Genomic DNA, 100,153 nt, shown 5'->3' with positions numbered 1-100,153 from the left:
GTGTGCTCTTGTCCTCAAACTTCATTGCAAAGATCACACCGCGCTCTTCGGCGCTCAGCTGTTTATAGTTCTTTCCCATGCAACATATCCTAACCGGAAGTGTTGCGCTTGCATCTTGAGACCGCCCAGCCTAAAAGGCTTGCACATCTGACTGGGTACACTGCTTCGCATTCGCTACTTCGGTCCCGAGATTTCCAGGATAATTGACGCCGCTTGCCATTCACGTTTCGACCGTTCTCACGGTCGTCAAGATTCCGCCACCGCGTAGCTCATGAGTAAATTACAGATTCAACAACGGAAAATCGACGCGATGCTGCATCAGGCTATCGCGATGCAGCAGAACGGCGCGTATGCGGAAGCGGAGGAGCTTTATCGCGAGATTCTCGCATTGCGTCCCAAACACTTCGACGCGACACAGTTACTAGGGGCGCTGGCGTTACAGGCCGGCCGTCTCGACGATGGCATCGAACTGCTGAAGAAGGCCATTGCGATCAACGGCATGCAGGCACCGCTTCATTCGAACCTCGCCTATGCATACAACGCGCGGCGTCGCTTCGGCGAAGGCCTGGCGAGCGCGGATCGCGCGCTCGTATTGCAGCCCGGGTTTGCCGACGCGCTGAACAATCGCGGCAATGCGCTCGCCGGACTCGATCGGCCCGCTGAAGCACTCGCCGCTTTTGAAAAGTCGATTGCCGTAAAGCCTGCGCTCGCGCAGGCATGGAACAATCGCGCGTGCGTACTGCGCGATCTGAACCGCCCAGACGATGCAGTGGCAAGTTGCGATCAGGCGATCGCACTGCAATCGGGCTATGTCGAGGCGTGGAGCAATCGCGCAAATGCGTTGAGCGACCTGAATCGTCCGCTCGACGCACGAGAGAACTATATGAAGGCACTCGAACTGGCGCCTTCCTTTGTCGATGCATGGAGCAATCTTGGTCTCACCCAGATCGACCTGAGCGAGCACGAGCAAGCGCTGGATTCTTACGATCGAGCGCTTTCACTAGATCCGGACCTCGCGGAGGCGCACTGGAATCGCGCGCTCTGCCTGCTGCAAATGGGCCGTTTCGACGAAGGGTGGCGCGAGTATGAATGGCGATGGCGGCGTCACCGGATGGCAGCAGCGGAGCGCAACTTCGCGCAGCCGTTATGGCAGGGTCAGTTCCCGCTCGAAGGCAAGACCATTCTCCTGCACGCTGAGCAGGGACTTGGCGATACATTGCAATTCTGTCGTTATGCTCCGCTCGTGGCGGCAATGGGCGCGAAGGTGATCCTCGAAGTACCGCAGGAACTGATGCGACTGCTGCAGAGCCTCGAAGGCGTTACCCACCTCGTTGAGCAAGGCCAATCATTGCCATCGTTCGATTGCCATGCGCCGCTGCTCAGTCTGCCGCTCGCCTTCAAAACGAATGCGGACAACATACCTGCGACGGTGCCGTATCTCCTTGCTGACGAGGCAGCTTCGAAGCAATGGGCGGAGCGGCTCGATCAACACGCGGGGCACGCGTTGAAGGTTGGGCTCGTGTGGGCCGGCGGTAAGCGTCCGCATGTCGCGGAGTTAAGAAAGACAGATGGTCGGCGCTCGATCGCACTCGACATGCTTGCGCCGTTCGTCGATGTTCCAAACGTGCGCTTCTATAGCTTGCAAAAGGGCGAGGCAGCACAGCAGTTGATCACGAACCCTGAATTCGTCGAACGCATCACTGACTACACCGATGAATTCGCGGACTTCGCTGATACAGCTGCGTTCGTAAGCAATCTCGATCTGGTAATCACCGTCGATACCGCCGTCGCTCATCTGGCTGGCGCATTGGGTAGGCCGGTCTGGATAATGAATCGCTTCGACACTTGCTGGCGCTGGCTGCTCGATCGCAACGACAGCCCGTGGTACCCGAGTGCGTTACTGTTCAGACAACCATCGCTGGGTGATTGGGACCGCGTCATCGCAGCGGTGCGCGACGCGTTGGATATGCGTGTCTCCAGTGAGTGAGCGATAAGCCCGTCGTGCTGATGGGCTCCGTGCGGCCAATAGGAGCCATTCGGCGCGATGACATGAATCGCTGACAATGCTCGATTTGCGCTTTACCAAGGGAGGTCCCAAGATGATCGACGAAACGGGTCTGTAAACGATGAATAAAAGCGTTTTGTGCTGGTTGGCTACAGCGGAATCCCTTGCGCTGATCGTCCCGGTCGTCTTCCGATTGTCAATATCGCCTCGCCCGGTAGTGCGAGAAGACATTGCATCGAGCACCGCGGTATGTGTGAGCTTTGTCGACCCTTTCGTTCAAAGGGCTTCAAGACCAGAGGCGTAGCCGGTCTTGCCACATACCGCGACGGCTTCTTCGCATCGCTTCTGCGCGCCCTCATTAATCTGACTGGACCGACGTTTCCTTTCTCTACGATATTCGTTATCGACGTCGTTTCTATTGAGCCGATCCTGGCGCCGAGTTACCGGTTATATCCGGCGACGGTCGAGGCGTAACAGATCGAATCGGCTATGAAAACTTACGGCGTGCGTGCGGCTTGATTTGCCGCGATGCATTTGTTAGCTGCTATCTCCGCGTGAAAGTACCCGGTATGCATTACCGGGCGTATAGACCATAAGTAAAATTTTCGTGCCATTTGAAATGCCCGGTGCATATTTAACCTTTCTCGATTGCCATTTAAAGATTTTTTAAAATCCGGTAAATGGTTTATTCGTTTTATTCTTGTAGAATCGCGCGGGTTAAATACTAACGGACAAAAAGAGGCGTTATGGGGGCGCAGGACGTTATCGCGGCCATGACAGGTCGTCTTGCACAGGGCGACCGGCTGTTGAAACTGGATACGCCGCTTGGCAACGATGTACTCGTGCCGCAACGAGTGGTCGGCAAATCGCGTATCGGGCGGCACTTCGAGTTCACGCTGGACGTCGTTTCGACGTCGTCGAATATCGAACTCAAGAAACTGATCGCGCAGCCCGTTACGCTCTGGATCCAGCAGTCCGACAAGTCCTATCAGCCGCATAACGGCTTTGTTCATATCGCGCGCCGGCTCGGTTCGGATAGCACGCTAACGAGCTATCAGATCGGCTTTGCGTCGTGGATGCACTTCCTCAAGTTCAGGCGCGATCAGCGTATCTGGCAGGACGTGAGCGTCGAAGAAATCGTCAGTGATGTTTTCAATGCTCATCCTCAGGCTCAAGGACGATTCCAGTTTGGACTCTCCCGGCAGTTGCCTACGCGTTCGTATTGCCGGCAGGATGAATACGACTGGAACTTCGTGCATCGATTGCTGGAATCGGAAGGTCTTTATGGTTTCTGGCAGCAGGCAGAGGACGGCAAGTCACATACGCTGGTGATCACAGACAATCTGTCGTCATTCAAGCCCACGTCGCCGAAAACGGTGAGCTTCTACCGTGCTGGAACGAACAGCGAGACGGATGCGCTTACGCAATGGTCGGGCACGCGTACTTTGCAAAGCACGCTGCTGACGACGCGTACCTTCGACTATAAAAGCCCCGCCGGTGTGTATAACCCGAAGGGTACCAGCACGCCGACGATGCCCACACAGGGCGCATTGCCGGCGCAATCAGAAGTCTACGAATACACAGGCGCTTATACCTACGGCGAGCAGGATCGCGGCGATCAGCTTTCGCGTATCCGCATGGAAGAGTGGGAATCGCGAGCGAAGCGCTTTCATGGTGTCGGCGGCTCGCGCGGTATCGACGCCGGACAGCGCTTCACATTGAGCGGACATCCCGATCATGATCGCGATGCGGCCGATCAGCGGGAATTCGCCGTAATCGAAACCGTCTGGACGATCGAGAACAACCTGCCCGTTAGCAGCGATGCGCCCATCTTTCCACATAGCCTTCAGGCGGATGTAGCAGCGGTACGTGCGCGACATGAGGGTGAATCTGCGTTGAGTGGCGTGGTCGGCGATGGATCGGAAGGCTTCTATCGCGTCGATATCGAGGCGCAGCGGACGACCGTGCCTTATCGCAGTCCGTTCGAGCACGCGAAGCCGGATGTGCAGCTTGAATCGGCGATAGTCGTCGGCCCGCAGAACGAAGAGGTCTATACCGACGAACTGAATCGCATCAAGGTGCGCTTCGTCTGGGATCGGCTCAATAGCGGCGATGAACGCGCGTCGTGCTGGTTGCGCGTCGTGCAGTCGGATTCGGGTGGCGGTTATGGTGGCGTGCATCTGCCGCGTGTCGGCGAGGAAGTACTCGTTGATTACGTCGATGGCGATTGCGATCGGCCGATTGTGGTTGCGCGCGTCTATAACGGTGCGACGAAGCCGCAGTGGCATTCGAATGGTTTGCTGTCTGGCTATCGTTCGAAGGAATTCGGAGGTAGTGGCTACAACCAGATGGTGATGGACGATGCGACGGGCCAAAACCGCTTGCATCTCTACAGCACGACGGCAAATTCTGGTCTGCACCTGGGCTATCTGATTGCGCAGAATGGCAACACGCGCGGCGCGTTTCTCGGCAGCGGATTCGATCTCGCCACAGACAACTACGGCGCCGTACGGGCTGCAGAAGGTCTCCTCATGACGACGTACGCGAAGAGCGTGGGCAGCCAGCAACTGGATGTGAGCGAGACGCGGCAGCAAATCAAGAGTTCACAGGATGTGATCGATGCGATGTCTGCGGCTGGCGAGATGCATCAAGCGGAGAACCTCAAGGTCGGTTCCGACGCGTTGAAGTCGTTTGCCGATGCGATGCAAGACAGCATCGATGGATCAGCCTCGGTTGGTCGAACAGTTGGCGGCGGCACGGGCAGTGCGAATGCGTTCGCGCAACCCGTAATCGCGCTCGCGAGTCCGGCGGGTATCGGCATGTCGACACACGATTCGACGCATGTGTCGGCGGCACAGCAGATCAATCTGGTCAGTGGGCAAAGCACGCATATCGCAGCGGGTAAGTCGCTGATCGCAAGCGTGGGGGAGAAGCTCAGCCTGTTTGTCCAGAACGCAGGGATAAAACTCTTCGCGGCCAAGGGCAAACTCGAGATTCGGGCCCATGCCGATAACATCGAACTGACCGCGCAGAAGACCTTCAAGGTACTGTCCGCGACGGAAAACATCGAAGCGGCGGCGAAGCAGCAGATCCTGCTCACGTCGGGGGGCGCGTACCTTCGGATAAAAGGAGGAAACATCGAGATTCACGCGCCAGGGAAGATTGACATCAAGGGAAGTCAACATTCGTTTGCGGGGCCGACGGGTGAAGTGCACCCGCTGCCTTCGCTGCCGAAATCCATCTGTATTCCTTGCCTGCTCGCTGAATATTCGCAGGGCTCGCTGCTGGGTACGAAATGAGTTCGAACGCGTCTGTCATCGAGTCTATGGCGCCTGAAGCGCTCGAGCAGGAAATCGTCGGATTCCTGGCCCCAGCCGCAGACCGGTCGCTTTATGCGCTTGTGTATGGCGTCGCCTATCCAACGTTGTTCTCTGTGTTATCGGGGAAAGCTCTGAACTTTCCAGCGACCCCGGATATCGAACTGGTGTTCGACGCGCCGGATGACATCGGCGCACGGCAATTTGGACCATTCGTCATCCCGATCGATCCGTCGCGGCGCGATGTCATACGCCTGCTATGCGAGAACTGGGTCAACGATCCGCGTGGGTTATCGTTGATCGTGTCACCGCTTTCGCTTCAACGCCTGACCGACGCGATCCGGATTAGACTGGATGCGACATGCGACGACGGAACCGAATGGCAGGTTAAACTGTTCGACACACGCGCGATACCCGTATTGGCAAAAGCATTGCCAGAACATCAGTTGAAGTCGTATCTCGCGATGCTGGACGAATGGTGGTATCTGGATCGCAAGCGCTCGCTTCAGAAAGTGATCCGCGGATTTCAGGCAGATGCGCCATATCTCGCGCCACTGAAGTTGAACGATCGACAGATCAGCGTCTTTACCGACGCGGGGGTCGTCGATTCGATCCTGTATATGCTGGCGCAGACGGACGACGATTTGCTGGCGATGATCGATGAGCCGACGCGTTACGACATCGTAGCCGATGCGCTGAATGGGGCGACCGATCAGGAAAGAAACAGTTCTTTGCTGCTCGCCGACCGTGCACGTCGCGCGCTGATCGCATTTTGTGAGGACAAACTCGAGTGACGCGTTTGAGAAAACTGCTAAGGGTCGGAATTCTTGTCGGAGTCGGTATGGTGGAATCTTCAAGCTTGACGGGTTGCGCGAAAGAGCCGTATGAGCTCGAACTGGTCGGTTACGATTACACGGACCGGGCACTGCTGGACTTCGCGGTCAACGGCATCTCGGGCGGCAACGTCTTCCTGAGCACGAGGACATCGGGTGGCGGTAAATACGCCTGCTGTGTGCTGCTCGATCGTTCGACGAAAACGCCGTTCACGATCGACGTCGATTACATGCGCGAAGCACTCGTGGCCTATCCGTCGGACAAGATTGTTGAACCCGCCGACAAAGATCATCTGAAGGCGCATGTCGAAGTCAAAGGACCGATTCCGGTGAAGCCTGCCTATCTCGAAGTGCATTTCTATCCGGATGGACATATCGAAGGCGCCATTTCCGGCGACGACGGACCTTCGCCGCCGCGTTTGAAGCTCGAACGCCGGTTGCCTTACGTTCGCTGAGGGGCAGGCATGCTCGACGATACCCAGCTTCCTCCAATGGCAGGATTACGCCCGTTGTCGATCGAAGAGCGCAGGCAACGGGCGGCCGCGATCGCTTGCCTCGACCCGTCGAAAAAGCCAGGAACGCCTGACTGTTCACAAACGGTCTGGGTCTCGGTGTTCTTCGATGGAACCGGCAACAACCGCTTCAACGACACACCGAAACTCAAGCACAGCAACGTCGCGCGGCTCTTTCTGGCGCATCCGGAAAGCGATGACGAGTTGGGCAAGTATGCGCTCTATGTTCCCGGACTCGGTACGCCTTATCCGGAAATCGGCGAGCATGGCTACAGCACGATGGGGCTCGGCGTGGCGTCGGGCGGCGACGCACGGCTTGTGAAAGCGCGCGCCGATTTCGACAAGTTGGTGGCGAAAGCCAAAGCGCGCGCAAAGAATCCGTCACAGCCAATCCGCATGATCAATCTGGCGCTGTTCGGCTTTTCGCGCGGCGCGGCGCTTGCACGGGCTTTTGCAATTCGAATTGCGAAAGACTGTCACCAGGGTGCCGGCGGTTGGGCGTATCAAGGGCATCCCATTCGCCTCTATTTCATGGGACTGTTCGACACCGTCGCTTCGGCCGGCGTGCCCGCGAGCGCTAAAACGTATGATCACAGTCCTCTCGTCAGGATTGGCACCTATGTCATTTCGCCGTTGGCAGGCATCGGATTGTCCGTCGCGAGCAAGGACGGCCACTACGAGTGGGCGAAGGATCTGCGCATACCGGCGATGGTGGAGCAGTGCGTTCACTACATCGCCGCACATGAAGTCAGAGACTCGTTTCCGCTCGATTCCGTGCGGGACGGAAAGCATTATCCGGCCAATGTTCATGAAGTCATCTATCCGGGTGTGCATTCGGACGTCGGCGGCGGTTATGCGCCGGGCGAGCAGACGCGCGCCTTGAAGGACGAGGACAAACTTAGCCAGGTGCCGCTGCTTCATATGTATCGCGCGGCAAGAGCGGCGGGCGTACCACTGTCCGCGCTTGAAATTCTCGGTCCGGGTATCAAGGGGGCGTTCGCCGTTTCGTCAATGACAGCTGCGCTCTTCGACTCGTACATGAGCCGCACGAAGGCAAGCGGCCCCGTTGAGAAAGCGACGTCGGATCATCTCTTTCAGATGTATATCGCGCGCAGCTATCTGTCGAAGCTCACCAACGATGAGAAAGCCCAGGCGCGGGTTGCAGCAGCCGAACAGGTACTGACCGAGACCCACAATAACGATCTCGTGCCGAACGTCAGGAAGGAACTCGCCATTGTCACGGCAGATGGCAACGCGGTGAATGAGGCGACGGCTTCCGCCGAGACCAAGCGGCTCGACGGCGGCAAACTCAGCTTGAGGGAAGAGACGCTTGCAAGAGCATATGAGGATGTCTCGCTGATTGTCGGCGATGCGGAGCAGCGCGAGCGTTTGCTCGACTTCTTCGACTATCTGGTCCACGATTCCGTCGCGGGTTTCGCGAAAGATTTTTCCAAATTGCAGAACTGGCGGATGGTGTATTTCGGTCAGGTTGCGTACGAGCCGGCAAATGACTGGAGTCTGTCGGGACCCGCATCGCCGCTTTGAAACCATGTAGAACAGGCCTCGCCGCCGCTTACAAAACAAACCATAAAATGACTGTTCTTCGCTGCACTTGCAGCGATTAGTACGGCGGTATCAGGATCTGACGCAGCAAGGCGAAGTGTTCGACAAAAACCCTGTCAATTTTCAGGCGTTTCTCGACTTTTATGCGAAAGCCGCATTCTGGGAAGAAGCGGGTTTGCCGGAAAAGGTCTGGTATTTCCATCCAATTGAGATCATCAGTCATTTCCGCAAATGTGGCTGGCTTTCACAGAGCGAGTTGGCGCAATTGCTTCCGCGCAAGAGCGGACTGCCGCATCCCACACAGACGCTCAGTTGGCAGGCCGCGTCCTCCCGGGTAGGCGGGACGCCGGTTGCACATACCGACATTGGCAGCATGTTTCGCCGCTACGGCCTGACGACGCCCGAGCGCCAGATTGGCTTTCTTAGTCAGACCTACATCGAGACGGGATTGTTGCGTGTCACGAAGGAACTCGGCGAGGGAGCAGGGCATGCCTATGAAGCGTTCTATGGCCGAGGCTTGATGCAACTTACGTGGCCAACGCTCTATGCTGACTATGGCAGCTTCCGAAAATTTCCCAACCATACTGGCGCCTATGTCGATTCACGTATCACTGTGACTTCGACACACAACTGGAGTGGACCGCCAACAGTCGATCAACACGGCCACGCGCACAGCGACACACGCCTCTGGGCACCACGATACGATCCCGACGTCGTCGCGACCAACAGCTTCGACGCGTGTGATAGTGCCGGTTTCTTCTGGGTTTGGAAACACTTCATGGGCCAGGCCAACATTCATCGTATCGCGGATGAGGGAATTACGACGGAATCGGTCGGCCGCATGTCCATTCTCGTGAACGGCGGCGGCAATGGCTATAACGAACGACAGCAATACGCTGCTTTCGTAGCCCGTTATTTGTCGGACTCGACGGAGCGCACTTCCTCTGGAACGCTGACTGTCGCAAGGCAGCGTATTGTTACGCATCCGCATCAGACACTTACGTGGGGGCAGTCCGCGACGACCACGCCGGTCATGGTCGACTACTCCGCTCAACGTCCATAACTACTTCAGATGCAAGTGTCTATGAACATTCGAAAGATCCTTTCCGTGGTCGGAGCGATGTGGTGGCTCTCTGTTGCATGTGCTTCCAGTCAGGAGATCACAGTCGCGCTAGTCCCAGCGTTGCAGCAGCATAGCGCCGCGCTCGACGCGGCTCTACGCGCGCTGCGTGCTGGTATTCAGAAAGACGCGAAAGAGTGCGCGAGCAATGCGAGCGGAATGGGCGCTGTGGCAATCTATCACGCGGATATTCGCAAAACGATCGAGACGGCTACGCTCGTAGCTTTGGAAGTGACGGGGAATTCGCAATGTGACGGCGTGCACCCCTCTGTCTATCAATATGGTATTGCGTACAGCATCAAGGATGGGAAGCGCCTGGATTTGAACGCGATATACGCAGTGGGCCGAAGGGAGGACGGCAGTCTGTTTCTGACGGACACGTCTGTTGGCAGTGTCATGAAGGAATACACGCGAGTGAACGCTGGGAGGCCTCAATGCCTCGACCCCTCGGCATTTAACAACGACTATCTTATGTCGAAGGCATTCACGATGAGCATCTGGCCGGATGGAAGTCTCGAGCTTTACTTCGATGTTCCGTATGTAGAGGCCGCGTGCCTGCCACCGATTCGACTGAACGCAGATGTGGTGGCCCATTTCAAGGATGAGAAAAAGGCGTCGATGTATGGACTTCCTTGATTTCAGACGGCGGATGGCGGGAATATTCTGGAAGCAGCCCTTTGGCGTGGGTCGGACGTGAATGAATGATGTGGGTGGCTTGCTGCCGACCGCGTGGGACGGCAGTCGGCCAATAGCCGCCGGTCGCCTCATACATAAAATCGCCACTTGAATGTCCGGGTTTACTTCGGTATCGGTCGATGGACCGCTACAACTGGTTGTTGCGCAATTGCGGTAGCGGTTGCCATAGCATGTGAGCCCATCATCAATGCAGATTTGTACCGATCGTGTTCAAACGCTTGAGTGAGTTGGCAAGGAAAACTGGACAATAGCACCTCGCGGTACATTTATACTCGCCCACATCCGGCCGCCAACTGCATCGATGATCGACGAACAGATCGACAATCCCATGCCCAGCCCAGTTGGCTTGGTAGTATAGAACGGGTTAAATATCTTCTCGACACTCCCCGGAGCGAACCCGGGCCCTGTGTCACACACCGTCACCATGATGTTCCCGGCATCTGAATCAATGCGCTCGCTGCTGATCAGCAAATGCCGTTCGCCGTCGCTGACTTCGATCATGGCTTCGAGCGCATTCATTACCAGATTGAGCAGTACCTGTTGCAGCTGTACATGGTCTCCTTCGATAGACGGCAAACCATCCGCGAGCCGACTCTGCACCGATGCACCGCTTCTTGATGCCTCGCCTCGCGTCAGTTCGATTACTTCTCGAATCGTCGAATTCACATCGATCAGTTCCTTGCTCGGCGGTGCCTTCCTGATGAGCTGGCGAATTCTGCCGACGACACTAACCGCCCGGTTACCATCGCTGACGATACGCTCGAACGCCTGTCGTATTTCTTCGACCTCGAGCGGCTCGGTGCGCAACCAGCGCAGCCCAACTCGTGCGTTCATCACGGCTGCGGAAACTGGTTGATTGACCTCGTGAGCGATGGAAGCCGCGAGTTGACCCACCGTCGCGACCCGGTTTGCATGCGCCAGCTCTGATTGCACTTCGCGATAGCGACGCTCGCTCTGACGCGCTTCCTGTTCGGCAAGTTTTCGCTCAGTTAGATCCAGCACGAAGGCGACACCTTGTTTACGGCTTGCCTCGAATGTCGCAAGGCCGACGATGACAGGCACCCGACTGCCATCCTTTCTCAAGTATTCCTTTTCGTATGGCTGGGCTCGTCCCGTCTGCGCAGTCTGTTCGAGCGCTTCCATGCTGATCGGCCGCCACTCCGGTGGCGTCAGGTCACGCCACCGAACAAGACCAGATTCGAAGTCTTCCCGCTCGTATCCGACCATGCGAAGGAATGCATCGTTGGCCTCGAGAATGACGCCGTCGGCGTTCCAGACGATGATCCCAATGATGTTCGCGTCGACCAGACGTCGGATCTTTGCTTCGCGCTCCGCGAGCTCGCGGTAGAGGCGTGCGTTCTCGAGAGAGATGGCAGCCTGCGACGCTACTAGCTTCAACACGGAAATTCGAGCAGGGCTGAAGACGCAAGCAGTCAGATTGTTTTCCAGGTAAAGCGAGCCAATGAGTTTCGCCTGATTCATTAAGGGCAAGCAAAGAATCGATCGGGCACGAAACTGACGGACATAGGCATCCGCTTCGAAGCGCGGGTCGACCGCTGCATCGTCGAGAATGACATTTTCGCGCGCGCGCATCGCGTGATACAGAACCGATTCCGGCAGTAGCGTTGAGCTAACGGGGACGTCGCGCAGTTGAAGCTGCGTGGTGTCGGCGCCCGTCGTCACCTCCGCTGCCACACGCAGTTCGCCGCCATGCGACAGGATCAGCAGCCCGCGCTCGGCGCCCGCCTGCTCGATGGCGGTGCGCATGATCATGTCGATCAGATTCTCCAGCACGATATCGCTGGATGCCGCCTGTGACACCTTGAGCACCGTCGCGAGATCGAGCTGTTCGACGGGCGTTGCGATCGTGCTCGTCGAGTCGGACACGGCATCATGGGTCCCAAGATACGGATACATCTGGTCGAGTTGCTTCACCTTGCCATCGGCGCGCCAACGCTGATAGCCGTAGCGGGCGTCACGCATGTAAAGGCGTGCAATCTTCTCCAGACCACGCGCCGAATAGAAGCGAGAGGCGAGTTCGTTGACGAGTGCCTCGTTGTGAACGAAGCCGCTTTGCTGTGCAGCGCGTATCGCGTGTTCGTAGCTTTGCTCGGCATCGCTGTCGCGCCCTTCGATGCGGGCAATTTCTGCGCTGACGAGTGCCGCGCGATCAGCGAAATTCTCCGGGCAGTTTCCAGCCCAGATTTCCAGCTGGTGAAGATGGGTCTTCATCGCGGCAAGATGTTGCGATTGCTCGTCAGAGCTGGCAACGTCCGAGCGCGCCGACAATGACAACGCGGTATAGAAATGGTAGTCGGATTCCTCGTAAAACGACGCCGAAGTCCACAGAAGCGGCTCTGCCCTGGCGGCGGCTTCGAGCGCGCACGCATGATCGCAGGCCAGATAACGCGCCTGCAGTTTGCGTATCCAGTAACAGCACGCGGGAACGGCGAGCGCCGGATTGTCCGTGAGATGCCGCTCAATCTGATGTTCATCGAAACGCGCATCGTCGAATGAGCCAAATATCGGCGTCAGGCCGCGCAGCGTCCGGATCAGCGCAAGTTGTGTGGCGATGAAGTCGATCACGAGCCCGAAATGCATCCGCTCGACGTAAGCCAGTCCGCGTTCTGCTTCGGCCTGCGCTTCGAGCAACGGTTCCCCGGCGAACAGCAGATCGGAGTTCATGCTATTGCACGCATAGGCGGCGTAAGGAATGTCGCCAAGCCGGTTTGCAGCGGCGAAGGCGCGTCGCAAAAGATCGCGGCAAGCCTGCACCGGTTTCATCCATCGAACGGAAAAAATGGAGAAGCACAGATACGTCTTGGCTTCGAAGCGTTTGAGGCCGCGCTGTTCGACGAGATCGTAGCCAAGCTGGCCGAACCGGAAGCCGAATTGATAGTCGCCGAAGCGCGGGCCCGCCACGCGGCTAAGCAAGACATAGGCAAAACACGACGCGTCGCAGTTGCCGCGATCAAGACTCAGATTGATGGCTTTGCAACTCATCAGCGCAACGAGATTGCCATCTGTCTGCAAGGCGGGCGCGAAAAGCTTGGTCAGCACTTCAGCCGTGGCAAGCGAGGCCGTATCGTCCATCAGCGGCAAATCGATCAATGCTTCAATCGTCCTCTGGCCCAACTGCACACCGATCAACTCATATTCGCGTTGCACTTCTTCGTCTGTCGGATGAGGCGACCAGTCGATACCGACGTGCCGCAGATAATCAAGGCAGACCTCGACAGCGCGGCTGCTCTTGTCGAGCGTCGTGCAGACATCGGTATGCAGACATGCGACGCTTGCCTGCTCCACGGTCGTCGTGGCACGCGCTGATAGTGCGGTGAGACGTTCGTCCGCGACGGACGACTGACCGGTCAGAAATTCGCACGCGGCCCGGTTCAATTCCAGTTCGAAAGTTAGTCTGTGCTGTCGGTTCCAACTATCGTCGCCGAGCAGTTCCGCGCCCGTCACGAGATAGGTCAACGCGGACGCATAAGCGGTCGAGGCCTTCGCGCGTTGTCCCGCTAGCAGGTTGAAGCTGGCAAGCTGTTCGCGCTCGTCGCGCGATGTCATCAACGCGGTACCGCGATTGAGTTGCCCGACGATCTCGAAGATTGCTTCCTCCAGCTTGTCCGGCGCCGTTTGCGCAGCGAGCAGGCGTCCGATCCGCAAATGCGCCTCGGCGCGTGACGTTTCCGGAATGAGCGAATAGGCGGCTTCGTGAATACGATCGTGGCCAAACCGGTACGAGCCTTCGAGCCGCTCCACCAGTTCCTGACGGCAGGCGTCCCACAGTTCTTCATGGACTCGCTCAGTGGGAATTCCGAGAACGGTCGATAGCGCCGCGATGCCCGCGGTGTTTCCCAGACATGCGAGTTGCTGCAACGCCTGTTGCGTCCCTTGCGGCAAGCGGTTCAACTTGCCGATCATCAGGTCCACGACGTTGTCGGTGTAGCCCTTCGCGTGGATGAGGTCGAGATCCCAACACCATTGCCCCGCGTCGTGATCGAACGCCAGCAGATCGCCTTCGACGAGCGTCTGGAGAAACTGGATCACAAAGAACGGATTACCCGCCGTTTTGTCATGCACGAGTCGCGCCAAAGGTTCAACTGATTCAGCCTCGCAATGCAGCGCCTCTTCAATCAACTGTCTGACGTGCGCCATGGCCAGCGGCGCGAGCGTGATCTCGCTGACCACGACGCCCGCCTTGCGAATGGCGAGGAGCTTGCCCATCAACGGGTGCAAGGCATCGACTTCGTTGTCGCGGTAAGCACCGATCAGCATCAGATGGCGAAGGTCGGGACGCGTCAACAGATCTTCGAGCAGGTCGAGCGTTGCCGTATCGAGCCACTGAAGATCGTCCACGAAGAGTGCGAGCGGATGTTCTGCGCGTGCGAAAACCCCGATAAAACGCCGGAACACCTGCATGAAGCGGCGCTGTGCCTGTTGCGGCTCGAGTTCGGGAACAGGCGGCGGCTCGCCGATGATGAGCTTCAGTTCCGGAATCAGGTCGGTCATGAGCCCCGCGTTGACGTCGAGTGCCTCCAGAAGCGCCGCGCGCCATCGCGCCAGTTCTGCATCGGGCTTGCCGAGAAGTGGGCGCACCAGGCTCTGGAACGCCTGTATCAGCGTAGCGTAGGGAATGTCGCGCTTGTACTGATCGAACTTGCCGGACGCGAAGATGCCTCTCGGTGGCACCAGCAGCTTGTGTAGTTCGTTGACGACCGACGATTTGCCGATTCCGGAATAGCCCGAGACCAACAGCAATTCTGGCGTGCCGCTCTTGACGATCCGGTCGAATGCGGCGACCAGCGTATCGACTTCGCGGTCTCGCCCATACAGCTTTTCGGGAATCAGCAACTTGTCGGAGGCGTCGCGTTGACCAAGCGGAAACGCGTCGATGAATCGCTGACGCTGCCAGTGCGCAAGGCATTGGCGCAGATCGTGCTCCACACCCGACGCTGTCTGATAGCGTTCCTCGGCCGTCTTGGCGAGCAGCTTCATGACGATGAGCGAGACAGCGGCGGGCACGTGCCGTACCCGCTCGCTGGGCGGCACCGGCTTTCTGGCGATATGGCAATGCACCCATTCCATCGGGTCGGCGGCGGTAAACGGCAGCATACCCGTCAGCATCTGATAGAGCGTGACGCCGAATGCGTAGAGGTCGCTTCGCGAATCGATAGAGCGATTCATCCGCCCGGTCTGCTCGGGCGCCATATAGGCCAGCGTGCCGGAGATGGTCTCGGGCGGCTCGGGCGCCTGTCGCTCGCGAGGCAGGCGCGACGCGAGGCCGAACCCGGTGAGACGCGCTTGGCCGCCCGCGCAATTCACAAGAATATGTGCCGGCTTGAGATCCTTATGGACGAGCCCACGCTGGTGCAGTTGCCCGAGCACCGATGCGATCCCGACGGCGTGGTGAAAAAAGTGCTCGATGTCCATCGGCGCGCCGAGCAGTCGCGCAAGAGGCTCGCCGCCCGGGTCTTCGAGCACCAGCAGTGTTTGACCGTTCTCGCGTACCAGATCGAGTGGCCGCACGGCCCATGTTCCGTCCAGTTCGTCTTTCAGGCCGAATTCGTGCGCGAGCCGATCAAGGCTGGCTGGGCGTGGATGTTCAGCGGCCGGGCGGGCGAACAGGACATCGGGACCGTCGATATGGCTCGGTCGCCTTCCGCGCCAGAAGACGCGCTCGCCATCGTCCCACGACATCTGGAGTCTGTTGTCCATTGCAGTGAACCTTGACGGTCGTCGTCTGGCGGGTTCTACCTGGCGGTGTTGCTCTTCGAGCGTTGTCCCTCGTTGCGCGGCGATTGAAGTTGACGAGATTGGCTGTGCGGGAGTCGTGATCCAGCCCGGCGGCAACGCAAAGACCATGCTAGCACTTCTGGACCACTGTCAGCAGGCGTTGGACGGTACGCTGACGAAGCGCTTCCTGCCGACGTTCCTGCCGCTACAAGCGCGATATGGGGCATGGCCGACCCTACGTGGCATCGCGAGTCCCAATTGCTTACCATAGGAGAGCCTATCCAGCCGTCCCTGTCAGTGCACAATCCGGTCTTCGATGATGAAACACGATGCCATTCGAGTCGGCCAAAACGCAGTACCTGGCTCGCTCGTTTATGTGGTCGATGACGATCCGTCAATTCGGGGATCGCTCACGACGCTGCTTGCTTCGGTAGGACTGCAGGTCCGGGCGTTCGAAGGCGCGGATGAATTCCTCGCGGCGAAAAAGCCCGAAGTACCCAGTTGCCTCATCCTCGATATTCGTCTGCGCGGGGGGAGTGGCCTCGCTCTGCAGGAAGAATCAGTCAGGAAGAAGATACGCTTCCCGATCGTGTTTTTGACGGGCTATGGCGATATAGAAATGGCGACGAAGGCAATGAAAGCAGGTGCTTTCGATTTCATGACCAAGCCGTTCAAAGACCAGGCTCTGATCGATACCGTTACGGCAGCCCTGCGGCGAGACGGGGAAGCGCTTCAGAAGGAACAGGTGGCCGCCAACATCCGGGACGCTTATGAGTCGCTCACCGCGCGGGAGCGTGAAGTCATCGTGCTGGTCACGGAAGGGCTTCTGAACAAGCAGATTGCCGACCAGCTTGGACTGAGTGAGGTCACAGTCAAGATCCATCGTGGCAGAGCCATGCACAAGTTACAGGTTCGCTCCGTAGCGGATCTGGTCAAAATGCTTCAAAAGGTATTACCGTCGCAGCAGGAATCGGAATAGGTATTTGTCTGCGCATTGATCTTGTGCGAGATGTCGGCTGCCAGTAATGCCCCCTAGGATAGTGTCACTGAATCTGCATCATTCGAAGGTCTTATTGCCGTGTCGACTGCTGGACTGTAACTTGCAACAGGTTCAGCTCCCAGAATCCATCCAACGGTGTCCGGACCAGAGATGAAAGCAAAACGCTCTTCCGCAGTCATCGGCGTGGTCGACGACGACGAATCCGTCAGGATGGGTTTGTCGAGCATGCTTCGCGCTGAAGGGTGGAATTCGGCTGCCTACGCTTCGGCCGAACAGCTTCTCGGCGATACACGCCGGTCAAAACTTCAGCTGGTTATTACGGATATCCAGATGCCCGGCATTGACGGCTTTGCGTTGCTCAATGCCATCAAGCTCTGGAAGCATTCCATACCGGTGATCTGCATTACGGCATACGCAACGGAAGCCGTGCTTGCGCGGGCGAGTGCCGATGGTGCGGCGGGATTTTTTCCAAAGCCGGTGGATGATGAGCAGCTGCTTGCGCGGATCGCCGAGCTATTGGACAAGGGCGGATGATAGCGCCTCGGTCGCGGTCTGTTCAAAAATGAACATTGAGTCCGATGCGCACGGCGCTCTGCCTTGAAGTGGATGACCGGCCGATAAAGTTATTGGCCGCGACGGCACTTTGCCCGGTCGAGTCTGTTCCCGATGCTCGCTGTGTCATTGCTTCGGCGTAGATGAAGGTCGTCTTCTGAAGAAAATACTGAATGCCGACCGTCGCCTGAATATAGCGTGCAGATCCGAGCCCCTCCGGATGATCAACGGTGGAAACGCTATTTCGGGTCGTGATGTTGTAGGCAGATCCTACGATCAGCGATGGCGAGATCGAGTACCGGACATTGAATTCGATGTTCTGGAATGTCGCGTCCCCAGTGTATTGGAGAGGGTTGGGACCCGCATCGAGATCGCCAAGGCCGCGAAACTGCGTGTTCGTGTAGAGCAGGCCGAATAGGGCAGAGCCGATATTGAGCGAAGCTGCGCCTGAAAAAACCTGATAAGTGTGAGCAGACACGAATCCGCTGTCGACCGGAGATGAAAAAAACACACCTGCCGGCGTTACGGGCGTGTTTACGTTTGCCGTTCCCGCCGCGAGTCCCTGATTGGGGGATTGGGCATTGTTGTAACTGGCGCCCACGACGACTGGCCCGGCCTCATACGTCGCTGCGATGGACGCAACCTGTCCCTGCGTAATATGGCCTGCAACGCCACCTGGCGCATACAGTAATTGAAGACTGACGCCCCGGATTTTCGGCGCGATGTACTTCAACGCGCCAGGTACGCGGAATGTGTCGTAGAAGTTGTCGACGTCGCCCGGGTGCGAACCGAGAATGCCGGCCCATTGCGACGCTGCCGCGAAGTCGGGTGCAATCAGCGCGACGTCAGTATTCAGCTGCCGCCCGGCGAGTAGCGAGCCGAAGTTGCCTGCAAGCCCGACATAGGCTTGGCCGCCAAACAGGCGTGCGCCCTGGCCCATTACGCCATTCGACGCATTGAATCCGTTCTCCAGCCTGAACACCGCGCGGAGTCCACTGCCCAGGTTTTCCGTTCCGAACAATCCAACCCGGTTGCCTTGTATGCCGTTATCGCTCAGGCTGATGGAGCGGCCGCCGTTATTGTTCGTGTTCAGCAGCAAGCTTGTATCGATCGACCCGTACAGCGTGACGGCGCTCTGCGCGAGCGTGCCGCTCGCCATGGCCATCATCGAAGCGCCCGCGAGCCATGATTTCTTCACTGTGCTCCCCGTGGCCGCAAAAATGCAGACGTCATGAGCCTACCGATGTGTTCTGTCTGGAACGGCGCTAGAGTTGTGCATCTGCAATACTATCCCGGCGTATTGCAACCGCATTACACAATGCCAGTTTTCAGGCCATGCCGCGGAGGAGGTGGCTTGTGTTGCATGTCCAGGGGCGGCCCGTGCCTTCCGGAGAACCCACGTCGACCCATTCGGGCGAGCCGGATAAGGTCTTTAGAAAAATAGTCTGGCGAATCATGCCAGTGCTGTTTCTGATCTTCGTGCTGTCCTATATGGATCGCGTCAACATTGGGTACGCAAAGCTCCAGTTTGCGCATGAACTGGGACTCACTGACGCGATGTATGGGATGGGCGCGGGGATCTTTTTTATTGGGTATCTGGTGTCGGGCATTCCCAGCAATCTGTTGCTTGCCCGTATCGGGGCTCGGGCGACGATTTCGCGCATCATGATTACGTGGGGAATCGTCTCGTCGCTGATGATGTGCACTTCCTCGCCCGCACAGTTCTATCTGCTCAGATTTCTGTTAGGTGTTGCTGAAGGCGGACTTGCGCCCGGCGTCTACCTGTATCTGACGTTCTGGTTTCCCGAGGCGCTTCGGGCAAGAATGATCGCTGTTTTCCTTGCCGCCGTTCCCGTCGCAGGCGTTTTATGCGCGCCGTTATCGGGCTATCTGCTCGAGACCATGCATCATGTCAATGGCCTTGCAGGTTGGCAATGGATGTTTCTGGTAGAAGGCATTCCGTCGATCATTGTCGGCATACTGGTCTACTTTCTGATCGAGAACACGCCGCAATCCGCGCGATGGCTCACTGCGCCTGAGAAGAGATGGGTAGCGATGTCGCTGGCATCCGATACGGGCGGGCCAACGCCCGACGGGCGCCGGTCCGACATACGGCAGGCGCTGACATCGACGACGTTTCTGATCCTTGCCTTCATTGAAATCGTCGGGGGAATTGCTGTTGCGGGTTTCGCGTATTGGCTTCCCCAGATCGTTCACGACCTTGGCGTGCGCACGTTGAGCCGGAATGGTCTGATCACCGCGATTCCCTATCTGTGCGCGAGTGTCGGAATGATCGCTTGGGGATATTCGTCCGACCGGTTTCGGGAACGCCGGTGGCACTACGCGATTGCTGCCTGCGTGAGTGGCTTCGCCTTACTCATTGCGTCGCATGACGGAAGCAGTTTTTACGTCGCCATAGCTGGGTTGTCGGTGGCTTACACGGGAATCATGTCGTGTGTCAGCGTGTTTTGGGCCTACACGACAACTTACCTCAGGGACAGGGCGGCTGTAGTCGGTATTGGCGCGCTCAATGCTGTCGCGTCGCTCGCAACCTATGCGAGCCAGTATGCGTTCGGCGCAGCAAGCATGGCCACGAACAATTCGCGGTCTGGCTTGTATGGCATCTCGATCGCGCTGTTTGTCGCCGCCTGTCTTGTGCTCTTTGTGCCGAAGAATGTGCGGGGTGCGACGTAATCTCCAGGAGCCGTTCCTCTCAACCTGACAGGAACGCTTTCTCTTCCCCGACTGACGACGGGTGCTCTACATGGCAGAGGATTCCGGGTTCAAGCTGGAGCGGCTTCGCGAAGAGGCTGGTCTCACGCTCTACCGTGGCAGGGAGTCCCGCACCTTGGCGCCTGTCCTGGCATTCTCACCCACCGTCGCTCAGCCACCGTTACACATCTTGCAGCGGCTCGAACACGAATGGTCGCTCGCGCTCGAGCTCGATCGTGCGTGGGCGGCGCGCCCGGTCGCGCTGACCAGCCATCGAGGGCGCGCAGCACTCATTCTCGAAGATCCCGGTGGTGAGCCTCTTGATAGGATCATCGCGCAGCAAACAGGCGATATGCCCGATCTGACGCGCTGCCTGCGCATCGCTATCGGGCTGGTGGCGGCATTGGGCCAGGTTCATCGCCACGGACTCATACATCGCGATGTCAAGCCGGCGAATATGCTCGTCGATCTTACGGGACGCGCGTGGCTGATGGGGTTTGGGATCGCGTCGCGGTTGCCGCGCGAGCGTCTCGCGCCTGTTCCACCGGAGATCGTTGCTGGCACGCTTGCTTACATGTCGCCAGAACAGACGGGGCGGATGAATCGTTCCGTCGATTCCCGCAGCGATCTGTATTCGATCGGCGTCACGCTGTACGAGCTGTTCGCTGGTGTTCTGCCATTCACAGCGTCCGACCCGATGGAGTGGGTGCACTGTCACGTCGCGAGGCAGCCGCGCATGCCTGAAGGACGGGGATCGCTCATTCCATCGACTGTCTCGGCCATCATCATGCGACTGCTCGCAAAGACGGCCGAAGAACGTTATCAGACAGCCGCGGGCGTCGAGCGTGACTTCAGGCGATGTCTTGAGCAGTGGGAGGCGCACGGCCGCATTGATCCGTTCCTGCCTGGTGAACATGACATGCCAGACCGGCTCTTGATTCCGGAAAAACTGTACGGGCGCGAACGGGAAATCGATGCACTACTAGCGTCCTTTGAACGGATCAGCGCAGGCGGCAGACCCGAACTTGTGCTGGTGTCGGGCTATTCGGGAGTCGGCAAATCCTCCGTCGTCAATGAGCTTCATAAGCCGCTCGTACCGCCTCGCGGCTTTTTCGCATCGGGAAAGTTCGACCAGTACAAGCGCGACATTCCGTATGCGACGCTCGCGGAGGCGTTTCAAGGCCTGATTCGCCCACTCCTTTCAAAAGAAGACGAAGAACTCGACCGGTGGCGCGCGGCATTCCGCGAAGCGCTCGGACCAAATGGACAGCTAATGGTGGATCTTGTTCCCGAACTGAAACTCATCATCGGGGAGCAACCGGGCGTTGCGGCGCTTGCTTCGAGAGACGCGCAAAGCCGTTTTCAACTGGTATTTCGTCGATTCGTCGGCGTCTTCACGCGAGACCATCCGTTGGCGCTGTTTCTCGACGATCTGCAGTGGCTCGACGCGGCGACGCTTGACGTTATCGAAGATCTCGTCACGCAAGCCGACGTGGAGCATCTGCTCGTAATTGGCGCTTACCGCGATAACGAAGTGTCGCCGGAGCATCCTCTCAGGCGCAAACTGGAATCGATCCGCCGGTCAGATGTGATCGTGCGCGATATCGTGCTTGCACCGTTGACGCGTCGTGATCTGCAAGCGTTGCTGGCGGATACGCTGCATGGCGAACGGGCGCGTGTCGGCTCGTTGGCGGAGCTCGTGGAGGCGAAGACGCGTGGCAACCCGTTCTTCGTTATCCAGTTCATTGACGCGATGTTCGAAGAACAACTGCTCGTCTTCGATCACAGCGAGGAGCGTTGGAATTGGGATCTGGACCGCATCCACGCGAAGGGCTATACCGACAATGTCGTGGACCTGATGGTGGCCAAGCTGAATCGCTTGCCGAGCGGAACGAAGAAGGCGCTTCAGCAGTTAGCCTGCCTTGGCATCAGTGCTGACTTCGAGACGCTTCAGGCGGTCTACAACGACACCTTTGATGAACTGCATTCCCAGCTTTGGCAGGCAGTCCGAACGGGGCTCATTTTTCAGCATGAAGACGCGTACCGCTTTGTTCACGACCGTGTGCAGGAAGCGGCTTATTCGCTGATTCCTGAAGGATTGCGGGCGGAAGCCCATTTGCGCATCGGCACGCTGATGGCGTCTCGCGTGCTGCCCGAAGCGCTCGATGAGCATATCTTCGAAATCGTCAATCAACTCAATCGTGGCGCGCATCTGGTGGCATCAATTGAAGAACGCGAGCGCATTGCGCAATTGAATCTGGTTGCGGGGCGACGTGCCAAGGCGTCGACAGCGTATGCATCGGCGATCGGATATCTCAACGCCGGGCGCGACCTGCTGACGGACGAAAGGTCGACGCGCAATGACGAATTGATCTTTTCAATCGAGAGTCTGCTTGCGGAATGCGATGTTCAGACGGCAAATCTGGCTGCGGCAGAAACGCGCCTTTCAGTGCTTGCCGGGCGCGCCATGTGTGCCCACGACACGGCGCTAATTACGCGTCTGCGCCTGACGCTCTACAACTTGCTCGATCGTAGCGACAGCGGTATCGACGTATTCATTGAATATCAACGAGGTCGCGGCGAGCACTGGTCATCCCATCCTTCCGGCGACGACGTATCGAAAGAGTTCAACCAGATCTGGTCGCGGGTGAGCGAGCGGCAAATCGGTGAGCTTGTCGACTTGCCGCTGATCAACAATGCCGATTTGCTCGACGTTCTGGACGTGTTTACCGAAGCTGTCATGACCGCTCAGTTCACCGATGAGAACCTGCACGCGCTGATGCTTTGCCGGATGGTTGAACTCAGTCTCGACCATGGCAACAGTGACGCTTCGTCGTTTGCCTACGTCACATTGGGGCATCTCGCTGGCCCCCAGTTTGGCAACTACGAAGCAGGATACCAACTCGGAAAACTCAGTTACGAGCTGGTCGAAAAGCACGCGATGCGCCGGTTTCGCGCGCGGGTGTACATGCGCTTCGGAAATCTGATCATGCCCTGGCGATGCCATGTCAAGGCAGGGCGGGAGTTGGTGCGTCGCGCGTTCGATGCCGCGATCCAGTCGGGTGATCTGACGTTTGCAGCCTATAGCTGCAACAACCTGTACACCAATATGCTTGCGGCAGGGGACACGCTGTCCGAGGTTCAGCGCGAAGCGGAAGCGGGTCTGGCATTCGCCGAAAAGCTGAAGTTCGGCCGTGTCATCAGCATGATCACGACGCAGATCATGTTCATCCGGACGCTTCGCGGCCTCACCGCCAAGTTCGGAACCTTCAACGACGGTCGTTTCAATGAACGTCTGTTCGAGCGTCATTTGTCGGGTAACGCGACCTTAGCCAGACCCGAGTGCTGGTACTGGATTCGCAAGTCACAGGCACGCTTCCTTGCTGGCGACTACGCGGGTGCAATCGACGCGTCGGAAAACGCGGCGCGTCTCTTCGAGAAGTCACATTCGTATTTCGAAGTCGCGGAGTATCACTTCTATGGCGCGCTGGCGCGAGCCTGTGCGATGGACAATGCGACCGAAGGCCAGCGACGCGAGCACGCGCAGGCACTCATCCGGCATCACCGTCAGCTCGTGACTTGGGCGGCGAATTGTCCTGAGAATTTCGAGAACTGTGCCGCATTGGTAGAAGCAGAAATTGCCCGCATCGAGGGTCGTCTGCTCGATGCCGAACACGCATATGAGAAAGCCATTCGTTCTGCGAGCGCGAACGGGTTCGTGCACAACGAGGCTACAGCGAACGAGCTTGCAGGGCGCTTCTATGCGGCCCGGGGATTCGACAAGATTGCACGGACTTATCTACGCGACGCGCGCCGATGCTATCTCGGTTGGGGCGCCAACGGCAAGGTCAGACAGTTGGACACCCTCTACCCCTGCATCAATGACGATCTGACGTCGCCAGGCTTCAACGGCGTGATCATGGCGCCGTCTTCGCTTCTCGATCTGGCCACCGTCATCAAAGTTTCGCAAACACTGTCGAGCGAAATGGTTCTCCCTAGCCTGATCGAGAAACTGGTTCGGCTCGCTGTCGAAAATGCGGGCGCCGCGCGTGGCCTGCTCATCTTGCTGCGAAGCGCGGCGCAGGGCAGTGAGCCGCGCATCGAGGCGGAAGCGACGAGTCAGGCGGGCGGTATTGATGTGGTGGTGCGTCAAGCCATGGTCACGTCGTCAGACCTTCCGCAATCGGCGCTGGACTATGTCATCCGCACTCAGCAGCGTGTTCTGCTCGATGACGCGTCAAGTGATATTTACTATTCGGAGAACGACTATGTACGCCAGAAACGCTCGCGATCCATATTGTGTCTGCCCGTCGTGAAGCAGGGGAAACTGATCGGCGTTCTCTACCTGGAAAACAGCCTGGCGGCAGGGGTGTTCACTTCTGACCGTGTCGAACTATTGCAACTGCTCTCGTCGCAAGCCGCGATTTCACTGGAAAACGCGACGCTCTATTCCGACTTGCAACGCAGTGAAGCTTTTCTGGCACAAGGACAGAAGATCAGTCACACGGGAAGCTTTGGCTGGAATGCGACGGGAGGCGAGTACTACTGGTCTGAAGAAGGCTACAACATCATCGAGTACGATCGACGCGTTCAACCGTCCGTCGAACTCGTATTGCAGCGCGTTCATCCTGAAGATCGTGATGCCGTTCGTCTCGCGCTCGAAGCTTCGAGGGCGGAAAAGAAGGACTTCGATAGCGAGCATCGCTTTCTGATGCCGGATGGACGAATCAAATATATCCACGCGTCGGGTCAGGCAGTCAGTATTGGCAATCTCGAGTTTGTTGGTGCCGTTCGTGACGTGACGGAACGCAAGCGGGCAGAAGAAAGCCTGCGCCAGGCGATGGTCGATCTCGCGCGCATCAATCGCGCGACAACCATGGGAGAAATGGCTGCATCGTTGGCCCATGATGTCAGCCAACCGATTTCGGGCGCGATTGCCTACGCGAGTGCCTGTTTGCGCTGGCTTTCGCGGGACAGGCCGCATACGAAAGAGGCGCGTGCGGCTGCCACTAATATGGTGGAAGACGCACGCAGGGCAGCAGATATCGTCATCAGAATCCGCAAACAGTTCGAAAAGGGCGCGTTGAATCGTGAAGTCTTCGAGGTCGGCGAGATCATCTGTGACACCATCGGCCTGTTGCGTGGTGAGATCCAGCGCTACGACATCACGGTGAGGGTCGATCTGGAGTCGGGTCTCCCTCACGTGGTTGGTGATCGCGTGCAGTTGCAGCAGGTCGCGATGAACCTGATCCTCAACGGCATAGAAGCGATGAAGGATATCGACGGCTCAAGAGAGATTGCTGTCACCGCCGCGCGGACCAGCGAAGACATACTCGTATCGATCAGGGACACCGGAACGGGCGTACAGCCTCAACTGGCAGAGCAGATTTTCGACCCCTTCTTCACGACCAAGCCGCATGGCACAGGGATGGGTCTTCGGATCAGCCGTTCGATCGTCGAGTCGCATGGCGGGCGTTTATGGATTTCTACCGATGCGGGATCAGGCGCGACGTTTCAATTCACCTTGCCTGTCCACGAGAACTGACCTTCCGACTCGAGATCGACAACAGCGCCGTTGATCTTGCAGCGACGCTGTCGGCCTCTTTTACGCAAAACGAGGAAACTGCCTTCAGGCGGGAAAGTCGGTGGATGCCGATAGTGTTTCCCACGTTTTTGTTTCGGTCGTCACATAGGCGTTCTTTTCCTCGATAGCCTTCAGCGTGTCGGTGCCGAGCGGAAGACGCAGTGGCGGCGTCGGCGTATCGACGAGCTTCACGAGGGCGGTCGCAAGCCTCTCGGGATCGCCTGGCTGATTGTGGTTGATGCTAACGGCGAGTTCGCGCAACTTGCCTGACGTTTGCGCGTAGTCGTCGATGATCTCCTTGCCGACCAGCAGCGATGACGTGTCGAGGAAATCCGTGCGGAAGAAGCCCGGCTCGATAACGGTCGCGTGAATGCCGAGCGGCTTCAGTTCGTCATGCAAGGCTTCTGTGATGCCTTCAACGGCGAACTTCGTGGAACTGTAGACGCCAACCCCGGCAGCCGCGCGATAACCGACGATAGACGACGTGTTGATCACATGCCCCGAGCGCTGCCGGCGCATGACGGGCAGCACGGCGCGCGTCACGTTCAAAAGGCCGAAGACGTTGGTGTCGTACATGCGCCGCACGTCTGCGTCGCTCGATTCCTCGACGGCGGCCAGCAGGCCAAAGCCCGCGTTGTTGATCAGCACATCGATGCGGCCGAATTTCTCAACGGCCGCTTCAACGGCCGCTTTCGCTTGCGCTTCGCTGGTGACGTCGAGTTCGACGGCCAGCAAGGCGGGCGATTCACCCAGACGCTCGACGATCGCAACGGTGTTGCGCCCCGTCGCGACGACGGCATTACCATCTGCCAGCGCCGCCCTGGCGATCAGCGCGCCCAGACCACGTGACGCGCCCGTGACGAACCAGACGCGTTTGAATGATTTGACCATGTTTTGCTCCTGCATATGCGCTTAAAAAGCGGAATCGATTTTGTATGACAATCGGCTGCATACGGTGCCTAGCTTCCGAGCTTGTTGGCCAGATCGACAAGATCGTCGGCGATGATGTCGATGAAGCTCTCCGGTTTGCGGTCCGCCGCGTGGCCGGGTCCGAGTTCCAAAGGTCGCGGCACATACGCCGTGTGAAAGCCAGCCTGCTTCGACGCGTGGAGATCCCACTTGTGCGCCGAGACCATCAACAGCTGATCGGGCCGGAAGCCCGTGTAGACGACGGCCGATTGATAGACTCTAGGATCGGGCTTGAAAGCGTGGCTCAGTTCTCCCGTCAGGACCTCGTCGAAGGGCAGCTTGCTGTCTTTGACGAGCGCGGTCATTTGCGACATCGAAGCGTTGGTCAGCGTGGAGAGCGTGTATTTGCGGCGAAGCTGGGTGATACCTGCCACCGAGTCCGGCCATGGGATCATCTTTCCCCATTCGCCGAGTAGCTGTTCGCGATCTATGTCAGATAGACGATCACCGATGCCACGCTTCGCGAGCAGCGGCAGCAGCGCTTCGCGGTAGACCTCGGTGTTCGAGATCCAGGGACGCCGACCGGCCGAGATATCGACGATGATGTCGTGCGCGCCACCGCTCCAGTCGCCGGGCAGCGTTGCCGCCCAGTCCTCGGCGAGTCCGTGCTTGCGGCCGACTGCCTGCGCTCGTTGCACCACGGGATCGTAGAAATCGAACACGGTTCCCTGCATGTCGAAGGTCAGCGCCTTGACGCCTGCAAGGCTGGCATTTGTGGCAGCCCAGGTCCGCATCGGTGCCATTGCAAGCAGCGCGGTGCCTGCCAATGCGCCGAACAATAGCGCACGACGTGTTGAATTCACCTTGTCAGTGTGGATGGGTTGTACGCTCATATCGCACCTCGTCAGCGTGCCACTCAGATCGTTCGTGTCAACATCGCCTGCTCCGCGGCGACGGCCCAGTCGGCCGTGTCTTTCGGGTAGATCGTCCGAAACGGACCCGTGTTGGCGGGGATCAGTTCGACCATCTTGCCGATCATGTCGTCGGGGTCCAGGCGCATTTCCGGTTTATCGAGCAGCGCGTCCGTTTGCGCCTTGTACGAAGCGCGACTCGTGAAGTTGACGTCATCATCGAGCCAGCGATAAGCCGCCTCCACGCCTCGCTCATTGAAGCCGGTAAAGAACGGCCCGGGGTTGATGGTTTGCACCTGAATGCCGAATTCCTTCAACTCGTCCTGCATCGACTCGGCAATCGACTGAACTGCGTGCTTGGTCGCCGAGTAAGTACCGATCATGCCGGGGCTGACAAGTCCGACGATCGACGAGATGAACACCACCTTGCCTTTGACCTGCGATCGGACCCAACGGCGCACTACGCGCTGCGTGAGATCCAGCAGAGCAAACACGTTCACTTCGAAATTCTGTTTGACGAGCGGCATGGGAATTTCCGCAACCGGACCGCCCTCAGCAATGCCGGCGTTGTTCACCAGGACGTCGAACTCGAGCTTTGCCGCGTGCACGATGTCATACGGGTCGAGCATGTTGAGCTTGGTGACCGTCAGATTGGGCAGGTCCATCGCAGCAACCTTGTCGCGAAGCGCCGTGACTTGCGGCCACGACTCGGCTGTCGCGATAACGGTATGTCCGTTTTTGGCAAGTCCAATGGCTGCGCCTTCGCCGAGACCCGAACCTGCGCCCGTGATAAGAATGGTTTTACTCACTTGAATCGCTCCTTGCTGGAAGACGGGAAGAAAAGGTGGCCCGTCAGCCACCGTAGGTGTAGGACCACGCGATCGCTACCGCCAAAGTGAGCGCGGAAAACAGGGTGCTGGCGATGATGGTCGAGTTCGCTTCGCCCGAGATGCGGTCGTAGCTATTTCCAAAAAGAATGCCGAAGAAGCCGGACGGAAGGGCCGCCATGATGACCGCGAGCCGCGTGATGTCGGCGGATGCATTGACGGCACGGCAGATCAGGAATGCGATCAGTGCCTGTGCGATGTTCGAAATGCAGACTCCAAAGGCAGTATTGAGCGTCAGCCTGAATCTGCTTTGGGATAGCACGACGCCTGTGACCAGCAGCCCCATGCCGCCCGCCGCAACGCCGATCTCTCGCAACGATGCGGCCGCGACATTGGGCAAGTGCCATCCGCTCAGCGAGACGAGCATGCCGAACACGGGGGCGAGCACGATCGGCTTGGACAGGGCGTGACGTGCGGCCGTGACGATCTGTGTCGTTGCGCCCGGCCGGGGCCTCGCCCTGACAATATGCCCGTCAGTTGCCGCGTGGTTGCTGTGCGGGTTATCCGTGGTGCTGTCCAGTTCGAGCAGCGTCAACGTCAGAGGCGAAGGCAACAAGGATCCGACAGCAATGCCGACCGCTACCGTCGAAAGATGCTCTGCGCCGAACAAGGCAGTGATGACAGGAAACGCCGCCGCAGCATAGTTGGGTTGCCCGACGGCCAGTGCCTGAAGCGCTGCTTCGCTCGAATTCTGCCGACGCGCCCAGCGTTGGTAGACGTACCAGAGAAGATAGACGCCCATCATGGTGATGCTCAGCGAGAGCAGAATCGGCCACTGCGAAATCAGGTCCGACCACCTCGACGTTGCGGTTGCGACGAATAAAGAGGCCGGAAGGCAATAACTCATCACGACGGTGTTGAGTTCCTTCACGTGTAAGTTATTGATGTGACCGGTTTTACCGGCGCCATAGCCCAACGCCATCACGAAGAAGGTCGGTACGAGGGCGAGGGCGAGGGCCGAAAGCATGGGTTTCACTGACGCAGATCCTGGCGTGGCAATTGATCAACGCGCGCCGTCGGCTCGCCATTCGCCGGACAGGTGCGCAAAAATTTCTGCCGCGAACAGCTGGGGCGCTTCTGTCGGTGAAAAATGCCCGACACCCGGCATGAACTTGAGCGAAAAATTGCTCATGAACCGGTCGATCTGATCGGACCACGCAACGGGGAAAAGCGGATCGCATTCAGGCCACAGAATCGATACGGGCTTGTCGAAGCGATCACCGATGTCCGGCACGGTTTCCGTTGCGTAGCCGGAGACGGGATTGCTTTCCAGGTGGCGGAACCAGGACACGCTCGCGGTGAAAGCGCCCGGCGCCGAACAGCCTTTCACCATGTTGTCGAGCAGCTCGTCGGTGACCGTCGAACCGGGACCCGACCAGCCGTCGAGATGAATCTTCAGCAGCGCGCGGATGGCATCCGGGTTGCCATCGAAGACCTGTTCGACGAGCGTGGTCCGAAAAAACGTCGCGTGCCAGAATTCGTTCACTGGCGACACTTCGAGGATGCGTCTTCCAACGCCTGGAATCGGCGGGGCGAGCACAAGCGCCGCAACCAGATCAGGTCGCTTGTGTGCGACGCCCTGCACAGTGAAGCCGCCGATGTCATAGCCGACGAGAATGGCGTCAGTGAGTTTGAGTTCATCCATCAACGCGATGACGGCTTTGACCTGACCATCTCGCGAGAAGACATCGCTGCCGTTATTGAGTTGTTTGTCGGACAGTCCAAAGCCGCGCAAATCGGGGACGATCGTCATCGCGCGGGCTGACACCAGCGCGGCGAGCCGGTCATATTCATGGCTGTCGCCAGGCGAACCGTGGATCATGACGACTGGCTTTCCTGAGCCGTTCTTGTGATATGCGAGGCGATAGCCATCGGTGGGGCTGGTGTAGTACATCGAAATCTCCTGGCGTGGGGATGTGTGCACAAAGCATCTACCCATCCCAAGTCGCGCTCAATGACGCGATGGGTTCGGTATCGCATACCTTGGTGTTACACGTTTCCGGCGGCGCCATCCTCAACTTCCTGAACGACCCGCATCCGTCTCAAGATCACACCAACGTATGACAGCCGATACGAAGGCGTGATCGACCGCGCGCGCCAATTCAGCTGTCATGCGGATTAAAAAGGGGGTCTCTCATTCGACGCGATTCAGCGACGTACCTGATTGGCACGCCTCGCCGCACAGGTCGCGCGACAGATAAAGCCGTTACATCGCAACGTGAGGTTTCAGATGAAACGAATAGCTGTTCTCGCACTTTCGGCCGTCGCCACGACTGCGGCATACGGACAAAGCGCTGTCACGCTCTACGGCCTGATCGACGCGGGTTTCATGTACACCAACAACGTGACGAAGGGCACATCGCACGGCTCGCTATTTCAGGCGACCAGCGGTGAGATTAGCGGAAGCCGGTTCGGGCTTCGCGGATCAGAAGATCTGGGTAGCGGCCTGCACGCCATCTTCGTTCTGGAAAACGGATTCAACCTGCAGAATGGCAAGCTTTCACAGAACAGCAGACTATTCGGCCGACAAGCGTTTGTGGGTATCAAGAGCGACAAGTTCGGCACCTTGACGGTGGGGCGCCAGTACGACTTCATTACCGACTTTGTCGAACCGTTGTCTGGCGTATCGGGTACTTTGGGTGATCTGGGTTTCGCGCATCCGTTTGATAACGACAACTTCGATCACTCGGTTCGCATCAACAACGCAGTGAAATACAGCAGCGACGACTTTCGCGGCTTCCGGTTTGGCGGGATGTACGCCTTCTCTAACAATCAGAACTTCGCCAATAACCGTGCTTATAGCGTGGGTGCGTTTTATAGCAAAGGGCCGGTGAACATTGCAGCTGCTTATTTGCAGGTAGATGGATCCAATTTGACCAGCAGCGCTACGGGCGCAATCGACGTAGCGGAATCAGGTTCAAACGGAGTGGGCGGATTCCAGCTTGGATCCGATGTGCAACGCACTGCGTCTGCGGCCGTCAACTACGCTTATGGGCCGGTCGTGGCGGGCTTCGCGTATTCGCACAGCCAGTTTCAGAACACGCTCTCATTCGGCTCGAAGAACGGAACAGTTCGCTTCGACAACTATGAGCTAAACGTCAAATACGCGCTCACCCACTCGGTCTCGCTGGGTGGCTCTTACACCTATACGGACGGACACGTGACTCAAAGTACGACGTTCGACCTCGATCCGAAATGGAATCAGATCAATGTGCAGGCGGTTTATTCGTTCTCGAAGCGCACTGACGTCTACGCAGAAGCGATGTACCAGCATGTATCAGGCCATGGATTCGTCGCGTATATCAACGGTTCTGGTGGCGCATCGTCCAGCAGCAAGCAGATGGTGGGAACGGTGGGTATGCGCACGAGGTTCTGATCGCTTTTCATCAGATTGTCCGCTTCATTCCGTTCTGAATGTTCCCGTTCAAAATTTCCTGTGTGTCGTCTGATTGGAGCGTCCGGTCGCGTTTCCGGCCAGATAGGCACCGTGCACGAGGTTTGATCATGAAATTCGCCGTTCCTCTCCTGGCTGCCGCAGCCTTTGCGATGTTGACCAACGAGTTCAATATCATCGGCGTCATTCCGCTTATTGCTCATGACCTCAACGTGCCCGTTTCGCAAGTCGGGTTGCTGGTCAGCGCATTCGCCTTCACGGTCGCGATCACGGGTCCCTTTCTCACACTTGCGTTACGCCACGTCGAACGACGGCTGCTGTTCACGAGCGTATTGGGGGTGACGGTTATTGGTGCGGCTATCGCTGCTCTTGCACCCAACTACACCTTTCTTGCTGTTGGGCGAGTGCTATCTGCATTGGCGCTGCCAGTGTACTGGAGCATGGCGACATCGACCGCGGCGAAAATTGCCGGGCCCGCCAAGGCAGGCAGTGCAATTGCGACGGTGTTTTCAGGCGTCGCCGTGGCGAGCGTGGTGGGCTCGCCGATAACGACGATACTTGCCGACGCATGGGGATGGCGAATGGCGTTCGCTGCAGGAGGCGTGGTCTGCGCATGCATCGCGCTGCTGATCTGGCTTTTCTTTCCCCGGATCACTGTCGATCCTGACGAGACACGGGTTTCCGCACTCAAGATCCTGACCTGTCCTCTCATTCTGATCAATCTTGCAATGTCCCTGCTCGCATTGACTGCGATGTTCACGTCATACACCTACCTCGCCGATATGCTGACCAGGCTTGGACACTTCACAGTCACATCGACCGGCTGGATTTTGATGGGGTTCGGCGTCGCGGGTATCGTCGGGAACGCGATTGCAGGGCGATTTGTCGATTCAAACCCTTTGCGTTCAGCGGTCGTTGCTATCCTCGTCGCGGCTGTTTCCATGGCCGCCTTTCCAGGCCTGCTTACACACCGCGTAGTAGCGATGGTGACGCTCGTCATCTGGGGCGCAGCGCATGCGGCCGGCTTTGTGACGAATCACGTTCGAACGATTCGCTCAGCTCCAGCTGCATTGCAGGACCTGACGGCATCGCTCAATGTCTCGATCTTCAACGCTGGCATTGGATTGGGGGCTGTCGTCGGCGGCAAAGTGATCGATGGGGCCGGTTTGCGCGAGGTTGGCGTTGCGGGAGCGTTGAGCGGAGTGCTGGCGCTCGTTGTCGCCGGAATTATTGTGTCGTCGGCTAAACGCTTCAAGGCTGCTTATTCGGCACAAGGTGATCAACAGAATCGTCCGACCCCTAAGGGGTGCGGACTTTGAGTACGCCACTCTGTCGAAGGGAGGCATTAGCGTTTGTTGTCTTTGAGATAGAAGAGTCGAGAGTCGCGGTACGTAGTACCTTCGTATGCCGCATCGAGTCCATGGCGTTATTGAGTATGTGATCCGATGGGCGGACTATGAAGACTCAGGTTATGGATTCCGTCGAGGAGCATGGAATGCAAAGAGTCCACCACAGCATGTTCGAGCGCGAAGGTGTTCGAATCCACTATGTCACCGCAGGCATACCTCCAGGCAACGGCGACAGCCATCGCACGATGGTGTTGCTTCACGGATGGCCACAGACATGGTGGGAATGGCGCCACGTCATGGAGCCTTTGTGCAACGACGGCTGGTTCGTCGTTGCTCCGGACTATCGCGGAGCCGGAGGGTCCTCGAAACCCGCAAGCGGTTATGACAAGCAGACCATGGCGGCAGACATCCGGGCGTTGCTCCTCCATCTCGGCGTGACGAATCCGATCACGCTAGTCAGTCACGATCTTGGAATGCTGGTCGGATACGCGTTCGCAACACTCTATCGAGAGGATGTCGAGCGCCTCGTACTGATGGAAGCGCCGATCCCCGGCACCCAGGCATTTCAGAGCGTCGCAACCACACGCTTCAGCGAGGCAAAGCTCTGGCATTTCCATCTTCACGGTGCGGCAGACAACGTTGCCGAAATGCTGATCGCCGGCAGCGAGTTTCCCTATCTTCGCTCCTTCTATGTGCGGCTGAGTTCCAACCCGGACGCTATCTCGCTGGCCGACGTACAGCGATACGTTGCCGACTACACCGCACCGGGCGCTATGCGTGCTGGCCTCGAACTCTACCGCGCGTTCGGGAAGGACGAGGACGACAACCGACGGATGCTGTCGGAGAAGGGGAAACTGAAGATGCCGGTACTCGGCCTCGGCGGGACAGCAAGCTTTTTCCTGCCACTCGCGGAAGAGATGCTTTTGGAAGTTGCTGAAAATGTGACGGTCAGACCCATCGAAGAATCTGGCCACTGGATCGCAGAAGAACAGCCGGACACTTTCTTGCGCGAACTACGCAGATTCATCCAGGAAACTGACGGGAAGTAACCAACCTCGGGCTCAAGCCTTGGGTTACACGGCGGTGTCCCGTCGATATCGGTTCGCCGAGAACGTGTCCACCGATGCAATGCGCCGCCGAAGCTTTATCGAAAGGCAATCAGCCTTACTTTATTCACCATGCTTCATGAAAGGAGTCTGACATGATCATCCTCAACGTGTTCTTCAAGGTTAAAGAAGATTCAAAGCGGAATTTTCTAGGTCTGCTCGAAAATATGGTCGTTGAATCGAATAAAGAAGATGGGTGCATTTACTACGAGCTATGGATCGATGCGAAAAATCCAAATCATTATTCTCTGATCGAACACTGGAGAGATCAGGCGACGCTGACTGCTCACGGAAAAACATCGCATTGGATCCATTTCAACGATACGGTGAATAACTATCTGGAAGAGAACTACGACGAACATCACTATACGGAAATCCCCTTCTGAGTATTCCGTTTTGGCGTGAGCTACCACTGGGGCACGGCCAGTCAGCGAACACTGGTCGTGTAACCACACCTTCCAGGCTTCTGGTGAACTGTCATGCAACGTCCCGCCCCCCAGCCATCATGTTCAAAGGCTTTGGTGTGTCTGCACATGGTTCCTGCGCTGATGGCAGTCGGTTATCCGTGGTATCTCGCGATGTTTTTTCAATTCCGGCTATCGGATCGGATTGCGGAGGCACTGCTGTCACTGGGACTGGTCTTTGCAGTTCCCGGCACGGCCTTCGTCAGTCTCTATGCTCTTGGACGCACCCCAGCGATGAGGTCGGAAGGCGTCGTCCTGCGCAGAGTGGCCTATCTCTCGTTCGTATCGCCATCGCTGTTTGTGATTGTTGGCGTGTTTCTCTATCTGATGAAGATCGACGGGAAAGACGTTCAGGTTTGGGTCGGGCTTTGGCTGGCGATCTTATGCGCGGCGTCATTGGTCTTGCTGGGTCACCGCGGACCCGTTCCAGTTGCGCCTTCGTTCGTGCATATGAGGCCTGTGCGCGTGATGCATGGCGTAGCGGCGCTTGTCATTGTGCTGGTTTTTCTCATCGCGCATCTGGTCAACCACACGTTTGGTGTGCTGGGCGCAGACGCGCATCGGGAGATGATGCTGGAACTAAGAAGTGTCTACCGATCACCACTGATCGAGCCCGTTCTTTTGACACTGTTGTGCTTTCAGATCATCAGCGGACTCGTTCTCGCTGAAACAAAAATCAGATCGGGGCAAGGCATTCTGGACGTGCTCCAGACTGCATCAGGCGCTTATCTGGCGATATTCATCGCGTCGCATATCAACGCGGTCTTCGTGCTCGCCCGGTACTTTGGTACAGAGACGGACTACGCATGGGCGACCGCATTACCCAAAGGGCTGCTGGCCGATCCATGGAATGTACGGCTCATTCCGCACTACGTGCTTGGTGTCTGGCTGGTACTTGCTCATATAGCCTGCGGATTGCGTGTGGTCCTGGTCGCTCATCATGTCGAGCGTCGCAGGGCGAGTGCCGTGTGTTGGGCGCTCATTGTCGCATCGACGCTGTGGGCGGCCGTGATTGTCGCGGGAATTGTCGGCGTTCGTGTTTAACAGTCACTTGCGGAGCTTCAAAAATGGCAGAAAGTAACCCTAAAGCCCTTGCCAGCGTGCACGGTCATCCTGTTCACGCATTGCTGGTTCCATTTCCTTACGTATGTTTCGTGGGGACACTGCTAACTGACCTTGCTTACTGGAAAACGGCCGACGTGCAGTGGGAAATCTTCTCAGACTGGCTGTTGTTAGCCGGCCTTGTGATGTCCGCATTCGCAGTGCTTGCAGGACTGATCGACTTTCTCGGTAACCGGCGGGTTCGGACCATGAGCGTCGCCTGGCTGCACGTTACTGGAAATGTTCTCGCGATCGTTCTGGCAATCGTCAACGCGTTCGTGCACAGCCGGGACGGATATACGGCCATCGTTCCGGCCGGCTTGACGCTTTCGCTCATCGTCGTGTGTCTGCTGTCGTTCACCGGATGGATCGGGAAGACCTTGATTTATCGTCATCGAGTGGGAGTAGCCAACTGATGAAAACAGCTCAATCCCTGACCCGACGCGCTGCGGTCATGTCGCTGTCGAGTGTTGCCATGGCGCTCACGCTTTCGCTAGCGGGTTGCGACGACTACACGGCAGCCGACCCGAAATTGCAGATTGGTGCTAATCCGGTGCTGCCTGGATTGAGGCAATATCTGTTTCCGCCAATGCGCATCGCGACCCCGAGAGCCTGGGCGCAGGACGAGACGCCCACGGTCCCGGAAGGTCTGCAAGTCAGTGCGCTGGCAAAAGGGCTGAAGCGTCCAAGATCGCTTTACGTCCTGCCGAACGGGGATGTCCTGGTAATCGAGTCGAGTGGGCCTGATGCGCCTGTGATGCGTCCCAAAGACCTTGTCGTCGGCGTAGTGCTGGGCGCTGCCGGTGAGTTCAATCAGGCGGGGAACCGCATTACGCTCCTGCGTGGCGGAACGAACGGCCAGCCGCTGACCCAGACAGTCTTCCTCGATCATCTGAATTCGCCTTTTGGCGTGGCGCTTGTCGGACACGATCTGTACGTCGCAAACACGGATGCAATCGTCCGCTACCCCTATCACGACGGCGACACGCAAATCAGTGCGCCCGGCACGAAGCTCACCGATTTGCCAGCGGGGCCCATCAATCACCATTGGACCAAGAGTTTGATTGCAAGCGCCGATGGATCGAAACTGTACGTAGGCATTGGGTCGAATAGCAACATAGCCGAAAACGGCATGCAGGCCGAGATCGATCGCGCGGACATCTGGGAGGTCGATCGGACCACGGGCGCGCATCGCATATTCGCAAGCGGCCTGCGCAATCCCAATGGTTTCCAATGGGAGCCGCAGACGGGCAAGTTATGGACGGTGGTAAACGAGCGGGACGAACTCGGCCCGGATCTCGTCCCGGACTACATGACATCCGTCAAAGACGGCGCGTTCTATGGGTGGCCGTATAGCTATTACGGAAACCACGTGGATCCGCGCGTTATGCCGCAGCGACCAGACCTCGTTGCGAGAGCGATTGCGCCCGACTATGCACTGAGTTCCCACGTTGCCCCGCTTGGAATGGCATTTTACCAGGGGACGAATCTTCCCGCGGCATACCGCGGCGGTGCTTTCGTCGGAGAGCACGGGAGTTGGGATCGAAGCCCGCTAAACGGCTATAAGGTCGTCTACATTCCCTTTCATGACGGAATGCCGAGCGGTCCAGCGCAGGATGTCGTGACCGGCTTCCTGAGTCCCGACAACCACGCTCGCGGTCGGCCCGTGGGACTCGCGGTCGACAGGAGCGGAGCGCTGCTGATCGCCGACGATCTTGGCAATACGGTCTGGCGGGTAGCCGCCAGCGGCAAATGAGCGTTGTTGCAGCGCGCTAGCGCAACGGAAGCCATAGCGGTCCATCCCAAGCTTTTAGCGCTTCAAGAAACGCGCTGAGTTTTGAAGGCATGAAGCGACGCGTCGGATAAACAGCGTGCACGAAGATCTCAGGTGATGACCATTCAGGCAGTACGCGACGCAGTTTCCCGCGAGCGATCGGTGCATCGGAATAGCTCGACGGAAGAAGGGCGATGCCATGCCCGCGAAGCGCGAACGCGCTGACGATGTGAAAGTCGCGCGCGGCGACTGGGCCCGTTACGCGGACCTTGGCCGATTTCCTTCCACTGACCAGATGCCATTCTGTCTCGTTGTTTCTTGCGTTGCTCAGCACGCAAAGATGCTCGCTGAGTTCTTCGGGGCGGGAAAGGAGCGGGTGATTCTTCAGGTACTCAGGAGAAGCGGCGAGATGGCGAACATTTTTGCCAATCCGTTGGGCCACCAGGCTCGAGTCTTGCAAATCGCCAAAGCGGATCGCCACGTCGACGTTCTCTGCAATCAGGTCGACGAACACGTTGGTGAAGTACAGGTCCACCTGGATGTGCGGATAGCGCTTCAGGAATGAAGACAGGAAGTCGTAAAACGCCTCCTGTTGCAGCATGACGGGCCCGGAGATGCGCAACAGACCTTCAGGCTTCTTTTGCGTTTGGGTAATCACGCGCTCCGCATCATACAGATGGTTAAGCGGCTCGCTGCATGCATCGAAATAGGTGCGCCCCTGCACGGTCAAGCTGAGCTTGCGGGTCGTGCGCTGCAGAAGCGTCACCCCAAGCCGTTCCTCGAGCGCCGACACCTTGCGGCTCACTGTGGAGACAGGCATGCCGAGTGCTCGCGCTGCACGGCTAAAACTCTCGAGTTGCGCCACGCGCGCAAAGACGGCGATGTCGTTTAGATCGGCAGGTTCGGTCATGGATGATTTTTGCATGGATGGAAAAGAGATTCCATACATTCCAGTCTAATCAAAAATCCTTTTAACGGCGAGACTTGATTCCACGCAATTCAACAGCCCTCGGAGAAATACCATGGCTAACCAGGTAATCATTGTTACAGGTGCTTCCAGCGGAATCGGAGAAGCCACCGCTAAACTTCTCGCGTCGAAAGGCGCCACGGTGGCACTCGCCGCGCGCCGGCTCGACAAGCTGGAACGCATCGCCGCCGAAATCGCCGCAAAGGGCGGCAAGGCGTCCGTTCACCCGCTCGACGTAACGGATCAAACGCAAGTCATTCGTCTGATCGACGACGTCGTGTCGCAACATGGCCGGCTCGATGTGATGGTCAACAACGCCGGCCTGATGGCCATCGCGCCACTGTCGCTGCGCAAGACAGACGAGTGGGATCGCATGATCGACATCAACATCAAAGGTCTGCTCTACGGCGTCGCAGCGGCATTGCCCGTGTTTGAAAAGCAGCAGTCGGGGCATTTCATCAACATTGCGTCCGTGGTGGGCCTGAAAGTGTTCAGCCCCGGCGGCACGGTGTATTCGGGCACCAAGTTCGCGGTTCGCGCGATTTCCGAGGGCTTGCGTCATGAAGTGGGCGGCAAGATTCGCACTACGGTGATCTCTCCGGGTGCGATCGATACCGAACTCAAGTTCGGCTCGGGCCATGACGACAGCCGCAACTTCGTCGTCGATTTCTACAAGATGGCCATTCCCGCCGATGCCATCGCGCAGGCCATCGCTTACGCGATCGAGCAACCGCATTCGGTCGATGTCAACGAAATCGTAATCCGACCGACCGTGCAGGACTTTTAAGGAACGCAGCGGGCTTCAAGGACATATACACGCAGGAGCAGGACATGAGCAACGTCACGAAACAGCAATTCAAACGCGTCTGGTTTATCACGGGCGCAACGCGCGGTCTGGGTGCGCTGATCGCCAAGGCCGCGCTGGCGGATGGTAATGCGGTGGTCGCCACGGGGCGCAATACCGCGGCGATCGTCGAGCGTCTGGGTGAATCGCCTGCCTTGTTGACCGTCGCACTCGACGTGACCAGCGAGGCGCAAGCGAAAGCGGCCGTCGAAGCAGCGGTGGAGAAATTCGGCCGCATCGACGTGCTGATCAACAACGCGGGCTTCGGCCTGCTGGCCGCCGTCGAAGAATCGAGCGACGCGGATGTGCGGCGCATGTACGACACCAACGTCTTCGGCCTGCTGAACGTAACGCGTGCGGTGCTGCCCGTCATGCGCAAACAGCGCTCGGGGCACGTGATCAACACGTCGTCGATCGTCGGCTATCGCGCGGCTGCAGGCGTTGGCGTCTACAGTTCCACGAAGTTCGCGGTCGAAGGCATCACGGAAGCCTTGCATGACGAACTGAAGCCGCTCGGCATTCATGCGACCGCCATCGAGCCCGGCTTCTTTCGCACGGATTTTCTCGACACGTCGTCGCTGCTGGTCGGCAAGGAGATCATCGACGACTACGCGCAAACGTCAGGCAAGTTGCGCGAACTCGCGGTCAGCATCAACCATAACCAGCCAGGCGATCCCGAAAGGCTGGCAACTGCCGTCGTCGCGCTAGTTCACGCAGTAACTCCGCCGTCGCGTTTGCCGCTTGGCACGGACACGTTGAAAGCAATCGCCGACAAGAATGTGTACGTTACGTCGGAAACGCAGGCGTGGAAGGCGCTGTCGGCATCGACCGATTTCCCGGCCTGAAAGCGACGCGACGCGCCGTGAACGGACAACGGGGCGTGCCGCGGTTTCGCATCTGAACTTGCTGATGGGGCATCTGAAATGAAAAAGATCGGCTTTCTTTCGTTCGGCCACTGGGCGACTTCGCCCTATTCGCAGGCGCGATCAGCATCGGATGTTCTTCTGCAATCGATCGAACTCGCGGTGGCCGCCGAGCAGCTCGGCGCCGATGGCGCATTTTTTCGCGTTCACCATTTCGCGCGACAACTTGCGTCGCCGTTCCCGCTCCTTGCTGCTGTCGGCGCAAGGACCAGCACGATCGAAATCGGAACGGGTGTCATCGACATGCGGTACGAAAACCCGCTCTACATGGCGGAGGACGCCGGCGCAGCGGACCTTATCGCGGGTGGACGGCTGCAACTCGGCATCAGCCGTGGCTCTGGCGAGCAGGTTATCGATGGCTGGCGCTACTTTGGTTATGCACCGGGCGAAGGCGAGACGCATGTCGATCTGGCGCGGCGCCATACCGAGGTTTTTTACGAGGTGCTACGCGGTGAGGGCTTTGCTCAACCCAATCCGCGCCCCATGTTTTCGAATCCGCCGGGGCTGCTTCGGGTCGAGCCTCACTCCGAAGGCCTACGCGACCGGATCTGGTGGGGTTCCGGCTCCGATGCGACCGCAATCTGGGCAGCGGGGATGGGCATGAATCTACAGTGTTCGACGCTGAAGAACGATGAGTCGGGTCGACCGCTTCACATTCAGCAGGCAGAGCAGATTCGGGCTTATCGGCAGGCATGGAAAGAAGCCGGGCACAGGCGGGAACCTCGCGTGTCCGTCAGCCGGAGTATTTTTGCGTTGATGAACGACCGCGACCGGATGTACTTCGGGCGTGACAGACAAAGCGCCGATACCGTCGGCCTGCTGGAAGACAGCATCCGGACGATTTTCGGGCGCAATTACGCAGCCGAGCCTGATGTTCTTGTAGATCAACTCACCAGGGACGAGGCAATCGCAGAGGCAGATACGTTACTTCTGACGGTGCCGAATCAACTGGGCGTGGAGTACTGCTCGCACGTGATCGAATCCATTTTGACTCACGTCGCGCCTGAGCTCGGCTGGCGTTAGGGTTCAGTTGAATCTCGAATGGCACGTCTGCGTTCGATAGCTGCCCTTGGCCCAACGTTGGTTTGACCGGCAGAAATGGGTCGTGAGTACTCATTCACTGGCATCGGCGATGACATTGGACTCTACGACGGCGCGAACGGCTGCAAAGCGCCTATCAACTGCCTCACCGTGACTGACACTCCAATGTCAGCTAAGGCCGATAAGCGGGCATTGCGTGCGACGCCCGAAAGAGCGAGTCGACGAGACGTCGCACAAAGACCGAGGGGTGGTGACAGACAGGGCGGTGCGTGATGCACGCGGCTCGCGAGTAGTCGACCTGGCGCGGGATCGGGAGGCGGCGTTTCCAGACATGGCCAACTTTTCGCCGCGCAACCCTATCAGATGAAAGCGGGTGCTCGCACACACATCGCCGGCACCGGAATTCGTTAAGTCCTTCCAGTCATTTGCTACCTGATTGCGCGACGACTGATGTCGCCGATCTTCCATCATCGCGCGTAGTGAAGGCCCAGATGAGATCGAAGGGCGCGACCTTACCCAATTGCATCACTCGCCCGAGCGCGTGCACGGTATAGCGCGTTCCAGTACGCAGCGGTTCATAGGGCGTGCAGATCGCGGTGTTGCGCGCAGCATCTGCGGCCGTAAGCGGGGCAATCCTGCAAGCGACTTTCTTGCCTCGTTGATCGCGCAGTTCGAAGCTGCGCAGTTCAATGTGCGCGTTCGGTCCACCCGAAAGCGTGATCGGAAAGCCGAGCACCTGACCACGATACCGCGCATCGGTGCCCATCGGGTCCGGCTGTTCGATATTGACCCACGCCGTGGGCACCTGTCGCTGGCCATCGTAAGGCCACGCCACCAGTTCGGTGTCGGACAGCGCGGGCGCGATGTCCGCAAAATCGACTACGGTCACAGCGCTCGAGCCGACCAGTGACGCTTCGCCAGCGCGGGCCCAGTCAAACAGAATCGCACCGCGATGATAGGGCGACGCGAAAATATCCTCTATCGGCGCGTCAACCGGACGCGGACCACCGAACACAGCAAGCACCTCGCTGGCTCCGTCAGCGGGCGTGTGAAGCCTCACACGCGTGATCACGTCGACGCCCGTGAATCCGGGATTCCCGGCGACTTCATCGTGCGTACCAACACGATTCAGATCCAGGTACTTTGCGTGGGCCGCAGCGGCTGCGGCCAGCCCGTCGTCGAGCGCGATCAGAGGCAATCCGACCTCTTCGCGACGTGCGTTCACATAGTCGAGGGCCGTAGCCTGGCCGACCAGAATCGTATTGGAAGGGCCCGGCGCGTGACGCAAGCGGACAACCGGCCCATCGTAGAGCGGTTCCGGGTTCTCGACGATGGGTGTTCTGGTTGCGCAACCTGCAAGTGCAGCTATCGCGACAATCCACGCGGCAATTGTTGTTGTATGCATCTGATGTGCCGATTGTTTTTACGCTTACCACTCACTAGTTACCAGGACAGTGGTTCAAGCAGCGCAGGCTCGCCGAACTCGACGAGTTGTGCATTCGAGCGCGAGAAATACCCGTTCCAGAACTGCTTCAGATCCATCAAAGTCTTCGGGTCGCGATAGCCGTTGCGCACGGCCGTCGATCCACTGGTAGCGGGCTGCATCACGCCGGCCCCGAGAACATAGATGCGTGCAGAACCAAAATCCCCGAAGAGATTGTTGTCCTGCGCTTTCTTCAGTTCGACGGCCGGATCGATGTGCCGCACCGCGTTGCGTGCGTAGAAGCTCGTCACGCTGGAGTTCTCCAACCCGTCTGTGACCACGAACACCAGCTTGTGCGCAGCCTTTTCCTGCGCGACGGCGGGCGACACGCTCTTTAGCGCCATCAGGATGTCAGACTGATCGAGGCTCGACGTCCCCGACTTCAGTACCTGTGCGGTGGTCCCGAGCGCGAGTCTTTGTCCATACACCAGCTGTTGCTGCATGCAGGTGTGGAAGTCCCGCAGACGGCTCATCACGACATTGCCTTCCTCGCTCGCGGGAATCGGACGTTCGATAACGCCCGTATGCAGCACATTCAGATAGTGCCCCTGCGAGAACGCCGAAAATTCTGCGATGACAAACTTTGTCCCAGGCTTCAGCATCGCCTGAACGTTGTCGAGCACCGACTTCTGCAATGTCGCGTCAAGCTGCACTGTCTGATCGATCAGCACATACATGAACTGATCGTACGGGACTTGTGGCGCGGCGATTTTGTTAGCTGCGTAGCAACTGGGAACATCGTTCGTCAGGCCGGCATGAGCCGGCAGGACAGCCGACAGCGCAAGACAGGTGCCGAACGCGAGCGAACGCAGTGCCTGGATCGATCGACGCATCAGATATCCCCGAGAATGTCGTCTTCGATACGCGCCTGCTCTGCGGCTGCCTTGCGGTGCGCCTTGAGGGCCTGGACGGCGGCGAGAATCGAACTGCGGCGTTCGGCCGAACCTTCGGCGGCAATGTCGAGCATCACCTTACGGCGCTCCTGATCGGGCTCATCCACAATGCGCTCTGCGATTCGCGCGACATCGCTAAAGAGCGGGAGTGCGTCTGCCGCGTGCGCGACATTGACAGATGCTTCCGGGACGGCCTGTTGCGCAGGTTGTGCGAAGGCCGGCGACACAGGAGCGGCATCGGTTTGTTGCGTGCGGCTAACGGCCGACGTGGGAGCCGTTTCCTCATCCACTTTGCGGCGGTAGTAGTCGTTGCAACTGACTTTCGATACGTTTTCGCGGTACTTCGGCACTTCCCGACCGAGGTGCGAACGAAGCTCCGTCAATCGCATGTTGCCGCGATCGAGGGCTGGTTTGATGTGCTTTGCCTGGTAGCTCTGAAAGCTGGTGTGGCCGAACGTCTGGCGATACGCATTCTTGCCGTCGCCAATGAATGAACTGCCGAACGCCTGGAAGAACCCGAGTGCCTGCGTGATCACGTAGATGATCGCCAGCACGATGGCGCCAGCGATGCCCTGGCTGAACATCTCGCTGCTCAGTTCGTGATCGACGTTCTGCTGCGCGGCACGCGACGAGTCGGCCACATCGGTCGGCATCGGTGTCGATGCATCGAGACCCGGCACGGCAGGGAAGGGATTGCTGCCGCCGCCTGCCGCAAGCTGCCCGTGGTCGGCGACATGATTGGTCATTTCGATCTGCAGACCCTTGATCCGCATCCACGTGATGCCGATCAGAAGAACGGCCAGCAACGTGATGGCGACGACAGGCACGACGAGACTGCCACGATCATGTGCACCTTCCAGCACCCGGCTGCCGAAGCGCACCTTGGGCGACGCGTCCATGTCGACCTGCTGGTCGTCGCCGCTGCTGATCTTTTGACCTGTATATCCTTCAACCGTCGCATTCACTGAGCCGAGCGCCTTCCTGATAGCCGAGCGCTTATACACGGCGGCGCCCGCTGCGTGAGTCAACCCGAGCAGACCGACGGCCATCACGGTGGCGATCACGTAGCCGATCCAGACCATCTGGTTGCCGGTGATTTCGCTGGCGACGAACGGCGCAATCAGCATCCCGGTGCCGGCCGCTTCCGCGATCGTCAATAGGATCAGGGCGACAAACATGACCCCGGACATTGGCGAGCGGCCATTCTGGTGGGTGATCTTGAGATACTCGCTCGCGCGCTCGAACACTCTTTGATCCACCTTCGGCAGCTTGTCGATATAAGTGGAGCACAGCGACTCTTCCGCGGGTGGCAAACCCGCGTCCTTCCACGTCGCCACGTTTTCGATACCGTGCGTTTGCTGTTTCCAGCGACGCATCTTTCCGACTAGAGGCACGCACACCCAGAAGTCGGCCCACCAGAGGTCATCGGTATAGCGCTTCCACGCGAAGAAGAGTGTCACGACGGCCGCAATCAGAAGCGGCAGCGACCACGCGATAGTGGAGACAAAGGCCTGCAGAAAATCGGTTATCACGTTCGAGCCCCGGAGTTGTTGGTTGTTAGTTGTTGGATGGTGTTAACGAAGTGCGAAATCGCCGGATGCGGTGTAGTCCACCGACCGGTTCGTGTAGTAGACGTTGCCTGTCGCACGAGGCTTGCTGACCGGTACAACGAGATCCATGCACTGCATTGGTCCGCCCACGAAAACCCGATAGAGCGTGGCGTCGCTGCCGCGATACACATTGACAGGGACACGCGCGGAGTACGAGGGCTTCTGGTTCACGTTGCCTGCATAGTCCTTATAGATCTTCAGCTCCGGTTGCGGAACGGGACTGCCGGCATCGCTGGGTACGCGTACGTCAAGTAGTGCGACCAGGTTGCCGCCAAGTCCTGCCGCCCAGGGAGCACCGTAAAATCCCGGCAGGTAGTCGCGAACATTCAGCACCTGGTCGGTGCCGAGATTACGAACGGCAGATGCGACGTGCGGGCGATCGCCCAGGCACGAATTGAGTGTCATGGGTGCGCCGGCGTTCGCATTGCTGATCAGACTGAACGAGGACTTGGCGGGTGTCGAACCAAGTCGCACCGGAAGGCCGCTTCCCGCCGTGGGTGTGCCGCCGAAGTTGTAACCCGATCCCGATGCTGCATCGCTGGTTGAGATCGTGGACCGCGACTGGGATGCAACGGGCGCGCCTGCTTCCGCTTTGATGCTGCCCGCGTTACCTGCCTTCGCGACGGTCGTTGGCTTCGATCGAGGTTTGACGGCCGGTTTGCTCGTTGCCGCATGGTCCGAGGACGTGGTATTGACCGTGTTCTTGCGCTGACCTGATGACGTTTCCTGAACCGACGCTGTACTCGTATTGGCGAAACGATAATTGGCCGGATCGGCTGTGCGGGTAGACAGGAACTGTTGCAGGTCCGCTTCCGTCGGAACGTCGACGATCTGAACGCGCTGGTTTTCCTCGCGCCCCTGATCCGTCGCATTCGGGGCGATAGGCAGCGTGTCGCCTGCGCCCTGGTAGAAGATGTTCTGCACAGGGACACCCTGATCGACGAATACTTTCGCCACAGCCTTCGCACGTTGCTGCGAGAGTGTCGCAGCATCCGCGCCGAGCGACGAATCGTTCTCGTCGGTGTGTCCGACGATCAGCACTTTGCGTGCACTTGCCTGCGCGCGCTGATCAGGTGTCGCGTCGGGCGGCAGTGCCGCCATTAGCGTTTTGGGTGAGTACTGGTTCGCGATCTGCGCGAGGTATTTGCGCGCCTGCTGAGTCAATTCCGCAGTGCCCGCGACGAACTCGTCAGATTTGTTTTCTAGCTGGACATCGAGGCCTACAGTCGCTGGCTTGTCGGTGGAATTGGCACCGCCGGCCTTGCTCTGAGTGATTGGCGCTGATGCCAGTTTCAGGCCGTTCGCCTGTGCAATCCTGTATAGCTCGCAGCGGCGTGCGTCTAGCGCGTGACCGATCAGAAAGCCACCGCCTGCCCCGATCACCGCGCCAGCGACAGCGCCTTTTGCGCCGTGAGCCAGATAACCGACTACGCCACCGGCTACCGCTCCCACGGCAATGCCGATATTGCGGTCATTGTTTGAGCAGGGATCTTCGTTATTGAAAATGCTGTTGAACTGGGTTTTAACGGAAGCACTGACTTCCGGCTGACCGGTTTTCGGATTGATGGCACATCCCGAAACACACAAAGCCACGCCTAGCGCAATGGGGCTGCGAATCGTCATTCAAGTCCTTATATAGATCCGAAGGCCAGGCCTCTCTACCTGACCGACCAGCAGGTGCGAGACCAGAATCCATTTGCGGGTCTCAGCACACGAATCCGGGTTATCGGCACAAAAGACGTGCGCCTTTAATCGTGTGAGATTAAAAGACCAAAAGAATCAGGTTGCACCGAACATGAATGAACCGTAACGTAGTCGCGATATCTATTTCCAGGTGTCTAAGGGGACTGGTGTTGCAAAGAACTCTAAAAAAAGCTGCTCGCTATGCCTTTTTTATATTGGCAGCATGTCTGCCGCCACTGGACGCGGCCTATGGGCAATCCGCCACGCAATTCCAAAGCGAGCAGAAAGCCAGGCAGCATTGCCCAAACGACACCGTCGTATGGGTCAATACCAAAACAGGCGTGTATCACTTCAAAGGGCAGCGTTGGTATGGCAATACCAAGGAAGGTGCTTATGAATGCCGTAACGATGCGAATGTCGAAGGCGATCGTGCTACGCGAAACGGGCAATAGCGTACGAACTTATTGGCCAGCGCCATCATTCAGACAACGTATCGATGCTCAGCAACGAGACAAGCCTTTTGATGTCGGCCCGTTCCGCCTTGACGTGCGACACAAACGCGCAATAAGGATGACCCAGTTGAAGTGACACGGGTGAGAGCGCGATCAGGCGTCCAGCCTCGAGATCCGCGCGAGCCATCATCCGTTGGCCGAGCGCCACACCCATACCCATCCTGGCCGTCGCGATAGCCAGGCTGGAAAGCCCGACACGTCGCCCGCGTGACGGATCGGGATGGGCACTATTCTCCGATTTCGCGAACCAGTCACGCCATGTCGGGTGCGACGCATAGTTCGGCCCCCAGTTGGTGTGAATGAACATGCTCTCGTGAATCGATGACAGGTCGAAGTCATGGTTGCCATGCTTGTACCAGAAGTCGGGTGCGCAAACAGGCAGCACTTCATCGTGGACCAATGGAATCGCTTTGAGCGTCGGATAGTGATAGTCGCCATAACTGACCCGCAGATCGATATCCTGGCGCACGATGTCGATGGGATCGTCCTCGACCCGGATATCGATCGCAATCTGGGGGAACAGGTGCAGCAGTTCAGAGAGCCTGGGTAGCAGCCACGTTTCTGCAAGCGAAGCCGGCACGCTGACGACGAGCCGCATGCGCAGTTCACCCTCCAGAATGCGCACCGTCATCGCGGCAATGTCGTTCAGCGCGCGAGCAGTCTGAGGGTAGATGGCGAGGCCCGCATCGGTCAGCGTGATCCGATTGCCCGTACGAACGAACAACTGCTTGCCTAAATACTCTTCGAGATTTCGCACCTGCTGGCTGACAGCCGCCGCCGACACGCCAAGTTCCGTCGCCGCCAGCGCGAACCCGCCCATTCTTGCTGCTACCTCGAACGCCTTGACCGCGTTCAACGGAGGAAGTCTCGACATCACGGTCCTCAGCATAAGTTTTTCTACCGGCAGACTAACAATTTATGCCGTTGAAAGAAAGTTTTGTCCACGATACTTTCTTTTCCACTATCTGAGGAGGAGAAACCATGCGGGAAATTCTGGACCTGGACCGTTATCCACTGGATCGCGTTGGGACGGCTGAATGGCGAAATCTGGTCGACCGATGCGTGGCCGATCTGGCAGAAAACGGCATGTTCAATCTTGAAGGTTTGCTTCTGCCCGGCGTGGCCGAAAAGGCAGTCGCGGAAATCCAGCCTGTCATGAATACGCGGTCTCACGAGCACAAGCGGTCGCACAACATCTACTTCAAGCCGGAGATCGCAGAGCTCTATGCGGGACATCCGGCCTTGCGCAAAGTCGAGACCGTCAGCCACACCGTGTGTGCCGATCAGATTCCCTCGAGCACGGTGCTGGCCATCTACGAGTACGAGCCGCTGATTCACTTTCTCGCGGCAACGATGGGCAAAAACGCGCTGTACCCGATGCAAGACCCACTCGCGCGCGTCAACGTCATGTCCTATCGGCACGGCGAAACCTTGAACTGGCATTTCGACCGGTCCGAGTTCACGACTACGCTGTTGCTACAGGAACCCGAAGCGGGCGGTGAATTCGAATACCGCTCCGATCTGCGCGCGGATGACGATCCGAATTACGACGGTGTCGCGCGACTGCTCGAAGGGCTTGATCCGAAAGTCAAAAGCCTGAGGCTGACGGCAGGCAATCTGAACGTATTCAGAGGGAAGAACACGGCGCATCGCGTGACTTGCGTGCGCGGAAATCGCGAGCGGATGATCGCCGTCTTCTCTTACTACGAGAGAGCGGGTGTCGTGTTCAGCGATGAAGAGAAGCTCGGCTTCTATGGACGTGCAGCGTAATAGCAATTCAACAATGGTGATGCGCTAACCGTGCCTGGATATCTTCGGGACGGCACGGAAAGCGAGCGGCGTTACACACGCGATGGATTAATACCTGGCGGACCCGCCAACGGAGGATGAAAGTGATAGGCAAACGTGGAATGCTGCGTCGACTCGTGGCGCTGGCCGTATGCAGCGCATCGTTGTGCGTGACCGCCCCGGTGTATGCGAAGGATTGGACTTCCGTAACGATCGCCACCGAAGGCGCATACGCGCCCTGGAACATCACTTTGCCCGGCGGGAAGCTCGCCGGCTTCGAGCCGGAACTGATGCAGAACCTGTGCGCGCGAATCAAGCTCGACTGCAAACTGGTTGCTCAGGACTGGGACGCGATGATTCCAGGGCTGCGTGCAGGCAAGTTCGATGTATTGATGGACGCAATCATGATTACGCCGGAGCGTGAAAAGGTCGTCACTTTCTCGCGACCGTACGCGCTAACGCCCGGCGTTTTTGTTTCCGCGGACAGGAAAGTACTCTCGGGTGCTGGCGGTCCGTCCGACGTACTCAAGCTGAGCGGTGATACGAAAACAGACAAGGCGACCATCGACCGCTTGCGCGCGGTTTTGAAGGGAAAAGCGATTGGTATCCAGACAGGCACTGCCTATACGGATTTTATCAACACGAATTTCAAGGACATCGCAACCGTTCGCGAGTACAAGAAGTCCCCGGAGCGCGATCTTGATCTGACAATGGGCCGAATCGATGTCGCATTCGATGACTTGAGTTATTTCACGGCAGTGCTTCAGCAACCGGAGAACAAATCACTCGCTTTCGTGGGGCCGAAAATTGGAGGCACGATCTGGGGTCCAGGGGAAGCCCTTGCGTTCCGCCAGAGCGACGCCGATCTGAAAGGGAAGTTCGACACAGCGCTAACGGCAGCGATCGCAGATGGCACGGTGAAGAAACTGTCAGAGAAGTGGTTCAAGATCAATATCATGCCGTGACGGCGCGGGCCGGGCATTGCCGGCCTGTCGCTGAGTGGTGATTTCCGGGCGTCGGCGTGTGAGCGGACGCCCGGCCCGGCGCTGCAAGAGCAGGCATCGGCCATCCGCGCGGACCGCTATCCTTCCCCGACAAAGACAAAAAAGTTTGTTTCCTTATACTGGGGGGGAGTATACAATTCATTTCCTCATCGACCAGATCGAGGTTGCGATGCCGCATACCGCCGAGGAAAAAAAGCGCGTACTGGCACGAGTACGCCGGCTGCGTGGGCAGATTGATGCGCTTGAACGGGCGCTGGAAGAAGGGGCGGAGTGCGGGCCTGTATTGCAGCAGATCGCCGCTGTTCGCGGTGCCGTGAATGGATTGATGGCCGGAGTACTCGAAAGCCATCTGCGCGAAGAGTTCGCCCATCTCAGCGGCGCGCGGAGCGCTTCAAACAGCTCCATTGAAGAGTTCGTCGGCCTCGTCAGGTCGTATCTACGCTAATTCGGGTCACCGTCGATCCCCCACTGACATAAGGATTCGCATGAAATCACGAGCCGCAGTTGCATTCGCACCTGGCAAGCCTCTCGAAATCGTCGAGATCGACGTCGAACCGCCCCGCAAGGGTGAGGTGCTGGTCAAGATCACCCACACGGGCGTGTGTCATACCGATGCATTCACGCTGTCCGGTGATGACCCCGAAGGTCTGTTTCCGGCCGTGCTCGGTCACGAGGGAGCGGGCATCGTCGTCGAAGTAGGTGAAGGCGTCACCAGTGTGCAGCCGGGCGATCACGTCATTCCGCTCTACACCGCAGAGTGTGGAGAATGCCTGTTCTGCAAGAGCGGCAAAACGAATCTTTGCGTGTCCGTGCGTGCTACCCAGGGAAAAGGCGTCATGCCAGATGGCACGACGCGTTTCAGCTACAACGGGCAGCCGGTCTATCACTACATGGGTTGCTCGACGTTTAGCGAGTACACGGTCGTCGCGGAAGTCTCGCTTGCGAAGATCGATCCGAACGCGAACCCCGAGCAGGTTTGCCTGTTGGGATGCGGCGTTACGACAGGCCTTGGCGCTGTGAAGAATACGGCCAAGGTGCAGCCCGGCGATAGCGTTGCCGTGTTCGGACTCGGTGGTATCGGACTCGCTGTGATTCAGGGTGCCAAGCTCGCCCAGGCTGGCCGCATCATCGCGATCGACACCAACCCCACGAAGTTCGAACTGGCTCGCGCTTTTGGTGCCACCGACTGCGTGAACCCGAAAGACTCAGAGAAGCCGATCCAGCAGGTGATCGTCGAAATGACGGGTTGGGGTGTGGACCATAGCTTCGAGTGCATCGGTAACGTCAACGTGATGCGCGCGGCACTGGAATGCGCTCATCGTGGTTGGGGCCAATCGGTCGTCATCGGCGTAGCGGGTGCTGGTCAGGAAATCTCGACGAGACCGTTCCAGCTGGTCACTGGGCGTCGTTGGCTCGGCACGGCATTCGGTGGCGTGAAGGGGCGCTCACAACTGCCGGGCATGGTGCAGGATGCAATGGCAGGGAAAATCCAGCTCGCTCCGTTCGTTACTCACAGCAAATCTCTCGCCGATATCAACGAAGCTTTTGACTTGATGCATCGAGGTGAGTCGATCCGGACCGTCGTCCACTATTAAGTCGACGAGGGAATGTGCGACTGTTCGCGTTCCCTTCAAAGCGGATTCTGCGTATCCACGCGGCGTGCTGCTACCGTAGGCGTATCTGACGCCGCAGTGGTCTGCGAATATTCGGGCTTGCGGGTCGATGCGGTGGAGTAGATCCCGCTGGCGCGGGATCTACTCCTCTTTATCCGCGTGAATTACGGATGCGGCGCCAGCAGAATGCTGGTGATGACGCCTGTGGCGACGGCCGCAAGCACGAAATCGCCATTCACTCTGAGCCACCGGTATCCGGCCGGCGGCGGTTGCAGATCGTACGCCCGCCAGTCGTCGACCACGTATTGCGGCGCCAGGTACTGCGGCGGCACAGGCTGGCCACGTCGCCAGTCATGGTGGGGCAAAGGCGGTGGCGGAGGCGGACCGCCCGGTTCGTGGCGATATGCGTAGGGGCCACCGTCATCGGGGCCACCCGGGCCTTCCTGAGCGAATCCAGACAATGAAAGTCCGAGCAGACTCGCTGCTACGGAAAATACGATCAGGCCTTTCTTCAAGCGATTACTCCTTGCATAGTGGGAGCCAGGTCAAAAGCTGCGTCGGCTGAATGTCGGTCCGTTTCAGTCATGCGCAACCGGCTGGTGATGTTCGCGTGGCGCGGATTGATCCGGACCATTTGAGCGGCGAGTGCTTTGTCGAACGGGATCGCGATGAACGTTATCGTGATGAGCCCGATCGTCTCGTTGCTGTTTCGGATGACCGCCCGGCGGGCTGATGGGCTCTTCCTGAGCGGCGGCGCAGAGGGATACCGCGGCTACGCTGACGGCGATGAGGAAATTGAATGCGTGCTTTTTCATAACGTTGTCGTTGTCGAAGTCATAGTTGACACGCGATGGTCACATCCATAGGCCCGATCCGGCTTACGGAATATTTGTGCCTGCGCCTTGCTGTTACAGATGGGCCTGGCACCGCCTGTTCAGCCGCACACTTTCCAATCGCGAAAGACAATTTGTTTCAATTGAGGGGACGAATCGGCCAGCAGATGTTGCCGTTCTTCGTTTGGAGTGCGCTTCAGTGCAAAAGCCTGTACTCGTCAACTGCCGCCAGGAAGGCTCCCGGCGAGCTTTGAACAAATGATTGACGATGTGGTCAAAGCGCTAACCGACGCGAGCGAAGCACAAATGCGGGATCTTTTCTCGGGCACGTGTCGGCGCGTTTATCGCATGCCCGCGTAGACCTAGACCATTCGCCGAACGACGGCCAGACGAACGATGCAGAACGACAGACCACCACCGCAGCGAGTGACGTATGAGAAGGAGATCCGGATCGTCGGCTCCGGATGGTTCAGCCGGTTGCTGGCTGGCGTTATTGGTGTGGTCGTGCTCGTCGGGGCCGCGTTGCTGTCGCTAGTACTGCTCGCCGTGCTCCTCGGGGTGGGCACGGTCGTGGCTGGCTATCTCTGGTGGAAGATACGTGCACTGCGCCGACACGCACGCGAGTTTGGCGACGACGGCCGCACGGTCGACGTCGAGGTCGTTCACAAAAATGAACGGCAAGATCGAACGGATTAGATTGCCAAAGTAACTATCAATAGCGAAGCTGTTCGACAGGCGGCGCGTCAGACCGCCAAAGACGAGCCGGTTACGCGTTCGCTGCCAGCGCAAGCTGGGTCAGCAGATGAGTTGCCGCCAGTGCAGACGACGCGGGGTTTTGCCCGGTAATCAGCGGACCGTCGCTGACTACGTACGGAGCCCAGTCCTCGGTTTTCGAGTACGTGGCGCCTTTGTCCTTGAGTACGTCCTCGACCAGGAACGGCACCACATAGGTCAAACCGACCGCGGCTTCTTCGGTGTTGCTGAATCCCGTGACTTCCTTGCCGTTCAGCAACGGCTGACCATCCGGCGACCTGGCATGACGAAGCACGCCAGGCGCGTGGCAAACGAGCGCAACGGGTTGGCCCGCAGCGATAAACGACTCGATCAGTTCAATTGAATTCCGGTCGTCGACCAGATCCCAAAGCGGACCATGTCCGCCCGGATAGAACACGGCATCGAAATCCACAGGCGTGACGCTGTCGAGGCGCATCGTATCGGCGAGTTGTGCCATCGCGTGCGGATCGGCTTCGAATCGGCGCGTCAGCTCAGTCTGATTGGCCGGCTCGTTGCTCTTTGGATCGAGAGGCGGCTGTCCGCCCTTGGGCGAAGCGAGCGTGATCTCCACGCCGGCATCCTTGAGCGTGTAGTACGGCGCGGCCAGTTCTTCGAGCCAGAATCCGGTCTTGCGGCCGGTGTTGCCAAGCTCGTCATGCGACGTGAGAACCATCAAGACTTTCATATTGCTTCTCCGCGAATAAAGATTGCATTTAACGTGTAGTAGACCAGTCGTCTAGTAAATTCGCCCAAAAAAAGGCACCTGGTGAGAAGTGCCTTCTGCCAATGTGTTTGGTCAGGCCCTGACGCGCAACAATTGCCGCGTAGTAGCCAAAGCGGTATCGAACGGCCGCGCATGGCGCACGATCTTGACCATGACGCTCGCGCCCAGCCACAGCTCGTAAAGACTTTGCGCGGTACCAAGCGGATCGCCGTCGATTTCGAGCGACCCTTCCCGCACACCAGTGTCGATCGCCGCCGCCAGCCGCGTGATGATGCCCGCCGTGCCGCGATCGAGCGACGCGCGCATCGATTCCGACATATCCGCGACCTCCGCGCCAAGCTTTACCGCGAGACACTTGCCCTGACAGTCGAAGAAGGACTGGGTTTCTTTCCAGATCTGCCAGTAGTTCATCAGCCGCTGCGCCATGTTGAGGCCCGGCTGCGCGAGCGTTTCGTCCAGATCGGCAAGGTAGTCCTCGAAATAGCGTTCGAGCATTGCCTCACCAAATCCGTCCTTCGAGCCGAAGTAGTGGTAGAACGACCCCTTTGGCACGCCGGCCGCCGTCAGGACTTCGTTCAGCCCCACGGCTGCAAAGCCTTTGGCGCCCATGATCTCCTGACCCACCGCAAGGATTTTCTCGCGGACGTCGACTGTTTCGGATGTGCTTGCGTTAACCATGGGCGCTACTGTAACACTGAGTAGACCAGTCGTCTAGTAAATATCCGGGCGAAAAAATGGGCGTCCACGGCTGCCAGGGTATGCAGAAAGCCGTGAACGCCCGAACTACTGCGAGAGAAAGCCTTTTGCGCGAAAACCGCGCTGATCCTTATTCGCCGATGAGACTGCGTTTGAGCGCGGCGTCCTGATCCAGCAGCTTCAGATAGGCCGCCTTCACCGATGCCTTGCCGTTGTCGGACGGCGCATTGCCGATCAGCGCAAAAATCTTCTGCTTCACGTAGTGACGCCAGATCACGGGCAAGCCGCTCAGGATATCGGTGAGCGCGCCGTATCGTTCGTCGTTCCAGACCTTTTCATACGACGCGCGTGCGTCGCCGAGATCGAACGGCTCGCGGATCGCGCCGACGGCCACGTTCTTGCGCAGCTTCGCGGTCGCATCCGTGTCGACCTGCAGGTCATCGTCGAGCACGACGCCATAGACGCGTTCGGCAACCTCGCGGCTCACGAAGCCGCCGCGTACATCGGTGGCGACCAGTTCGACGGGGCGGTCGTACGGCACGCCCCAGCCACCGCCGCCAGGACCGCGCACGGACAGCACGTCGCCCGGATTGCAGCCGACCACGTCCGTGTTGCCGAGATCGCGTTCGCCCGGCGTACCTGGATTGAGCAGGAATTGCGACGTGCCGCCCGCCTTGCCGCCCAGCACGCCCCACGAAGCGAAGCGGGTGCGGTTGCGGTTGCGCGCGGTGACGACGGAGCCGGGCGAGAACACCTGGAAGTCCATCACCATTGCCGTGCCGCCGCGATACTTGCCGGCGCCGCCCGAATCGGTGACGAGGCCGTAGCGCAAGATCTTGATGGGCACTTCCACTTCATTGATTTCGACGGGCGTGTTCTTGAGGAACGAACGGTTGCCGCCGCAACCTTCGACGCCGTCGTCTTCGGGTGAACCACCGCCGCCGCCACTGATCGGTCCGATCGACGCCATGATCGTGCGGCCATGCCGGTCCGCGGTCTTCACGTTGAGCAGCGACGCGCTGCCCGCCGGCGAGGCTGCGAGCCGTTCGGGCAACGCCTGCTGGAACGCGCCGAGCACGGCCAGCTGAACGACGCCGACGATCAGGCTGCGCATGCCGACCGCGGCGGGCGCGACTGCATTCATGATCGTGCCTTCGGGCAGGATCGCGCGCGCCACGCGCGCCGTCCCGTAGTTGAGCACGAGGTGCGGATTCAGCGTGGACAGCACGAGAATCAGCGCGGGCGTGACGAGCGCATGCCGCTCGTTGCCGCCTGTCGGCATGTTCAACGACGACGCGAGCTGCGGATCGCTGCCCGTGAAGTCCATCGTGAGGCCGTCGCCGCGCACGGTCAGTTTCACCGCGACGCGGCACGGGTTGCCGTTCGGGCCGTCTTCATCGGCGTAATCGGAGAACGAGTATTCGCCGTCAGGGATCGACTCGACGATCTGCCGCGCTTGCCGCTCCGCATAGTTGAGCAGCTCGCGCTGCGCTTCACGGAAGGTCTCGACGCCGAAGCGCGCGATGATCTCGTGCACGCGGCGCTCGCCGACATTCATCGCGGCGATCTGCGCTTTCAGGTCGCCCCAGTTCTGCTCCGGCACGCGCACGTTCGTCTGGATGATGCGCAGCACGTTTTCGTTGAAGCCGTTGCGCGTGCAGATCTTGAGCGGCGGCAGGCGCAAGCCTTCCTGCTGCACTTCCGTCAGCGCGCGTGACAGCGAGGCGGGCACTGCGCCGCCCACGTCCGTGTTGTGCACGTGGCCCGCAACGAAGCACACCAGTTCGCCTTCGTGAAAGACGGGCTTCCACATGTGCAGGTCGGGCGAATGCGTTGCGACGTAGCCGCTATAGGGATCGTTGGTGACGCAGATGTCGCCTTCTTCGTATGCGTCGATCATCCCGAACGCGGTGCCGTAATCGAGACCCGTGAACCAGGTCGCGCCCAGGCCCTTGGGCGAAGCGAAGGTCACGCCGTCGGGCGTGACGAGTTGCGCGGTGAAGTCCTCGGTTTCCTTCACGAAAGTGGAGTGGGCGGTACGCATCAGCGTGTGCGCCATCACTTCCGTCGCGGCGGCGCAATAGTCCGCCAGAATCTGAAGCGTCGTGTTATCGATTCGCATGTCTTGACTACCTTACGAATGTGATGTCGAGGTTGCCGAACGCATCGACGGTGACGTCGGTGCCCGACGGAATGAAGGTGGTCGTGTCGTCCTGCGCGACGACGGCGGGGCCTGCGAACGTGTGCCCGGCGAGCAGTCCTGCGCGCACGTAAAGCGGCACGCGCTGCTGCTTGCCTTCCGCCCAGATTTCGATCTCGCGGAACGACGGCGGCGTGCCGTCGTTTTCGCGGATGCGCTTCATCTCGGGGCGCGGCGTCTTGCCGCTCGCGACGAGCCGCAGGCTGACAAGCTGCACCGCCGCGTCCGGGTCCGAATGGCCGTACATCGCTTCGTGCGCGGCGTGGAAGGCGGCCTTGAGTTGCCCGGCGGTACCTTCACACGCGACTTCCTGCGTGAGCGCCACTTCAATTTCAAACGACTGCCCGCGATAACGCATGTCGGCAGAGAACTGCAGTTCAGCCTCGCCTTCGTAGCCCTGATCGTCGCGCAGCCACGCGGCGCCGCGCTCACGCAGGTCGGCAAAGCCGCTGCGCAACTCGGGCAGCACGCTGTCGTCGAGTTCGACGAACAGCATCTTGATGAAGTCGTTCTTGAAGTCGGCGAGCAGCCCGCCGAGCGCGCTCAGCACGCCAGGCGTGACGGGCACGACGGTGCGGCGCATGCCGAGTTCGCGTGCAAGCAGACAGCCCATCATCGGGCCCGCGCCGCCGAAGGGCAGCATCGACATCGTGCGCGGATCGATGCCGAACTTCGTCACCAGCGCGCTGACCTTGGCGAACATGCGCGCCACCGCGATGCGGATGATCGACTCGGCGGTCTCTTCGACCGATTTGTTCAGCTCGTGCGCCAGCGTGCCGATGGCCGCGCGAGCAGCCGCGACATCGACGGAAACGGCATTGAAGCCAAGCTGCTCCTGTCCGACGATGCCGCACACGGCGAACGCGTCGGTGATGGTCGGCAGCTTGCCGCCGCGGCCATAGCACGCCGGACCCGGCGTCGAGCCGGCGCTGTCGGGCCCGACCTTCAGCACGCCGAGCGAGTCGATCCACGCGATCGAGCCGCCGCCTTCGCCGATCGAGGTCACCGACACGGACGGAATATAGATCTGGTAATCGCCGATGTATTCGCCGATGCCATAGCGCGGCTTGCCATCGGTGATGATCGCGACGTCCGCGCTCGTTCCGCCGATATCAAGACTCATGCAGTCGTTCAGTCCGCACGATTGCGCCACGAACGCCGCGCCGATCACGCCCGATGCCGTGCCCGACAGAATCATCTGCACGGAGTCGCGCTTGCCTTGCTCGGCCGTCATGACGCCGCCATTGGACTTCGTGATGCGCGGCTCCGGCATCACGCCCGCTTCTTTCAACGCCGCCTGCAATGACGCGAGGTAATGCGCGACGCGCGGCTGGACGTATCCGTCGATCACAGCCGTCATGGTGCGCTCGTACTCGCGAATGATCGGCCACACTTCGGACGAACAGAACACCGGCAAGGTCGGCGCGATCTCGCGCACGATCTTCTTGACGGCCGTTTCGTGCATGCCGTTGCGGTACGAATGCAGGAACGCGATGACGATGCCTTCCGCGCCCGCCTTGATAGCGAGATTCACTGCACGTTTGATGTCGTCTTCGTCGGGGCTGACGTCGACCGAGCCATCGGCGAGCAGGCGCTCGCGAATGCCGAACACGCGCTCGCGCGGAATCAGCGGGGCAGGGCGGCGCGAGAGCAGATCGAACATGTTCGGCAGCTTCAGGCGGCCGAGTTCGAGCACATCGCAGAAGTCGGCCGTGGTGAAGAGCGCGAGGCGCAGGCCTTTCTTCTGGATCACGGTGTTGACGCCCACTGTCGTGCCGTGTGTGAAGTAGCTGATGTCTTCCGGTTTGATGCCGTAGCGCGCGGTCAACTGGGCGATGCCCGTCAGCACTTCGGCACCGGGCGAGTCCGGTCTGGAAAAGACCTTCAGTGCGCGCACTTCTTTGGTCTGTTCATCGAGGACGGCGAAATCCGTAAACGATCCGCCGATATCTACGCCGATTCTGTGAGCCATTTTTCTGTCCGTAATGTGTTCATCGATAGAGAGCGAAAGGTGGATGAACGCCCGTCAGTCCTGAATGCCGATTCGTGCGCGCAATGCGAGCCACCATCCGTACGACGATGGCCACCGCTTCCAGTCCGGATCGACGCCAAGCGCCTGCGCCGCGTGCAGCGCCCAATGCGGATCGATCAGCGCTTCGCGGCCGATCGCGATCAGATCGGCTTTCTCTTCGGCGAGAATCTGTTCGGCTTGCGGCCCATCGAGAATGACGCCGACAGCCATGGTCGGCACGCTCGTGGTCTTGCGGATCTGCTCGGCATACGGCACCTGATGACCGCGCGTGAGCCGCTGGCGTTTTTTCGCGTAGTCCATCAACGAGTTTTCAGCGCGGATGCCACCCGACGAGCAGTCGATCAGATCGACGCCGCGTTTGTGCAACTCGGTGGCCAGCACGCAACTGTCTTCGATCGTCCAGCCGTCGCTGCGCGAGTCGACGTCCGGACGCCAGTCGACGCACGACAGCCGGAAAAAGATCGGCTTGTGCGCGGGCCAGTTGGCGCGCAGCGCACTGGCGATTTCGAGCGCGAAACGCATGCGGCCGTCGCGGTCGCCGCCGTATTCGTCGTCACGTCGATTGGCGATCGGCGAGAGGAACGAGTGAATCAGATAACCGTGCGCCGCGTGGACATCGAGCACGTCGAAGCCGGCCTGATCAGCGCGGCGCGCACCCGCTGCATAGCGGTCGACGAGCTGGCGGATTTCATCCTTCGTCAGCGCACGCGGCTGATGCCAGCCTTCAACCGAGCGGCCATCCGACGAACTCACCGGCTGCCACGGCACTTCGCCGCGTGCGGCTTCGGCGTCGCCGAGCGGCCCGAGTCCTTCCCATGGCCGCTGACGCGCCGATTTTGGACCCGCGTGATGCAATTGCGCGGCGGCAAGCGAGCCGGCCTCGTGAAGAAAGCCAGTGAGACGCGACAGCGCAGGCACCTGCGCGTCCGACCAGATACCGAGATCGCCGTAGGTGTTGCGGCCCACTTCATCGACGATAAGCCCTTCCGTCATCACGGTGCCGGCACCGCCGACCGCGAATTTCGCAAGATGCTGGAAATGCCAGTCGGTCAGAATGCCGTCGGGCTTCGACTTGTACATCTGCATCGGCGCGATCACGATGCGGTTCGGAAACGTCACGCCACGCAGCGTGAACGGGGTGAAGAGCCTGGCTGCGGGTTGCGATTCGAGCATGGCGGGATTGGCATTCATGCCTGTACTCCTGATTGGTGATTCGCGACGCGCGTGGCGCGCCGCTGTCCTGTTCGATTACGCGGCGACGGTGTCGGCGAGCGTGGGAAGTTCGGGAAACTGGCGCGTCAGTGCGATGTACGCTGCGTTCACGTCGCCCGCGCCGCCATCCGGTCCCGCGACCTGCTTGCCGATTGCTGCGAACAGCTTGTGCTTGACGAAATAGCGCCACGAGATGGGTGCCTTCGCGAGAATCTGCGTCAGCGCCTGATAGCGCGCCGTGGTCCAGACCTGCTCGAACGCCGTGCGGCCTGGTCCGTGCGCGTAGTGGCCGCCAACGGGTTTGGCTCGCATTGCATCGCGCAGCGCAGTCGTCGCTTTTTCATCGACGATATAGTCCTTGTCGACCGAAACGCCGTAGCCTTCTTTCGCCTGTTCGCGCGACACCAGCCCACGGCGGACGTCCGCCACGACCGCCGCGACGGGGCGCTCGTATGCGTGTCCATAGCCGCCCGCGCCGGGGCCTTCGACGAGAATGACGTCGCCCGGTTCGCACATCACGATGTCCGCGTTGCCGAGTTCAACCGGGTTCGCGGAATCCGGGTTCTTGACGAAGCGCGACGTGCGGCCGGGCGCGCCGCCGAGAATGCCCCACGCGGAAATAATGGTCCGGTCGCGGTTGCGCGCCGTCACCATGCTGTTCGGCGCAAACAACTGGAACTCCATGAAGGTCGCGCTGCCGCCGCGCAAACGCCCGGGTCCGCCGGAGTCCGGAACGAGGCCGTACTTGCGGATATAAATGGGCACTTCGGCTTCGTTGATTTCGACGGGCGTGTTCTTGAGGAACGACATGTTGGCGCCGCTGCCTTCCGCGCCGTCTTCGGCAGGACCGCCGCCCGCGCCGCCGCCTACCGGACCGATCGACGCCATCACCATTCGGCCGTCGTGGGTCGTGGTCTTCACGTTGAGGATCGACACGCCGCTGCCGGGCGATGCAGGCAGACGGTCCGGCAAGGCCTGCGTGAACGCGCCGATGATGGCAGTCTGCGTGACGTTGCACAGCAGGCTGCGCATGCCGACAGCGGCGGGATACACGGCATTCACGACGGAACCGGCAGGCAGGATCGCCCGCAATGCGCGCACCGAACCCGAGTTCAGTTCGATGTTCGGCTTCAGCGCGTACAGCACGTAGATGAAACCGACTGCGATCAGCGCATGCCGCTCGTTGCCGCCCGTCGGCATGTTCAGCGACGACGCGAGTTGCGGGTCCGTACCGGTGAAATCGAGTTCGACGGAATCGCCGCGCACGCGTGCCGTGAGGCAGATGCGCGCAGGAAAGCCGTTGGTGGAATCTTCGTCGGCGTAGTCGGCGAACGAATAGTCGCCGTCGGGAATCGAGCGGATGATGTCGCGCGCCTGCTGGTCCGCGTAGTTCAGCAGTTCTTCGATCCCTTCCACGAACTGCTCGCGGCCCATGCGCTCGATGATCTCGAGCACCTTCGCTTCACCCGTGTTCACGCACGCCAGTTGCGCATTCAGGTCACCGCGGTTCTGGTCCGGCACGCGCACGTTGATGCGCATGATGTCGAGCACTTCCTGGTTCAGCACGCCGTCGCGCATCAGGAGAACTGGCGGAATGCGCAGGCCTTCCTGCTGCACTTCCGTCAGCGTGCGCGACAGCGTCGCGGGCACGGCGCCGCCGACATCGGTGTTGTGCACGTGGCATCCGACGAAGCACACCAGCTGGCCTTCGCTGAACACCGGCTTCCAGATGTGGATGTCGGGCGAATGCGTCGCGACGTAGCCGCTATACGGGTCGTTCGTCATGTAGACGTCGCCTTCCCGATAGTCGTTCGTCATCGCGATCACGGCGCTGTAGTCGAGACCCGTGTACCAGGTCGCGCCCATCGTCTTCGGCGACGCGAACGTCAGCCCTTCTTTGGTGAGCAGCTGGCACGAGAAGTCCTCCGTCTCTTTCACGAAGGTCGAATACGCCGTTCTCATCAGCGTATAGCCCATGCTCTCCGCCGCTGCCTTGCAGTGGTTGGCGAGGACCTGAAGCACTGCCTTGTCGATAGTCATCGCGTGTTCTCCAGAACGATGCGCAGGTTGCTGAATTCATCCACGTTGACGCGGAAGCCGGGAGGAACGACAGTCGTGCAGTCGTCCTGTGCGATCACGGCGGGGCCGTCGAAGTGATGGCCCGGTTCGAGCAATGCACGTCGATACAGGCCGATTTCGCGAATCTCGCCATCCAGGTGGCAGGTGACGGTGCCAACGGCGTTCGGCGTCGCGACGTTCAGTGCGCGGCGCGGGAATTGAGGCTTGTCCGTCTTGCCGATCGCCACGAGACGCAACGTGATGACCTGCACGGCGGCGCTGTCGTCCGCGTGTCCGTACATGCGTCGGTGGGCGGCATGGAAGGCCGCTGCAAGCGCATCGGCATCGCAATGTTCCACGAGCGACGGATCGAGTTCAGTGTCGATCTCGAACGATTGCCCGCGATAACGCATCTCCGCCGAGAACACGAATGTCGGCTTGCCGTTGTAACCCTGATCGGTCTTCAACCAGTGCAGCGCTTCTTCGCGCAGCTTCCTGAATTCGGCTGCGAGGTTCTGCGAGAGTTCGGGCCGGAGATCGGCGTAGACCGTCTTGATGAAATCGTTCTTCAGGTCGGCAATCAGTCCGCCCAGTGCGCTCAGCACGCCCGGCGTCGGCGGCACGAGCGTTTCGGGCATCTTGAGTTCGCGCGCGAGGAAACAGGCCATCATCGGGCCCGCGCCGCCGAATGCCAGCAGCGCATATTCCGTCACGTCGATACCGAAGCGCGACACGAGCGCGCTGACATCGGCATACATGCCGGAGATCGCGATCTTGATGATCGCTTCCGCCGTTTCTTCGATCGATCGGCCGAGCTGGCTGGCGAGTTCGCCCACGGCGTCGCGTGCCTTCGCGCGATCGACATTGACAGCGTTGTAGCCGAGTTGCGAGTGGCCGACCAGCCCGCATGCGACGAACGCGTCGGTGATGGTCGCTTTGGTGCCGCCCATGCCGTAGCAGGCGGGGCCGGGGCGCGAGCCTGCGCTATCCGGGCCGACTTTCAGCACGCCATATTCGTCGATCCATGCAATCGAGCCGCCGCCTTCGCCGATGGACGTCACCGACACCGACGGAATATGAATATTGAAGTCGCCGATCTTTTCGCCGACACCATACTGCGGCTGACCGTTTTCGATGAGCGCGACGTCAGCGCTGGTGCCACCGATATCCAGGCTCATGCAGTGCGCGATATTGCTGGTTTCTGCAACGTAGCTCGCGCCGATCACACCGGACGCGGTGCCGGACAGGATCATCTGCACGCAGTCGCGCTTGCCCTGTTCGGCGGTCATGATGCCGCCGTTGGTTTTCGTCAGATGCGCCTCGGCGGACACGCCGGCTTCCTTCAGCGCGTATTGCAACGCTTCGAGATAGTGCGCGACACGCGGCTGCACATAGCCGCCCACCACAGCAGTGATGGTGCGTTCGTATTCGCGAATGATCGGCCACGTCTCGCTGGAGCGGAACACGGGGAATCCGGGACGCGCTTTCTCCAGAAATGCCTTGGCCTGAATTTCGTGCTCGGGATTCGTGTACGAATGCAGGAACGAAATCACGATGCCCTGCGCACCCGAAGCGACGGCCCGACGCAGCGCTTGTGCAAGCGCTTCTTCGTCGAGCGGTGTAAGTTCGTTGCCTCGCGCATCGATCCGGCCGGGGATGCCAAACACCATGTCCCGTTCGATCAGCGGTGCGGGGCGTTTGGACAGCAGGTTGTACATGTCCGGGATCTTCAGGCGGGCGAGTTCGAGCACGTCGCAGAAGTGCTCGTTCGTGAACAGCGCGAGCCGCAGGCCTTTGCGCTGGATCACGGTGTTGATGCCGACCGTCGTGCCGTGCGTGAAGTACGCAATGTCCTTTGGCTCGATGCCGTATCGCTCGCCCAGCGCCGAGATGCCGGCGAGCACTTCCGCACCTGGCTGATCCGGCCGCGAAAAGACCTTGAGGCTCTTGATCTCCTTGGTGTCTTCGTCCAGAACAGCGAAGTCGGTAAACGACCCTCCAATGTCGACGCCAACTCTATAAGACATAGAATTTCTCCGAAATGAAATCGATGCAGTTCGCGGGCGGCGCGGCACGTCGTGCGTGATCCGCCCGGCAAACCGAAGTGCTTAGGGCAGGGTGCCTAGCGGCCGACCTGTTTGTTCCATTGATCCACCCAACTCGACTGGTACTGCGGAAAGTCCTTGAAGGGCGGGAAAATGAGCTTGTCGATCTGCGTGATCTGCGGCTTGACGTCAGCCGGATACACGACGTTCTGATTCGTCACGCCATAGCGCGTCGCTGCTGCGAAACACGCTTGCGGTCCGGGGCTCATCGCAAGATTGATGAAGTCCCATGCGAGATCGGAGCCGCCCTTGACCTTTTGCAGGAACGTCATCGAAATCGTCGCGCCCGGTGACGGCGTGTAGTAGTTGAATTCCTTGTTGCCGCCATTGATGAACGCCCATGCGCGTCCGTCCCAGTACATCGCAATGTCGACATCGCCCGACTTCAGCGCGTTCAGCACCTGATTGGGATCGGTCCACATGTCGAGATGGCCGCTGGCCACCATCTGCTTGATCTGGTCGAGCGCGGGCTGGATGTTCTGCAGGTTGCCGCCATACAGCGACGAGTACATCCATAGCGTCGAGATACCGCCGCCGAAGTAGTTGATGCTCGGCATCGATGCATGCCATTTGCCCGCAATCGTTCCCTGAACGAACGACTTCCAGTCGGTAGGCGGATTCGGCACGGTCTTGCGGTTGTACAGCGCACCCATCGCGCCGTAATCGAACACGGCGCCATAGCCATCGACAGGATCGACGAAACGGGCGGGAATTTCCTTGATACGCGGAACGTGACCCGCGTCGAGCTTCATCACGAGCCCGCGCTTGGTTGCATCGATTGCGTTGTCGGCCGGCGTCGCGATGACGTCGATGGGCGGCTTGGACGGATTCGCGCCGATCTGGTTGAGCCACTGCGCCGGCGTGCCGAGCACGACGTCGACGTGTTTGCCCGTCTGCTGCTCATAAGGCTTGATCACGCATTGACGAAAGCTCTGTTCCCACAATCCGCCGAATGCGGCAACGACGAGGTCGCCCGCGTGGGCTGCAAGGGGAGAAAGGAGGAGCAGAGCGGGTGTCACCGTCGATACGAATCGCTTGATGGTCTTCATGGCAATTTGTATTCCTGAATGGTCGGAGTTTTGATGTCTGGAACCGTTGCATGGTGCCGTTGTCTCCAGATGCAATTTAGTATTCACTATAGTAAATTTCGATGCAACGAAAAATTACGTGCAACGTCGCAGAAACCTTCTCCGTATCGCTATACGATGCCTATTTCTAGATATTTTCAGCGTGTCATCAGGGTGTACCCTGGAGCAATTTTGGTTGCTTGCTTTCTGTTGAATATGTTGAATATAGTAAATGAATGGCAGGCGGCGTTTCATGCGATTCGCCGGAAGCGATCCCCGACTCTTGACCAGGAAAATCAGGTACATGGAACTTCGGAACGCGATCTTCGCGAGTGACTTTTCAGAAACACCTTATTGGTGGCGGGATTTCAGTCCACCCGAAGACGTACCGGACGTGCTGCCGGGCGAAACGGAAGTGCTGGTTGTCGGCTCGGGATACGCAGGCGTGAGTTGCGCACTGACGCTGGCGAAACACGGTATCGACGTTCTGGTGCTCGATGCGCAACGGCTCGGCAGCGGCGCCAGTACGCGTTCGGGTGGGCAGATCACGGGCGGCGTCAACGTCGGCAAGAATCCGACGGGTAAAAGCTCGTTCGAAATGGACGAAGCCCATGCGCGCCGCAGGGAAGCGATGTTGCGCGAGTGTGCCGAGGGCATGCGTTACGTCGAACAACTCATCGACGAGCACGGCATTGCGTGCGAGTACAAACGCACGGGCCGCGTGACGGGCTTCTGGGTTCCTTCGCATCGCGACAAATGGGCGGATTCGATCGACGATCTGAACCGCTTCACGGATGCGGGCGCAAAGCTGCTGACGCGCAGCGAAATCAGCGATGAAGTGGCCACCGACAGTTACTACGGCGGCGTGCTGATCGAGCGTGCAGGACATCTTCAACCGGCGCTCTACTATCGCGGCGTGCTGGGTGCTGCCCGAGCGAACGGTGCAAAAGTATTCGGCATGACGGCTGTTCAGTCGGTTGAACGCAGCGGCGCGGCGTTCGTCGTGAAGACGGCACGCGGCAACGTGCGCGCAAAGCATGTGGTGCTAGCGACCAACGGTTATCCGTCGTCGATCATCGGCGATCTTCGTCGTCGCGTCGTGCCCGTGACGAGTCACATCATTGCGACCGAACCGTTACCCGAAGCGTTGCGCAACACATTGATTCAGCGTGATCGCGCGGTCGTGGAGACGCGCCGGGTGACCTGCTATTACCGCATGTCGCCCGATGGCACACGGCTCGTCTACGGAGGGCGCGCGCGTTTCGTGCATACCGACGCACGTACGACGGCCCAGTTGCTGCATCGGCAGATGTTGCGCAGGTTTCCGCAGCTCGCGGACACCAAGGTGTCGCATAGCTGGGAAGGCAACGTCGCGATGACGTTCGATTTTCTGCCGCATGTCGGCGAATACGAAGGTATGCACTACGCGATGGGCTGCAACGGTAGCGGCGTGGTCATGATGACCCACCTCGGGAACCTGATCGCGCAAAAAATCATTCACGGTCGGGATGCACCGCAATCCGCGTACGACACGGCGCAAATGCCCACGCATCCGTTGTATTACGGCAAGCCGTGGTTCATGTCGGCGCTTGGCAGCTGGTATCAGTTCCGCGACGCGCTCGATCGTCAGCAAGCGGAAAAAATGGAGGAAGTTTGATGAGAAACTCGGTTTCCGTGAGGCTACGCGGCGTCAGCAAATCGTTCGGCGCGGTGCAGGCGCTCAAGCCACTGAACATCGATGTGAAACCCGGCGAACTGTTATCGCTGCTCGGGCCATCGGGATGTGGGAAGACCACGACGCTGCGCATGATCGCCGGCTTCGACGTGCCCGACGTTGGCAGCGTCTGGTTCGGCAATGACGACGTCACCCTGGTGCCGCCCAATCGTCGCTCGATCGGGATGGTGTTTCAAAACTACGGACTGTTCCCGCACATGACGATCGGCGAGAACGTTGCATATGGACTGAAGATGCGCGGCGTGAGCCGCGCCGAGCAGCGGCAGCGCGTGGGAGAAATGCTCGAAACGGTTCGTCTCGGTGGATTTGAAAACCGCCGGATTCATCAGCTTTCCGGCGGACAACAGCAGCGTGTCGCGCTGGCTCGCGCGCTTATCACCAACCCGTCTGTGTTGCTGCTCGACGAGCCGCTCGGCGCGCTCGACAAGAACCTGCGCGAGCGGATGCAATTCGAACTGCGAGAAATACAACGGCGCTTCCAGATCACGTCGATCATGGTGACGCACGATCAGGAAGAAGCGTTGACGATGAGCGACCGCATCGCTGTGATGTCAGAAGGGCAGGTGCTGCAGGTCGGCACGCCGACGGAGATTTACGCGTCGCCGAAATCGCAGTTCGTTTCGGAGTTTCTCGGCGCGGCCAATATCTTCTCGGGCACCGTGAAGCGGTCGGCAAACGCGCCGGCCATGGAATTCGATTTCGCGCCCGCATTCGACGGCCCCATTCCTACCGATGCGGAAGCGGGCGCCGGACAGCCGATCAGAATCGCCGTGCGGCCGGAGAAGATGAAGATTGTCGGCAGAGAGCAGGGTTTGCCCGCGACGGTGCTCGACATCGTATTCCGTGGCAACTACTTCGCCTATGAACTCGCGCTCGAAGGCGTTAGCAGCCGCACGGCGCTTGTTTATAGCCAGGAGCCGTTGCCCGTTGATCGTAGCGCGCCAGTCGGCCTCAACTGGCTGCCGGAATCCGCGATGATTCTCGCCTGAAAGGATAGGAACATGAACTTCGATGTTCAGACGACAGCGGCCGCCGTACCGGTGGCGCGCAAACGGCCGTCGCGGTCCTACACCGTTGCGCAGCGATGGTGGGCGTTGCCCGCACTCGCGTTTCTCGCCGTGTTCTTCCTCATTCCGCTGCTCGAGAATGTGGTGCGCAGCGTGACGGGCGGCGCGGCCGCGACATCCGGCCATTTCGTGTACTACCGGCAACTGTTCACCGACCCGTACTATCTGGGCATTCTCGGTGTGACATTGAAGGTCAGTTGCGTAACGACCTTTTTCTGCCTGATAGTCGGCTATCCGATTGCCTACTTCATGTGCCGCCACGCCGGCCGCGCGAGCGGTGCGATCGTCTTCTGTCTTGTCGCGCCGCTGCTCACGTCCATCATCATGCGAACGTTCGGCTGGAACGTCCTGCTCGCAAGAAAAGGGCTGCTGAATGTTGCGCTGATGAAGTTCGGACTGATCGAGCGTGCCGTGGACATTCTCAACAGTCCCGTGTCGGTGTACCTCGGTCTCGTGCACGTGATGTTGCCGTTCATGGTGCTATCGATCTCGTCGATATTGCAATCCGTCGACCTGCGTCTGGAAGATTCAGCACGTTCACTCGGTGCAGGACGCTTGCGGGCGTTTCTGAGCGTCACGTTGCCGCTCAGTTTCGACGGCATTCTGACGGGATGCATTCTCGTATTCGTGATCACGAACGGCAGCTTCCTCACGATGCTGCTGCTGGGCGGCGGCAAGGTGACAACGATTGCGCTGCTGATCTATCAACAGTTCAACGTCACACAGGACGTTGCGTTTGCCGCCGCGATGGGCAATGTGTTGTTGCTCGTCGCGCTGATCGGACTTGTCTTGCAGGCCCGTCTTGTTCGAAAGAGGAATGCCAAATCATGAGCGCTGAACTGTTTCAAGGCGATGGCCGCGCACGTCGTGCGCCGCTGAACCTGTCCCGCTATCTGCTGGCTGGCTTCACTGTGATTGTGATGCTGTTTCTGCTGGCGCCCATCGTCTCGGTCGTAGTCGTGTCGTTTTCCGAGTCGTCGTTCATCATGTTCCCCATCGAGCGTTTTTCGTTCGACTGGTACACGCGCATGATCGAATACAAGCCCTTTATGGACTCGCTGCTGGTCAGTATCGAAGTGGCGCTGGGTTCATCGTTAATGGCGGCGCTGCTGGGCATTCCCGCCGCGATGGTCGTCGCGCGATCGACTCATCCGGTTGCGTCGCTCGTCGCGGACCTGCTGCTCGCGCCCATTTCCATACCGGCGATCATGCTGGGACTGTCGCTGCTGTACTTCCTGTCGTCGATCTCGCTGGGGATTTCGATGGGCGCGCTGCTGATTGCGCACACGGTCGTTTCGATACCGTACATGGTGCGCACGGTGCTGGCGGTGTATCGCAGCATTTCGCCGAATCTCGAGGAAGCCTCGGCGATTCTGGGCGCCACGCGTCTGCAGACACTTCGACACACGATATTGCCGCTGATCCGCCCTGGCATATTCGCGGGAGGCCTGTTCGCCTTTCTGATTTCGCTCGACAACCTGCCGCTGTCGTTTTTCTTCGGCACGGCGAGTACGAATACGCTGCCCGTCGTGATGCTGAGTTACATGCAGAACCAGTTCGATCCGTCGATTGCCGCGATCAGCACGGTGCAGATGCTGATGGCCGTGGTGATTCTGGGTGTCGTGGAGATGACTTACGGGATCAAGAGGCTGACGGTGGCCTGAGCGTTCGCTGCGTCTGACGCGTTGCTTCCCGTCGTGCATGCTTCGGCATGCATGACGGGATGTTTCCGCTAGATATGCTGTCCGCCCGACACCGCACCGATGATCCACAACACCTTGCACGGCGTGTCGCCAGGATTCGACACCGTGTGCGCGAGCGACCCGTCGAACAGAAAACTGTCGCCTTCTTCGAGCATGAACTTCTCGTCGCCGACCGTGAGGATCATCTCGCCTTCCAGCATCAGCCCTGCCTTTTCCGCGGGATAACGGAACGGTTCGCTGCCCGAAGCACCTTGTGGCGGGATGCTGAGAATCATCATCTGCATGCCGACGGACGAGCGCGGCGTCAGCAATTCCTTGCGCATGTACCCGAAATCCAGCTGCGGACGCTGATCCTGCTTGCAGATAAACGACGACGTGCCGACGGAAGGCACGATGCGGACGACGGGTGCGGGCTGGGGAGGCGCGTCGGTGAACAACGCGCCGGCCGCAGCGCCCAGCGCATGACGGATCTGGGTCATGACGCGCAACGATGGGTTCGCGAGGTTCCGTTCGATCCGGCTCAGCATGCCCGTGGACACGCCTGAGCGCTCCGAAAGCTCCTTCAGCGAAAGCCCTTTCTCCTGCCTTAGCCGTTTGACCGCGGGGCCGATTTTAGGAATGGTGGGACCGCGCGTTCCAGCCGACTGTTCGGCATCGTGGGCGATGCGAGATTCTCGAGGCATGAGTGCTTGGAAAGAGAAAAGGCAGGGAGCGAATTTCACGCTGTTCACTATTATAAACACGCCCCGCCGGCTTTTTTGCCGCTGCGCGGCGAATAAAACCGGCGCCGTCAGACTCCCGCTACAGCGTTGCACTGCATGCCTTTGCGCGTGTTCTACGTGTCTTTCTACTGGAAAACCCCGGGCAGACCACTTATTGACATCGTCAATATGGCCGCCTAAATTTAATAACGATACATACATATCGTATAGCGATACATCAGCATTAACCCGACAGGAGCGATCATGGCTGAGACTTTCAGGGTGGGCGTAGACATTGGGGGCACGTTTACCGATGTCGTTGCACAAGATGAACGCGGGCGAATCCAGTTCTTCAAGACACCGACGACGCGCGAAGACGAGAGCATCGCGGTCGTTGAAGCGATCGGACAGCTTGCGGCGAGCTACGGCATCGAACCGGCGTCCGTGGTCCGCTTTGCGCACGGTACGACCGTCGCGACGAATGCCGTGCTGGAGCGGCGCGGCGCGCGCATCGGCATCGTCACGACGCGCGGCTTTCGCGATGTGCTCGAAATCGGCCGTCAGATGCGCCGCGACATGTACCGCGCGGTGCTGAAACCGGAGACGCCGTCATTTCTCGCGAGCGGAGAGTTCCGTCTGGAAGTGGGCGAGCGCATCGCGCACGACGGCACCGTCCTCGAAGCGATGCAGGATGCCGACCTGCTCGAAGCCGTCGGCAAGCTCGTGGACGCGGGTGTCGACGCCATCGCAATCTGCTTCCTGTTTTCCTTTGTCAATCCGGCGCACGAGCTGCGAGCTCGCGAGCTGATCGAGCAAGCGTGGCCTGATCTGTCGGTGGCGCTGTCTCACGAAGTCGATCCATCGTTCCGCGAGTACGAGCGCACCGTGGTGACGGCGTTCGACGCGTACGTGAAGCCTGTTATCGACGGCTATCTGCGTCGGCTGGACGATGGCTTGCGCCGCGAGGGCGTCGGTGCGCCGCTTCAGGTGATCCAGTCGCGCGGCGGCCTGATGGCATCGACGGTGGCGCGCGAGCGTCCTGTGCGCCTGTTTCTGTCTGGCCCTGCTGCGGGCGTGATCGGCGCGCAACGGGTCGGTGACAGCGCTGGCATCCGCAATCTGATTACCGTCGACGTGGGCGGCACGAGCAGCGACATCGCGCTTATCAGCGAAGGCGAAGCGCTGATCCGCTCCGAAGGCTACGTCGACGGTTATACGGTTCGCGTGCCGATGGTCGATGTCAATTCGATCGGCTCGGGCGGCGGCTCGATTGCATGGATCGATGCAGGCGGCGGTTTGCGGGTCGGTCCGCGCTCGGCAGGTTCGCAGCCCGGGCCGGCCTGTTATGGCAGAGGCGGCACGTTCCCCACTGTCACGGACGCATCCGTCGTGCTCGGATACATCGATCCCGCCTATTTCGCGGGCGGCGCGTTGACGCTGGAACCGGACCGCGCGCGCGAAGCCATCTACACGCACATCGCGCGCCCGATGGGTGTGAGCGTCGAACACGCGGCGCTGGGGATTCATCGCGTGGTCAATGCGCAAATGGCCGAAGGCATCCGGCTCGTGTCGGTGAAGCAGGGCGTCGATCCGCGTGGCTTCAGCCTGCTGCCGCTCGGCGGCGGAGGCGGCATGCACGTGACCTCGCTGGCTGCCGATCTCGGCATGTCGCGCGTACTCGTGCCGCGCTATCCGGGTGTGCTCGCCGCGTACGGGCTGCTGTCGGCTCCCGTCGAGCATGAGGCGTCGTCGGCGTTTGGTCAGGATATCGACCGGACCTCGATCGCTGCGGTCAACGCCGCGCTCGACGTGCTGGATGCCCGATGCGATGCATTGATGGCCAGCGAGGCAATCGGCAGCGAAGCCTTGCAGCGCCGCTATTTCGCCGACGTCTGTTTCGTCGGCCAGTCGTACACGCTGGAAGTGTCGTTCGACCGCGCGCACGGCGCGCCGCTCGAAGCCCTGGTCGAGGCGTTTTACGCGCAACACCATCGCGTATATGGACATTGCACGGCGGGACGCGTGCGCATCGTCAATCTGCGTTCGGTGCATCGCGTGCCGGCCCCGCGTGTGCCCGATACGGCTTATGCACCCACGCGCGACGGCGAGCCGAAAACATCCACGCGTCCGATCGTGATCTCGCCGGAAAGCGGCCCGGTCGATGCGCGCGTGTTACGCCGCGAATCGTTGCCCGTTGGTTTCACCTTCGAAGGTCCCGCCATTGTCGAGCAGGCCGACACCACGACGCTCGTTCATCCGGGCTGGCACGGTGAAGTCGACGCCGCGGGCAATCTCTTGCTGAACCGTCGCTGATAACGCCTGGAGAATCCATGATGAACGCCAACTCCGTTTCCATCGATCCCATCACGCTCGAAGTGATGCGCCACAAGCTCGACGGGATCGCAAACGAAATGGAACTGACGCTGTTGCGCAGTTCCTTCTCGCCCATCGTCAAGGAAGGTCTGGATGCATCGGCCAGCCTGTTCACGCCGCAAGGCGAAACCCTGGCGCAAGCATGCTCGGTACCGATTCACCTCGCGACCTTGATCCCGATCGTCGCAGCCATCCTCGCCTGCTATCCGCTCGATTCCATGCGCGATGGGGATGTCTACATCATGAACGACCCGTATCTGGGCGGCACGCATCTGCCGGACATTGCGCTCGTCGCGCCCGTGTTCGGGCTCGCGGGCAAGCCGATCGCGCTCGCTGCCACGATGGCGCACCATCAGGACGTGGGCGGCATGACACCCGGCTCGATTCCCACCAACGCAACGGAAATCTTCCAGGAAGGGCTGCGCATTCCGCCGCTCAAGCTGTACGACGCGGGCCATCTCAACGAAACGCTCGACGCGATGATGCGCCTGAACGTGCGCATTCCCGATACCTTGATGGGCGATATCGCGGCGCAGATTGCAGGGTGCAAGATCGGCATCCGGCGGCTGCAGGAAGTGGAGTCTGTGTTTGGCGAAGCAGCGTTGTCGGCGATGTTCGCCGAACTGCTCGATCACTCCGAACGCATGACGCTCGAAGCATTGCGCGCGGTGCCCGCCGGGCGTTACACGTACACCGGCTGGCTCGACAACGACGGCATCGACCTCGACGAGCCGGTGAAGATTCAGGTGGCCGTTGAAGTCTCCGATGGACGTTTCCATGTCGACTTCACGGGCACGGCTGCGCAGGTGCGTGGCCCGTTCAACTGCGTGCCGTCCGGTTCGCAGGCGGCTGCGTATTTCGCCGTGCGGGTGCTGACCGATTCGACCATTCCCACCAACGGCGGCTGCTTTCGTCCCGTGACGCTGACCTTGCCGGAACGCTCGCTCGTCAATCCTGAGGCGCCCGCGCCCGTGTGTTCACGCACGTCCACGATCAAGCGCATTACGGCCTGCCTGCTCGCGGCATTCAAGGAAGTGTTGCCCGACAAGGTCGGCGCCGATTCCGCCAGCACCTTGACGGCCATCGCGTTCGGCGGCGTGGACGACGATGGGCGGCGTTTCGTGGTGGGCGAACTGATCGCGGGCGGCAACGGCGCGAGCCGCGATGGCGACGGCGTCGACGTGATCGAAACCGATGCGTCGAACTGCATGAACTATCCCGCCGAGGCCATCGAGATGAACGCGCCGCTGCGCGTGCGGCAAGTTGCATTGCGCACCGGCTCGGGTGGCGACGGCCGCTATCGCGGCGGCCTGGGTCTCGTCAAGGAGTTCGAAGTCCTTTGCGACCATCTGACCGTCACGCATCGCGGTGAAGGTCATCGGCATGCCGCGCAGGGCGCATCGGGCGGAGAGCCGGGCCTTTGCGCGCAGAGCGCAATCATTCGCCGTTCGGGCGAGACCGAGCCGATCAACTCGAAGATCGTCACGACGATGCGGCGCGGCGACAGGCTGATCGTCGGGACAGCGGGCGGCGGCGGCTGGGGCGATCCTGTTGCGCGTGACGAAGCGGCGCGCGCGGGCGATCGCGCGGCTGGCAAGGTGTAGCGCCGCTTGCCATGCGTTGAGTGAATGATCCCGGCTTCGCTTCATGTATGCCGTGGCCGGGATTTGCGAAGCAGTAGTGTCCGAACGGGTGAGAGGTTTCCAGTGAATACATCTACGCTAGAACGGGTGCGCGCCGACGCGCACTCCGCATCGTCCGCGGTACCGGCAAACGATCGCGCCGGCGCGCGACGCGCGGTTGCCGCAGCGGCGATCGGCAACGTGCTCGAGTGGTACGACTTCGCCGTCTACGGCTTTCTCGCGACGATCATCGCGCACAAATTTTTCCCGGCGAAAGACGACTTCACGTCGATGCTCGCGACCTTCGCGGTGTTCGGCGCGGGTTTCGTCATGCGGCCATTGGGCGGCATCGTGCTCGGCAGATTCGCCGACACGCGAGGCCGCAAAGCCGCGCTGCTGGTCACGATGTTCATGATGGCAGGCAGCACGGTTGCAATCGGGCTGGTGCCGACGTACGCATCGATTGGCATTGCCGCGCCGCTGCTGGTGATGAGCGCGCGGCTGCTGCAAGGCTTTTCCGCGGGCGGCGAGTGGGGCGGCGCGACGGCGTTTATCGTCGAGTGGGCGCCTAACGGAAAGCGTGGCCTGTTCGGCAGCTTCCAGCAGAGCAGCGTGGCGCTGGGCATGCTGCTCGGCTCGGGCGTCAGTGCGCTCTGTAGTACGGCGCTAGGCCCCGATGCGATGGACAGCTGGGGCTGGCGCGTGCCATTTCTGCTCGGCTGTCTGCTCGGTCCGGTGGGCATGTACATGCGCCGCAATATCGCCGAAGCGCCTACGTTTTCGGAAGCAGTGGTGAAGTCGGAATCGCTGAGCGTACCGGCGGGGTTGCGGCTTGCGTTCAGGGCCTTCGGCTTTGCAATACTGTGGAACGTGTCCTACTACATCATGCTGGCCTATATGCCGACCTTCTTTCAGAAGTTCGTCGGCCTGGACCATGCAAGCGCGTTGTGGTCGAACACAGCAGGTTTGCTCGTGCTCGTGGTGGCGGTGCCGTTGATGGGCAGGTTGTCCGATCGTATCGGCCGCAAGCCGCTGCTGCTTGCCTCGTGCATCGCGTTTATCGTGCTGCCGTACATCCTGCTGAGCTGGGTGCTCGCGAGCCGGCATATCGGGGTGATACTCACGGCGCAGATTGTGTTTGCCGCTTCGATCGCGTTGTTCTCGGGGCCGGGGCCGGCCGCCATCGCCGAGATGTTTCCGACGCGTTCGCGCTCGACGTGGATGTCGATCGGCTACAGTCTCGCCGCCGTGCTGTTCGGCGGGTTCGCGCCGTTCGTATCGACGATGCTGATCGGCATCACGCACTCTCCGTTATCGCCCACTGTGTACCTCGCGCTGTCGTCCGTCGTGTCGATTGTGTTCGTCCTCACGATGCGCGAGACGGCGCACGACGATCTACGCTGATAATCCAATCCGGGGAGAACGAGATGGTTGCGCGAGCGGCATCTGAAGAAAATCGCGTCATCGTGCTGGGTGCGGGCATTGTCGGCTTGTGTGTTGCCTATAGCCTTGCGAAAGCGGGCCTCGACGTGACGGTGATCGATCCGCAGCCGCCTGCCAGCCAGTGTTCGGCAGGCAACGCGGGCGCGATCTCGTCGCGCGCAGTGGCGCCGCTGGCGATGCCCGGACTGCTGAAAAGCGTCCCGGGCATGTTGCTCGATCCGACCGGGCCGTTGTATATCCCGCGCAGCTATATCCTGAGCGTCGCGCCCTGGCTATTCAGGTTCATCGCGGCTTCCAGACCGGAACGCGTGAACCAGATCGCTCAAGGCCTCAATGCGCTGCACGAAGACGCCGTGGCGCTTCATCAGCAGCTTGCGCAAGAAGTGGGGTGTCGCGAGCGCATCCGCACGAACGGCCAGTTGCATCTTTATCCCGACCGGCAAGCGCTCGACAAGGATCGGCGCAGCTGGGCGCTGAAGGCGTCGTATGGCCTCGTGATCGAGGAAGTCGACCGGGCCGGCATACTCGCACTCGAGCCTCATATCGGCGATGCGTACAACGTCGGTCTCTTTCTGCCGGATCAGGCGTGGGTATCGGAGCCGAGACAATACGCGCTCTGTATCGCGGAAGCGGCTCGTGCGCGCGGCGTGCAGTTCATTCAGGCGGCAGCGGAACATATCGGCCGGCAAGGGCTCGACTGGCGCATCGATTGCGCAGGCACGTCGTTGACGGCGCGTCATATCGTGCTGGCGGCGGGCGCCTGGTCCGGTCGGCTGCTTGGCGCGCTTGGCGTGAAAGTACCGCTCGAGAGCCAGCGTGGTTATCATGTGCAACTGCATGGAGACGACGCACCGATCAGCCGTCAGGTGGTGCTCGCAGACCGCAAGGTGTTCGTGTCTCCGCTCGAAAGCGGTTTGAGAATAGCCGGCACGGTGGAATTCGGCGGCTTCTCGCGGCCGCCCAGCGAAAAGCGGGCGCAATTGCTGCTGGAGCACGCGCAAGCGGGGATTCCCGCGCTGCGACGTCCTGCGCAAGCCGACACATGGATGGGGCATCGTCCGTGCTTGCCGGACTCGTTGCCCGTGATCGGCGCTGTGCCGTCGTTGCGCGGCATGTGGTGCGCGTTCGGGCACGGCCATCTTGGCGTGACAGGGTCGGCACGCACAGGGCAATGGCTCGCGGAAGCAATCAGAGGTGACATGCACCACGACAGACTGAAGCCCTACGAAGTCGCGCGCTTCGCGTGATCGACCAGGCATTGCTGAGTAAGGGAAATGCGACTGACACAGGGCGGCACTTTATAACCTCTTCTCATGAACAATCCAGAAGAATCGACACTCTTCATCCAGTCGTTCGCTACGGGCCTGTCCGTGCTCGGCGCGTTCAACATCGAGCATTCGTCGATGAGCCTGCCGGAGATCGCCACGGCGGCGGGCATATCGAAGAGCGCCGCGCAGCGCTTTGCCTTTACGCTCGAAGCGCTGGGTCTGTTGCGCAAAGACCCCGTGAGCAAGCGTTATTCGTTGTCGCCGCGCACACTTGAACTCGGCTATCGCTATCTGCAGTCGCATGCGTTGCTCGAACGGGCCAACCCTTATCTGCTCGAACTCAATCGGGAAGTGGCGGAGACGGTGAATCTCTCGGAGCCGGATGGCGATCAGATGGTGTATATCGGCCGCTTTCCGAATCCCGCGCGCGCGATTGTGTTTATGCCCGTGGGGCGCGCATTGCCGATGTTCTGCACGTCGTCTGGCCGTGCGTATCTGTCGGGACTGAGCGATGCCGAAGCGCGCGACATTATTCAAAGCTCGGAGCGTCTGCAATATACGCCGCAGACGGTGACGGACGTGGATCAGCTGATGAGCATGGTTGCCGAGGTGCGCGAGACGGGCTTCGCGTGCAGCGAGCAGGAATACTACCGTGGCGATCTTGCGTTCGCTGCGCCGTTGTTCGGGGCGTCGGGCAAGCCTATCGGCGCGCTCAATATTTCTGTGTCAGTCGCGCACTGGACGAAGGAGCGCGCAATCGCGGAACTCGTGCCGCGCCTGCTGGAAACCGCGCGCCTGATCTCGACCACACCGCCGAGCCGGCATGCACTGGAGCCGTTTCATATCGGTTACGGCAAGGCGAATCGATAGCATCGGGCGGATCGGGTCGCGAGTGTCGGGTTCATCCGAGCACGTCCATCGCGCGATACCACATCACGGCCGCAGCAAAGTACAGACGCTGCAAACCGTGAAAAGGAATGGGGCGAATCGGGCTTAATGGAAACCTGAGCGGCCGGTGTCCCATCAGATGGCCCGCGAGTTCCTGACCTAACGCCGTCGCCATCGCGATGCCGCGACCGTTGTAACCGAGGGCAATCGTGAGTCCCGGCGCGGGCATGTGCAGATGGGGAATGCCATCGCGCGTGACGGCGACGCGCCCCGCCCATCGATGCCCGATGCGAACGCCTTCAGCCTGCGGAAACAGCCGCACCAGCGAGCGTTCCAGATGCGCCCACGACCGTGCGGAATCGGGATCGGAGAACGGTCCCCGTCCGCCGAGCAGCAAGCGGCCCGCCGCGTCTTTGCGGAAGTAGAGCAGCAGTCGCCGCGAATCGGACGCGACTTCGCCGCCGCCCAGAACCGTTGCGCCGATGGAGGGCGGCAACGGCTCGGTCGCCAGCATGAAACTGTTGGCTGCGATCACCGTCTGCTTCAACCCTGGCCACAGCCCGTCCGTATAACCGTTGGTCGCGATCAGCACGTCGTCGGCATCGATTGTGTGACCGGCTGCCGTAGTGAGCCGCCAACTCCGGCCCGCGCGCGCGAGACTGCCGACCTTCGACTGCCCATGCACGGATACGCCCTGTTGCGTCGCCGCGTTCAGCAAGCCACGCAGATACTTCAGCGGATGCACGCTGCCCGCGCGCCGGTCGATCCATCCGCCCTGATAGCCGGCACAGCCCGTGCGCGCCGCGACTGCGGCACGGTCGAGCATGTCGACGGACGCGCCGCGCGCTTGCCATTGCGCGACGCGTCGCCGCTGTGTTTCCAGCATCGCGGCCGAATGCGCCGGCTGAATCCATCCGGCTCTGACGGCGTCGCAGTCGATCTGATAGCGGGCGATCAGATCGAACACGACGTCCGCCGTGCCGCTGGCGAGTTCGATGAGCGGCAGGGCCGATTCGCGGCCCAACGCGCGCAGGAGGTCGTCGGGATCGTGCTTGAGGCCGGGAATGACCTGGCCGCCGTTACGCCCCGATGCGCCCCAGCCGGGCTCAGCGGCGTCGAGCACGCAGACATCGCATCCGCGTTCGGCCAGATGCAACGCCGTCGACAGGCCAGTGATGCCCGCGCCGATAATCGCGACGTCGGCCCGGCGCGACGCCGCGAGAGGAGGCGTCGGCACGGCCGGCGGCGCGGTGGCGGACCAGATCGAAGAAAACGACATGACGTCAGTGCCGCAAGCTACTGGCCTGCCGTGCGAAACACGCGGCACTGGCTGCGGTTTTCGGGCACGAAGACCTGATCGCCGGGCAACGTCTTGACGAGCGAATACAGATCCCACGGTCCTTTGGATTCTTCCGGCGACTTGACGCGGAAATAATAGTAGTCATGCACCATCCGGCCGTCCGCTCTCAGGCGCGCATTGCGCACGACGTCGTCGACGATCGGCAGTTCGCGCATCTTCCGTGTGACGATGACGGGATCATCCGATTTCGCTGCCGCCACGGCCTTCAAATAGTGATAGACCGACGAGTAAACGCCGGCATGCGTGAGCGAAGGCGGCCCCTTCTTGTAAATCTCCATGAACCGCTTGCTGAAGCGGCGCGTGCCGTCGTCGAGATCCCAGTAGAAGCTCTCGGGGAACTGCAGGCCTTTCGCCTGCGACAGTCCCACGCCCTTGATCTCGTAGATCGTGGGGAAGAATGCCGCTTCCTGCTTTTTCGCGCCCAGTTGAAACTCGCTAGCCGTCTTGATCGAATTGGCGGCATCGGCGCCCGAATTGGCGAACGCGACGATATCGGCGGTCGATTGCTGCGCCGAGATGATTTGCGAAGACATGTCGCTGCTGTTCAACGGATGCTTCGACTCGCCAACGGTATGCGCGCCGATCGCGTCGAGCTGTTTGCGTGCTTCCGATACAGCCGCCGCCCCATACGCATAGTCCACTGCGATGAAGTACCACTTCTGATTCGGCTTCGCGATACCTTTGACGGCGGCTGTCGTCTGTGAATAGGTGTCCCACATCCACTGCACCGCGTAATCGGGCTGGCAATCTTCATTGGTGATGCGATTGGGCCCGCCGACAAACAACGCCACTTTCTTTTTCTGCACCGCGAGGTTTTCCATGCCGAGCGCGACGGCGGAATTCACCATGTCGGCATACGCGTCGACGTGATCGACGTCGGCCCATTCGCGCGCCTTTGCCAGCGCGATATCGGTCTTGTTCTGATGATCGAGCGTCAGCAGTTCGATCTTCATGCCCTTGCATTCTTTGGCAAGGCAGTCGTCAATCGCCATCTTTGCTGCGACCACGGAACCTTGACCGGATAGCGCTGAAAACGCGCCGCTCATGTCCGTCAACAGTCCGATCTTGACGACGCCGTCCGAGATTTCGGCGTGTACGGGTGAAGCCCCGATCATGCTGATTGCCGTGAATGCAGAAAAGCATAGAAAACGGCGGTATGGTCTGGTCATTGTCGTTCTCCTCAAAGGCGTTGAATGGGCGTGCTGGATTCAGCGTGTGTTATGCACGGGCGTTGTCGACCATGCCGTCGCGACCGTCGGCTTCGACAAGCGATGGATGACGCTCATGCACGTCGCCATAACCGCCGCCGCCGCCCATGAAGACCTTCACGCGATCTCCCTTCATCAGCGTCAGCATCGATTTCGACGCGATGCGCTCGGTCACGCCATTGCGTGTCACTTCGCAGTACCCGCGCTTGCCTTCTTCACCGCCGAAAAGGCCCTGCGGCGCATAGCGATGGCGATCGGCATAGATCGCAAAGCCGACGTCGTCTGCCAGCACCGAATACTCACGGCTGAAGCCCGCGCCGCCGCGATGCTTGCCCATGCCGAACGAATCGGGTTCGAGCGCATAGCGCTCGAGCCTGAAGAAGTCGTATTCCATATCGAGCGCTTCGACGGGCGTGTTCGCGCAGTTGGACAGCGGCGAATCGACGGCATCGCAGCCGTCGCCATGTTCCGACGCGCCATAACCGCCGCCGAAAATCTCCAGATACACGCTGTATTTTTCGTCGCGTTGCAGCGAGAAGCACGCGGCCGTCAACGTGTCGAAGCCCGTGGCGATCACCTTGCCGCGTGCCACGGGCGCCAGTGCCCGCATGATCGCGTTGTAGATGCGGTAGTTTGCTTCGAGACGCGCGCGTACGGGCGAGGGCGGCGCGGGGTTGAGAATGGACCCGTAGGGCGCGGAAATGCTGACGGCCCGCAAGATGCCTTCGTTGAATGGAATGTCGGGCGAAGTCAGAATCGATTTCACGCACGTCACAGCCGCCGACACAGTGCATGAAAACGGCGAGTTCAGATTGCGGCGCACCTGCGGGCTGCTGCCCGCAAAGTCGATATCGATCGCGTCGTGCGTGACGCTGACCTTGACCTTGATCACGAGCGGCTGATCGGTCACGCCGTCGTCATCGATCATGTCTTCGCCGTAGTAGATACCCGGCGGCAAGGTCGCGATCGCGGCGCGGAAGCGCCGTTCCGAGTAATTGACCATCTCGTTCATGACTTCCGTCACCATCCCGACGCCATACTTGTCGCACAGCTGCACGACGCGTACACAGGCGATGGCGTTCGCGGCGAACATCGCGTTCATGTCGCCGATGGTCAGGTCGGGCACGCGGACATTCGCGCGCACCAGCTGTTCGAGCGGTCCGCCGTTCCAGTCACGCGACTGCGACCACCGCGTGGGCGGAAAGCGCAAGCCTTCCTGATAGATGTCGGAGGCGTCTGTGTCGAGTCCGGGTGCGCCGCCGCCAAAGTCGATCTGGTGCGCAACGCTTGCGGAGAAGCCGATCAACTGTCCATCGTAGAAGATCGGACAGAAGATGTAGACATCGGGGAGATGCTGTCCGCCCGCATACGGGTCGTTGGTGATCATGAAATCGTCGGGGCGGATCGTCTCCGCGGGATAGCGGGCGAGGCACTGCTTGAGCGTAATGCCGATCGGCCCGAGCTGAATCGGGATCAGCTCGGCCTGCGCGACGATATCGCCGTGCACGTTGGCAATCGCGGCCGAGCCGTCGCTCGCTTCGCGAAGAATGGTCGAATAGGCGGAGCGGATCAGCTTCGCGCCCATCTCGCGGGCGGCCGCCAGAACGCTCTGGCTGATGATGGCATTGTCGAACGGGCTGACGGTCATGATCATGCCTCCTTCGCGAGAACGAGATTGGATTGGGAATCGACGTGTGCGCGCCAGCCTGCCGGCACGAGCACGGTGGTCGTGTACTCCTCGAGCACAGCGGGACCCGCAACGGAATGGTCAGCCGTGGTAGCGAGATCGGTGACGGACAGGCGCTGGCAAGGGCGCCGCGCGTTGCCGTCATACAGGCCTGTCTCTGTGTCGACGGCGCGCGAGCCCACTGAAACGCTGGTGAGCGCGCTCACCTGTCCGGTCGCGAGCGTGGCGCCCGCACGCAGCGCGACCACTTCGACCGGGCGCCCCGTCTTGTCGCTATGAAAGTACATGCGCTGGTGCGCATCGACGAATCCTGCGATCAGGCTTTCCTTGTCGAGCGCGGCGAGTCCATCGGCATCCAGTTCGAGCGGCACTTCGAACGCCTGGCCGAGATAGCGCATTTCGAGCGTGTAACTGAACGACAAAGGCTGGGTGAAATCCATGCGTCGAAATTGCGCCTGCAAATCATGTTGCAGGGACGCGAACCGCATGCGCAGATCGTCGCACGTGTCGTCGCTCACCTGCACGCGATGGGTCAGGGTTTCGTACTTGATGAAGTCGGATGCCAGCAGACCATAGGCGGACGTCACGCCGGGATTGGGCGGCGTCACGACCGTCGCGATGCCGAGTTCTTCCGCTATCTGCGCGGCCTGCATCGGCCCCGCGCCGCCGAACGGGACGAGCACATAGTCGCGCGGATCGCGTCCGCGTTGCGTCGACACGAGCTGAATGGCGCGCACGATGTTGGCATTGGCGAGCCGCACCGCGTTATAGGCTACGGCCTCGACAGGCAAGCCGAAATGTTCGGCCAGAGACGCGAATGCGCGATGCGCGGCCTCGACGTCGAGTTTCATCTGACCGCCGAGAAAGGCTTCCGGGCGCACCGTGCCGAGCACGACGTGGGCATCGGTGATGGTCGGCTGCGTGCCGCCCCGCCCATAGCAGGCCGGCCCCGGATCGGCGCCGGCGCTCTCGGGGCCGACGCGCAGCATGCCGCCGTCATCGATCCATATCAGGCTTCCGCCACCCGCGCCGACGGACACGATATCGAGCACGGGCGTGCGAACCGGCAGGCCGTCGATTTCGGTTTCGGACGCGAGCGTGGGCTTGCCGTCCTGGACGAGACAGACGTCGGAACTGGTGCCGCCCATGTCGAACGTGATGACGTTCGGATGGCCCGACAGGATGACCTGACGCACCGCACCCACGACACCCGCAGCGGGACCGGAGAACAGCGCGCTGATCGCGTTTTCGCGCATGGATTCGGCGGGCAAACGGCCGCCATTCGATTGCATCACCGAGAAGCGGCCGCGAAATCCCTCGCGCTCCAGCGCGTTCGTGAGGCGGCCCAGATAGCCCGCGATCACGGGCTGCACGAACGCGGAAAGCGTCGCGGTGCTGGCCCGTTCGTACTCACGAAACTCGCACGCCACCTGATGCGAGCACGTCACCACGATGCCCGGCAGCGCCGCACGAATGATGTCGGCGATGCGGCGTTCGTGCGCGGGGTTCCGGTACCCATTGAGCAGGCAGATGGCGACGGCGTCGTAGCGGCCCGCCTTGAGATGCGGCAGAACGTCGGCGCGAAAGCGCGCTTCATCCAGCGATGTCAGCACGCTGCCGTCCGCCAGCACGCGTTCGTGCGCTTCGAAGCATGCGCGCCGTTGCACCGGCGGCACGGGCTTTTTGTAGAAGAGATCGTAGATCTGTTTGCGGTCGTGGCGCTGCAGAAACAGGATGTCGCGAAAGCCTTCCGTCGCGATAAAGGCCACCTTGCCGCCTTTGCGTTCCAGCACGGCATTGGTGGCAACGGTGGAACCGTGCGCGAAATCTTCGATTGCGGCGAAGTTGATCCCCGCGACCCGCAGCGCTTCGAGCACGCCGACATCGGGCGACGCTGGCGTGCTCGGCACCTTGATCACACGGACCTCGCCGTCGCCGTACGCGACGAGGTCCGTGAACGTACCGCCTACTTCGACTCCGACTTTCATGTGCTCTTGTCCTTCGTTCCCTCAGGGAACGGGTTGGTCAGCAGAAAGCGGCAGATCCATGTCCTCAGCCCGGACATCGATTCCACCGTTAAATCGAGTAAAGTAATCGCATATCGATACGTACTAAGCTATATGCGGTTTGACAAAGTCTAGAAGACGAATAATGATCGGTAAACGGGTATGATCAACCGTATATCGATTAATTTGTAACTGAGGAAAAACGTCAGACGGAAGGGGAAATATGGAAAAGGAGAACAGCGTTTCGCCGATGTTCAACCAGTCGGTCGAGAAGGGACTCGCGATCCTCGCGGCCTTCGGTGCGCGCAACCGCCGCATGAGCCTGGCCCAGATCGCGGAGATGGCGGGCATCAGCCGCAGCTCGGCGCAGCGGATTGTCTTCACGTTGGAGTGCCTCGGCTACCTGACGAAAGACCCGCACACGCGCCGCTACGAACTGGCCACGAAGGTGATGGAAATCGGCTGCAACTACGTGGCCGCGAATGCGCTGATCGACAGTGCGAATCCGTTTCTGTCGGCCATGAACAGCACGTGTGACGAAACGGTGTCGTTGACGGAGCCGTGCGGCACTGACATGGTGTACGTGGCGTCGTTCACGAGCCGCAAACCGATCGTGGCCCACATGGCAATTGGAAGCCGCATGCCCATGTATTGCACCTCGGCGGGGCGCGCGTATCTGTCGGGTTTGCCTGAGGACGAAGTGTTGTCGCTGCTGCGCCGCTCCGAGCTGAAGCCGTTGACGGCGGCGACGCTCACCGAGCCCGCGAAGATCTACACGCAGATCGACGAGAGCCGTGCACGCGGCTTTTCGATCAACATCGAAGAATATTACGTAGGCCATATGAACGTCGGCGCGCCGGTGCGCAACAAGGATGGGCGCGCTATCGCGGCGGTTCATGTGGTGGCGCCATGCAGCCGCTGGACTGCCGAAGAAGTGATCGGCAAGCTGGGGCCGATGGTTCGCGAATGCGCGGGGGCGATCACCAATGCGGTTCGGGCGCATTGAAGACATACGTCGCGCAGAAGGCCGCCACGTGATGTGATCGAGGGTCCAGCTTCTGGCGCGAGAAGCTGGACCCATCGCGCGCGATCAGCTCAGCGCAGACTCAGCCTTTGCGCGTCGCATGGCGGCACCGGGCCACAACGCCGCGCCACCGCGTTCATACTGGCCGGGATAGCGGATCTTGTTGAGATCGCCGAGTTCTTCGGCGGCGTGCCACGGCCAGCGAGGATCGTCGATAAACGCGCGGCCCAACGCGACGCAGTCGGCCTGATCGTCGGCCAGAATGGACTCGGCCTGGTGCGGGTCGGTAATCAGGCCCACGGCGCGCGTCATCATGCCGGTGCGCTTCTTCACTTCCGCTGCGAGGTGCACCTGATAGCCCGGCTCGACCGGAATCGAAGCAGGTGCGAGCGCGCCCGACGTCACACATACATACTCGACGCCCAGCGCCTTCAGCGCATTCGTGAAAGTGACGGCTTCGTCGACGTTGATGCCTTCGGGGCGCCAGTCAGTGCCCGTGACGCGGAAGCCCAAAGCGACCTTGCCGGGGATGGTTTCGCGAACCGCCCTGGCGACTTCCAGCGCAAAGCGCATCCGGTTCTCGAGCGTGCCGCCGTATTCATCGTCGCGCTGGTTGGCGATGGGCGAGAGGAACTGATGCAGCAGATAGCCGTGCGCCGCGTGAATTTCGACAACGTCGAAACCGATATGGGCGGCGCGCTGTGCCGCGGCGACAAATCCGTCGCGTACGCGCGCAATGTCGTCCTTCGTCATGGCGCGCGGCGTATGCCAGCCGTCGACGAACGGCAGCGCCGACGGCGCTTCCGTCTGCCATGCATCTTCATTGCCGGACAGCGCGCCGCGTCCTTCCCACGGACGTTGCGCGGAGCCTTTTCTTCCGGCATGACTGAGCTGGATGCCCCAGCGTGTACCCGGCGCACTGACACTGCGAGCCGACGCCATCACGCGCGCGAGCGCGGTCTCGTTGTCGTCGCTGTACAGACCGAGACAGCCATGCGTGATGCGCGCATGTCGTTCGACAGCCGTCGCTTCCAGCATGATCAGCCCAGCCCCCGAGATGGCGAGTTGCATGAGGTTCATGACATGCCAGTCGTTTGCGCAACCGTCGTTTGCGCTGTACTGACACATGGGCGCGACGACAATCCGGTTTTCCAGCTTGACTTCGCCGATCTGCATCGGAGAAAACAGAAGACTCGACATTCGATTTCCTGGTTAAAGCGTATCGCTACTGTGACTAAAAATGGATGTGAGACGGGTGCCCGCGCTAACGGGCTGGGCTCAATGCCGCAGACCACGGGGAAAACGCATCGCTCACGCCGCGTGCCGTGACGCCGTCGAACCGTTCGATGATGCTCGGGCGCGCGAAGTTGATCGGCAAGACGTTGTGATCCACCACGTCGCATTCGCTCATCTGCATGAGACGATCGATCACCTGCTGTGGCAACCGGCGATCCGCGCTGACCTTGTCCGGTCCCGACACGTCGATGCGTGGCCAGTGCGCCGCGTCGCCCACGTCCATACGGAAGTCGTGAACCAGCAGCAGCAACTGCGCGATGGCGGCCATGATCCGGCGTCCGCCCGCCGCGCCGCCTACCACCACAGGCCGGCCGTCGTGCGCGATGATCGCCGGACACATGTTCGACAACGCCTTCTGGCCGCCCGCGATTCTGTTCGACGTACCCGGGCGCGGATCGAACCACATCACGCCGTTGTTCATGACGAAGCCCGTCGAAGGCAGCACGACGCGGCTGCCCATCGACGACAGCAGGGTTGTCGTCAACGCGACCATCGACCCATTTGCATCGCACACGTTGATGTGCGTGGTGCAGCCTTTCTCGGCGTTCGGATCGCCATCTTCATGCAGGCGTTTGCGGTAGGCGGAGCGCAGCGCGTGCGACATGTCGGCATACCACTGCGCGGACGGCGTAGCGCTCTCGTTGCGTGACGAAGCCGTTTGCAACGTGGCGAGTGCATCTGCGAGGGTAGGGCCTGCGTTCAGCCCCGACGAAAGCTGAATGGTCGCGTCTCCCCACTGCACGGGCAGCGCGGTCGACATTTCCACGTCGTAGCCAGCCATCTCTTCACGCCCGATCACGCCGCCCATCTGCTGGATATCGTCGACGATCGTCTTCGCCAGATCGCCGTTATAGAAGTCGCGCCAGCCGGCATGCGCGATACGTTCGAGCGTGTCGGGCAGGCGGCCCAGCGGCAGGAAGCCTGGCGTGCCCTGGTAAGGCGGCACGGGCGGCAGACCATCGCGCAGAAAGATGCGCGATGTCTCGTCGTAACGGCGCATGACCGGCGCGGCCTGCGCGAGCATCAGCGTGGTGAACCAGTCGTTCGCAAGGCCGCGTTTCGCGAGCGCGAGCGCAGGTTGCATCACATCGGCGAGCGGCATCGTGCCCCAGCGTTCGAGCATCATGCCGTAGCCCGCCACGGCTGTCGGCAGACAGAACGACAATGGCCCATGCACATTGGCGTCGTCGCGAACCTGCGGCCAGGGGAACAGATCGGAGCCGGGGCGGCCCGTCAGCGGGAACATGTCGGCGTGCAGCTTGCGCGGTGCGAGCGGGCCGAAATGCACGGAGGTCGCCGCCTTGCGGTCATGGCCGTGATAGAGCGCAAAACCGACGCCGCCCAGGCCCGAGTTCCACGGCTCGACCACGGCGAGCGCAAAGGCCGCGGCAACGGCGGCGTCCACTGCATTGCCGCCCGCTTCGAGAACGGCCACACCGGCAGCGGACGCGTCATACGCCTGCGACACGACCACGCCGCGCGCGGACTCGGCGGCAGGCTTTCTCACGCTCCAGTGATGGACGGGATGAGTCGGCGGTTGCCAGGAAATCATGTCGTTGTCACCTGCAAACAGTTACACGCGATTGAGCGATGAAGAAGCGGCCACGTCACGCGGCGTGCTCCTTCGCGTAGGCCGCGACTTCTGCATGCGTCGCGAACCAGACGTCCTTGCTTTCCATGTAGCGGATCAGCTCTTCGAGAATCCAGATGCGCGAGCGCGCGGTGATGATGTGCGGATGCATCGTCAGCTGGAACAGGCCGCCGTGCTCGTACGCGTGATCGAACTCGCGCCGGAAAATCTCGAAGACATCGGTGGGCGGCGTGTACGGACGCAGCGACTGAAAGCGGTGCATCGAGAAGTAGACTGCATCGTCGCGCACCCATTCGACGGGCAATTCGACGACACCCGTCGGCTCGCCTTCGAGCAGCAATTCGTAGCAGTCTTCGTCGGCCATCAGCGACGAGTCGTAGAGCAGGCCCATTTCCTTTGCGATACGCAAGGTATGCGGGCTGAAGTCCCACGACGGCGTGCGCATGCCAACGGGCCGCACACCCGTTATCTTTTCGAGCGTATCGGACGAGCGCAGCATCAGATCGCGTTCGGCTTCATACGGCAGCACTGAATTCAGCTCGTGAATCCAGCCGTGAATGCCGATCTCATGACCTTCGGCAACGACGCGCCGCTGTTCGTCTTCATGCAGCAACGCGGCGACGGCAGGCACATAGAAACTCGCCTTCACGTCGTGGCGCGCGAGCAGGTCCAACAGGCGCGGCATGCCGACGCGCGCGCCAAATTGTCCCCAGCTCATGCGGCTGATCGACTTGCCGCCGTCGCGCAGTTCATTGGTTTCGTGATCGCTGTCGAACGACAGCGCGACCGCGCAGCGTGCGTCCGCCGGCCAGCGCGCGGGCCTCAGCGCGCGGCCCGCGCGCGTGTGGTTGACCTTCTTGCGCCACGTTTCTTCGGGCCATTGCCAAGGTTCGAGTTGCGTGGAGGTGTCGGGTGAATTCATGTTGAAGTCCTCGTACGGTTGAATGAGCCGGCCGTTGCGCATGCCTGACGCGCTCAACGGCCGCCGTCGACGGAAAGAATCTGTCCGTTGACGAATGCGGACAGCTCGGATGCGAAGAACAGCACGGCGCGCGTGATGTCTTCGGGCGTGCCGAAACGGCGCAACGCGATGCCGTCGAGCAGCGTGCGCTGGCGCGCTTCGCCCATCGCGGCCCATTGCTTTTCGGTGGCCTCGTTGGTGCGCACGAAACCGGGCGCAACCGAGTTCACGCGGATGCCATGCGGTCCGAGTTCATGCGCGAGCTGGCGCGTGAGGCCGAGCACTGCGTGCTTGGCCGAGCAATACGCCTGCACGCCCGTCAGCGACGCCTGCAACGCCGCGCCGGAACTGATGTTGACGATCGAGCCGCGCCCCGCGCGCTTCATCGCGGGTGCAGCGGCACGGCTCAACGAGAACGTCGTGCCGAGATTGATCTCGATCACTCGGTCCCATTGCGCGTCCGTCACTTCGTCGATGGGACGCGGCGCCTGGCACGCGACGCCGCCCGCGTTGTTGACGAGCACGTCGATCGCCTTGCCGCCTTGCGTCTCGACATGCCGGATCCACGCGGCGGCCCGTTCTCGGTCGAGCAGATCGACCACCTGGGTGTCGATGTTCGGCGCCGCGAGTGTGTTCAGCTCGTCGGCGCGGATGTCGCACGCGAATACACGCGCGCCCAGTGCCGCGAATGTCGTTGCGATCACGCGTCCGAAACCGATGGCCGCGCCGCTGACGGCGACGACCTGTCCTTCGAAAGAGATGTTCATGCGTCCAGCAGTTCGTTGAGGTTGTGATCGGAGAGCGCGCGCTCGCCGTCTTCGATTTCGTGGATCGTGCGCACCAGCGCTTCGAGCTTCGTGCACGCGATGCCATGCGTGCGCCCCATGTCCGCGACGGGCGCGATCTGCATGTCCACTTCGGTACGGCGTTTGCGCACGGCGAGATCGCGCCACACACCCGAGTGCGTCTTCGCGTTCGGCCGGTTGAACGCGACCATTGCTGCGACGCTCGCGCGGGCAGCCGCTTCGCTGGCGTCTGTTTCAAATGCAGCCGGTTCGAAGCCGTTGAAGCCACGGGGACGAACGCCTTCCGCGTGTGCGACGCGCAGCACTTCGCCTGCCATGTCGCGCCACAGCGGCAGCAGCTCGGGACGTTCGAGACAATCGGCGATGCCGAGTTGACCCACGGCCTGCGCGAACAGCAGCGAGCCGTACGCGAGCTTGCCCCACAGGAACGAGAAGATCTGATCCGTGAGAATCGCGTCGGGTTCGAACTGTTTGATATCGGCATACAGCGCGCGAATGCGCGGCGTATCCGCGCCGTCGATTTCGCCAATCACAGTTGCACCGCGATTGCCGTAGTGAATCTCACCCGGCTTGATCCAGTCGGCGCCGAAATTGACGAATGCGCCTACCGTGCGCGATTCGCCGACCACCTGCGCGATAACCTTCTCGCACAGGCCGTTCTGCAACGACAGCACGTAGCCGTCTTTCGCAAGATGCGGCAGCAGCGCTTCGCAGGCATCGCGCGTGTGATGCGCCTTGACGGCGAGAAAGATGCGCGACCATTCGCCTTGCACTTCATCGGGCAGCAACGCGGGTGCGCTGATCGTGAACTGATCGACGGGGCCGGTGATCGACAGGCCGCGCGACGGATCGCGAATGGCTTCGACATGCGCCCGGTCGATGTCCACGAAAGTGACGTCATGACCCGCGCGAACCAGATACGCGCCAATCGTTCCGCCGATAGCGCCCGCGCCCCAGATCAGGATGCGTTCATTCATTGAGTACTTGCCTCCACGTTAGCGAAGCCGCTCATGTGCGGTTTCGCGGAAAGTCGCGATGACGATGCCGGATACGATCGCGGCTACCGTCAGATAGAAAGCGGGCGCAATCGGCGAACCTGTCAGGCCGATCAGCCACGTCGAGATGAACGGCGCGAAGCCGCCGAAGATGGCCGTCGACAGGCTGTAGCCAATCGACATCAGGGTGGTGCGGCCGTGCGTCGGGAAGAGTTCGCACAGCGCCGACGGGCCCGCGCCTGAAAATGCCGCGATAAACAGATTGAAGAAGATCTGGATCGACAGAATGGTGCCGAAGCTCGCGCCGCCGAGAATCACGCGGAACAGCAGGTACGAGAACACCAGAAAGCCCACGCAGCAGCCGATCAGGAACGGCTTGCGGCCGATGCGATCCGACAGCGCGCCGAAGAAGGGCGTGGCGGCGACGAGCACGGCCAGCGCAATCGAGTTCGACACGAGTGCCTGCGTGGTGGTGAGGCCCGCGTACTTGCTGAGGAAGGTCGGCATGTAGCTGAGCATCACGTAGTACGACACCGTCCAGATGATCGTAAAGCCGAATGCCTTGCTCATCATGCCGAGCGCGGAACGCGTGCTGGTCTGCTCGATGCGGTCGAGGTTGGCCTGCGTCTGCGTGAAGGCCGGCGTCTCGACGATATTGCGCCGCATGTAGAGGCCGATCGGCAACAGGATGCCGCCGAACAGGAACGGCAGACGCCATGCCCATGCATCGAGTTGCTCGGACGAAAACGATGCGCTCACAACCGTCGCCACGACGCTGCTCGCCAGCGACGACGCTGCAATCGATGCCTGACCCATGCCGCCGTAAAAGCCGCGCTTGCCCGCAGGCGCCGATTCGACGATGAACGACGTTGCGCTGCCCCATTCGCCGCCTGCTGCAAGGCCTTGCACGAGCCGCAGCACCACCAGCAGAACGGGCGCGAGCACGCCTGCCGTCGCGTACGTGGGCAGCAGGCCGATGCCGGCCGTGCCGACCGCCATGCCGAAGATCGTGATGAGCAACGCCGTGCGCCGGCCGCGCACGTCGGCGATACGCCCGATCAGCGCGCCGCCGACGGGCCGCGCGAGAAAGCCGACACCGAAGGCGGCAAAGCTCGCGAGCAGACCGCCGTATTTGTCGCCCTGGAAGAAATTGCGGGCGAGCGTGGCCGCAAGAAATGCATAAACGATGAAGTCGTAGTACTCGAGCACATTGCCGATCATCGCGGCCATGAGCTGCTGGCGCGTCGACGTTTCGGCCGGAGCCCCGGTGACGAACGGCGCGGAAGTCTGCTGGGTATCAGCGTGGGTCATGACGAAGTGTTCCTGTGAGAGGACTGGGCGGGCTGCGACAGCCCGCCGCGCGTGCAAGGCGTGTGTCAGGCGTGCTCTTTGGCCGTCGCGGCATCCGGCGCGACCAGCGAACTGAAGGGCGGCGGCAACTGCTCGATGCAGGTGCGCATCGCGGCCAGAATGGCCTCGCGTTTCGCCGCATAGCGGCTTGCGACACAGCCGACATCGAGTGCGGCAACGGGCGCGCCCGTCGCATCGCAAATGGGCATCGCAATGCCGACGCCATCCAGCACGAACTCTTCTTCGACGATCGCGAAGCCTTGTTCTGCGGCCTGATCGATCCTGGCGTTGACGCCGTCGAGGTCGTACACCGTGAACGGCGTGCGCTGATCGAGCGGCGTGCTGGCGAGGATCTCGTCGCGGCGTTCGCGCGGCAGGCACGCGAGCATCGCGCGGCCCATTGCCGAGCAATAGGCCGGATGCGATTCGCCGAGTTCGAGGTCGTAGCGCACCACGGCTTGCGCAAGCGACTTGGCGACTGTCTTGACGCGGCCATCTTCGGTTAGGACGCTGAGAATCACCGTCTCGCCGACTTCCGTGCAGAGGTCATCCATCGCGGGCTTCGAGAGCGCGATCAGACGCGCCGCGAGATCGCCGTTCCAGCCGAAGCCGCTGCTGCGGAACACCGGGTTCAGCTGGTAGAGATTGCGATCGTCGCGTTCGATGTAGCCGCGCGACAGCAGCGTGCGCAAAAGCCCGAGCGTGCTGCTCTTGGGCATGGCGAACATCGACGAGATGGTGGTGAGTGCGACGCCTTGTTCGGTGGCAGCGAAAAATTCAAGCAGATCAAGGACGCGGGCAGCAGATCGTACAGAGTCGTTCATATATGTGAACACCATTCAAATTCATGAATTCATTGTTGATGTTCAAAAGCCGAGGTGCAAGCAAGGGAAAACCCTGGTGATCATTTTTTCGACGGGTGTGTGGGCGCTGACGACGTGCAACTGGGGCGTGCACTGCGAACCGCGCTGTCGTTCTGCTTGGCAGGACGTTGCGGCGGCGCGTAGCGTGATTTCTCGAGGACCGGACGGTCCGTCGTCAGTCGTGTTTAGACTTTCGCGAGAGACGCGTGAAAGGATAAATTTATTAAGTCGGAGTCCATATCAATGGAGTGATGGCGTGAGGACTTGAGATACCTCAGCCTCATCGATATATGGAATCAGTCGAGAACGTTGATGCAAGTGTTGCGTTCTTTGTTTTTGAACGATAGCGGACGCTAGTCACACTACATCGCGCAATAAAAAAGCCGGCCAGCAAGCGTGCTGTCCGGCTTTTTTCTCCATCACTTCACGTGTACCGCAATCAGAAATCTATCTGCGCAGAAAGCAGTACGGTACGCGGCGCGGCGTTGGTCACGTAGGTGCCCTGCTGTATCCAGTAGCGGCTGCCAAACAGATTCTCGACATTCGCGCGGAACACGACGTCTTTATTCGCGATCCGTGTGCCATAGCGCAAGCCGACGTCGTATCGTGTCCACGCCGGCAGGCGCAAGGCGTTGCTCGAATCGTAGTACTGCGCGCCCGTGTGGATGATCCGGCCGTTGACACTCAGACCCTGCACCCACGGCAGGTCGTAATCCGCGCCGAGATTGAAAGCGAACTTCGGCACACCGCCGGGCGCGTTGCCGTCCTGCGTGCCACCGGCCGTACCCGACACCTTCGGATCGTAGAAGGTAGCGCTTGCCATCATTCGCAGATGGCGGAACACCTCGCCATATGCTGAAAGTTCGAGGCCACGAACGCGTGTCATGCCGTTATAGCCGTAGATGTTCGTCGTCGGATCCGTGACGGCATTCGGCTGCGAGATCTGGAAGACGGAGACCGACGTCAGCACGCGGCCCCAGTCCGCCTTCACGCCTGCTTCGTACTGGTTCGACTTGTACGGCGCGAAGGCCTGTCCCGCGTTCGCGGTGCCGGCCGGCGCGGTGCCGCCATTCGAGAGACCCGACGTGAAGTTGCCGTACACCGAAATATTCGACAGCGGCTTGATCACGATGCCCGCGAGCGGTGTGATCGCCTGCTGGTCGAGCGAGCTTTGCTGCAGCCCGGTGGTCGGATCATAGTTGTCCGAGCCGATCGTCTGATGACGGAAGCCGCCCGTGATCAACAGACGGTCATTGAAGAAGGACATCGTATCGATGACCTGCTGGCTGTTCAGGCGCAACTGCGAACTGCGCTGTGCGTCGCCGCGCGCGACGTCCATCGCCGGAAGAGGCGTCGGGTTATAGAGGCTCGACGGCACAGAAGTGGAGCCGAGCGCGTAGAAATAGCCGATTTCCTGATTCAGGCTCGTGATACCCGTGACCAGCGTGTGCTTGACGCCGAAAGTATCGAAGTGAAAGCGCAGACCTGCATCGACAGTTTTCGTGCGGGTGTACTGGTCGTAATAGCCGTTGTACACATCGAACGTGCCTGCCGACGTCATGTTGGCGGCGTATGGGAAATTCTGTGCCGATGTGCCGTAGTGCTCGCCCGCCGCACCGTACACGGTCACATACTGATTGATGTCGTACTCGACGCGCGTCATGACGGCCGAATCGCGCAGCTTGAGTTTCGAGCCGGGATAGAGATTGCTGTAACCCGACGGCACGGCCGGCACTGATGTGGCCGAACCGAAACCGATCTGCGAGCGGAATTCGTCCGTATTCTCGGAGACGTTATAGGCGTCGAACGACCAGCGCAGCTGCTTGCCGCGATAATCCAGCCCGATCGAGCTGTCGCCCTGCAACTGGTTGCCATGCGCGATGCCCGTCTGCCCGTCCTTGATCTGCCCGTTGAAGCGGATGCCCCACTGGCCTTCATCGCCGAAGCGGCGGCCTACGTCGGCCTCGAGGCCGAACTGTCCCTTCGACTGGTAAAGCGCAGTCAGGCGCGTGAGCGGTTGATCATCAGCGCGCTTCGTCACGATGTTGATCGCGCCGCCGACGCTTCCGCCCGGCCCCATGCCATACATGAGCGAACCCGGGCCTTGCAGGACTTCCACGCGTTCGAGCAGGTTCACGGGCACGCGTGCCGCCGACACCATGCCATACAGCCCGTTCAGCGCAACATCGGTTGCCTGCACATCGAAACCGCGAATCTGGAAGACGTCGCCGAAACCGCCGCTGCTCTGCTCGGTGCGCACCGACGCGTTGTTGACCACGACGTCGCCGATTGTTCGTGCCTGTGTGTCCTGAATCAGCTGCTCGGTGTAGTTGGTGGTGCTGAACGGCTGATCCATCACGTTCGTTGTGCCAAGTACACCAATGCTGCCGCCGCGCGCGATCTGGCCGCCCGCGTAAGGCGCAGGCAATTCGCCGGGCGCCGCCGTGGCTTTGACTACGACGGCGGGCAGTGCAGCCGATTGCTGCTGCCCGGTCGATGTTTCCGGCCCCGCGGTTTGTGTGCCGCTTTCTGTCGTCGATGTGCTTTGCGCGTGAGCGTTCGCCTGCGCCACGGCGATCAGCCCCACGAAAAGACATTCAACTGCCCATGACGTAGCAGTGCGTCGGCTGATTTTTTGCTGCATACCCCGTTGTGACATATGGTCCTGGTTCTTCTCGGAAAGATAGCGTAAGTAATGTATGAATGAGAATCATTATTAATTGTAAATTAGATTTTTAAGTGAAAGCTACAAAAAATATCGTTTTAAACTGGACGGTGTTGCGATTGAACGACGCGAGGCGGGCTATCCTCGCGACGAAAGTTGGTACGCGCCAAGGTATGAGGCGTCATACCGCTACGAAGGAATTACCGGGGTCCGGAAAGAAGTGCCGGACACTAGGAAGGTTGGGGCTCGCTTCGAGCCCCGTCGACCGGTGAGATCCCGCCTGAGTTCGGCCTAAGGTTTCGTCCGCTTGTCTTCTGTACGCGTTTCGAAATCGCTTGCATCGTGACGCTCGTGCAGTTGACTCGCCGGATCGCCATTGACGCGATTGACCATGCGGCCGCGCTTAACGGCAGGTCGCTGGAAGATCTCGTCTGCCCATCGCTGAACGTGCCTGTATTCATGCACCGACAGGAATTCAGCTGCATCGTACAACCATCCCTTTACCAGCCCACCGTACCAGGGCCAGACGGCGATGTCTGCAATCGTGTACTGGTCGCCTGCGAGGAACCGATTCTCCGCAAGTTGCTTGTCCAGTACATCCAGCTGGCGCTTTGTTTCCATCGCAAACCGGTTGATCGGGTATTCCATTTTGCTCGGCGCGTAGGCGTAGAAATGCCCGAAACCGCCGCCCAGATAAGGAGCGCTGCCCATCTGCCAGAACAACCAGGATAGACATTCAGCACGTTGTGCAGCGTCTTGAGGAATGAACGCGCCGAATTTCTCCGCGAGGTACAGGAGGATGGCCCCCGACTCGAAAACGCGTACCGGTTCTGTGCCGCTGCGATCAACGAGCGCCGGGATCTTGGAGTTTGGATTTGCGTCAACGAACCCGCTTCCAAACTGCTCTCCGTCTCCGATTCTGATAAGCCATGCATCGTACTCAGCGCCCACGTGGCCCGCTGCGAGAAGTTCCTCCAGCATGACGGTGACCTTCACGCCATTCGGTGTCGCGAGCGAATACAACTGAAGGGGATGCCGGCCGATGGGCAGTTCCTTCTCGTGCGTAGGCCCAGAAACCGGGCGATTGATACTTGCGAAACGCCCGCCGTTTTCCTTATCCCAGCTCCATACCTTGGGTGGCACGAATTCAGCCAGTTCGCTCATTCCTTCTCTCCATGTCGCAACGATGCATGAAGAGCTTAACAAAGCGACGAAGAACGTGCCGACGGTCTGACCATCTACGCGCATGACGGCATCGATATCGATTGCCAGACACCGCTTGTGCCCCGACGATACCGTTGATATTTGATTGCCGGGCTTCTGCGTCTGATACGACGCACGGCCCGGCTTTTTTATGAGGTCTCACTCGCGTACTGCAACATTACTCGCGTCAGTTGACCTGCAACTGTCCGCCGCGGCCGAGGCCGCCTTTGACATCCTGTGCCTTGTAACTGCGCAGCGCCACGACCATCTTGTTGTACGCGTCGATAAACGCGGCCACGGTCGCCTTACCTTCAGGCGTCTTCGAGAAGCCGCTCAGGCCACCGCCTGCGGTGCCGCCAAGTCCGGACAGCGCGGCGCCGTAGTTGGTTGCAGTCGAATTGCCGACATCGAAAATCGCATTGACTTCGTCTCGCCATACTTCAAATCGTTGATCGTTTGGATAAGTGTCGGTATCGAAATGATAGAGATACGGATTCACTCTTCAGGCTCCCGCGTCGGCTTGATAAAGGGAAAACGTCCCAGCTGGCCGCGGTATTCTACGGTGATTCGAAAGTATGTTCAGGGAGTCTAAATATAGAATATGAATGGTTAAATATCAGGAAATTGTTACGTCGCTATTGTCAAATTCGTTGAATTCGAGTGGCGCTAGTCGGAAATATATTTATGGCTGGGTAAGTTGTGTATAAGACTTTCACAACCCACTCTGTGAATATGCGAAGACGATTCACGCAGCGCTCTCCTTCAAAAGCCACTCACGAAGGTTGCGGAATGCTTTGTCCGACCGGTCACGCATCGCGCACAAGGCGAACGCGGCACCGTTTGGCTGGAAGCCTAGCGGCGCGATCAGTTTTCCTTGTGACAGTTCGCGCTCAACGAGCAACGCAGGAGCAATCGCCACACCGAGTCCGGCAGCAGCCGCTTCGAGCATTAGCGATAAATGGTCGAAGCGGCGGCCTTCGTCGAACATGGCCGGTTCAAGACCGTTCCTCGATGCCCATTCCATCCACGCGTGCGCGCGTGAACTGGTGTGCAGCAACGGTTGGCTGGGTAGATCAGTCGCCATCGCAATGCGATGTGGCCACGACGGCGCACAGACCGGGCCGGCGGTCTCATCAAAAAGGTTTACGACCTCGACATCCGCGGGCCAGTTTCGATCGCTGACGATCAGACAGTCAACCACCTGTCGTCGCAGTTCATCCATAGAAGCACTTGTCTGCAAGCGAACGCGAACACCCGGATAGTTAGCCTCGAACCGGTCGAGTCGAGGAATAAGCCAGTTCGACAAGAAGCTGCCGGGCGCACCGAGCACGATTTCGGAGATCGGTGCTTGCTCCGCGATTTCCGCGCATCGGGTTACCAGCATCGAGAACGTATGATCGACCGCCTGCTTCAGACTTTGTCCTTCTGCCGTTAATCGCACACCCGCCGCATGGCGCACGAATAGTGATTTTCCGAGCCATTGCTCCAACTGGCGCACCTGATGGCTGACCGCGCTGTGGGTGACATGCAGTTCCTGCGCGGCCGCGGAGATACTTAGATGACGGGCGGCTGCGTCAAAGGCGCGAAGTGCATTGAGTGGGGGAAGTCGGCGCATGAGGTGGAGACGTCGATTTAACTCACACCATCGTACACAAATTCCTCGCTACTCTGGATGCCGCCCTGGACGTACAGTGGGGCCTCAGCTCACAGGAGGCTAACTTGGATGACAACGACATTCCCCTCGCGAACAGCAAGGTACGATACGAGACGCTGCTGATAACGAAAGACTACTCGGTCTCTCAAACCACGGTTTCTCCAGGTGGTGAAACGGCATGGCATCACCATACGAACGTGAGAGACCGTTTTGTCGTCGTGCAAGGCGTGCTTACTGTTGAAGTGAAAACAGGAGCGTTGGTCGACAAAATGCACGTCGACGATCATCACGCGGTCGAACCCGGCGTCGTTCACCATGTGAGGAATGAGACCTTTGACGACGTGGTGTATATCAACATCCAGTCCGGGGGAGAACGCGACATCGTGCTCGCATGAGGGTGGGTCAGGGTACGATGAAATTTCACTCGCCGATCAGCCGCCTGCTCAACACGCGGGCAAGGTGACGACGCGTTATTCGAAATATTGGATGGGACCTACCGAGTCGCGGTGGTTCACTTAACTTGGAGCAAGACGACGGAGCAACATCCCTGGCCCGTTACGAATATCTATTCGAACTTGCAAGAATGGGTTGAGAAATGCATACAACCCGAACATGAAGCTTTGAAGGGCTGATACGCGGCTCCCTCCGTAGTGGAGCCGTGGATGCACTCATTCGGTTTCTACGGCTTCTGATTTCGGTCGCTCAGGCGGCGAGTCGCGATGGGAAAAAATATTTTCCAGTTTCGCTTGACGGCGGATGTTCGATGCTTCAGAATTCGCCTCCCTCGTTGCTGAGGACGCGAAAAAGCAAGGCGCTTCCCGCGAATGTTCTTTAAAAATCAACAGCCGATAAGTGTGGGTGCTCGATGGCGGCGCGCGGTGATCTTCGGATTGCCGGAATAGCGAAAGTAATCGAGTCTCACACAGAAGTAATTGAGGAAGGTTTGACTGGGTTGAAAAACTCGGCGCAGATCTTTCGTCAGTGATTTTGAGTGAGCGACCGGTTCTTAACGGAACCGAAAAACAGTAACAGGTTTGAACTGAAGAGTTTGATCCTGGCTCAGATTGAACGCTGGCGGCATGCCTTACACATGCAAG

General features: G+C 60.0%; 76 protein-coding genes and 1 pseudogene. 38 read left to right on the top strand and 39 right to left on the bottom strand.

Annotated features, from left to right (window positions below; translation table 11 throughout):
* The first annotated feature begins 271 nt into the window (after positions 1–271).
* From G3O01_RS35990 to G3O01_RS35960, 7 genes are all read left to right on the top strand, one after another.
* Positions 272–1,987, top strand: a complete 1,716-nt coding sequence (locus G3O01_RS35990) for a tetratricopeptide repeat protein (RefSeq protein WP_205811766.1) — start codon at positions 272–274, stop codon at positions 1,985–1,987.
* 764 nt (positions 1,988–2,751) lie between these two features.
* Positions 2,752–5,304, top strand: coding sequence for a type VI secretion system Vgr family protein (locus G3O01_RS35985; protein ID WP_205811765.1), 2,553 nt, complete (start codon positions 2,752–2,754; stop codon positions 5,302–5,304).
* Complete coding sequence (locus tag G3O01_RS35980; RefSeq protein WP_205811764.1) at positions 5,301–6,116, top strand: DUF4123 domain-containing protein; 816 nt, start codon at positions 5,301–5,303, stop codon at positions 6,114–6,116. Before G3O01_RS35985 ends, G3O01_RS35980 begins: the two co-directional genes overlap by 4 nt.
* 47 nt (positions 6,117–6,163) lie before the next feature.
* Positions 6,164–6,610 carry a DUF3304 domain-containing protein gene (locus G3O01_RS35975; RefSeq protein WP_205811763.1) on the top strand — a complete coding sequence of 149 codons (447 nt, stop codon included), beginning with the start codon at positions 6,164–6,166 and terminating at the stop codon, positions 6,608–6,610.
* A gap of 9 nt (positions 6,611–6,619) precedes the next feature.
* Complete coding sequence (locus tag G3O01_RS35970; protein ID WP_241024570.1) at positions 6,620–8,212, top strand: DUF2235 domain-containing protein; 1,593 nt, start codon at positions 6,620–6,622, stop codon at positions 8,210–8,212.
* A 115-nt stretch (positions 8,213–8,327) separates the two neighbouring features.
* Complete coding sequence (locus tag G3O01_RS35965; RefSeq protein WP_205811762.1) at positions 8,328–9,293, top strand: hypothetical protein; 966 nt, start codon at positions 8,328–8,330, stop codon at positions 9,291–9,293.
* 21 nt (positions 9,294–9,314) lie between these two features.
* Positions 9,315–9,986, top strand: coding sequence for a hypothetical protein (locus G3O01_RS35960; protein WP_205811761.1), 672 nt, complete (start codon positions 9,315–9,317; stop codon positions 9,984–9,986).
* Between the two features lie 270 nt (positions 9,987–10,256).
* On the opposite strand, the gene G3O01_RS35955 is transcribed toward G3O01_RS35960, so the two are convergent.
* Positions 10,257–15,764, bottom strand: a complete 5,508-nt coding sequence (locus G3O01_RS35955) for an AAA family ATPase (protein WP_205811760.1) — start codon at positions 15,762–15,764, stop codon at positions 10,257–10,259.
* 334 nt (positions 15,765–16,098) lie between these two features.
* Here G3O01_RS35955 and G3O01_RS35950 point away from each other — a divergent pair, with 334 nt between their 5' ends.
* Positions 16,099–16,761 carry a response regulator gene (locus G3O01_RS35950; RefSeq protein WP_346779248.1) on the top strand — a complete coding sequence of 221 codons (663 nt, stop codon included), beginning with the start codon at positions 16,099–16,101 and terminating at the stop codon, positions 16,759–16,761.
* 171 nt (positions 16,762–16,932) lie between these two features.
* A complete protein-coding gene (locus G3O01_RS35945) occupies positions 16,933–17,316 on the top strand; it encodes a response regulator (protein WP_205811759.1) in 384 nt (127 codons plus the stop codon).
* A gap of 22 nt (positions 17,317–17,338) precedes the next feature.
* Here G3O01_RS35945 and G3O01_RS35940 read toward each other — a convergent pair whose 3' ends face one another.
* On the bottom strand, positions 17,339–18,532 hold the full coding sequence (locus tag G3O01_RS35940) for a porin (protein WP_205811758.1): 1,194 nt from the start codon (positions 18,530–18,532) through the stop codon (positions 17,339–17,341).
* Between the two features lie 257 nt (positions 18,533–18,789).
* Here G3O01_RS35940 and G3O01_RS35935 point away from each other — a divergent pair, with 257 nt between their 5' ends.
* Both G3O01_RS35935 and G3O01_RS35930 read left to right on the top strand, forming a co-directional pair.
* Positions 18,790–20,028 carry an MFS transporter gene (locus G3O01_RS35935; RefSeq protein WP_241024568.1) on the top strand — a complete coding sequence of 413 codons (1,239 nt, stop codon included), beginning with the start codon at positions 18,790–18,792 and terminating at the stop codon, positions 20,026–20,028.
* A gap of 70 nt (positions 20,029–20,098) precedes the next feature.
* Positions 20,099–25,591 carry an ATP-binding sensor histidine kinase gene (locus G3O01_RS35930; RefSeq protein WP_205811756.1) on the top strand — a complete coding sequence of 1,831 codons (5,493 nt, stop codon included), beginning with the start codon at positions 20,099–20,101 and terminating at the stop codon, positions 25,589–25,591.
* Between the two features lie 84 nt (positions 25,592–25,675).
* On the opposite strand, the gene G3O01_RS35925 is transcribed toward G3O01_RS35930, so the two are convergent.
* From G3O01_RS35925 to G3O01_RS35905, 5 genes are all read right to left on the bottom strand, one after another.
* Positions 25,676–26,521, bottom strand: a complete 846-nt coding sequence (locus G3O01_RS35925) for an oxidoreductase (RefSeq protein ID WP_205811755.1) — start codon at positions 26,519–26,521, stop codon at positions 25,676–25,678.
* A gap of 68 nt (positions 26,522–26,589) precedes the next feature.
* Positions 26,590–27,432 (bottom strand): haloacid dehalogenase type II, encoded by an 843-nt coding sequence (locus G3O01_RS35920; protein WP_241024567.1) that lies wholly within the window; start codon positions 27,430–27,432, stop codon positions 26,590–26,592.
* 23 nt (positions 27,433–27,455) lie between these two features.
* Complete coding sequence (locus tag G3O01_RS35915) at positions 27,456–28,259, bottom strand: SDR family oxidoreductase (protein ID WP_205811754.1); 804 nt, start codon at positions 28,257–28,259, stop codon at positions 27,456–27,458.
* A 43-nt stretch (positions 28,260–28,302) separates the two neighbouring features.
* Positions 28,303–29,304, bottom strand: a complete 1,002-nt coding sequence (locus G3O01_RS35910; RefSeq protein WP_241024576.1) for an AEC family transporter — start codon at positions 29,302–29,304, stop codon at positions 28,303–28,305.
* A gap of 36 nt (positions 29,305–29,340) precedes the next feature.
* Positions 29,341–30,231: an alpha/beta hydrolase gene (locus G3O01_RS35905; RefSeq protein WP_205811752.1), complete on the bottom strand. Its 891-nt coding sequence runs from the start codon at positions 30,229–30,231 to the stop codon at positions 29,341–29,343.
* A gap of 336 nt (positions 30,232–30,567) precedes the next feature.
* On the opposite strand from G3O01_RS35905, the gene G3O01_RS35900 reads away from it, so the two are divergent.
* The 7 genes from G3O01_RS35900 (at position 30,568) to G3O01_RS35870 (ending at position 37,507) form a co-directional block, all read left to right on the top strand.
* A complete protein-coding gene (locus G3O01_RS35900) occupies positions 30,568–31,713 on the top strand; it encodes a porin (RefSeq protein WP_205811751.1) in 1,146 nt (381 codons plus the stop codon).
* Positions 31,714–31,841: 128 nt separating this feature from the next.
* Positions 31,842–33,050, top strand: a complete 1,209-nt coding sequence (locus tag G3O01_RS35895) for an MFS transporter (protein WP_205811750.1) — start codon at positions 31,842–31,844, stop codon at positions 33,048–33,050.
* Between the two features lie 152 nt (positions 33,051–33,202).
* Positions 33,203–34,129, top strand: a complete 927-nt coding sequence (locus G3O01_RS35890) for an alpha/beta hydrolase (RefSeq protein ID WP_205811749.1) — start codon at positions 33,203–33,205, stop codon at positions 34,127–34,129.
* Positions 34,130–34,281: 152 nt separating this feature from the next.
* A complete protein-coding gene (locus G3O01_RS35885) occupies positions 34,282–34,572 on the top strand; it encodes a putative quinol monooxygenase (RefSeq protein ID WP_205811748.1) in 291 nt (96 codons plus the stop codon).
* 93 nt (positions 34,573–34,665) lie between these two features.
* The gene (locus tag G3O01_RS35880; RefSeq protein ID WP_205811747.1) at positions 34,666–35,694 is read left to right on the top strand and encodes a hypothetical protein; all 1,029 of its coding nucleotides are present in this window, start codon (positions 34,666–34,668) and stop codon (positions 35,692–35,694) included.
* Between the two features lie 23 nt (positions 35,695–35,717).
* Positions 35,718–36,167, top strand: coding sequence for a DUF2231 domain-containing protein (locus G3O01_RS35875; RefSeq protein ID WP_205811746.1), 450 nt, complete (start codon positions 35,718–35,720; stop codon positions 36,165–36,167).
* Positions 36,167–37,507 (top strand): sorbosone dehydrogenase family protein, encoded by a 1,341-nt coding sequence (locus G3O01_RS35870; RefSeq protein WP_241024565.1) that lies wholly within the window; start codon positions 36,167–36,169, stop codon positions 37,505–37,507. Before G3O01_RS35875 ends, G3O01_RS35870 begins: the two co-directional genes overlap by 1 nt.
* A gap of 16 nt (positions 37,508–37,523) precedes the next feature.
* Here G3O01_RS35870 and G3O01_RS35865 read toward each other — a convergent pair whose 3' ends face one another.
* Entirely contained in the window at positions 37,524–38,435 is a 912-nt protein-coding gene (locus G3O01_RS35865) for a LysR family transcriptional regulator (RefSeq protein WP_205811745.1), read from the bottom strand.
* A gap of 112 nt (positions 38,436–38,547) precedes the next feature.
* On the opposite strand from G3O01_RS35865, the gene G3O01_RS35860 reads away from it, so the two are divergent.
* From G3O01_RS35860 to G3O01_RS35850, 3 genes are all read left to right on the top strand, one after another.
* Positions 38,548–39,279, top strand: coding sequence for an SDR family oxidoreductase (locus G3O01_RS35860; protein WP_205811744.1), 732 nt, complete (start codon positions 38,548–38,550; stop codon positions 39,277–39,279).
* A gap of 44 nt (positions 39,280–39,323) precedes the next feature.
* Positions 39,324–40,181 carry an oxidoreductase gene (locus G3O01_RS35855; protein WP_205811743.1) on the top strand — a complete coding sequence of 286 codons (858 nt, stop codon included), beginning with the start codon at positions 39,324–39,326 and terminating at the stop codon, positions 40,179–40,181.
* 78 nt (positions 40,182–40,259) lie between these two features.
* On the top strand, positions 40,260–41,282 hold the full coding sequence (locus tag G3O01_RS35850) for an LLM class flavin-dependent oxidoreductase (RefSeq protein ID WP_205811742.1): 1,023 nt from the start codon (positions 40,260–40,262) through the stop codon (positions 41,280–41,282).
* A gap of 439 nt (positions 41,283–41,721) precedes the next feature.
* Here G3O01_RS35850 and G3O01_RS35845 read toward each other — a convergent pair whose 3' ends face one another.
* The 4 genes from G3O01_RS35845 to G3O01_RS35830 are packed head-to-tail and all read right to left on the bottom strand — an operon-like array spanning position 41,722 to position 46,909.
* Positions 41,722–42,705 carry a CAP domain-containing protein gene (locus G3O01_RS35845; protein WP_205811741.1) on the bottom strand — a complete coding sequence of 328 codons (984 nt, stop codon included), beginning with the start codon at positions 42,703–42,705 and terminating at the stop codon, positions 41,722–41,724.
* 38 nt (positions 42,706–42,743) lie between these two features.
* A complete protein-coding gene (locus G3O01_RS35840; RefSeq protein WP_205811740.1) occupies positions 42,744–43,616 on the bottom strand; it encodes a hypothetical protein in 873 nt (290 codons plus the stop codon).
* Positions 43,616–45,208, bottom strand: a complete 1,593-nt coding sequence (locus tag G3O01_RS35835) for a hypothetical protein (protein WP_205811739.1) — start codon at positions 45,206–45,208, stop codon at positions 43,616–43,618. Before G3O01_RS35835 ends, G3O01_RS35840 begins: the two co-directional genes overlap by 1 nt.
* A gap of 42 nt (positions 45,209–45,250) precedes the next feature.
* Positions 45,251–46,909: an OmpA family protein gene (locus G3O01_RS35830; RefSeq protein ID WP_205811738.1), complete on the bottom strand. Its 1,659-nt coding sequence runs from the start codon at positions 46,907–46,909 to the stop codon at positions 45,251–45,253.
* Between the two features lie 176 nt (positions 46,910–47,085).
* Here G3O01_RS35830 and G3O01_RS35825 point away from each other — a divergent pair, with 176 nt between their 5' ends.
* Entirely contained in the window at positions 47,086–47,421 is a 336-nt protein-coding gene (locus tag G3O01_RS35825) for a hypothetical protein (RefSeq protein WP_205811737.1), read from the top strand.
* Positions 47,422–47,446: 25 nt separating this feature from the next.
* Here G3O01_RS35825 and G3O01_RS35820 read toward each other — a convergent pair whose 3' ends face one another.
* The gene (locus G3O01_RS35820) at positions 47,447–48,355 is read right to left on the bottom strand and encodes a LysR substrate-binding domain-containing protein (RefSeq protein WP_205811736.1); all 909 of its coding nucleotides are present in this window, start codon (positions 48,353–48,355) and stop codon (positions 47,447–47,449) included.
* A gap of 107 nt (positions 48,356–48,462) precedes the next feature.
* Between G3O01_RS35820 and G3O01_RS35815 the strand changes: the two genes are divergently transcribed.
* The 4 genes from G3O01_RS35815 (at position 48,463) to G3O01_RS35800 (ending at position 51,868) form a co-directional block, all read left to right on the top strand.
* Entirely contained in the window at positions 48,463–49,251 is a 789-nt protein-coding gene (locus tag G3O01_RS35815; protein ID WP_205811735.1) for a hypothetical protein, read from the top strand.
* Between the two features lie 140 nt (positions 49,252–49,391).
* Positions 49,392–50,234, top strand: coding sequence for a transporter substrate-binding domain-containing protein (locus G3O01_RS35810; protein WP_241024572.1), 843 nt, complete (start codon positions 49,392–49,394; stop codon positions 50,232–50,234).
* 208 nt (positions 50,235–50,442) lie between these two features.
* Positions 50,443–50,718: a formaldehyde-responsive transcriptional repressor FrmR gene (gene frmR, locus G3O01_RS35805; protein WP_205811733.1), complete on the top strand. Its 276-nt coding sequence runs from the start codon at positions 50,443–50,445 to the stop codon at positions 50,716–50,718.
* Positions 50,719–50,758: 40 nt separating this feature from the next.
* A complete protein-coding gene (locus tag G3O01_RS35800) occupies positions 50,759–51,868 on the top strand; it encodes an S-(hydroxymethyl)glutathione dehydrogenase/class III alcohol dehydrogenase (RefSeq protein ID WP_205811732.1) in 1,110 nt (369 codons plus the stop codon).
* 182 nt (positions 51,869–52,050) lie between these two features.
* Here G3O01_RS35800 and G3O01_RS35795 read toward each other — a convergent pair whose 3' ends face one another.
* On the bottom strand, positions 52,051–52,401 hold the full coding sequence (locus G3O01_RS35795) for an RcnB family protein (protein ID WP_205811731.1): 351 nt from the start codon (positions 52,399–52,401) through the stop codon (positions 52,051–52,053).
* A 714-nt stretch (positions 52,402–53,115) separates the two neighbouring features.
* Here G3O01_RS35795 and G3O01_RS35790 point away from each other — a divergent pair.
* Positions 53,116–53,415, top strand: a complete 300-nt coding sequence (locus G3O01_RS35790; RefSeq protein WP_205811730.1) for a hypothetical protein — start codon at positions 53,116–53,118, stop codon at positions 53,413–53,415.
* Positions 53,416–53,485: 70 nt separating this feature from the next.
* On the opposite strand, the gene G3O01_RS35785 is transcribed toward G3O01_RS35790, so the two are convergent.
* From G3O01_RS35785 to G3O01_RS35750, 8 genes are all read right to left on the bottom strand, one after another.
* Positions 53,486–54,178 (bottom strand): type 1 glutamine amidotransferase domain-containing protein, encoded by a 693-nt coding sequence (locus G3O01_RS35785; RefSeq protein WP_205811729.1) that lies wholly within the window; start codon positions 54,176–54,178, stop codon positions 53,486–53,488.
* Between the two features lie 111 nt (positions 54,179–54,289).
* Positions 54,290–54,895: a TetR/AcrR family transcriptional regulator gene (locus tag G3O01_RS35780; RefSeq protein ID WP_205811728.1), complete on the bottom strand. Its 606-nt coding sequence runs from the start codon at positions 54,893–54,895 to the stop codon at positions 54,290–54,292.
* A 148-nt stretch (positions 54,896–55,043) separates the two neighbouring features.
* A complete protein-coding gene (locus G3O01_RS35775) occupies positions 55,044–57,035 on the bottom strand; it encodes a hydantoinase B/oxoprolinase family protein (RefSeq protein ID WP_205811727.1) in 1,992 nt (663 codons plus the stop codon).
* 7 nt (positions 57,036–57,042) lie between these two features.
* Complete coding sequence (locus G3O01_RS35770) at positions 57,043–59,085, bottom strand: hydantoinase/oxoprolinase family protein (protein ID WP_205811726.1); 2,043 nt, start codon at positions 59,083–59,085, stop codon at positions 57,043–57,045.
* A 54-nt stretch (positions 59,086–59,139) separates the two neighbouring features.
* Entirely contained in the window at positions 59,140–60,336 is a 1,197-nt protein-coding gene (locus tag G3O01_RS35765) for an NADH:flavin oxidoreductase/NADH oxidase (RefSeq protein WP_241024563.1), read from the bottom strand.
* Between the two features lie 57 nt (positions 60,337–60,393).
* Positions 60,394–62,397 carry a hydantoinase B/oxoprolinase family protein gene (locus tag G3O01_RS35760; RefSeq protein WP_205811725.1) on the bottom strand — a complete coding sequence of 668 codons (2,004 nt, stop codon included), beginning with the start codon at positions 62,395–62,397 and terminating at the stop codon, positions 60,394–60,396.
* Positions 62,394–64,442, bottom strand: coding sequence for a hydantoinase/oxoprolinase family protein (locus tag G3O01_RS35755; protein ID WP_205811724.1), 2,049 nt, complete (start codon positions 64,440–64,442; stop codon positions 62,394–62,396). Before G3O01_RS35755 ends, G3O01_RS35760 begins: the two co-directional genes overlap by 4 nt.
* A gap of 95 nt (positions 64,443–64,537) precedes the next feature.
* Complete coding sequence (locus G3O01_RS35750; protein ID WP_205811723.1) at positions 64,538–65,569, bottom strand: extracellular solute-binding protein; 1,032 nt, start codon at positions 65,567–65,569, stop codon at positions 64,538–64,540.
* A 322-nt stretch (positions 65,570–65,891) separates the two neighbouring features.
* Between G3O01_RS35750 and G3O01_RS35745 the strand changes: the two genes are divergently transcribed.
* The 4 genes from G3O01_RS35745 to G3O01_RS35730 are packed head-to-tail and all read left to right on the top strand — an operon-like array spanning position 65,892 to position 70,053.
* On the top strand, positions 65,892–67,244 hold the full coding sequence (locus tag G3O01_RS35745; RefSeq protein WP_205811722.1) for an FAD-dependent oxidoreductase: 1,353 nt from the start codon (positions 65,892–65,894) through the stop codon (positions 67,242–67,244).
* Complete coding sequence (locus G3O01_RS35740; protein WP_205811721.1) at positions 67,244–68,311, top strand: ABC transporter ATP-binding protein; 1,068 nt, start codon at positions 67,244–67,246, stop codon at positions 68,309–68,311. Before G3O01_RS35745 ends, G3O01_RS35740 begins: the two co-directional genes overlap by 1 nt.
* A 12-nt stretch (positions 68,312–68,323) precedes the next feature.
* Positions 68,324–69,220: an ABC transporter permease gene (locus G3O01_RS35735; protein WP_205811720.1), complete on the top strand. Its 897-nt coding sequence runs from the start codon at positions 68,324–68,326 to the stop codon at positions 69,218–69,220.
* A complete protein-coding gene (locus G3O01_RS35730) occupies positions 69,217–70,053 on the top strand; it encodes an ABC transporter permease (RefSeq protein ID WP_205811719.1) in 837 nt (278 codons plus the stop codon). Before G3O01_RS35735 ends, G3O01_RS35730 begins: the two co-directional genes overlap by 4 nt.
* Before the next feature lie 68 nt (positions 70,054–70,121).
* Here G3O01_RS35730 and G3O01_RS35725 read toward each other — a convergent pair whose 3' ends face one another.
* Positions 70,122–70,775: a cupin domain-containing protein gene (locus G3O01_RS35725; protein WP_205811718.1), complete on the bottom strand. Its 654-nt coding sequence runs from the start codon at positions 70,773–70,775 to the stop codon at positions 70,122–70,124.
* A gap of 282 nt (positions 70,776–71,057) precedes the next feature.
* On the opposite strand from G3O01_RS35725, the gene G3O01_RS35720 reads away from it, so the two are divergent.
* From G3O01_RS35720 to G3O01_RS35700, 5 genes are all read left to right on the top strand, one after another.
* Complete coding sequence (locus tag G3O01_RS35720; protein ID WP_205811717.1) at positions 71,058–73,106, top strand: hydantoinase/oxoprolinase family protein; 2,049 nt, start codon at positions 71,058–71,060, stop codon at positions 73,104–73,106.
* A 17-nt stretch (positions 73,107–73,123) separates the two neighbouring features.
* Positions 73,124–74,770, top strand: a complete 1,647-nt coding sequence (locus G3O01_RS35715; RefSeq protein WP_205811716.1) for a hydantoinase B/oxoprolinase family protein — start codon at positions 73,124–73,126, stop codon at positions 74,768–74,770.
* A 102-nt stretch (positions 74,771–74,872) separates the two neighbouring features.
* Positions 74,873–76,192: an MFS transporter gene (locus tag G3O01_RS35710; RefSeq protein WP_346779247.1), complete on the top strand. Its 1,320-nt coding sequence runs from the start codon at positions 74,873–74,875 to the stop codon at positions 76,190–76,192.
* Positions 76,193–76,215: 23 nt separating this feature from the next.
* Complete coding sequence (locus G3O01_RS35705) at positions 76,216–77,478, top strand: FAD-dependent oxidoreductase (RefSeq protein WP_205811714.1); 1,263 nt, start codon at positions 76,216–76,218, stop codon at positions 77,476–77,478.
* A gap of 66 nt (positions 77,479–77,544) precedes the next feature.
* Positions 77,545–78,369: an IclR family transcriptional regulator gene (locus G3O01_RS35700; RefSeq protein WP_205811713.1), complete on the top strand. Its 825-nt coding sequence runs from the start codon at positions 77,545–77,547 to the stop codon at positions 78,367–78,369.
* 31 nt (positions 78,370–78,400) lie between these two features.
* Here G3O01_RS35700 and G3O01_RS35695 read toward each other — a convergent pair whose 3' ends face one another.
* From G3O01_RS35695 to G3O01_RS35680, 4 genes are read right to left on the bottom strand one after another with little or no spacing between them, the layout of a single operon-like run.
* Positions 78,401–79,666 (bottom strand): FAD-binding oxidoreductase, encoded by a 1,266-nt coding sequence (locus G3O01_RS35695; protein ID WP_205811712.1) that lies wholly within the window; start codon positions 79,664–79,666, stop codon positions 78,401–78,403.
* A 17-nt stretch (positions 79,667–79,683) separates the two neighbouring features.
* Positions 79,684–80,916, bottom strand: a complete 1,233-nt coding sequence (locus G3O01_RS35690) for an ABC transporter substrate-binding protein (protein ID WP_205811711.1) — start codon at positions 80,914–80,916, stop codon at positions 79,684–79,686.
* Positions 80,917–80,965: 49 nt separating this feature from the next.
* Complete coding sequence (locus G3O01_RS35685; RefSeq protein ID WP_205811710.1) at positions 80,966–82,603, bottom strand: hydantoinase B/oxoprolinase family protein; 1,638 nt, start codon at positions 82,601–82,603, stop codon at positions 80,966–80,968.
* A 2-nt stretch (positions 82,604–82,605) separates the two neighbouring features.
* Positions 82,606–84,630 carry a hydantoinase/oxoprolinase family protein gene (locus G3O01_RS35680; protein ID WP_205811709.1) on the bottom strand — a complete coding sequence of 675 codons (2,025 nt, stop codon included), beginning with the start codon at positions 84,628–84,630 and terminating at the stop codon, positions 82,606–82,608.
* 241 nt (positions 84,631–84,871) lie between these two features.
* Between G3O01_RS35680 and G3O01_RS35675 the strand changes: the two genes are divergently transcribed.
* Positions 84,872–85,654: an IclR family transcriptional regulator gene (locus tag G3O01_RS35675; protein ID WP_205811708.1), complete on the top strand. Its 783-nt coding sequence runs from the start codon at positions 84,872–84,874 to the stop codon at positions 85,652–85,654.
* A gap of 84 nt (positions 85,655–85,738) precedes the next feature.
* Here the strand turns inward: G3O01_RS35675 and G3O01_RS35670 are convergent, their stop codons facing one another.
* The 11 genes and pseudogenes from G3O01_RS35670 to G3O01_RS35620 all read right to left on the bottom strand — a co-directional run bounded on the left by G3O01_RS35670 (position 85,739) and on the right by G3O01_RS35620 (position 99,017).
* A complete protein-coding gene (locus G3O01_RS35670) occupies positions 85,739–86,872 on the bottom strand; it encodes an NADH:flavin oxidoreductase/NADH oxidase (RefSeq protein ID WP_205811707.1) in 1,134 nt (377 codons plus the stop codon).
* A 64-nt stretch (positions 86,873–86,936) separates the two neighbouring features.
* On the bottom strand, positions 86,937–88,520 hold the full coding sequence (locus G3O01_RS35665) for a gamma-glutamyltransferase (RefSeq protein WP_205811706.1): 1,584 nt from the start codon (positions 88,518–88,520) through the stop codon (positions 86,937–86,939).
* A gap of 55 nt (positions 88,521–88,575) precedes the next feature.
* Entirely contained in the window at positions 88,576–89,481 is a 906-nt protein-coding gene (locus G3O01_RS35660; protein WP_205811705.1) for a polysaccharide deacetylase, read from the bottom strand.
* A 53-nt stretch (positions 89,482–89,534) separates the two neighbouring features.
* A complete protein-coding gene (locus G3O01_RS35655; protein WP_205811704.1) occupies positions 89,535–90,287 on the bottom strand; it encodes an SDR family NAD(P)-dependent oxidoreductase in 753 nt (250 codons plus the stop codon).
* A complete protein-coding gene (locus G3O01_RS35650) occupies positions 90,284–91,303 on the bottom strand; it encodes a ketopantoate reductase family protein (protein ID WP_205811703.1) in 1,020 nt (339 codons plus the stop codon). The genes G3O01_RS35655 and G3O01_RS35650 overlap by 4 nt, the downstream gene beginning before the upstream one ends.
* Positions 91,304–91,321: 18 nt before the next feature.
* A complete protein-coding gene (locus tag G3O01_RS35645; protein WP_205811702.1) occupies positions 91,322–92,632 on the bottom strand; it encodes an MFS transporter in 1,311 nt (436 codons plus the stop codon).
* A 65-nt stretch (positions 92,633–92,697) separates the two neighbouring features.
* Positions 92,698–93,495, bottom strand: a complete 798-nt coding sequence (locus G3O01_RS35640) for an IclR family transcriptional regulator (protein ID WP_205811701.1) — start codon at positions 93,493–93,495, stop codon at positions 92,698–92,700.
* 478 nt (positions 93,496–93,973) lie between these two features.
* Positions 93,974–96,121, bottom strand: coding sequence for a TonB-dependent siderophore receptor (locus G3O01_RS35635; protein WP_346779246.1), 2,148 nt, complete (start codon positions 96,119–96,121; stop codon positions 93,974–93,976).
* 369 nt (positions 96,122–96,490) lie between these two features.
* Positions 96,491–97,363, bottom strand: a complete 873-nt coding sequence (yghU, locus tag G3O01_RS35630) for a glutathione-dependent disulfide-bond oxidoreductase (RefSeq protein ID WP_205811699.1) — start codon at positions 97,361–97,363, stop codon at positions 96,491–96,493.
* Positions 97,364–97,589: 226 nt separating this feature from the next.
* Positions 97,590–97,805 (bottom strand): annotated as a pseudogene (locus G3O01_RS35625) (hypothetical protein); the annotation flags it as partial.
* Between the two features lie 342 nt (positions 97,806–98,147).
* Complete coding sequence (locus tag G3O01_RS35620; protein ID WP_205811698.1) at positions 98,148–99,017, bottom strand: LysR substrate-binding domain-containing protein; 870 nt, start codon at positions 99,015–99,017, stop codon at positions 98,148–98,150.
* Positions 99,018–99,121: 104 nt separating this feature from the next.
* Between G3O01_RS35620 and G3O01_RS35615 the strand changes: the two genes are divergently transcribed.
* Positions 99,122–99,451, top strand: a complete 330-nt coding sequence (locus G3O01_RS35615; RefSeq protein ID WP_205811697.1) for a cupin domain-containing protein — start codon at positions 99,122–99,124, stop codon at positions 99,449–99,451.
* Positions 99,452–99,724: 273 nt separating this feature from the next.
* Here G3O01_RS35615 and G3O01_RS35610 read toward each other — a convergent pair.
* Positions 99,725–100,153, bottom strand: a 429-nt coding sequence (locus G3O01_RS35610; protein WP_205811696.1) for a hypothetical protein, incomplete at its 5' end; no start/stop codon positions are given.

Source organism: Burkholderia sp. Ac-20365 (genome assembly GCF_017104715.1).
Taxonomy (GTDB): Bacteria; Pseudomonadota; Gammaproteobacteria; order Burkholderiales; family Burkholderiaceae; genus Paraburkholderia.
The sequence above is the reverse complement of the archived record's forward strand: the minus strand, read 5'-3'. Positions and strand labels throughout refer to the sequence as shown.

Bases quoted from the DNA above. Each gene is read 5' to 3' on its own strand.
- G3O01_RS35820 (WP_205811736.1), bottom strand. From the start codon at position 48,355: ATGTCGAGACTTCCTCCGTTGAACGCGGTCAAGGCGTTCGAGGTAGCA.
- G3O01_RS35950 (WP_346779248.1), top strand. From the start codon at position 16,099: ATGATGAAACACGATGCCATTCGAGTCGGCCAAAACGCAGTACCTGGC.
- G3O01_RS35650 (WP_205811703.1), bottom strand. From the start codon at position 91,303: ATGAATGAACGCATCCTGATCTGGGGCGCGGGCGCTATCGGCGGAACG.
- G3O01_RS35755 (WP_205811724.1), bottom strand. From the start codon at position 64,442: ATGTCTTATAGAGTTGGCGTCGACATTGGAGGGTCGTTTACCGACTTC.
- G3O01_RS35905 (WP_205811752.1), bottom strand. From the start codon at position 30,231: ATGTACTACACCAGCCCCACCGATGGCTATCGCCTCGCATATCACAAG.
- frmR (WP_205811733.1), top strand. From the start codon at position 50,443: ATGCCGCATACCGCCGAGGAAAAAAAGCGCGTACTGGCACGAGTACGC.
- G3O01_RS35955 (WP_205811760.1), bottom strand. From the start codon at position 15,764: ATGGACAACAGACTCCAGATGTCGTGGGACGATGGCGAGCGCGTCTTC.
- G3O01_RS35790 (WP_205811730.1), top strand. From the start codon at position 53,116: ATGCAGAACGACAGACCACCACCGCAGCGAGTGACGTATGAGAAGGAG.
- G3O01_RS35765 (WP_241024563.1), bottom strand. From the start codon at position 60,336: ATGAATGCCAATCCCGCCATGCTCGAATCGCAACCCGCAGCCAGGCTC.
- G3O01_RS35910 (WP_241024576.1), bottom strand. From the start codon at position 29,304: ATGCTTTCGGCCCTCGCCCTCGCCCTCGTACCGACCTTCTTCGTGATG.
- G3O01_RS35880 (WP_205811747.1), top strand. From the start codon at position 34,666: ATGCAACGTCCCGCCCCCCAGCCATCATGTTCAAAGGCTTTGGTGTGT.
- G3O01_RS35665 (WP_205811706.1), bottom strand. From the start codon at position 88,520: ATGATTTCCTGGCAACCGCCGACTCATCCCGTCCATCACTGGAGCGTG.
- G3O01_RS35770 (WP_205811726.1), bottom strand. From the start codon at position 59,085: ATGGCTCACAGAATCGGCGTAGATATCGGCGGATCGTTTACGGATTTC.
- G3O01_RS35860 (WP_205811744.1), top strand. From the start codon at position 38,548: ATGGCTAACCAGGTAATCATTGTTACAGGTGCTTCCAGCGGAATCGGA.
- G3O01_RS35800 (WP_205811732.1), top strand. From the start codon at position 50,759: ATGAAATCACGAGCCGCAGTTGCATTCGCACCTGGCAAGCCTCTCGAA.
- G3O01_RS35920 (WP_241024567.1), bottom strand. From the start codon at position 27,432: ATGAGCGTACAACCCATCCACACTGACAAGGTGAATTCAACACGTCGT.
- G3O01_RS35865 (WP_205811745.1), bottom strand. From the start codon at position 38,435: ATGACCGAACCTGCCGATCTAAACGACATCGCCGTCTTTGCGCGCGTG.
- G3O01_RS35925 (WP_205811755.1), bottom strand. From the start codon at position 26,521: ATGGTCAAATCATTCAAACGCGTCTGGTTCGTCACGGGCGCGTCACGT.
- G3O01_RS35810 (WP_241024572.1), top strand. From the start codon at position 49,392: ATGCTGCGTCGACTCGTGGCGCTGGCCGTATGCAGCGCATCGTTGTGC.
- G3O01_RS35725 (WP_205811718.1), bottom strand. From the start codon at position 70,775: ATGCCTCGAGAATCTCGCATCGCCCACGATGCCGAACAGTCGGCTGGA.
- G3O01_RS35700 (WP_205811713.1), top strand. From the start codon at position 77,545: ATGAACAATCCAGAAGAATCGACACTCTTCATCCAGTCGTTCGCTACG.
- G3O01_RS35640 (WP_205811701.1), bottom strand. From the start codon at position 93,495: ATGAACGACTCTGTACGATCTGCTGCCCGCGTCCTTGATCTGCTTGAA.
- G3O01_RS35930 (WP_205811756.1), top strand. From the start codon at position 20,099: ATGGCAGAGGATTCCGGGTTCAAGCTGGAGCGGCTTCGCGAAGAGGCT.
- G3O01_RS35695 (WP_205811712.1), bottom strand. From the start codon at position 79,666: ATGTCGTTTTCTTCGATCTGGTCCGCCACCGCGCCGCCGGCCGTGCCG.
- G3O01_RS35730 (WP_205811719.1), top strand. From the start codon at position 69,217: ATGAGCGCTGAACTGTTTCAAGGCGATGGCCGCGCACGTCGTGCGCCG.
- G3O01_RS35675 (WP_205811708.1), top strand. From the start codon at position 84,872: ATGGAAAAGGAGAACAGCGTTTCGCCGATGTTCAACCAGTCGGTCGAG.
- G3O01_RS35660 (WP_205811705.1), bottom strand. From the start codon at position 89,481: ATGAATTCACCCGACACCTCCACGCAACTCGAACCTTGGCAATGGCCC.
- G3O01_RS35715 (WP_205811716.1), top strand. From the start codon at position 73,124: ATGATGAACGCCAACTCCGTTTCCATCGATCCCATCACGCTCGAAGTG.
- G3O01_RS35895 (WP_205811750.1), top strand. From the start codon at position 31,842: ATGAAATTCGCCGTTCCTCTCCTGGCTGCCGCAGCCTTTGCGATGTTG.
- G3O01_RS35690 (WP_205811711.1), bottom strand. From the start codon at position 80,916: ATGACCAGACCATACCGCCGTTTTCTATGCTTTTCTGCATTCACGGCA.
- G3O01_RS35780 (WP_205811728.1), bottom strand. From the start codon at position 54,895: ATGGTTAACGCAAGCACATCCGAAACAGTCGACGTCCGCGAGAAAATC.
- G3O01_RS35735 (WP_205811720.1), top strand. From the start codon at position 68,324: ATGAACTTCGATGTTCAGACGACAGCGGCCGCCGTACCGGTGGCGCGC.
- G3O01_RS35870 (WP_241024565.1), top strand. From the start codon at position 36,167: ATGAAAACAGCTCAATCCCTGACCCGACGCGCTGCGGTCATGTCGCTG.
- G3O01_RS35855 (WP_205811743.1), top strand. From the start codon at position 39,324: ATGAGCAACGTCACGAAACAGCAATTCAAACGCGTCTGGTTTATCACG.
- G3O01_RS35620 (WP_205811698.1), bottom strand. From the start codon at position 99,017: ATGCGCCGACTTCCCCCACTCAATGCACTTCGCGCCTTTGACGCAGCC.
- G3O01_RS35975 (WP_205811763.1), top strand. From the start codon at position 6,164: ATGGTGGAATCTTCAAGCTTGACGGGTTGCGCGAAAGAGCCGTATGAG.
- G3O01_RS35890 (WP_205811749.1), top strand. From the start codon at position 33,203: ATGGATTCCGTCGAGGAGCATGGAATGCAAAGAGTCCACCACAGCATG.
- G3O01_RS35785 (WP_205811729.1), bottom strand. From the start codon at position 54,178: ATGAAAGTCTTGATGGTTCTCACGTCGCATGACGAGCTTGGCAACACC.
- G3O01_RS35815 (WP_205811735.1), top strand. From the start codon at position 48,463: ATGCGGGAAATTCTGGACCTGGACCGTTATCCACTGGATCGCGTTGGG.
- G3O01_RS35990 (WP_205811766.1), top strand. From the start codon at position 272: ATGAGTAAATTACAGATTCAACAACGGAAAATCGACGCGATGCTGCAT.
- G3O01_RS35645 (WP_205811702.1), bottom strand. From the start codon at position 92,632: ATGACCCACGCTGATACCCAGCAGACTTCCGCGCCGTTCGTCACCGGG.
- G3O01_RS35985 (WP_205811765.1), top strand. From the start codon at position 2,752: ATGGGGGCGCAGGACGTTATCGCGGCCATGACAGGTCGTCTTGCACAG.
- G3O01_RS35830 (WP_205811738.1), bottom strand. From the start codon at position 46,909: ATGACGATTCGCAGCCCCATTGCGCTAGGCGTGGCTTTGTGTGTTTCG.
- G3O01_RS35850 (WP_205811742.1), top strand. From the start codon at position 40,260: ATGAAAAAGATCGGCTTTCTTTCGTTCGGCCACTGGGCGACTTCGCCC.
- G3O01_RS35775 (WP_205811727.1), bottom strand. From the start codon at position 57,035: ATGCGAATCGATAACACGACGCTTCAGATTCTGGCGGACTATTGCGCC.
- G3O01_RS35840 (WP_205811740.1), bottom strand. From the start codon at position 43,616: ATGCGTCGATCGATCCAGGCACTGCGTTCGCTCGCGTTCGGCACCTGT.
- G3O01_RS35750 (WP_205811723.1), bottom strand. From the start codon at position 65,569: ATGAAGACCATCAAGCGATTCGTATCGACGGTGACACCCGCTCTGCTC.
- G3O01_RS35825 (WP_205811737.1), top strand. From the start codon at position 47,086: ATGAACCGTAACGTAGTCGCGATATCTATTTCCAGGTGTCTAAGGGGA.
- G3O01_RS35960 (WP_205811761.1), top strand. From the start codon at position 9,315: ATGAACATTCGAAAGATCCTTTCCGTGGTCGGAGCGATGTGGTGGCTC.
- G3O01_RS35875 (WP_205811746.1), top strand. From the start codon at position 35,718: ATGGCAGAAAGTAACCCTAAAGCCCTTGCCAGCGTGCACGGTCATCCT.
- G3O01_RS35970 (WP_241024570.1), top strand. From the start codon at position 6,620: ATGCTCGACGATACCCAGCTTCCTCCAATGGCAGGATTACGCCCGTTG.
- G3O01_RS35680 (WP_205811709.1), bottom strand. From the start codon at position 84,630: ATGAAAGTCGGAGTCGAAGTAGGCGGTACGTTCACGGACCTCGTCGCG.
- G3O01_RS35760 (WP_205811725.1), bottom strand. From the start codon at position 62,397: ATGACTATCGACAAGGCAGTGCTTCAGGTCCTCGCCAACCACTGCAAG.
- G3O01_RS35655 (WP_205811704.1), bottom strand. From the start codon at position 90,287: ATGAACATCTCTTTCGAAGGACAGGTCGTCGCCGTCAGCGGCGCGGCC.
- G3O01_RS35740 (WP_205811721.1), top strand. From the start codon at position 67,244: ATGAGAAACTCGGTTTCCGTGAGGCTACGCGGCGTCAGCAAATCGTTC.
- G3O01_RS35845 (WP_205811741.1), bottom strand. From the start codon at position 42,705: ATGCATACAACAACAATTGCCGCGTGGATTGTCGCGATAGCTGCACTT.
- G3O01_RS35685 (WP_205811710.1), bottom strand. From the start codon at position 82,603: ATGACCGTCAGCCCGTTCGACAATGCCATCATCAGCCAGAGCGTTCTG.
- G3O01_RS35720 (WP_205811717.1), top strand. From the start codon at position 71,058: ATGGCTGAGACTTTCAGGGTGGGCGTAGACATTGGGGGCACGTTTACC.
- G3O01_RS35885 (WP_205811748.1), top strand. From the start codon at position 34,282: ATGATCATCCTCAACGTGTTCTTCAAGGTTAAAGAAGATTCAAAGCGG.
- G3O01_RS35900 (WP_205811751.1), top strand. From the start codon at position 30,568: ATGAAACGAATAGCTGTTCTCGCACTTTCGGCCGTCGCCACGACTGCG.
- G3O01_RS35980 (WP_205811764.1), top strand. From the start codon at position 5,301: ATGAGTTCGAACGCGTCTGTCATCGAGTCTATGGCGCCTGAAGCGCTC.
- G3O01_RS35935 (WP_241024568.1), top strand. From the start codon at position 18,790: ATGCCAGTGCTGTTTCTGATCTTCGTGCTGTCCTATATGGATCGCGTC.
- G3O01_RS35705 (WP_205811714.1), top strand. From the start codon at position 76,216: ATGGTTGCGCGAGCGGCATCTGAAGAAAATCGCGTCATCGTGCTGGGT.
- yghU (WP_205811699.1), bottom strand. From the start codon at position 97,363: ATGAGCGAACTGGCTGAATTCGTGCCACCCAAGGTATGGAGCTGGGAT.
- G3O01_RS35945 (WP_205811759.1), top strand. From the start codon at position 16,933: ATGAAAGCAAAACGCTCTTCCGCAGTCATCGGCGTGGTCGACGACGAC.
- G3O01_RS35745 (WP_205811722.1), top strand. From the start codon at position 65,892: ATGGAACTTCGGAACGCGATCTTCGCGAGTGACTTTTCAGAAACACCT.
- G3O01_RS35670 (WP_205811707.1), bottom strand. From the start codon at position 86,872: ATGTCGAGTCTTCTGTTTTCTCCGATGCAGATCGGCGAAGTCAAGCTG.